The organism is Rugamonas brunnea, assembly GCF_014042345.1.
Taxonomy (GTDB): Bacteria; Pseudomonadota; Gammaproteobacteria; order Burkholderiales; family Burkholderiaceae_D; genus Rugamonas; species Rugamonas brunnea.
Window position 1 is genome coordinate 1 of record NZ_JACEZT010000010.1, and the last position, 115,343, is coordinate 115,343.

A 115,343-nucleotide genomic window follows, 5' to 3' on the forward strand; every position below is an offset into this window, starting at 1 on the left:
TTTGCCAAGGTCGATACCGATCAACGTTACGCTGTCCATGATGGCGCCCTCCAGAAATGAAAACACCCTATAAGATTAGGACTTATAGGGTGAGGGTGACCATCTCATTAACCGGGGTCAGGTCATGCCTTCACGCAAAAGTGCGCGCTGGCATGACCTGACCCCGGTTTTGGTGGCGGCTTAGCGCGCGATCAGTGCGATGTCGGGCGTGGCAACGTGCACGTCGCCGCACTGGGCGCGGTGCATCAGGGCGTGGTCCATCAGCACCAGGGCCAGCATGGCTTCGGCGATCGGCGTGGCGCGGATGCCCACGCAGGGATCGTGACGGCCGAAGGTTTCCACCATCACGGGATTGCCTTCTTTGTCGATCGAACGGCGCGGCGTGCGGATCGACGAGGTGGGCTTGATGGCGATCGAGACGGTGATGTCCTGGCCGGTCGAGATGCCACCCAGCACGCCGCCGGCGTTGTTGCCGATGAAGCCTTCGGGCGTCAGCTCGTCGCCATGCTCGGAACCTTTCTGCGCCACGGAACCGAAACCTGCGCCGATTTCCACGCCCTTGACGGCGTTGATGCCCATCATGGCGTAGGCGATGTCGGCGTCCAGCTTGTCGTAGATGGGCTGGCCCAGGCCGACCGGCACGTTCTGGGCGATCACGTCGATGCGCGCGCCGATCGAGTCGCCGGCCTTGCGCAGCTCATCCATGGCCGCTTCCATGCGCGCGATCAGGTCGGCGTCGCCGCTGGCGGCGAAGAACGGGTTGTTGGCCACGTGCTCCCAGCCCTGGAACGGCACGGCGATGTCGCCGAGCTGGCTCATGCAGCCCTTGAACACGGTGCCGTATTGCTGGTGCAGCCACTTCTTGGCGATGGCGGCCGCGCCCACCACGGGCGCCGTCAGCCGGGCCGACGAGCGGCCGCCGCCGCGCGGGTCGCGCACGCCGTACTTGTGCCAGTAGGTGTAATCGGCGTGGCCGGGACGGAAGCTTTCCGCGATGTTGCCGTAGTCCTTGCTGCGCTGGTCCTCGTTGCGGATCAGCAGCGCGATCGGGGTGCCGGTGGTCACGCCCTGGTATACGCCCGACAGGATTTCCACCGTGTCCGACTCCTGGCGCTGGGTCACATGGCGCGACGTGCCGGGCTTGCGGCGATCCAGTTCGGGCTGGATGTCAGCCTCGGTCAGGGGCAGCCCCGGCGGGCAGCCATCGATCACGCAACCGATCGCGGGACCGTGCGATTCGCCAAAAGTGCTTACGGAAAACAATTTGCCAAAGGTATTGCCGGACATAGATATCGTCTTGGTGGAAGGTAGGAAGCGGTCATTTTACCAGTCCGCAGGCTCCGGCGTGGCCACCGGGCAGCTTTTTGACAACATGGTACGTATTAGTACAAATGCCACGCCCAGGTTTTTTGTCGCCATTTCGACAAAACTTGCACATTGACACCTTATGCCGCTTGGAAACTGCCGAAAACGTCGTTCTCTGGAACAATTCGCTATATACTTAATCCGAGAACACCAAGATATCCTGGAGATGCGACACATGCCCCCATCGATCACCCCCCTTGAGCAATCCAAGGACGATCACGACGATCTGGTATTCTTAGAAGAGCACCCGACGGCGGTGGAGACGACGGGCGTGCGCAGCGTGTGGCGGGTCATGATCATCGACGATGACGAGGACGTCCACTCGACCACCACCTTTGCCCTGGGCAACCTGGACATGCAGCACCGCCCGCTGGAATTCGTGCATGCCTATTCGGCCAGCCAGGCGCGCGAAATGCTCCAGCATGAACAGGAAATCGCCGTCATCCTGCTCGACGTGGTGATGGAACAGGACGATGCCGGCCTGCACCTGGTGCGCTACATCCGCGAGACCTTGAAACTGGCCGACGTGCGCATCATCCTGCGCACCGGCCAACCCGGCTACGCGCCCGAGATCGACGCCATCCGCGATTTCGACATCAACGATTACAAGACCAAGTCCGAGCTGACCCGCATCAAGCTGTACACGACGGTGACGGCCGCCATCCGCTCCTACGAGCAGATCCGCAAGATCAACGACAGCCGGCGTGGCCTGAACCAGATCGTGCTGGCCAGCACCGAACTGATGACGCTGCACGGCGTGCACAATTTCGCCGCCGGCGTGCTGCACCAGTCGGCCTCGCTGATGGGGCAGCAGGCCAGCGGCGCGCTGTGCGTGCGCGAGTGCCCCGAGGACGGCTGCGACGAATGGCGGGTGATGGCCACGGCCGGCGCCTATTGCCACCTGGAGGGCTTGCAGCTGACGGCCAAGGCCGACGCACGCATGTACGCGGCGATGGAACAGTCGCTGACGGAACGCCGCAACCTGTACGGCCCCGACTACATCACGCTGTATTTCGCCGGCAAGGCCAGCCGCGACTTCGTCGCCTTCCTCGACATGCAGCGCACCATGACGGACATCGACGAGCGCTTGCTGGAGGTCTTCTGCAGCAACGTGGCCGTGGGCCTGGACAATGTGGAACTGGTCTCGCACCTGCACAACGCGGCCTTCTACGACCAGCTCTCCAAGCTGCCCAACCGCACGCGCCTGATCGAAATCCTGGACGAGATGCTGGCCAGCCCGGCCCGCGAGACGGCCACCCTGTCGCTGGTGGACCTCGACCACTTCGCCGAGACCAACGACGCGCTGGGCCACCAGTTCGGCGACACGCTGCTGGTGACCGTGGCCCAGCGCCTGCAGTCGCGTTTAGGCGAACAATTGACCGTGGCGCGCATCGGCGGCGACATCTTCTGCGTGCTGGGCGACTCGACCCAGGTCAACCCGGCCAGCATCCTGGCCCTGTTCCAGACCCCGTTCAACATCGACGGCCAGGACGTGCGCCTGTCGGCCACGCTGGGCCTGGTGCGCCTGAACGAACATGACGGCAGCGGCGCCGACGCCCTCAAGGATGCCGACATCGCCCTCAAGCGCGCCAAGCTGCAGCAGCGCGCCGGCCACTTCTACTTCTCGCGCAGCATGGGCGTGGAGATCCGCGAGCGCGTGCGCATGATGCACGCGCTGCGCACGGCCTTCGGCCAGGACCAGTTGTTCGTCGTGTACCAGCCGCAGATCGACCTGGTCACGCGCCGGCCGATGGGCGCCGAGGCACTGCTGCGCTGGCAAACGCCGGACGGCAAGTTCATTTCGCCGGACCGCTTCATCCCCATCGCCGAATATTCGGGCCTGATCATCGACCTGGGCGAATGGGTGATGCGCACCGCCATGCGCGAACTGGTGGCGCTGCGCGCGGCCGGCCACGACAACTTCATGATGTCGATTAACGTATCACAGGTGCAGTTCCGCCACCCCTACTTCCTGGAGATGCTTCGCTCGGCGCTGGAAGACACCAAGGCGCCGCCCGAATTCGTGGAGCTGGAAATCACGGAATCGATGGCCATGGAGGAGCCCGACCTGCTGATCAAGATGCTGGGCCAGATCAAGCAGACCGGCGTCAGCATCGCCATCGACGATTTCGGCACCGGCTTCTCGTCGCTCTCCTACTTGCAGCGGCTGCAGATCGACCGGCTCAAGATCGACCGCGCCTTCGTCACCGAGATCACCGGTTCGGCGCGCGGCAGCAGCATCGCCGAGATGGTGATCCAGCTGGGCCGCAACCTGGGCCTGGCCGTGATCGCGGAAGGCGTGGAGGACGAGCGCCAGGCCATGATCCTGCAAACGCTGGGCTGCCCGCTGGCCCAGGGCTTCCTGTTCGCGCGCCCGATGACGGCGCCCGTGCTGGCCAGCTGGCTCAACGACGACGCGCTGCAAGGCGCCGCCTGAACGGCGCACCGCCCCGCGCGAACGGCGCAGCGGGCACGGCCGAAAAAAAACGCTATCAGACGATAGCGTTTTTTTTATGGGGCACGTCGGGCGCGTTGAGCGCCGGTGCTTATTCCGTGGTCTCAGCCGGCCAGTCGCGGATGTAGGCCTTGAGCATGCGGTTCTCGAAGCTCTGCGCTTCGAGCACGGCGCGCGCCACGTCGTAGAACGAGATCACGCCCAGCAGCGTCTTGGCATTCATCACGGGCAGGTAGCGCGCGTGCTTTTCCAGCATGATGCGGCGCACTTCGTTCACTTCCGTGTCCGGCGTGACGGTGATCGGGTGGTCGTCCATGTGCTTGCGCACGGTACCGCCGCCGACGGCGCCATCGTTGCTGTGCACGGCCTTGAGCACTTCGCGGAAGGTCAGCATGCCGACCAGATCGCCAAACTCCATCACCACCAGCGAGCCGATGTCTTTTTCAGCCATGGTGTTGGCCGCTTCCACCAGTGGCTGGTCGGGGGAAATGGTGTAAAGAATATTGCCTTTAACCTGGAGAATTTCGGAAACTTTCATTTTGGGCCGTCCTATCCGCTTTGTGATGGGCTATATGAATGAGATTTCTACTTGTCGTAGCCTTATAGCGAATGTAGCCTAAGCCCGCCAAAAAATCCAGCGTTGCGGATAATCAAATCGCAACATTGTTTGCCACTGTTGCTACTGCACGTTTCAGGGTAGGATGCCCAGCATTCCAACCACCAGCTGAGACAACATGAGCGGCCCACACTACCCTGGCTTCGATACATTGTCATTGCACGCCGGCACGTCACCCGACCCGGCCACCGGCGCCCGCGCCACCCCGATCTACTTCACCACCGCCTTCGCGTTCCAGGACGCCGACCACGCGGCCTCGCTGTTCAACATGGAGCGGGCCGGCCACGTCTATTCACGCATCAGCAACCCCACCAACGCCGTGCTGGAAGAACGCATCGCCGCGCTGGAAGGCGGCGTGGCCGGCATCGCCACGGCCAGCGGCCAGGCCGCCATGCACCTGGGACTGACCACCATCGCCGGCGCCGGCTCGCACATCGTGGCCTCGCGCGCGCTGTACGGCGGCTCGCACAACCTGCTGGCCTACACGCTCAAGCGCTTCGGCATCGAGACCACCTTCGTCGATCCGCGCGACATCGACGCCTGGCGCGCCGCGATTCGCCCTAACACCAAGCTGCTGTTCGCGGAAACGCTGGGTAATCCCGGCCTCGATGTGCTCAACGTGCCGCAGGTGGCCGCGCTGGCGCATGACCACCACCTGCCGCTGATGGTCGATTCCACCTTCACCACGCCCTATCTGCTGCGCCCGTGCGAGCATGGCGCCGACCTCGTGTTCCACTCGGCCACCAAATTCCTGTGCGGCCACGGCACCGCCATGGGCGGGCTGCTGGTGGACGGCGGCACCTTCGACTGGCAGGCCGCGCATGACAAGACCGGCCGCTACGCGGAGCTGTGCGAACCGTACGACGGCTTCCACGGCATGGTGTTCACGGAAGAATCGACCGTGGGCGCATTCGCGCTGCGCGCGCGCCGCGAAGGGCTGCGCGACTTCGGCGCCATCATGAGTCCGCACAACGCGTTCGCCATCCTGCAGGGCGTGGAAACGCTGGGCCTGCGCATGGACCGGCACGTGGCCAACACCCGCAAGGTGGTGGAATTCCTGCTCGCCAATCCGGCGGTGGAAGCGGTGTCCTATCCCGAACTGCCCAGCCATCCCGACTACGAACTGGCCAAGACCCTGCTGCCCAAAGGCTGCGGCGCCGTGCTGTCGTTCACCATCAAGGGCGACCGCGCGGCCGGCAAGCGCTTCGTGGAAAGCCTGCAGCTGTTCTCGCACCTGGCCAACGTGGGCGATGCGAAATCCCTGGTCATCCATCCCGCCTCGACCACGCACTTCCGCGTGCCGACCGATCAACTGACCGCTTCCGGCATCACGGAAAGCACCCTGCGCCTGTCCGTCGGCCTGGAGGATGCGGACGACCTGATCGAAGACCTGGCCCGCGGCCTCAAATCGTCCCAGAAAGGAGCCTGACATGCTGCTCAACGTGGAAGGCGTGGACGCCTATTGCTACACCGGCGGCAAGCCGTTCGATGCCAGCCTGCCCACCGTGGTGTTCATCCATGGCGCCCAGAACGACCATAGCGTGTGGGCGTTGCAGACCCGCTTTTTCGCCCACCATGGCTACGGGGTGCTGGCGGTGGACTTGCCCGGCCACGGCCGCAGCCAGGGCGCGGCCAAGGCCAGCGTGGAAGCGCTGGCCGACTGGCTGCTGGCCGTGCTGGACGCGGCCGGCGTACGGCAGGCGGCGCTGTTCGGGCACAGCATGGGATCGCTGATCGCGCTGGAAGCGGCGTTCCGGGCGCCGGACCGCGTCACGCACCTGGGCATGATCGGCTCGACCTATCCGATGAAGGTGTCGGACGCGCTGCTGGAGACGGCGCGCACGGACGAAGCGGCGGCCATCGACATGGTCAACATCTGGTCGCACTCGTCGGCCACGCGCAAGCCGTCCAGCGCGGGTCCGGGCACTTCCGTGATGGATGGCGCGCGCCGGCTGATGCAGCGCATCTCGGCCATCAACCCCGCGCTGGTGTTCCATACGGATTTCTCGGCCTGTAACAGCTACGCCAACGGCGAAGCGGCCGCGCAATCGGTGCGCTGCCCTACCCTGTTCCTGTTCGGCCGCAAGGACATGATGACGCCAGCGCGCTCCACCAAGCTGCTGACCTCCACCATCGCCCACGGCAAGGTGGTACAAGTCGACAGCGGCCACTCGCTGATGAGCGAACAGCCGGACGCGGTGCGCGAGGCGCTGTACGGCTTCGTCAGCCGCTAGCGCCTGATTCCGTCCGGCGCTGCGCTGTTCTGTACTGCGCCGGTCGGGAGGCTAGCCAAACTGCTCGGCCAGCGTGCGTCCCAATCCCTGCTCGACGGCGCTTTCCACCGCGCGCGCCAGCGAGGCCGAGTCGCGCGCGGCCCGCACGTCGCGTTCGTCTTCCTCGGCCACCACGCCGGCGTTGACGCGCATGCCGCCGAATACGAACAGGCGGTAGACGTCGGCCAGCGTCAGGCGGTCCACATTGGCCAGCAACACCCAGTGATCATCACTGTCGCTGACCCGTTTGCCCCACTGGACCCGGCGCGGCGCTTCCGTCTGCACCCGGCCCACCCACCCTTCGGCCGCCATCTTCTCCAGCAGCTGGTCCATTTCATCGAAACCGAGCCGGGTGGCGCGGCGGATGGCGCTCGCGTTCACCAGCGCCGTGTCGCTGCCCTGGCGCGCCGCGTACAGCACCTTCAGGATGGCCATCGCGTCCACGAATTCGCCGCCGGGCACGGCCTCGTGCCACCAGCGCTCATATTTGACCACCGGCAGCGCCGCCACCAGCAGCGCACCGACCAGCGTGATCAGCCACGACACGTACACCCACAGCAGGAACAAGGGCAAGGCCGCCAGCGCGCCGTAAATCTTCGAATAGCTGGGCGAGTGTGTGATGAACACCGCGAAGCCGCGCTTGGCCACCTCGAACGCGAGGCCGGCCACCAGGCCACCCCAGGCGGCGTCGCGCCAGTCCACCTCGCGGTTAGGCACGATCACATACAGCAACGTGAAACTGGCCGTCGTCAGCGCGATCGACAGGACGGTGTAGATCAGCGCGCCCAGCACGGGAATGCCGCCCACCAGGTCGTTGGTGGCCATGAAGAAGTGCGACGACAGCGTCAGCGAACCGCCGATCAGCAACGGCCCCAGCGTGATCAGGGCCCAGTAGACGAGGATGCGCTTGGTCCAGCCCCGGTCGCGCCGCACCTGCCAGATACGGTTGAACACCTGCTCGATGGTGTTCATCATGGCCACCGACGTCACCACCAGCGCCACCGCGCCCACCGCCGACAGCCGCGTGGCCTTGGCCGCGAAGCCGGTCAGGTAGCCCATGATGGTGTTGGCGATCGCCTTCGGCATCACGCTTTGGATAAAATACGCATCCAGCGAATTGCGGAAGGTATTGAACATCGGGAAGGTGGTGAAGATGGCCAGCGCGATCGTCAGCAGCGGCACCAGCGCGAACACGGACGTGAACGTGAGGCTGCCGGCCACCTGGGTCAGGCTCTCCTCGCGCAGGCGGCGGCGGGCGAACTGCAGCAGGTCGAGGCTTTCCTGCCACGACAAGGATCGGACGGCCTCCGCACCGCCAGCGTAGCGCTGTTTCAGGAATTGCCAGAACATGGGGACGAATTTTAAAAACATGGAATCAGTAATCAGGATGCAAGAGTAGCACTCATGCCACTCGCCAAAGCGCCATATAATACCTCCCATGAACCAAACCAATCTGATTATTCTCGTATTGTTCTATTCACGTCATGGCGCCACCAGAAAATTGGCGGAGCTGATCGCACAAGGAATCGAGAGCGTGCCAGGCTGCGACGCGCGGTTGCGCACGGTGCCGGCCGTCTCCACGGTGACGGTGGCGACGGCGCCGGACGTCCCATCCGAAGGCGCACCCTACGTGGAACTGGAGGACTTGCAGGAATGCGCCGGGCTGGCCCTCGGTTCGCCCACACGCTTTGGCAACATGGCCTCGGCCATGAAGTATTTTTGGGATGGCACCTCGGCCGAGTGGCTGTCCGGCACCCTGGCGGGCAAACCGGCTTGCGTGTTCACCTCCACCGGCAGCCTGCATGGCGGCCAGGAATCGACGCTGCTGTCGATGATGATCCCCTTGTTCCACCACGGGATGATGGTGCTGGGCCTGCCCTACACCCACCCCGAACTGATGACCACCGCCAGCGGCGGCACCCCGTATGGCGCAAGCCACTGGGCGGGACTCGATGGCAAACTGGCCATCACGGACGATGAAAAGCGGCTGGCCATCGCGCTGGGCCGGCGCCTGGCCGAGACGGCCGTCAAACTGCGGGGACAATGATGGTCAACGACAAGCTGCATCGCTATTTCCACCGCGGCGCCATCGCCAGCCTGATCCTGCTCATCATCTGGTGCGTGCTGTGGGAGATGGTGCTGGCGCCGCTGCATCCGGGCGGCTCGTGGGTGGTACTCAAGGCAGTGCCGTTGCTGATTCCGCTGTATGGCGTGTTCAGGCGCGACATCTACACGCTGCAATGGTCGTCCATGATGATCCTGCTGTACTTCACGGAAGGCGTGGTGCGCGGCTACAGCGACAAGGGCAGCGTGTCGGCCTGGCTGGGCTGGGGCGAGGCGGCCATCGTCTGCGTCTACTTCGTATGCGCGGTCATGTACCTGCGCCCCTACAAAAAGGCAGCCAAGCGCATGGCCAAGGAACTGCTGGACAAAGTGAACCGCGCAAAATGACCGTCTCCGCCAACTCCCTGCAGGACTTCCTGGCCCATTGCCGCAGCGTGGTGGGCGACGATTTTGTCGTTTGCGACGATGCCGGTATGGCGCCCTACCTCACCGACTGGCGCGGCCGCTTCACCGGCAAGGCCGCCGCGGTGCTGCGGCCGGCCACGGTCGAACAGGTGCGTCTGCTGGTGACGGCTTGCGCGCAATGGCGCGTGCCGATGGTGCCGCAAGGCGGGCGCACGGGCCTGGTGCTGGGCAGCGTGCCCGATGCCAGCGGCGATGCCGTGGTGCTGTCGCTGGCGCGCTTGAACCGCATCCGCGCCATCGATCCCGTCAACCGCACCATCACCGTCGACGCGGGCTGCATCCTGCAGCAGGTGCAGGAAGCGGCGGCGGCCGAGGGCTGCCTGTTCCCGCTGTCGCTGGCGGCCGAAGGTAGTTGCAGCATCGGCGGCAACCTGTCCACCAACGCGGGCGGTACGGCCGTGCTGCGCTACGGGAACACGCGCGAACTGTGCCTGGGGCTGGAAGTGGTGACGCCGCAGGGCAAGTTGTGGGACGGCTTGCGCGGCCTGCGCAAGGACAACACCGGCTACGATCTGCGCGACCTGTACATCGGCGCCGAAGGCACGCTGGGCGTGATCACGGGCGCGGTGCTCAAGCTGTATCCGCAACCGAAAGCCTGCATCACGGCGCTGGCGGCCCTGCCCACGCCGGACCATGCGCTGCGTTTGCTGACCTTGATGCAGGACCGCTGTGGCGCCAGCCTGACGGGTTTCGAGCTGATGTCCGCATTCTGCCTGGCACTGGTGGCCCAGCATTTCCCGCAGCTGCCCCGGCCTTTCACGGCGCCGCACGGCCAGCACGTATTACTTGAGTTATCAAGTAATGAATCCGAAGCGCATGCCGTCGCGCTGCTGGAGGACGCGATCGGCGCGGCGCTGGAACAAGGCATCATCGACGATGCCGTGGTGGCCAGCTCGATCGCGCAATCGGCCGGATTATGGCAATTGCGCGAGCACATTCCGCTGGCGCAAGCGGCCGCCGGCAAGAACATCAAACACGATATTTCGCTGCCCGTGTCGCGCATCGCAGAGTTCATCACGGTCACGGAACCCCAGCTGCAACAGGCTTTCCCGGGCTGCCAGCTGGTGTGCTTCGGCCACCTGGGCGACGGCAACCTCCATTTCAACGTGGCGCCGCCGGACGGCATCGGCCACGATGCATTCCTGGCCAACCAGGACGCAGTGAACCGCGTGGTGCACGACAGCGTGGTCGCTTTTGGCGGTTCCATCTCGGCCGAACATGGCATCGGCGCGCTCAAACGCGACGACCTGGCCCACTACAAGAGCGCCGTGGAACTGGACCTGATGCGGGCCATCAAGTCCGCGCTGGACCCCATGGGCATCATGAACCCGGGGAAAATACTGTGACGGCATGGGCGCGCTCGTGGCTCGCCGCTGCCCTGCTGTGGGCCGCCAGCGCCGGCGCGCAGCCGGTCTACAAATGCACGTCGGCCGACGGCAAGATCAGCTACGGCGCGGCGCCATGCGCGGACGGACGCGGCGCCGTGCTGGCCACCCCGGCCGCACCATCGCCGGATGCTGCGGCCACGTCGGCCGCCGAACTGGCCGAAGACAAACGCCAGGCGGATACGCTGCAAAAGGCAAGGCTGAAACGCGAGCAGGCCGATGAACGCGCCCAGGCCCGCGCTGACCGCGCCGCCGAAGCCAGACGCCTGAAATGCGGCCGCCTCCAGCTGCATCGCCAGTGGGCCGACGATGCAGCGCGTAACGCCAGCGGCAAGGCCGCCGCCAATGCGCAACTGCGGGCCCGGCACGCGGCCGACAAACTGGCACTCGAATGTCCGCAATCCTAGCCGCGCCCAATCGCCGCAGCGTGGCCGCCGGCCTGCGCCGGCTGTCGCGCTGGCTGCTGCTGGGCGAATGGCGCGCCCACCCGCTGCGCACCATCACAGCCATCGCCGCCATCGCCGTCGGCATCGCGCTCGGTTTCGCCATCCACCTGATCAACGCCGCCGCGTTCAACGAATTCTCATCCGCCATCAAGGGTTTGTCCGGCGTGGCCGACGTGCAGGTGCGCGGCACGGAAGCGTTTTTTGACGAAACGGTTTATCCCGATCTGGCGACCCGTGAAGGCGTGGCCGTGGCCTCGCCCGTGCTGGAATTCGATGCTTCGCTGCCCGGCCAGCGCAACGCGCTCAAGCTGATCGGCGTGGACGCCATGCGCGCCGCGTTCGTGACGCCCGACCTGATGGGCGTGCCGGCGGACGATCAGCCTTACGACGCGTTGGCCGACGACGCCGTGTTCCTGTCCCCGGCTGCGCAGTCATGGCTCAAGCTGGCGCGCGGCGGCACGCTCCCGCTGCAAAGCGGCACCGAGACGGTCAAGCTACGCGTGGCAGGTTCGCTGCTGCACGCGCGCGCCGGCCAGCGGCTCGGCGTGATGGACATCGGCGCGGCCCAGTGGCGCTTCAACAAACTGGGGCTACTGTCGCGCGTCGACCTCAAACTGCGCGACGGCGTCGACCGCGGGGCGTTCAAGACCCAACTGGCGCAGGCGCTGGAGCGCCGCTATCCGGGCCGCTTCCGCGTGGCCCTGCCCAACGATGAGGACCAGAACAGCCGCAACGAGGGCGTGAGCCGTGCCTACCGGGTCAATCTCACCGTACTGGCGCTGGTGGCGTTGTTCACCGGCGCCTTCCTCGTGTTCTCCACCCAGGCCTTGTCCGTGATCCGCCGGCGCAGCCAGTTCGCGCTGCTGCGGGTGCTGGGGATGGACCGCCACCGCCTTCTGCGCCAGATCCTGCTGGAAGGCCTCTGCCTGGGTGTGGCCGGATCGGCCATCGGCATCGCGGCCGGCTATGGCATCGCGGCCGCCATGCTGCGCTTCTTCGGCGCTGATCTGGGCGCGGGCTTATTCGCGGGCGTGCAGCCATCCGTGCAATTCACGCCGGTGGCGGCGCTGGTCTATTTTTCGCTGGGCGTGGGCGTGGCCTTGCTCGGCTGCGCCGCACCGGCGCTGGAGGCGGCCCGCGCCCGCCCGGCCGTCGCCCTCAAATCGGGCACGGAGGAAGCCACCATCGCGCGCCTGGCCACTACCTGGCCCGCCGTCGCCTGCCTGGCGCTTGCCGCGCTGCTCAGCCGCGCGCCGCCCGTGTTCGAACTGCCGATCTTCGGCTACCTGGCCGTGGCGCTGATGCTGATCGGGACCATCGCCCTCATGCCCCGGCTGGCCGCCATCGTGTTCCGCGCCGCGCACGCGCGCTGGAGCGCGGCCACCGCGCACCGTCCCGACCCGTCGCCCGTGCTGTCGCTGACGCTGGCGCGGCTGGCCAACGCCTCCGGCCAGGCCGGCATCGCGCTGGGCGGGGTGCTGTCGAGCTTCAGCCTGATGGTGGCCATGGCCATCATGGTGGCCAGCTTCCGTGTCTCGCTGGACGACTGGTTGCAGCACCTGCTGCCGGCCGACCTGTATGTGCGCTCGGCCAGCGGCGGCGTCACGGCCGGCTTGCGGCCGCCGGAACAGGCCGCGCTGGCCGCGCTGCCCGGTGTGCAGAAGGCCGACTTCCTGCGCGTGCGCGCGCTGTCGCTGGCGGCCGACCGGCCCAACGTGGCATTGATGGCGCGCTATATCGACGCGGCCAACCCCGGCCGCCTGCTGCCGCTGGTCGGATCGTCCCTGCCCGCCCCGGCCGGCGTGCCGCCCGTGTGGATCTCGGAAGCGATGGTCGACCTGTACGGCATGGCGCCCGGCCAGCGCATCGCCTTGCCGCTGGCCGGACAAAGCCACGCCTTCTTCGTGGCCGGCGTGTGGCGCGACTACGCCCGCCCCACTGGTTCTATCCAGATGCGTTTGTCCGACTACCGCGCCCTCACCGGCGACATGGAAGTGAGCGACGCGGCGCTATGGCTGCAACCGGGCACCAGTGCCGCGCAGACCATCGACCGGCTCAAGCGGCTACCGTTCGGCGCGCGGCTGGACTTCGGCCAGCCATCGGACATCCGCGCCATGAGCATGCAGGTGTTCGACCGCAGTTTCGCCATCACCTATCTGCTGGAAGCGATCGCCATCGTGATCGGCCTGTTCGGCGTAGCGGCCACGTTCTCGGCGCAGACGCTGGCCCGCGCACGCGAATTCGGCATGCTGCGCCACGTGGGGGTCACCCGGCGCCAGGTGCTGGCCATCCTCGCCATCGAGGGCGGGTCACTCACGGGACTGGGCATCGTCACCGGCTTCGTGCTGGGCTGGTTCATCAGCCTGATCCTCGTTTTCGTCATCAACCCGCAATCGTTCCACTGGACCATGCAACTGCACCTGCCCTGGGGCCTGCTGGCCGTGGTGGCCAGCCTGCTGCTGGGCGCCGCCGCGCTGACGGCGCTGCTGGCCGGACGCCAGGCCCTGTCCGGCGGGCCGATACGGGCAGTCAGGGAGGACTGGTAACGATGAAGCGCCTGGCATTCAACCTCGCCCTGGGCTTGGCGGCCACGCTGTGCGCGCCGGCCATGGCCGCGCCACCGCAACCACCACAATACACGGCTGTCACCCCGTTGGCCGCGCCGCTGCCCTTCCCGGCCAGCTTCGGCGCCCATCCCGACTACAAAACGGAGTGGTGGTACGTGACCGGCTGGCTCACAGGGCCGGACGGCAAGCCGCTCGGCTACCAGGTCACGTTCTTCCGCAGCGCCACGCCGCATGACCGGGCCAATCCCAGCCGCTTCGCGCCCAAGCAGATGATCATCGGCCACGCCGCCTTGTCCGATCCGGCCAACGGCAGGCTGCTGCACGACCAGCGCAGCGCGCGCGAGGGCTTCGGCCTGGCCTATGCGAAAGTGGGCGACACCGACGTCAAGCTCGACGCCTGGCGCATGGTGCGCGACGCCGATGGCAGCTACCGCATCAGCGTGGACACGGCCAGCTTCGCGCTGGCGCTGCGGCTGGCCCCCACCCAGCCACTGTTGTTGCAAGGCGACGCCGGCTATTCGCGCAAGGGGCCGCAACCTGCCCAGGCCAGCTATTACTACAGCGCGCCGCAACTGGCCACCAGCGGCACCGTCACCCGCCAGGGCAAGGTGCAAACCGTGTCAGGCCGCAGCTGGTTCGACCATGAATGGTCGTCCCAGGTGCTCGATCCGGCCGCCACGGGCTGGGACTGGGTGGGCGCCAACCTGGACGACGGCGGCGCCCTGATGGCTTTCCAGATCCGCAGCGCCACAGGTGGTAAACTATGGGCGCACGCGACATGGCGCGATGCATCCGGTAAGATCACGCAATATTCGCCGGACCAGGTCAGTTTTACCCCGCAGCGGCGGTGGCGTTCGCCCCGCACCAATGCCGAGTATCCCGTCGCCACCCTGCTCACCACGGGCCGCACCGCATGGCGCATCGTGCCGTTGCAGGACGACCAGGAGCTCGATTCGCGACGCTCGACCGGCGCCGTGTACTGGGAGGGTGCCGTCACGATCAGTCGCGACGGCGTGCCGGCGGGCCGGGCCTACCTGGAACTGACCGGGTATGCAGGCGCCATGAAACTATGAATACGATGACTAACAATACTGCCAACACGATGACAAATAGCACCACCGCCAGCACACCGTCCGCCGCAGCTCCCACCGAATCGCGCCAACTGAAGAAGGGTAGCCTGGCCGCCTTCAAGGGCCTGATGCCGTTCCTGCGTCCGTATCGCCGCCAGTTCGCGATGGCCGGGATCGCGCTGGTGGTGGCCGCCGCCTCCACGCTGGCCATCCCGGCCGCCTTCAAGCAGATGATCGACCTGGGCTTCGGCGGCGCCGCCGGCGGCAAGAGCATCCAGCACGTGGACCTGGTGTTCCTGGCGCTGTTCGCCGTCGCCACCGTGCTGGCGCTGGCCACGGCGGCCCGTTTCTACACGGTGTCCTGGCTCGGCGAGCGCGTCACGGCCGACATCCGCAGCGCCGTGTACCGGCACGTGGTCACGCAAAGCCCGGAGTTCTTCGAAACGACCCAGACCGGCGAAGTCCTGTCTCGCATCACCACCGACACCACACTGATCCAGGCCGTGGTCGGCACCAGCATCTCCATGGCACTGCGCAACGTGCTGCTGTTCCTGGGCGGGCTGGTGATGCTGTTCGTCACCAGCGTCAAGCTGTCGTCCATCATCATCGGCTTGCTGGTGCTGACGGTGCTGCCGATCGTGATGTTCGGCCGCCGCGTGCGCAAGCTGTCGCGCGACTCGCAGGACCGCATCGCCGACGCCTCGGCCATGGCCGGCGAGATCCTGAACGCCATGCCCACCGTGCAAGCGTTCACGCATGAGAAAGTGGAATCGGAGCGTTTCGGCGCGTCCGTCGAAGGCGCTTTCCTGACCGCCATGCGCCGCATCCGCGCGCGTGCGCTGCTGACCATGATCGCCATCGTGCTGGTGTTCGGCACCATCGTGTTCGTGCTGTGGCTGGGCGCGCACGCCGTGATCGAAGGCACCATGACGGGCGGCGACCTGGGCCAGTTCATCCTGTATGCCTCCATCGTGGCCGGCTCCATCGGCGCCCTGTCGGAAGTGATGGGCGAGGCCCAGCGCGCCGCCGGCGCCACGGAACGCCTGCTGGAGCTGATGTCGGCCAAGTCGCGCATCGAATCGCCATCGCAGCCGCTGGCGCTGCCGCCGCGCGCGGCCAACGGCGCCGCGCTGGCGCTGCAGGATGTGACGTTCAGCTACCCGTCGCGCCCCGACACCATGGCGCTGGAACACCTGTCGCTCGACATCAAGCCCGGTGAGACGGTGGCCGTGGTCGGCCCGTCCGGCGCCGGCAAAACCACCCTGTTCCAGTTGTTCCTGCGCTTCTACGATCCGCAGCAAGGCGCGATCAAGCTCGATGGCGTGGACATCACCCGCCTCGACCTGCACACGCTGCGCGACGCCATCGGCATTGTGCCGCAGGATACCGTGATCTTCTCGGCCGACGCGATGGAGAACATCCGCTACGGCCGCGCCGGCGCCACCGACGCGGAAGTCATCCAGGCCGCCAAGCTGGCCGCCGCCCACGAATTCATCGAGCGCCTGCCGCAGGGCTACCAGTCCTTCCTGGGCGAGCGCGGTGTGCGCCTGTCCGGCGGCCAGCGCCAGCGCATCGCCATCGCCCGCGCGCTGCTGAAGAACCCACCGCTGCTGCTGCTGGACGAAGCGACCAGCGCGCTGGACGCGGAATCGGAACGCCTGGTGCAATCGGCGCTGGAAGCGGCCATGGTAGGCCGCACCACCGTCATCATCGCGCACCGCCTGGCCACCGTGCAGCGGGCCGACCGCATCATCGTCATGGAAGACGGCAAGATCGTCGAAACCGGCACCCACGCTTCGCTGGTGGCGCTGGGCGGCGTGTACGCCAACCTGGCGGCGCTGCAGTTCCACAACGTCCACGTCGTACACTGACCGGACGCTGCCGTGACCGACGCCGAACTGCGCCAGCAATGCCACACGGTCCTGCCGGGCCACCGGCAACCCACGCCGGCCGAGACCTTCGCCGCCATGGCGGCATGGTGCGAAGCGAACGGCGTGGCGCACGATACCTATGGCGAAGGCGCCCTGCTGCAGCAGTTCGAAGCGAAAGTGGCGGACCTGCTGGGCAAGGAGGCGGCCGTGTTCTGCCTCACGGGCACCATGGCGCAAGCCACGGCGCTGCGGCTGGCCTGCGACGACCGGGGCAGCCGGCTGGTAGCGCTGCACCCAACCGCCCACAACCTGCGCCATGAACGCGGCAATCATCAGCTGTTCGAGCATTTCCATGCACTGCAGATCGGCGACCAACACCGTCCGTGGACGCTGGAAGAACTGCAAGCCATCCCCGACCGGCTGGGCGCGGCCTCGCTGGAACTGCCGGCCCGCGAGATCGGCGGGCAGTGCCCCGCCTGGGAAGAACTGGAGGCCATCAAGCGCCACTGCGCCGCCCAGGACATCCACCTGCACATGGATGGCGCGCGGCTGTGGGAAACGGCTGCCGCCTACGGCCGGCCAGTGGCGGACATCGCCGCCGGCTTCGACAGCGTCTACGTCTCGCTGTACAAGGGCATAGGCGGCCTCGGTGGCGCCATGCTGGCCGGCAGCCATGCCTTTGTGGCCCGGGCGGCCGAGTGGTATCGCCGCCAGGGCGGCAACATCGTGCACCGTTCGCCCTATGTGGTGGCGGCAGCCATGCAGTTCGATGCCCGGCTGGCGGCCATGCCGGACTACTTCCGCCGCACGCAGTGGCTGTATGAAGCCTTGCGCGCGCATCCCCGCATGATGGTCAATCCGGGCCGTCCGCAGGCGAACATGCTGCATCTGCACCTGCCCGTGAGCCGCGAACGCGCCATGGACATCCGCAACGAGATCGCGGCGCGGCACGGCGTATGGCTGTTCAACCGCGCCATGCACGGCGCGCTGCCCGAGCACAGCGTGGTGGAATGGTATGTGGGCGACAACCTGCTGGCACTGCCCGACGCGCGCGTGCGCGAGATTCTGGCCCTGTGGGCCTCCGCCCTGACGAATTAATCCGGCGGCCGGTTTCCCCGCGCCGCCCTTCCCGCTTTTTATCCACCACACCATGACATTCGCATCCCTCGGTCTGATCGACCCTATCCTCCGCACGCTTGAAACACTGGCCTACCATGCGCCCACGCCGGTGCAGAAGCAGGCGATACCGGCCGTGCTGGCGGGCCGCGACCTGATGGCGGCCGCCCAGACCGGCACCGGCAAGACGGCCGGCTTCGCGCTCCCCATCCTGCATCGCCTGACCATGGAAGGCATGGTGGCGCCGCAGTCGGTGCGCTGCCTGGTGCTGGTGCCTACGCGCGAACTGGCCGAACAGGTCCATGACAGCTTCCGCACCTATGGCCGCAACCTGCCGCTGCGCTATGCCGTGGCCTATGGCGGCGTGCCGATTGAGCCGCAGGTGAACAAGCTGCGCAAGGGACTGGACGTGCTGGTGGCCACGCCGGGCCGCCTGCTGGACCTGCTGCGCCAGGAGGCCATCCGCTTCGAATCGCTGCAGACGCTGGTGCTGGACGAGGCCGACCGCATGCTGGACCTGGGCTTCTCGCACGACCTGGACCTGCTGTTCATGGCCATGCCCAAGCCGCGCCAGACCTTGCTGTTCTCGGCCACGTTCTCGGACGCGATCCGCGCCATGGCCAAGGGCCTGCTGAACAATCCAGCCGAGATTCAAATCAGCGCACGCAACACGACCACCAGGACCGTCAAGCAGTGGCTGATCCCGACCGACAAGAAGCGCAAGCCCGAGCTGTTCCTGCACCTGATGAAAAAGCTGCGCTGGGGCCAGGTGCTGGTGTTCGTCAAGACCCGCAAGGGCGTCGAACAACTGGTGCAACTGCTGCTGGAAGAAGGCATCGCGGCCGACGCCATCCACGGCGACAAGCCGCAGCCCGCCCGCCTGCGGGCGCTGGACCGCTTCAAGACGGCCCAGGTGCAGGTGCTGGTGGCGACCGACGTGGCCGCGCGCGGACTCGATATCGAAGCGCTGCCGCAAGTGGTCAATTTCGACCTGCCGACCGTGGCGGAAGACTACGTGCACCGCATTGGCCGCACCGGCCGTGCCGGCGCAACGGGCGAGGCCGTGTCGCTGGTCTGCGCCGATGAAGTGGACCTGCTGGCAGCCATCGAAAAGCTGACCGGCCAGGTGATCCGGCGCGAGGAAGAACCGGGTTTCGAAGCCGACCATCGCGTGCCAGCCACCGGCGGCGGCGCATCGGCTGCCAAACCGGCCGCCGCCACCGGCAAGAAGAAACGCCCGTTCACCGGCGCGCCCGGCGGCAAGGCGGCCCTCGCCCCCACCGCCGGCCAGCGCCCTGCCGCGCTGGCCGCGGCGCGCAAGCCCGCCGGCGCCCAAACCAGCCCGAAGGCTGCCCCCAAAGCTGGTCCGAAAGCTGGCCTGCCGAATCGCCCTGACACAGCTCGCAGCGCAGCCCCCAAAGCCGGCCCTGCAGGCGCCGCCGTTCCGCGCGGCGCCATCGTCGTGACCGGTGGACGGGGCGCCAAATCACTCGCGCGCAGCGCCGGCAAAGCGGCGGCCGGCGGCGCTGCCGGTGGCCAGCGCAAATCGAAGGCCGGCGGGCGCGGTCCGTCCCGCTAAGCCGGGGACAGCCCCTGCTACAATAACCGCCTTCCCGGGCCACAGCGCCCCCGCCTCACGTTGGAGAATTGAATGCAGCAATACCAGGACTTGATCAAGACGGTACTCGACACCGGCAGCTGGCAGGACAACCGCACCGGCATCCGCACGCTGAGCGTGCCGGGCGCCATGATGCGCTTCGACCTGCTCAATGACGGTTTCCCGGCCGTGACGACCAAGAAGCTGGCGTTCAAGTCCGTGGTGGGCGAGTTGTGCGCCTTCCTGCGCGCCTCGCGCAGCGCCGCCGACTTCCGCGCGCTCGGCTGCAAAGTGTGGGACCAGAACGCCAACGAGAACCAGCAGTGGCTGGCCAATCCCTACCGCCTGGGCGAAGATGATTTGGGCCCCGTGTACGGCGTCCAATGGCGCGGCTGGCCCGGCTACAAGCTGATCACCGCCGACCAGGTGGCGCAGATCGAGGACGCCCAGCGCAACGGCTTCCGCGTGATCGCGCCGCTGCGCGACCAAGGCGTGGACAAGGTCCTGCTATACAAAGCCATCGACCAGTTGCGCGAATGCCTGGACACCATCGTCAACAATCCTGGCAGCCGCCGTATCCTGTTCCACGGCTGGAACCCGGCCGACCTGGACGCCGTGGCCCTGCCGGCCTGCCACCTGCTGTACCAGTTCATCCCCAACGCCGCCACGCGCGAAATCTCGCTGTGCCTGTACGTGCGCAGCAACGATATCGGCCTTGGCACGCCATTCAACCTGGCCGAGGGTGCGGCCCTGCTGCACCTGGTGGGCCGCCTGACCGGCTACACGCCGCGCTGGTTCACCTACTTCGTGGGCGACGCCCACATCTACGAAAACCACCTGGACATGGTCAAGGAGCAGCTCACGCGCGCGCCCTTCCCCGCGCCCAAGCTGGTGATTTCCGACCGCGTGCCTTCTTACGCCGCGACCGGCAAGTACCAGCCCGAGTGGCTGGAACTGGTCGAACCATCGGACTTCTCGCTGGAAGGCTACCAGCACCACGCGCCCATCACGGCGCCGATGGCGGTCTAACGGATTAACCGAGCGTGATCCGGCTGGACTTCATCCCCGGCACCATGTGCGATGCGCGCATGTGGTCGGGTCTGACGCCGTTGCTGGCCGACGTAGCCGACTGCCGCTTCGTGCCGCTGCAGGAAGCGCACGACCGCGACGGCATGCGCCGCATCATCGACGCGCATAGCGCCCCGGCTGCGCATCTGGTGGCGTTTTCCCTCGGCGGCTACCTGGCGCTGGAACATGCGCTGGCCCATCCCGAACGCGTCCGCTCGCTGGTGTTGATCGCCGCCTCGGCCAAAGGACTGGAGGCGGACGAAATCGCGCGCCGCCAACGCACCATGAAGGTATTGGCCAGCCACGCTTACGGCGGCATGGCGCCCTCCCAGCTGCGCGAATTCGTCCATCCGGACAATATGGGCAGACCGGAAGTGGTCGATGTCATCAAGCGCATGGCGCTGGAACTGGGCAAGGAACTGCTGCTGGCGCAATTCGCGGCATCGACCGCAAGGACTGATTTGCTGGACCGGCTGCCCGAGCTCCGGTGCCCGGTGCTGCTGGTCGGTTCCGAGGACGACCGCAAGGTCGATCCGGCCGACCTGCGCGCCATGCACGCGCGCTGCCCGAACAGCACGCTGCTCACGCTGCGCGACTGTGGCCACATGATTCCCCTGGAAGCCCCGCGCGCCCTCGCCACGGCCCTGCGCGAATTTCATCGCCTCAACTAAATGCATTCAAGTAATAACCGGATTCGTATAAGCTTATATTTGTACCGTTCGATTTTATCGAATGATTCATCAATAACTTACAAATAGACACAACAATACACGGCCCCGATAATCCATTACATAAATAATGTAATAACGGAGCACAGCCGTGATGAAAAAAGTAATAAAAAACGCGCAAGTCGTCCTGCCGGGTTTGCTCCTGTGCGGGGCCGTCACGGTCGCCGCCCACGGCCTGGAACTGCTGGAAGTACGCCTGTTCGGACGCGCCTGGCTCGAAAGCCTGGTGCTGGCCATCGTACTGGGCACCGTCCTCTGCACCGTGCGCGGCCTGGCGCCCCGCTACCAGGCTGGCGTCAAATTCAGCGCCAAGACGCTGCTGGAAATGGCCGTGGTGCTGCTGGGCGCCTCCGTCAGCGCCGGCGCCATCCTGGAACATGGCATGTCGATGATCGTCGGGATCGCCGTCGTGGTGGCCGTCACCATCACGGGCAGCTACGGTATCGGCCGCGCCAGCGGCCTGCCCGGCAAGATGGCGCTGCTGATCGCCTGCGGTAATTCCATCTGCGGCAATTCGGCCATCGCGGCCGTGGCGCCCGTCATCAACGCCGACGGCAAGGACGTGGCGGCGTCGATCGCCTTCACCGCCGTGCTGGGCGTGGTGGTGGTGCTGGCCCTGCCCTTGCTGGTGCCGCTGCTGCAATTGTCGGACGTGCAGTACGGCGTGTTCGCGGGCATGACTGTGTACGCCGTGCCGCAGGTGCTGGCGGCCACCGCCAGCGTGTCGCAGACCAGTGTCCACATCGGCACGCTGGTCAAGCTGGTGCGGGTGCTGATGCTGGGTCCCGTGGTGCTGGCCCTGTCGCTGCTGGGCCGCGACGACGCAGGCAAGCGCCCGCCCTTGTCGCAGATGGTGCCGTGGTTTATCGTCGGCTTCCTCATCATGATGGGCTTGCGCTCCGCCGCCGTGCTGCCGCAACCGGCGCTCGATGTCGCCCATGAAGGCGCCGGCTACCTGACGGTGATGTCGATGGCGGCGCTGGGCCTGGGTGTGGATGCGCGCGCCGTGCTGCGCGCAGGTGGCCGGGTCACCGCCGTGGTCATGCTGTCGCTGGTGGTGCTCGGCGTGTTCAGCGCCACCCTGATCCAGTTGCTGCACATCGCCTGACAGCGGGCCTGCCGGTCAGGCAATCAAGCGATCAGCGCCTCCAGCGCCAGCGACGCCTTGTTGCGGTAGCGCGCCTGGTGCCGCAACAGGCGGAATGCGCGGGCCGGCAGCGCGAAATCGACCTTGCGCAGCAGGCCGGCCTGCAAATAGGCGGCCGCCACCCGTTCGGATACGACGGTGGCGAAGCCGCCAAACATGGCGGCGGCGCACACGGCCTCGTTGGACGGCAGCGTCAACGCCACGTCCAGCCGTTCGCCATCCATGCCGAGCGCGCCCAGCATGCCTTCGAACGCGGAGCGCGTGCCGGAGCCGTGCTCGCGCAACACCCAGCGCTCCGTCAGCAATTCTTCGCCCGTCACGGCGGCTTGGCCATCCCACCGGTGGCCGGGCGCCACCAGCACCGCGATGCGATCCTCGGCCACCACCTGCACCGACAATTCCGCTTCATCGATTTCGCCTTCCACGAAGCCCAGGTCGGCCTCGCCCTCGACCACGGCCCGCGCCACGCTCTGCGTGTTGCCGATGGTGAGCGTGAGTTCGATCTGCGGATAATGCTGGCGGAACCGCACCAGCAGCGCGGGCAACCAGTAGCTTGCGATGGTCTGGCTGGCGTGGATACGCAGCGCGCCCCGTTTCAGGCCGCCCAGCTCCGCCAGGGTCAGTTCGGCGTTGCGGGCCATGGCCAGCGTGGCCTGCGCCTCGGCCAGGAAGATGCGGCCCGCTTCACTCAATTCGATGCGCCGCCCAACGCGGTTGAACAAGGGCGTGCCGTAGCGGTCTTCCAGCGCCCGGATGGCGGCGCTGACGGCCGAAGGCGTGAGCGCCAGCGCATTGGCCGCCTGCGTCAGGTGTTCGCGCTCGGCGACGGCGATAAAAATCCGTAATTGGTCTAACGTCATGAAATAGCGGGGATCCAGGCTGGCCGGCCAAGCGCGGCAAGTCCAGATTGTATAGCCTGCGCCACTACCGGCGCAAAAACGGAGGCCGCAGCCTCCGTCCGGTCAAACAATGATGCTTAGGCCGCGTCGTTGCGGCGACGGCTGCGGTAGGCGATCAGGATAGCGCCTGCAGCCAGCATGCCGTAGGTGGCAGGCTCAGGCACGGCCGAGGTGATCACGGTGCCGCTGTAGCTGGTCGGTGCGCCGGACAGGACCTGGCCCGTCACCAGCAGGTAGTAGCTGTCTGGCACCAGATGGCTGCTCACCAGCGTCCACAGGTCCACCTTGCCATCGAGCACTTGGGTGCCGCCCAGCGACAGGCCGCCGGAATTGAACAGGGAGAAGCCGGTAATCTTGATGCCGTCCGTTTGGGCCGGGCTGATGGCCGACACATGCGCCACCAGATTGCCTGCGCCGCTGGTGGTGAAATTGTAACGATCGCTGAAGGTGTTGCCGCCATTGCCCAAGTCGAACACGTGGCCAAAGAAGTTGGCACCGGCGCCCAGGGTGAGCGTTTGGGCTGGCTGGCTGATATCGGCTGCGGCGGCGGTGCCACCCGCCAGTGCCGCGCCAGCCAGCGCGATGACGGCGAGCGCCGATTTAAGTTTAGTCATATTACCTCCATGTTGAGCGGGACCACAGGCCCCGTTGATTGATCACATACTGCCTTTTGATCTTAGCATGGCAAAAATGACAGGATTAATCGTGCGGCATTGTTTCAATTCGTGCAGGAAATATTTCTATCAGTAAATTCCGTGCGCTGCACCGGCCAGGTATGCCAGCTCTGCCCTATGAAAAATCGGCCCGGATGGCTTGCCACGACCGTGGCTAGGCAGGTCGCGTAGGAGACTTCCTACGCAAAGACGAGAAAAATGCAAGTCAGTGCTGGAGGCACGGCGGCGCCATGGCGAACCATCCGCCAACCTCAGCCAGCGGGCGAGCAGCTTATGCCGGTGTGACGTTGCGGCGTTGGCTGGCGACGATGGCGCGCACCTCCCTGAGCAGGCCGGGCTGGGCCAGCAGGCAGGCCGCGCGCTCGCGCGCGATGCGCGCGCGATTCGCCTCCAGCGTGCCCGCGTCGAGCACCATGCCCAGGCCGTCGTAGCCCTTGCCCGTGGCCAGTGCGCGCAGCAGCTCATCGCCCAGCGCCTTCTTGAAGTGCCCGCCCTCCCAGTACCAATGCGTGGTCGCGGACGAGCCCTCGGCCGGCACTGCTTCGCACTGGCGCGGACCAAAGCCGCTGAAGTCGGCCAGCAGGATGCGGATGCCGGGATGGCGCGCCCGCGCTGTCGCGACTTCTTGCGCCAGGATCGCCTTCCACGCCTCGAACCATGGCCACAGCCCGGTTTCCTCGAACAGCAGCAGCACCTGGGCGTGGTAGGGGTAGATCACCAGCTTGATGTCGCTGCCGGACGCGGCCAGCAGGTCGAGTATGCGGCGGGTATCCTGCCTGGCCTGACTGGCATTGAACCCGGCACGTGCCTTGCGCAGGTAGGTGGCCGCGTTCTCCTCGGCGCGGCGCTGGAAGATCAGGTGGTAGCCATCGAGGCGCGCATAAGCCAGGTATTCGCGCAACGGGTTGAAGCCGCGCGGACTCATGGTCTCCGCATAGGCATCCTGCTGGATGCGCAGCGTGCGCAGGCTGTCCTTGAGCGAGGTGAACGAATACAGCGTATCGAAACGCCAGAATGCGCGGTCCACCGGATGGTCGGGCGCGGCAGACGGCGGCAGCAAGGGGACTGGACGCGGCGCCTCGGCATAATTGAGAAATTCCATGCCCACGATGGCGCTGGCCGGCTTGACGCCATGGGCGCGCAGCGTCGCGATCTGGCTGATCACGGAGTCCATGACGGAACCGGCGATGGCCAGGTTGTAGGCATTGCCCAGCGTGTCCGGATCAAACCCGATCTCGGCCCGCGAATTGCCGAAGATGAAATTAGCGGCGCCTGAACGCAGCGCGTTGGTGGCCTTGATCTCCTCCTGATAGCGCGTGAGCGCGGGCTTGATTGCATTGATCCCGGCGCGGTTGACGGCGCCATACAGGCCGTAGGGGTCGACCAAGTACACCAGCCCCACGCAAGCGGCACTGCCCGTCGCCAGGGTGAGCAGCAGCGTGCGCAGGAAGGAACGGGACCGGGTGCGCATCAGGATCAGAACTGGAAGTAAAGGAAATCGCTGGGGCGGTTGAGCGAAAGAAGATCCAGCAAGGCGATCACCCCGATCACCACGCCCCACGCGCGCGTGGGCGCCCACGCGAGACGCGAAGGGCGATGCGCGCCGCTGGCACCGCTAGCACCACTGGCACCACTGGCGCCGCTATCGAGCGCGGGTGCGAAGCGCGCCATGATCTGCTGCGTGTTCGGACACAGGAACACGATGGCGGCGGCGGCGGCGACCGCGCTCCAGGTGTCGATGAACTGGCTGCCGCCACCACCGTAGAATGTGATGCCCCACCGTTCCACGCGCGGCAGCAGGCCGCCCAGCCGGCTGGCGAAGGCGTCCGGCAAAGCTATGCCATTGGCGCCACTCATGCCCGCCACGTAGGCCAGCGCCCCATGCAGGTCGGCGGCGCGGAAGAACACCCACGCATAGCACACGGCGACGAAGGTGATCGTCATCGCGGCACGGCGTCCCAGCGGCAGACGCAAGGCGCTCCAGGCATGGTGGATGGCCAGGTAGATCCCATGCAGGCCGCCCCAGATGACGAAGTTCCAGCCGGCGCCGTGCCACAGGCCGCCCAGCAGCATGGTGACCATCAGGTTCACGTAGCGGCGCGCCTTGCCATGACGGTTGCCGCCCAGCGGCATGTACAAATAATCGCGCAGGAAGCGCGACAGAGTCATGTGCCAGCAGCGCCAGAACTCGCTGATCGTGGCCGCCTTGTACGGTGACGCGAAATTGAGCGGCAAGCGCACGCCGAACAGGCGGGACAGGCCGATCGCCATGTCGGAATAGCCGGAAAAGTCGAAGTAAAGCTGGAAGGCGTAGGCCAGCACGCCACCCCAGGCGAGCAGCAGCGACGGGTTGCCGCCGTGATTGAATACCGCGTTCGCATAGGGCGCGAGGTTATCGGCGATCAGCACCTTCTTCGCAAGCCCGGCGACGAAAATGGTGACGCCAACGGCGAAATCGAGCGCACGCGGACGGTAGATGGCCCGGTTCGCGAACTGCGGCATCATCTCCTTGTGGTGCAGCACGGGGCCGGCCACCAAGTGGGGAAAGTAGGTCACGAACAGCAGGTAATGCGCGAACCGGCCCTCGCTGGCCTTGCCCTCGCAGGTATCGACCAGGAAGGCGATCTGGGTGAAGGTGAAGAATGATATGCCGACCGGCAGCACGATATCCGGCACCGGCAAGTGCGCGGAGGCGGCGAGGAAGCCCGCGTATTTGAACCAGCCTAGGGCCAGCAGGTTGGCGGCCACGCCCACCGCCAGCCAGCGCCGGCTCGGCCTGCTGCGCAACAAGGCGCCCAGCCGGTAGTTCAGCACCACCGAGGTCAGCAGCAAGGGCAGGAAGCGCGGATTCCAGTAGCCGTAGAAGAACAGCGAGGCTGCGGCCAGCCACCATGCGGCCGCGACCGGCGAGCGGCGCCCCAGCAGGAAAAACCCGGCCAGAACCACCGGCAGGAATAGCAGCAGGAATGGTTGCGAGTTGAATAACATGGCCGGCACACCAAGGGAAATACCCAGCATAGGACGGACCGCGTTTGGCGGTCCTGTGCCAGATCATGGTGTGCGGCGGCTGATCGATTGCAGCCAGTAGGCAACGCCCGTCGTCGGGCGCAGCTTGGGCCGGGCCTGCGGGCCGGAGTTCCCCCGGACTCAGCCGAGGGTGCGCATGGTTGCCATCACGGGAAGGTCAAGTCCAGACCGAGCATGTTACCAAAGAAGAAAGTAACGAAACCCAGGCCCACCAGCGTTACCCCGAAGACGACGGCCGCCTTGCCGCCAGCGCGCAGCACCGCGCGCATCTCCTTCTTCTTGTCCTTGTCCTTCTTGCCCTGATCGTAATGCCACTTGATGGCGTAGAACATCCCCGTGCCGAGCACGAGAAGCTTGAACACAACTAAGACTACAGGAACCCAATCCATCATTTTGAAATTTCCATGTTGCACATTACGAGACATACTACTGCAAAGCGATTCCCGTGCGTTGAGACATAATGTCCCAGTTTAGCGCCATGAACGATGATGATGGCCGCACTGCGACGCTAAGGATAGTCAACGGTGCGGCTGACGGATGGATGGCGAATGGATGCAAGGCCGCGCGTCAGAACTCCTCCCAGTCGTCATTGCCGGACGCACTGTTGACCACCGCCTTGGTGCGGGCAGGCCCCGCCACCGGGGCGGCCTTGGCCAATCGCGTCGCCGCCGGCTTGAGTGCCTTCACGGGCGCGGACCGTGCCACCGGCGCGGGCCGTGGCGCGGCGGGCCGGGCCGGGGCCATCCCTTCCAGCTTGAACACGCTCACCACCTGGGCCAGCGATCCGGCCTGCTCCTGCAGCGAACTGGCGGCTGCCGACGCTTGCTCCACCAGCGCCACGTTCTGTTGGGTGATGGCGTCCATCTGGCCCATGTCGGCGTTGATCTGGTCCAGCCCCGCCGTCTGCTCCTGGCTGGCCTGGGTGATTTCGCCCATGATGTCGGCCACGCGCTGGATGCTGGTGACCACTTCCTGCATCGTGGCTCCGGCCTCGTCCACCAGCCGCGCGCCGGTGCCTACCTTTTCGACCGAGTCGCCAATCAGCTCCTTGATTTCCTTGGCCGCGCCGGCGCTGCGCTGGGCCAGGTTGCGCACCTCGGACGCCACCACGGCAAAGCCGCGTCCCTGTTCGCCCGCCCTCGCCGCTTCCACGGCCGCGTTCAGGGCCAGGATATTGGTCTGGAACGCGATGCCGTCGATCACACCGATGATGTCGACGATCTTGCGCGAGGAATCGTTGATCGAGCCCATGGTCTGCACCACTTCGCTCACCACGGCGCCACCCTTGACGGCCACGGCCGAGGCCGACTGCGCCAGCTGGTTGGCCTGGCGCGCGTTATCCGCGTTCTGGCGCACGGTGCCCGTCAGCTGCTCCATGGCGTGCGCGGTGCGGTCCAGCGAACCGGCTTGCTCGCCGGTGCGGGCCGACAAGTCCAGATTGCCGGCCGCGATCTGGCCCGAGGCGCTGGCGATGGTGTCCGTGCTGCCCCGTACTTCATGCACGATGCTGGCCAGGTTGCCCTTCATCCGGTCCAGCGCCGTCAGCAGCGCACCGATCTCATTGTCGCTGCGCGATTCGATGCGTCCCGTGAGATCGCCGCCGGCCACCCGGGTGGCGATCGTCATGGCCTGTTCCAGCGGCGTGGAAATGGCGCGCAGCAGCGACCAGCCCACCACCGCGCCCACCAGCAAGCCAATGGCCAGCACGGCCACCATGGTCCAGGTGGTGGAGGCCAGGCTGGACCCCACGGCCGCATCGTTGGCCTTGGCCTTGGAGACGGCGAATTCGGTCAGGGCCTTCAGCGCCTCGTCGCCCTTGCGGTAGGACGGATTGATTTTCTTGATCAGGATGGATTCGGCCTCGTCCCACTGGTTGCCCTTGATGGCGGCGCCCGCCGCGTTGATGGCCTCAATGCCCAGGCCCGCGCTGTCGGCGTACCACTGTTGCGCGAGGCGCTTTTCCTCGGGTGAGGCGATACTGGCCTGATAGGCGTCCCAGCGCTTGGCCGTGCGCGCCGTGTACGTGGCGATCAGGTCGAAGTGCACGGTTAGCGGATGGTCGTGCAGCTTGGCCCAGGCCAGTTCCGGATTGTGCTGCAAGGCTTGCAGGATCTGGCTGCGGCTCAACTCCATGTCCAGCCGCATGGCGTTCAGCTCGGTGCTGTTTTGCTGGTCGCGCAGCGTCACCTGCTGGACCAGGCCCACGGAATGGCCGGCGCCGTAGATGCCCATCAGGCCATTGGCCAGCATCAACGCCAGCAGCACGGCCAGCGCGCCGATGACCAGCGTCCTGATCTTAAGATGTGCGAACATGTCTACTCCCTTGGTATTGTTCTTGGTTACTTGCCATTTTTCATGGTTGTTAAATTTCCAACTGGAACTCGCTAACAATTCCCTCGTACAATACGCAAAAAATCACAATTGAAACTCACACATTTTCACTATGGAACAATTGATCTAAATATCATGTTGCAAGTGAGTGTGACGCACCCCGGCGCACGCCGAATTCAACGATAATGTGGGCACGCCGCCGCATAGACCTTTCCCGCACCATCACATGAGCCAACTGAACATCATCGTCGCCATGGACGCCCAGCGCGGCATCGGCATTGCCAATACCCTGCCCTGGCGCCTGCCGGAAGACCTGGCCCATTTCAAGCGCCTGACGACGGGCCATCCCATCCTGATGGGACGCAAGACCTTCGAATCCATCGGCCGCCCGCTGCCGGGCCGGCGCAACATCGTCATCACCCGCAACGCCGACTGGCGCCACGACGGCGTCGAAACGGCCGCCTCGCTGGAGGCCGCCATTGCATTGGTGCAAGATGTGCCCGCCTACATCATAGGCGGCGCCGAGATCTACGGACAGGCGCTGGCACTGGCCGATCAACTTGACCTGACCTGCATCAACCAGACCTTCGCCTGCGACGCGTTCTTCCCCGCCATCGCCGAAGATGCGTGGGTCGAGACGGCGCGCGAGGCGCACGTATCGGCCACCGGCCTGGAATATGCCTTCGTCACGCTGCGCCGCCGGGCCGCCCCATAACGTCCCATCCAGATCCATCTTTTTAGAGGAAACAACCAACCATGTCAGGTCACGGATTTCACGTACACGGCCCGCACGACCACGCGGTGGAACACGCCGCCCACGGCGGTGATGATTTTTCCAACAACATCGCTGTCATGACGGCTATCCTGGCCACCGTGGGCGCCATGTTTGGCTACCAGGGCGGCGCCACCCAGAACGACGCGGCCCTGTTCAAGAACAACGCCGCCATCGACAAGACCCAGGCCGCCAATAGCTGGAACTACTACCAGGCCAAGTCCAACAAGCAGAACCTGGCCGAACTGGCCATCACCCTGCCCGGCGTGGACGTGGAACGCTACAAGTCGGAAGTGGCGCGCTACAAGGCGGAAAAGGAAGACATCAAGAAGGAAGCGGAGAAGTGGGAGGAGTCGTCCAAGGAATGGAACCACAAGTCCGATGAGGCCATGCACGCCCACCACCAGTGGGCGCTGGCCACCACGGCCGAGCAGATCGCCATTTCGCTGGCGGCCATCACTTTGTTGACAAGGAAGAAATGGCTGCAGGCGGCCGCGTATGGCGTGGCCGGTGTCGGCATCGCGCTGGGCGCGTTCGCGTGGCTGCACGTGGACCCGCTGGGCGCCCTGCTGCTCAAGCTGGGCGGCGGCGCCGCCGGCCACTGAAGCGGACGGCGCGATCGCGGAAAATGCGCTAATTTTTTCACCACGGCGCCCCCATTTCTGCGAGAATCCCGTTCTTAATTTTTTTATGCGCCCCGAAACACCGTCACGGGCGCCCAGCCCGCCCCTGTACAACAGTCAGGGGCGGTCTTCTTTTCTGGAGACAGTATGAAATTTCGTTTCCCCATCGTCATCATTGACGAGGATTTCCGTTCCGAGAACACGTCCGGCCTGGGCATTCGCGCCCTGGCCGCCGCGATGGAAAAAGAAGGCATGGAAGTGCTGGGCGTGACCAGCTACGGCGACCTGTCGCAGTTCGCGCAGCAGCAATCGCGCGCCTCGGCCTTCGTGCTGTCGATCGACGACGAGGAATTCGGCGGCGGCTCGGTGGAAGAAACCGACCACGCGCTCAAATCGCTGCGCGCCTTCGTCGAGGAAATCCGCTACAAGAACGCCGACATCCCCATCTACCTGTACGGCGAAACGCGCACCTCGCGCCACATCCCCAACGACATCCTGCGCGAGCTGCACGGCTTCATCCACATGTTCGAGGACACGCCGGAATTCGTGGCACGCCACATTATCCGCGAAGCCAAGTCCTACCTGGACGGCCTGTCGCCACCGTTCTTCCGCGCCCTGGTGCATTACGCCAACGACGGTTCCTACTCGTGGCACTGCCCCGGCCACTCGGGCGGCGTGGCGTTCCTGAAGTCGCCGATCGGCCAGATGTTCCACCAGTTCTTCGGCGAGAATATGCTGCGCGCGGACGTCTGCAACGCCGTGGAGGAACTGGGCCAGCTGCTGGACCACACGGGCCCCGTGGCCGCCTCCGAACGCAACGCGGCGCGCATCTTCAACGCCGACCATTGCTACTTCGTCACCAACGGCACCTCGACCTCGAACAAGATGGTGTGGCACTCGACCGTCGCCCCCGGCGACATCGTGGTGGTGGACCGCAACTGCCACAAGTCCATCCTGCACTCGATCATCATGTGCGGCGCCATTCCCGTGTTCCTGATGCCCACCCGTAACCACCTCGGCATCATCGGTCCCATCCCGCTGGAAGAATTCACGCCCGAGAGCATCGCCCGCAAGATCGAAGCGAATCCGTTCGCGCGCGAGGCGGCCAACAAGAAGCCGCGCATCCTCACCATCACCCAGTCCACCTACGACGGCGTGATCTACAACGTGGAAACGCTGCGCGAAATGTTGGACGGTAAGATCGACACGCTGCACTTCGACGAAGCATGGCTGCCGCACGCCACCTTCCACGACTTCTACAAGAACATGCACGCGATCGGCAAGGACCGCCCGCGCGCCAAGGAGTCGATGATCTTCTCGACCCAGTCCACCCACAAGCTGCTGGCCGGCCTGTCGCAGGCCTCGCAGGTGCTGGTGCGCGAATCGGAGTCCGTCAAGCTGGACCAGGACGCCTTCAACGAGGCCTACCTGATGCACACCTCGACCTCGCCGCAGTACTCCATCATCGCCTCGTGCGACGTGGCCGCGGCCATGATGGAAGCGCCGGGCGGCACCGCGCTGGTGGAGGAATCGATCATCGAGGCGCTGGACTTCCGCCGCGCCATGAAGAAGATCGACGAGGAATGGGGCAAGGACTGGTGGTTCAAGGTCTGGGGCCCCGACCACTTCGCGGAGGACGGCATCGGCTCGCGCGACGACTGGATCATCCGCGCCGACGACAACTGGCACGGCTTCGGCAAACTGGCGCCGGGCTTCAACATGCTCGACCCGATCAAGGCCACCATCGTCAACCCCGGCCTGGCGCTGGACGGCACGTTCGCCGAGACGGGCATCCCCGCCTCTATCGTCACCAAGTACCTGGCCGAACATGGCGTGATCATCGAGAAGTGCGGCCTGTACTCGTTCTTCATCATGTTCACCATCGGCATCACCAAGGGCCGCTGGAACACGCTGCTGACGGCGCTGCAGCAGTTCAAGGACGACTACGACAAGAACCAGCCGATGTGGCGCATCCTGCCCGAGTTCGCGGCCGCCAACCCGGTTTACGAGAAGATGGGCCTGCGCGACCTGTGCCAGCAGATCCACAACTTCTACAAGGCCTACGACGTGGCGCGCCTGACGACGGAGATGTACTTGTCGGACATGATCCCGGCCATGAAGCCATCGGATGCCTTCGCCAAGATGGCGCACCGCGAGATCGAGCGCGTGGCGATCGACGAACTGGAAGGCCGCATCACGTCCATCCTGCTGACGCCTTACCCGCCGGGCATCCCGCTGCTGATTCCGGGCGAGCGCTTCAACAAGACCATCGTCGACTACCTGCGCTTCGCGCGCGATTTCAACGAGCGCTTCCCCGGCTTCGAGACGGACGTGCACGGCCTGGTCAAGCGCGAAGTGGACGGCAAACGCGGTTACTTCGTGGACTGCGTCAAGCAATAAGCCAAGCACAGCCAACATCGGGACGGCCCCCAATATTCACTTTGTGAAGTTGGGCGCCGTCCCGATTTTTTTGTGCCCCGGTTTGTTCCTCCAGAGCCGCCGCGCACGATTGGTCCACCTCAAACGTGCGTCCCGGCTGCCAATCTATAGTGCAGCACGGTCCCGCGCGCCGGTCCATGCAGGACTGGCACGCTGCTGGTCCAATCCCGGCCCACCTTCCGCCTGCGGCATAGACATGAATCCAATACCGCCCGCCATCTGGCTGCATGCCGCCACGCCCGCCCTGTCCGGGCAGGCGGCGCGGCTGGGGCAACGCCTGGCGCGTGCAGGTATCGCCCTACGTGAATCCGATAAGGCCGGTCCCGTCTGCCGCATGGTGCTGATGGACGAGGCCAACCCGGCGCAGTTGGCGGCGCTGGCGGCACAGGGCGAGGACGACTGTGTCTTCGCCCTGCTGTGCTGCGCGAAGGCGCCGTCACCTGCTGCGTCGTGGACGGTGCTGGCCGCCGGCGCAGCCGATGTGTTGTGGTGGCCGGATGCAGACGCCGATCCGGCGCCCCTGCTGGCCCGCGTGCAACGCAGGCTGGCGGTGGCGCAGCTGGCCGGTTCAGACGCCGTGCGCCAGACGCTGGTGGGCCGCAGCGCCATCTGGCGCGCCCTGATTGAGGACGTGGTGGAAGTGGCGGCATTCAGCGCATCATCCGTGCTGATCACGGGCGAGACGGGGACCGGCAAGGACCTGATCGCCCAGGCCATCCACCAGCTCAGCGGCTGCGGCGGCGAACTGACCGTCCTCGATTGCACCACGCTGTCGCCGGAACTGGCCGGCAGCGAATTGTTCGGCCACGAACGGGGCGCGTACACGGGCGCCGTGGGTGCGCGCGATGGCGCGTTCGCGCAGGCCGACCAGGGCGTCCTGTTCCTGGACGAGATAGGCGAACTGCCATTGCCGCTGCAAGCGCAGTTGCTGCGCGTGGTGCAGGAACACAAATACAAACGCGTGGGCGGCAATAGCTGGCAGCCGAGCCGTTTCCGCCTCATTTGCGCCACCAACCGCGAACTGGAGACGGAGGTGGCGCAAGGCCGGTTCCGCGCCGACCTGCTGTACCGGATCGCCGGCTGGCGTTGCCGCACGCCGCCCTTGCGCGAGCGGCGCGACGACATCCTGCCGCTGGCGGCCCATTTCCTGGCCGCGCACGCCGCGCCCCACCCCGGTTGCGAACTCGATCCGGCCGTGCGCGATTACCTGCTCACGCGCGACTATCCCGGCAATGTGCGCGAACTGCGCCAGACCGTGGCCAGGCTGTGGCATCGTCATTGCGGTTGCGGTCCCATCACGTTGGGCGCGGTGCCGCCCGAGGAACGCGCACCGGCCAGCATGGCCGCCCCGTGGCCCGATGCCGCGTTCGCGGGCGCGATCCGCCACGCGCTTGATCAGGGCATGAGCCTGGCCCGCATCACCCAGGCCAGCGCCGACACGGCGATCCGCATCGTACTGGAGCAGGAAGGCGGAAGCAACCAGCGCGCGGCCCAGCGGCTGGGAGTGACGGACCGCGCGCTGCAGATTCGCCGCAAGGCGCGGCCCGCTGATGGACCACCGCTATGAACCCAAGACAGGCTGGCAATTCGCCACCCAGGTGCGCACTGGCAAGTGAGGGCACAGGCGCCGCAGCCAGCCTCCCGGGATCGGGCGCTTGTCTAGTGACGTGTCTGCGGGCCGTCAAGCGAGCCGGCACAAACGCCGCAGGTTACCGCCCAGGATCAGGCCTTCCTCCTCCTCGGGCAAACCAAGCAGGCGCACCTTGTGCAGTTCCAGCCCCGGATGCAGCCATGGGCCGTCGGAGCCGAACAGCACCTTGTGCGCGCCGGCCCGCCGCACGGCTTCCTGCAACAGGTCGAACCTGCGGATACCTGCTGTATCCGTGTAGATGTTGGGATGCCGGACCAGGTGGTCGATCATCGCCAGTTGCGCGCTCCAGTCGTCGGCGAAGCTGCCCAAGTGCGGCAGGATGAAATCAACGTCCGGGTAATCCTGGGCCAGCAGTTCGGCGATGGCCACCTCGCCCACTGGGTCATACAGCACCGGCAGGCGGAAGGCGCGGGCCGCGTCGCACACTTCACCATTGATGCGGGCATCGTGGCGATGCAGCTTGATGCCCACGAAGCCCAACTGTTCCACCGCCTCGCGCAACATGGCGCGGATACGCCCGCGGTCGCGGGTGGCGTGGACGAAGGCGAAGCCGAGCAGCCGCTGCGGCGCGGCCGCCACGATGCGCGCCACGGCGCGGTTGGCCCGCGCATAATCCGAATGGAACGCCGGGAACAGCACGCTGCGCGCGATGCCCGCCCGCGCGGCCCGGCGCAGGTAGCGTTCCAGGCCCGCGTTCGCATCCCAGGGGCCGGTCAAGCCGTCACCGGGGCCGGCGTGGCAATGGCAGTCGATGATCACAACGAATCCCGCGCGCAGCGATGACGAGCTTCAGTAATCGCCGCTCAGCACGATCCGGTTGCCGCGCCGGCGCCAGCGGCCAGTCGCACCGGACGGCATCACCGAAGGCCCGCCCGGCCGGACCGCGCTGGCGATGCCGGTGCCGGGTCGGCGCGTCAACGCGGGCACATGGCGGCGGGCGGCCACCAGTACGGCGGTGCGCACGGCGGCCGGGCTGCCATCGCCCTGCCCCGCCAATTGCGCCGCCGTGCCGGCCAGCCGCACAAAGCGCCGCGCCGCCTCGAATTCCTGCTGTTGCTGCGCCAGCCCTGCGTACTCCATTTCCAGCGCCTGGCTGACCACCGTCCCCACCGCCCGACCCAGCGCCGTACCGACGCCCGGGATGGGAATCAACGATCCCAACGCGCCGCCGACATAGGGCAAGGCGCGCTTGGCGACGGCCTTGAGCACACCACCCAACGGCGAGGCGACCTTCTTCACGCCATTCCACACGCTGCTGAAGACATTGCCCAGGAACTGCTCCATTTCCGCCTCGCTGGACACGGACAGCAGCTCCATCGCCAGCTCCTGCTCCCGGTCCTCGCTGAACGGCAAACCAGGGCGGCTCGCCGTGGCGCCGAATGGTAGCACGTCGAATGGCGCCCCGTTTCCGCACCGCGAGCAATCGCAATAGGGCGGATGCAGCACCGGCCCATCGTCATATGGCCACAAGCCGGTGCCGTAATAGACCGGATAGTAAGACCGATGGTGCGGCCACGGATGGCCGCGATGGCCCGGATGGTGCCCGTGCGGCGGCCGTTGCCGCCATCCGCCCTTGCCACCCGCCCCGCCGGCGCGGAACACGCCCCCCCGATAGCCTCGGCCGCCGCGCTCCTGCTCCAGTTCGAACGTCCCTTCCCGCTGCGCCGCACCGCCCTGTGCAGGGAACGGCAATGTGTCAAATCTCTGGTTCATATGCATTCTCCAACAAGGTCACAAGCGCATCCAGCGCCCGCGCGATTTGCTCCGGCCGGTGGTCGGCGCGCAGCAGGAAAGTGAGCGCGCCGCACCGGCCTGTCCATTGGGCGACCGCATGGACGCCCTGTTCGGCCAATGCCGCCTGCATCCGCACGGGCGCGGCCCAAGGCGGCAACGGCAAGGTCTGGACCGGAAATACGCCGCCTTTGCATGCCATGCCGCGCAATGCCGCTCCCGCCCGAAAGCGCGCCACGTTGCGCCACAGCCGGGCGCGCAGGCGGTCGCCGCAGGTCCGGTTGATGGCCAGCGCCCGCCCCGCCGCCGCGATCACGGCCACGGATGGCGGACTGCAATGGCGCCGCACGTCGCTGCGGCTGGCCAGCCAGCCCACCAACGCGGCGCTGCCGGCCAACACCGCCAGCGGTGCGCCAAAACCCTTCGCCAGCGACGCCCCCACCAGCACACGCTGTCCGCCCACGCCGGGCTGGCGCAGCGATCCGCCGCCGCTCTTGCCCTTCACACCCAGTACCTGCGTATCGTCCAGCACCAGATAGCCATCGCAGTCCGCCGCAATACGCGCATACGCAGCCAGCGGTGGCGCGGTCTCGGCGCCAGGACAATAGCCGTCGGCCAGAATCAGCGGGCGCCGTCCCGCCTGCGCGGCCCGCCGCGCAAGCCGGCCTGCCACCTGCACCGCACCACGCGGAAACTCCTGTATCGACGCCCCCTGCAACACGGCCCGCTGCGCGCCCCAACGCGCGATCGGATAGGCGCCGCCGTCCACCAGCAACGACAGCGGCTGGTCCGCCAGCGCGCCGAACACGTCCCAGAACAGGTGCAGCGTGGACGGCAAGAGCAGCGCCGCCTCACTGCCCATCAGGCGCGCCAGCGCCGTCGCCACCTGCCGCGCACCGGGCGCTTCCTCCAACGCCGCCGGACGTCCCAGCGTCAAGGCTGGCCATCCGCCGAGCGCCGCCGACGGATGGCGCAGGCCCAGATACAAGGCACTGCAAAAGTCAGCCATGCCGCGTCAGGCCGTACCGCGAATTTGCTCGGCCAGCCGCTGGCGCAGCAGCACTGACGGAATGGTCGCCTCGGCCTGCGCGTCCACCTTCTCCACCGACAGGTCCACACCTGTGGCGGCCCGGTAGGCGTGGATATAACCCTGGACCTGCGGCCGCCAGAAACGGGCCCAGTTGAAGGCTGGTGTCGGCTCGTAGATGTCGGCCCAGGCGCCGTATCGCACCGACAGCAGCACCTGTTCCCCGAACATGGCCAGGCTGCGGAAGTGCACCACGCTGGTGTCGGTCCAGCCCTGCAGCTTCTTCATCGCATCCACCCGGTCCATCCACGGCTCCGGATAGGCCACCATCAGGCGCGTGGGCAGGAATTCGCGGAACTCGGGCCGGGCCAGCAGCCATTGCTGCATCAGCATCTCGATGCGCGCCGTGGACGGCAGGTCGCCGAACTGGTTGTGCGCCCCCTGCGACAGGATCAGGTGCACCTCCTTGAGCGCATTCAGCACGGGGAAGGCGTCGGCTTTGACGGTGGTGTCGTCGTCCTGCTTGTAGAACTGGGTGCACAGGCGCAGCAGGTGGTGGAACGCTTCCAGGAACTTGGAGCGGGTGTCGGCCGCGCGGATGTGCTGCACGGCCTTGCCGTCCAGCCGCACGCCGTAGTGGTGGTCGTACTCGTAATTACGGCGCACCACCGTCAGCCGGTGCTGTTCGTCCTGCGTGTAACCCCAGATCAGGTTGTTCAAGGGACGCAGCATGTCGATCTCGGTATTGGCCAAGGGGTCGTTCACACCGGGGCCCCGCACGTTCTGGAAGCGCTGGGTGATGGCGTTCATGGTTTGCACCAGCATGCCCTCCTCGTGCCAGTAGGACCAGATCAGCTCCAGCAGGCAGGGATTGGCCAGCTTGTCCTGCAGGATGCCGAAGCACAGGTCGGCGTCGTGCTCACGCCCTTGGGCCAGCTGGATCGGAATGTCGGGCAGCTTGCGGCGGATGATGGCCAGGTAGGGCAAGGTCGCCGTGCCGTCCACCTTCTCCAGGTAGTCGTTCAGCAGCACCGTCTCCAGGTCCTTGCCAGGCGGGATATCGCGCCGGTCCAGGTAAGCGTTGTCCTCGTCGGGATTGAAGGCCAGCGGCTTGCTCAGCACCCCGCAATTGACCATCACGAACGCTTCCGTGGCCGCCTTCAGCACGCGGTACGACTCCGCGTCCGTGAACGGCAGCGCGCGCCGGTGGCGCAAATGGTGGAAGCGGTCGGCCTTCTTCAAGAAGCGCTCGCCCTCGAAACCGGCCGGGCCGAAGGCGTTGCTGTTCGATGGTTCGGCGCAGAACAGGCTGTCGATGAAATGCAGGTAATTGGTGAAGCTCATGGCTTCGGTGCTGTTGCGGATCAGGGTCCACAGCGGCAGGTCCTCGGTCGGCTCGGTCTCCGTGCGCGACAGCGACACGCCCACATTGCCGGCGATGAGCTGCGGCGTGCGCTCCTCGGCTTCAAATTCTGTGGTCAGCGCGATCATCGCCGGCGGGCCACCCGCGCCCGACGCGCCCGGCCCGGCCACGCCGGCCAGCATGGCCGTGGCGCGCCGGCCCAACAGCATCTGGGCCTCGAAGCGCTGCACGCCGGGCCTGCGCACGGTACAGGTGAACTGGTAGTCCTCGCCGCGAACACGGGTCCACGGCGCGACCGGCACCACGTCGATATGGGAGCGCACATCGCCGCTGGCGTCGCCAAAGAAGCTTACCTGCGCCGTGACGCGGTCGCTCACGCGCGCAATGTGGCAATCGCTGGGCTGGCAATCGGGCGTCTCGAAGCTTAAGGTCACCTCAGGATCAACTTCCAGGTCGAAACACAGCAAGGCAGCGCAGCCCGCATGCACCTGCGCGCATTGGGGCGCCATGACGGGGAAATGGTCGTACACGGCGACGTAGGCCGCCGGCGGCAGGTCGGAAAAGGTGGCGTAGCCGCGCGCATCGGTGATGCGCACTTCGAGCGGCGGTTCCAGGCCGCCGTCCCAGTTGTCGGGCTCGAACCTGGCGCAGTCGCCAGTGCCGCGGTACAGGGCGATGGCGGCGTTGACGACGACCGCGCCGGTCGCCTTGTCATGCACGCTGACCTGGACCGCGCCGGGCCGGGTATCGGTGGCCGCCGGGTGCTTGGTTGTCATATCATGCTCCTTCCAGGGTGGACAAACGATGTTGATGCGCGCCGCACACGGCGCTGATGTCTAAGGTGGTACGCAGCGCCCAATGCGTGAGCAGGCGCTCCAGCAGCGCCGCCTCGGCCTCTGGCGCGAGCGTGCCGTCGGCCCGCGCCTGCCCCAGCACGGCGAAGACGAGCGAGGGCGCGGCACGGTACATGCGCGCCGGGCTCCGGTTCCAGAAGCGGAACAGCAATTGCAGCCGCGCGGGCTGGCGCGCCGCCGCGTTCATCGCCTCCAGCAGCGAGCGGCCCCGCAAGGCCGGTGGCCGGTGCTGCACCAGCAAGCCGACCAGGGCCGGCATGCTGTCCTGTAGCTGTGAGAGCACCCGCATTTGCGGCGGCGCCAGCCCGGCCGCCGGATAGTAGGATTCCCATAAGCGCTCCAGCCGCTCCCACTGCGGGTGCGGATAGACGCTGCGCCCCATGGCGCAACTGAGCTTGACGCGTATCCATGGCACCGGGTGCGGGTCGTCGCCATTGAGCCGGAACACGAACGCGCGCGGCAGGCTGACCACGCCGATCAGGCCCAGCGTCGCCACCACGCCCACCCGCAGCAGCGACCAGAAATCGGCCACGATCTCCGATATCCACCGCTCCCACAACTGCCAGGCCTGCGGCGCGCCGGCGCCACCGCGCTGCATGGCCTGCAACAGCGGCCGCACCGAGTTGACCAGGTCCAGCAGTGCCGCGCCCTGGTGCCCCACTTCATGCACCAGCGATGAGGCGATGCCGCTGCCGACCATGCGTTCGCGCGGCACCCGCACGATGGCCACCGGATTCTCACCGCCGCCAGGCAGGCGCGTGCGTGCGCGCCGGATCGCCGCGCCGGGTCCGCGATCGAGATAACAGACCACGGGCGGCGCCTGGTAGTAGGCGCCGGCCAGCGTCAACGCATCGGCCGCCACCGCATCGAGGCCGGACAGCCACACGCCGTTCTCATGCTCGCTGCGCTGGGTGATCACTTCATTGAACAGGTCGAACTGGGTCAGCGCCGCGTTGAAGCGCAGGCGCAGGAAAGTGAAGCGGCGCTGCGCGTCGGCGGCGCTGGCCGCCAGCCGGGCCGGCCCCTGCAACCACGCCAGATAGCCGCGCACCATGCCGTGCAGCTCGCGCCGGCCCCGCGCCAGGTAGCTTTCGATCGCCGTCTGCGCTTGCGGCAGCAGCGCCGCCGCCGGCACCATCGGCTCGATCAGCGCGAACGGCCGCAGGCGCTCAAGGCGCGCCTGCAATGAGCGCGCCTCCTGCGTCAGCATCCACACGGCGAATGCGCTGATGGCCATGGCGGTCAGGCTCCGTACAGGACGATCTTATGGCCATGGCGCATCCAGCGTCCCGACTGGCCCCGCCCGTGCGCGCCCGCCGGAGCGCCTCCGCCCATGCCGTGCGCGCCGCCAAAGCCGCCCGCCGCACCGCCAAAATTGCCCGCCGCGCCGCCGAACGCGCCGGACGCGCCGCCCATCGTCCCGGCGCGGGCCAGCAGGCCGGGCGCGAACTGGCGTGCCGCTGCCGTAGCCGCCGCCTGCGCGATGGCGCGCGGGTCGCCGGGTCCGCGCGCGGCGGCGGCACGGTTGACGGTATCGGCCGCCAGCCGCACGAACTGGCGCGCGCCTTCGAATTCCCGGTCCTCGCCGCTGGCCGATTCCGCCTCCAGGCCCAGCGCACCACCCGCCGCCGAGGCCAGTCCGCTACCGATCTTGGCGCCCAACGGGCCGCCGAAGTAGCCGCCGATCGCGCCACCGGCCAGCGGCAAGGCCTTCTTGGCCACGCCTTTGAGCACACCGCCGATGGCCTGGCCGATCGGCGACTTGATCACCTGCCCCGCCACCGATGCGGCCTTGCGCAGGAAGCTGCCCAGGAACTGTTCAAGCTCGGCCTCGTTACTGACCGACAGCAGTTCGTTGGCCAGTTCCATCTCCTCTGATTCCGAAAACATGCCTTGCTGGCCCATTTCGCCGCCCCACTCGCCCTGGCCGAACTCATACTGTTCCGCCTCGTAGCCGGACATTTCCTGCTGGCCGAATTCCAGCGTTGTACGATCGATGTCATGCATGGTGAACTCCCCCATCGTTGGTCAAACAACAAATGCGCGGGCGAACGGAGCGCCCGGCGCGCCACTAAGCCTGTCGGTCCGCCCCTCGTCAACAGTCGTACACGATGATGCGATTGCCGCGCCGCTGCCAGTGCCCCATCCGTCCGGCCTCGCACTGGAGTAAGCCGGGAGCATGGCTGCGTGCCGACTCGGCCAGCGCCGCAGCGACACCGGCGGGCCTGATCGCATCGGCTGCCAGCCGGATCGCCTCCCTGGCGAAGCGCACGAAGCGCTGCGCCAGTTCCAGTTCCTTGTCCTCGGGGCTCAAGCCCTCCAGCTCGATGCCGAAGATGCGGGCCGCGCGGGCGATCGGGTCGCTCTTGCCCCGCCGCCGCAACGACTCGATCACCGGCGCGCCAGGCCAGCCGTGCAGCGGCAGCACTTGCCGGGCCGCCCGCTTGAGCGCATCCCCCAGCGGCACGGGCGCGCCGCCGGCCCGCACCATCGCGTCGATGAAACGATCCAGCTGCGCCCCGCCCCGCAATTCCAGCAAACGAGCGGCCAGCGTCAGCTCATCGCCGCCGGCCAGGGTGCTGGTGCCCGATGATTCGAGAAATTCAAGCTCGGGACGGTAATCGAGCAGGCGCTGACTCATAGGTGCTCCGGTTGGACTGGCGCGGGTGCGCCCATGACCATTGCATCGCAAGCGCCATGCCAGCGCGCGCACGATGGCGCACGCGCCCAGGCGCCGAAAGCTGCTTCGTCAAACCGGTGTTTATGCGCCCTGGCGGCGAAATCGCTTTCGCCTGCGGGCTGAAGTGAAGAGGATAGGCAGGCGGGAAAACGCCCGAGTGAAGAGAATCTGGCATGCGGCGCTGGGCCGCATGCCTTCGCAGAACGACTGCCGCAAAGGCGTCAAGCGCTCACGCCGACCGTCAGGGTGACGACGTATCCATCAGTCGCATTGCCCGTCACGGCCACCATCTGCAAGGACGTGCCATCGCTGAACACGTTATCGGTCGCGTAGCTGATCTGGGCCAGATTGCGCACGCTGGCGCTGTAGCCCGCGCTCGCGTAGACCTCGTTCAGCGTCGCCATCGGGAACGTGAATTGCGACGTCTTGATCCTGTTCGCCGCGCTCACACTCTTGGCCAAGGTGGGATACACCTCGAAGTGCACATGCGGCATGCGCCCCGCGTAGCAACCGGGGAAGATGGTGCTGAAGGTGACCGTACCACTGCTGTCTGCCTCCTGCACGCCGCGCAGGTAGTTCTGGTCCGTCACGCCGCTGGAATACAGCGAATAGTTGCCGTCGCGGTCGCAGTGCCACAGATAGACGGCATACCCCGGCAGCGCCGCGCAACTGCCGTTGGCGTTCACGATCTGCAGCTTGATCGTCAACGGCACGCCGACCGCCACGGCCGTCGCGCCATTGAAGCTGCTGCGGATATCGCTACGCACCACACCCGACAGGTTGAGCACACTGGTCGTGCCGCTGCCCGTGCCGTTGCTGTTGGTGCCGTCGGCCGGGTACGGTCCGCCCGTTTCCTCAGGGATCACGGCGCAGGAACCTGCCGATCCCGTGGTGGTGCTCCCGCTGCTGCCGGACGACGCGCTGGTGCTGGTCGTGCTGGTGTCCGTGGCGGACGATCCGCCGCCGCAGCCCAGCACCGGCAGCGCCGAAGCGCCAGCCAGCAGCCAGCGCAGCGACTGGCGCCGGCTGGCCAGCATGCGCATCATCGCGGCCAGGTCGTCCGCCAGGCTGTGACCATGTGCCTCGTGGTTGATCTCCATCGCACCGCCTTCAGACAGTGGTGTTGATCAGATTGCCGCTGCTGCCGGCGCCGGACAGATTGTTCGACAGCGCTTGCAGGAAACTGGCCAGCTTGTCGTTGCTGTCCGTGCTGCCGGTGCTGCCGGTGCTGCTGCCGCCGAGTTGGTCCAGCAGGTTCTTGAACGTGCTTTCCAGGTCGGAGGTGGCGTCCGCCGATGTGGTGTCGCCGGCGCTGCTGGCGCTGGTCGAACTGGTGGAGGTCCCGCTGCCCAGCTTCGACATCAGGCTTTGCAGGTCGGACGCCAACCGCCCTGGGCCACCGGCGCCACCGGGCCCGCCCATGCCCTGGCCCTGCTGGCCTTCACCGTAAGGCGGCGGACCATCTTCATTGGCGCTGCCTTGCGCGTGCAACGCGCCCATCAGGCTTTGCAGGAAGCTTCCCAGCGCCTGCGCCACGTTGCTGCCGTCCGTCGATGAAGTGTCGCTGGTGGACGTGCTATTGCTGGTGCTACTGGTCGCACTCTCGGACGACGTGCCGCTACCGGAAGCGCTATTGGTACTGGTCACGCCAATCTCCTTGAGCGCGTTCGCAATAGCGGCCACGAAGCCGCCACCATCGGGACGGCCACCGGGCGGTGGGCCGCCGCGCACCGGGCCGCCGTCGCCAGCGCCGGACGTGGTGTTGGTCTTGTTCAGGAAACTCATTTGGCTGACAGCGCTGCCGGCGCTGAGGGCATTGATCGACATCGTCTTCTCCTTGGTTGAGGTGGCGCAAGAAATGTACAGGCGGGATTACTGGCGCGGCGCACGTGGCGCCTGGCGTGGTTGCTCCTGCGGGCGGGCGCGCTCGTCGAGCTGCTTGCGCTGCTCCGGCGTCAACAGGGCCAGCAGCTTCTGCTCGGTGCGCACGTGCTGCAGCATGATATTGGCCATCGCCTGGGCGCCTGCCTGGGCCAGCGACGCGGCCTTGGCATCGTCGTACTGCGCCGCATGCGCCAGTTCGCGCAGGGCCGCATGCGCCTTTGCGGCCGCCTTGCCCTGGTCTCGCAAGTAAGGTTCCTGTGCATGCAGGATGGCGAACACCTTGTCCTGCTGCGCCTCGCTCAAGTCCAGACCGCGCAGGAATGGCGGCTCACCGCCCATGCCGGGGGCGCCGGGCGGCATCATGCCGGGCATGGCTGGGCCGCCGTGCATGGCTTCCGGCCCGCGCATCGGGTGGCCGTCTTCCATGCCTGGACCTGCCGGATGGCCGAAGCCGGGGCCAGCGCCAGGCGCGCCATCGGCCATGGCGGCTGCGTCGGCGTTGGCGGCCAGCGGGAGGGCCAGCATCGCGGCCAGCAGCAGTGCTTGCAGATTGGTTTTCTTGATATTCATGACAGCGGTCCTTGGTTGTGCATTGGAGCCGCCATTTTCTGGCCGGGCGATGTAAAGCGCCGTTAGGACAAGGTAAATCCGTGTAAAGACGCCCATCCGCTCCGGTGTAAAAGCGGGTAAATCCGGGTCGGGGCGGCCGCCGCTTGCGTTATGATGGCCGCATCCACACCGCCCCACACCCGCTGCAATGAGCAAAGTACTGCTGATAGACGACGATATCGAACTTATAGGCATGTTCCAGGAATACCTGGAGCAGGAAGGCTTTGACGTCAAGGCTGTCCACGACGGCGAAGCCGGCACCGCCGAAGCGCTGACCGGCACCTATGCGATCGCCATCCTGGACGTGATGATGCCCCGCATGAACGGGCTGGAAACCCTGCGCCGCATCCGCAACAGCAGCCAGTTGCCGATCCTGATGCTGACGGCGCGTGGCGACGACACCGACCGCATCGTCGGCCTGGAGCTGGGCGCGGACGACTACGTGGCCAAGCCCTGCACGCCGCGCGAACTGACGGCCCGCATCCGCGCCATCCTGCGCCGGGCGCAAGCCATGCCGGCCGATGCCAGCGGCGCGGCCACGCTGACCGTCGGCCAGCTCACCATGTGGCCGGAACAGCGTCGCGCCGCCTGGGCCGGCGTCAAGCTGCAACTGACCAGCACCGAATTCAACCTGCTCGAAGTCCTGGCCCGCAACGCCGGGCGGCCCGTCAGCAAGAACACCCTGTCCGAACAGGGACTGGGACGGCCCATGGCCCGCTTCGACCGCAATATCGACGTCCATCTGAGCAGCCTGCGGCACAAGCTGGGCACCATCGCCGACGGCCGCTCCTGCCTGCAGACCGTGTACCGCCAGGGCTACCAGCTGATCAAGGAATAAGCCGTGGGCCGCCTGTTCTGGAAATTCTTCCTGTCCATCCTGCTGGCCCAACTGGCGGCCACCGTGGGCATAGGCGGCGCCGTGTGGCTCAAGAACCGCAACGCGGCCGCCAACGCCGGCACCGCCCTCGACACCAGTCCGCCGGCCGAAATGGCCATCAACTCGGCCGCCGCCACGCTCGAATTTGGCGGCGCCGGCGCGCTGCGCGGGCTGCTGGCCGCCATGCGCCACCACCGCGTGTTCGCCGTCGACGCCCAGGGCCGGGAACTGCTGGGCCGCACCGTCAGTCCGGCCATGCTGGCAGAGGCGCGGGCCTTGCTGAAAGAGGATGATGCCCGCCCCGCCGTGCGCGACGCCCACGATGGCGGCGGCCGGCATTACCTGTTATTCCTGCCCTCGCACGAGCGCCTGCGCGGCTTCGACGGCGGCTATCCCAACCCGCTGCTGGCAGGCTTGGGCGATCCACGGATGGGAGAGCCCCGCCTGGGCGAGCCGCCGCGCCACGGCCCCGGCGACGGCCCCGGCGGGCCACCGCCCATGCCACGCGGAGACGACGCGCGTCCCGCGCCCGACGGCGCCACGCCGCGCATGCCGCCGCCCGGCACAATCGGCACCACACCGCACATGCCGCCCGGCGCGATCGGCGCCGGCGGCCCGCCGCGCGCCGGTCCGCCGCCCGATGGCCACAATCCCCGCTTCCAGCCGCTGGCGCCGTATGTGCCCATCGTAGCCGCCATCCTGGCCAGCCTGTTGTTTGCGATGCTGCTGGCCTGGTATTTTTCCCGTCCGATCCGGGCGCTGCGGGCCGCGTTCGAAGCGGCCGCCGGCGGCGACCTGGCGCCGCGCTTTGTCGACGCATCCGGCAAACGCGGCACGGAGTTGAACGACCTGGGACGCGATTTCGACCGCATGACAGCGCGCCTGCGCAGCCTGATCGACGGCCAAACCCGCTTGCTGCACGACGTGTCGCACGAACTGCGCTCGCCGCTGGCCCGCCTGCAGGCGGCCATCGGGCTGGCGCATCAGCAGCCGGACAAGATGGCGTCGTCAATGGCGCGCATCGAACGCGAAAGCGTCCGCATGGACAAGCTGGTGGGCGAACTGCTCACCTTATCGCGGCTGGAGGCAGGCGCGCTGGGCGCGGGACAGGAAGAAATCAGCATGGCCGACCTGCTGCAGCAGATCGTGGACGATGCCGGTTTCGAGGCATCAAGCCACGGCCGTAGCGTGGCATGCGATGGCGAGGCGGACGTGGTGGTGACCGGTCAGGCCGACCTGCTGGCGCGCGCCATCGAGAACGTGGTGCGCAACGCCATCAAGCACAGCCCCGAGGGCGGCACGGTGGAGCTACAACTGCGCCCGCGCCCCCACGCGCGCCAGTTGTGCGTCCGTGTGCTCGATAACGGGCCCGGGGTGGCGGTGGAAGAACTGGCCTCCATCTTCCTGCCCTTCTTCCGGTCAGCCAACACACGCAACGATACGGAGGGCCATGGCCTGGGCCTCGCTATCGCCCAGCATGTGGTGCACGCGCACGGCGGCGCCATCACGGCCAGCAACCGGCCCGAAGGCGGGTTGTGCGTGGAAATCGTGCTGCCGATGGTGCAGCAGCGCGCCTCCGGGATGGACGGCGCGGCCTGACCGGGAGACGACCTACCGGCCCGGACGGCGCCATCACTCCTCGAAGGCCCACAGCATGTGCGCGTCCAGCTTCAGACGGGCGTAGGCTTGCAGCGCATCCAGCTGGGCCGTCTGGGCCGCCAGCGCCGCGTCCAGCGACTGGCGACGGGCCAGCAGCGCCTCGCTCAAGGTGACTTCACCGGCCGCATAGGCTTTCATCAGCAGCGCCGCCTGCCGTTCGCTCTGGCGGGCGATGCTGTCCATGGTTTGCCATACCTGGCGGCTGTGGCCACTGTCGAGCACCACGCGGCGCGCCGCCGCATCCACGCGGATGCGCGCCATGTCCAGCCGCTCCCTGGCCTGCTCTGCGCGCGCGGTGGCGGCGCGGGTGTCCGCGCCCCGGCCCGCGCCCGGCAAGGGCATGGACAACATCAGACCCAGCACCCGCTCCTGGCCGCCGCGCTCGCGGCTGGCGCGCACGCTCACGGTGGGATCGGGCATGCGCTCGGCGCTGGTGCGGCGTGCCTGCTGGGCCGCCAGCTGGGCCTCCGATTCCGCCAGCTCCAGCTCGTGGTTATGGCCGACGATGCTGGCCACCCAGCTGTCGGCCGTGCCTTCCGCCTCCGGGGGCACCGGCAGGTCCGCTGCCAGCGCAGCCGGCAAGCCGGGATAGTTCGACCGCAACAGCTGCTGCGCCAAGGCGCCCCGCTGGCGCGCCTGCTGCAACTGCGCCGCCACGCGCGACTGCTCCGTTTCCGCCTGCAGCTGCTCCAGCGCCGCGCCATCACCCGCCTTCACGCGTCGGACGGCGACGCGCACGAGTTCCCCCGCCAGCGCGTGCTGCTCCTCCAGCCGCGCCACCGCCACGTTCTCGCGCACGGCCGCAAACCAGTCCGTCATCAGGTTCCGTCCCGCCTCGTGCCACGCATCCTCATGGGCCGCCTGCGCCACGGCCACGCCGGTGGCGCCGATGGCCGCATCCTGGGCCGCCTTGCCAAACCAGCGCACGGGCCGTTCCAATGCCAGCTCCTGTTCGCGCCACGTGGGCCCGGCCAGCTCGTTGCGCGTACTCACGCCTGCCCGCACCGTCCATTCATGCCGCCCCGCTTCCAACCCGGCCTTGGTGGCCTGCGCCACGTCGCCCTGCAAGGCCACCTCGCGCAACTGCGGCATGGCGGCCAGTACCTGCCGCACCGTCGCTTCGGGCGGCAACAAAGACAGAGCCGGCTCGGCCGCGTGCTGGGCAAACACGGGCGCACTTGCCAGCAGCGCGCACAGGGAGAACGCCGCGATGCGCTTCATACCAGCCTCCCGAAGGCCAGCACCGGCGTCAGCCACCACGCCACTTCGGCATTGCGCAGTTCCGCCGCCAATGCGGCCACCAGCGCTTTCAAGCCGTCCACGGTGCCCACCACGTGCACCAGCTTGCGCCGGCATCGGCCCTGCACCTGTTCCAGCGTGGTGTGCAGGGTGGCGCCCTGGCCCATGCCATGCGCGTCCACCACGGAAAAGCCGGGCGCCTGCTCGGGACGCAGCAGCAGGAAATCGAGCACGTCGCCTTCCAGCGCGCCGGGGATGGCCAGCGTCAGCATGGCCTCGTAATTCGTATCGGTAGTCATGTCAGTTCTCATTTCTTAACCTTGCCGCGCCACGCCAAAGCGGCGGAACAGCAACGGCAACAGGATCAGGGTCAGCGAGGTTGCGCTCAGCAGGCCGCCCGTGACGACGATGGCCAAAGGCTTCTGGATCTCGGAACCGGGACCGCTGGCTAGCAGCAGCGGCACCAGGCCAAAGCCCGTGATACAGGCCGTCATCAGCACCGGGCGCAGGCGGCGCAAGGCACCTTCCACCACCACTTCCGACAGCGCCATGCCGCGCGCCATCAACTGGTTGAAGCAGGTGATCATGACCAGCCCATTCAGCACGGCGATACCCATCAACGCGATGAAGCCAACGGACGCCGGCACGGACAGGTATTGTCCCGTCACGGCCAGGGCCAGCACCCCCCCCACCAGCGCGAATGGAATATTCACGAACACCAGCAATGCCTGGCGCACGCTGTGCAAGGTGGCGAACAACAGCAGGAAGATCAGCGCCAGCGCCACCGGCACCACCATCATGAGCCGCGCAGCGGCGCGCTGCTGGTTCTCGAACTGGCCACCCCAGGCCATGTGGTAGCCGGGCGGCAGCGGCACCTGCTTGGCCACGCGGGCCTTGGCTTCATCCACAAAGCCCACCAGGTCGCGGCCCCGGACGTTGGCGCGCACCACCACCATGCGCGCCGCGTTTTCACGCTCCACCTTGACGGGGCCGTCGACCATGCGCAGCGCCGCCAGTTGACCGAGCGCCAGCGCCTCGCCGCCCTCCTGCGGCAAGCGCAGTTGCTGGAACAGGTCGGGCGAGCGTTGCAAGTCGTCCGCACCGCGCAACAGCAGGGGCAGACGGCGGCCCTGCTCCACCACCACGCCCACGGTGCGGCCTTCGACCAGCGTGCGCAGGTCGTTCTGCACCTGGTCGCCATTGAGGCCGGCGCGTCCCACCGCCGCGCGGTCCAGCTCCACCTGCAGATACTGGACGCCGCTGTTCTTGATGGTCAGCACGTCCTCGCTGCCGGGAATGGCCTGCACGGCAGTCACCACCGCGTCCGCCAGTTCGCCAAGGCGCTTGAGGTCGGGGCCGTAGATCTTCACGGCCAGGTCGCCGCGCACGCCGGACAGCATTTCCGAAGTGCGCATTTCGATCGGCTGGGTGAAGCTGATGTTCAGGCCCGGGAAGCCCGCCGTGGCGGCGCGCAGCGCGTCGATCAGCACTTCCTTGTCCTGGCTGCGCCACTGGGCGCGCGGCTTGAGCACGAGGAAGCTGTCCGTCTCGTTCAGGCCCATGGGGTCCAGGCCCAGTTCATCGGAACCCAGGCGCGCCACGATGCGCGCCACTTCGGGCACCTGGGCCAGGATGCGCTGCTGCAGCGCCATGTCCAGCCGCGCCGATTCCTGCAGGTTCACCGACGGCAGCTTCTCGACCTGCATGATGATGTCGCCCTCGTCCAGCGTGGGCATGAAGGACTTGCCGATGAACGGGAACAGCACGGCCGCCAGCACCAGCGCGGCCACGGCGCCCACAGCCACCTTGCGGCCATGGCCCAGCGCTGCCGCCAGCAGCTTGCGGTACTGGCGTTCCAGCCATTGCACCAGCTTGGGCGCATCGCCATGATGGTCCTTCAGCAGCAGCGAGGCCAGCACCGGGATCACCGTCAGCGACAGCAGCAACGAGGCGGCCAGCGCGAAGATGATGGTCAGCGCGACCGGCCCGAACAGCTTGCCCTCCAGTCCTTGCAGCGACAGCAGCGGCAGGAACACGATCATGATGACCAGCATGCCGGCCGTGACCGGCAAGGCCACTTCGCGCACGGCACGGTAGATCACGTGCAGGCGGGCCAGCTTCGGACCATGGGCATTGCCGTGCGCCTCGATGTTCTCCACCACGACGACGGCGGCATCCACCAGCATGCCGATGGCGATCGCCAGGCCGCCGAGCGACATCAGGTTGGCGCTCAGGCCATAGGCTTGCATCAGCACGAAGGTGCCCAGCGCCGCCAGCGGCAGGATGCACGCCACCACCAGCGCCGAACGCAGATTGCCAAGGAACAGATACAGCAGCAGTACCACCAGCACGGTCGCCTCGCCCAACGCGGAGGTGACCGTGCCGACGGCGCGTTCCACCAGGTTGCCCCGGTCGTAGAAGGTCTTGATGGTGGTGCCGGCCGGCAGGGTCTTGCCGATCAGGGCCAGCTTGTCGCGCACCTCGTTCACCACCTGCTGCGCGTTGGCGCCGCGCATGGCCAGCACCAGCGCCTCCACCGCCTCGCCCTTGCCGTTCTGGGTCACGCTGCCATAACGGGTCAACTGGCCGATCCGGACGGTGGCCACGTCGCCCACCCGCACTGTCATGCCGTCGCGCGCGGCGACGCTGACGGCGCGCACATCGTCCAGCGTGCGGATATTGCCGTCGCTGCGCACCAGCAGCGATTCCTCGCCCGCGCCCAGGCGCCCGGCGCCGTCGTTGCGGTTGTTGTTCTCCAGCGCGGCCTGCAATTGCGACAGCGACAGGCGGCGCGCGGCCAGCGCCGTCACGTCCGGCACCACCTCGAAGCTGCGCACCAGGCCACCGAGCGTGTTCACTTCGGCCACGCCGGGAATGCCGCGCAGTTGCGGGCGGATGGTCCAGTCGAGCAGCGTGCGCTTCTCGGCCAGCGACAGCGGACCTTCAATGGTGAACATGAACACTTCACCGAGCGGCGTGGTGATCGGCGCCAGGCCGCCCACCACATTGGCCGGCAAGTCCTTGAGCACGCCGGCCAGCCGTTCGCTGACCTGCTGCCGAGCCCAGAACACGTCGGTGCCGTCCTGGAAATCAAGCGTCACGTCGGCGATGGCGTACTTGGACTGCGAGCGCAGCATGACCTGGCGCGGAATGCCCAGCAATTCCTGCTCGATGGGCGCCACGATGCGCGCCTCGACTTCCTCCGGCGTCATGCCGGGGGCTTTCATGATCAGTTTGACCTGCGTGCCGGAGACGTCGGGAAAGGCGTCGATCGGCAGCCCGCGCAACGCCTGCACGCCGGCGGCAGCCAGCAGCAGCGTCAACACCAGCATCAGGAGGCGCTGCGACAGCGCGAAAGCGATCAAGCGTTCCAGCATCACTTGCCCCCTTCCGCGCCCAACCCCAGCCAGGCCCCTTTGATGGCGGCCACGCCGCGCACGGCCACCTGGCTACCGGCTGGCAGCGTGCCCTGCACCCACATGGCGTCCGCGCCTGCGGGCGTGGTCGTCACCGGCACCGCCGCGAAACCGGCGCCGCGCTGCACGAATACATAGCTGGCCGCGCCGCGCCGAACCAAGGCCGACGACGGCAGCAGGACGCCGCCGGCCGGCTTGGCGGCGACCGTGGCCTGCACATACTGGTTCAGCTTCAGGCAGCCGTCGGCACGCTCCACGCGGGCCCGCACCAGCACACTCTGGTTTCCCGCGCTAAGCTGCGGCGACAAGGCCTGGACCCGGGCCGCGCCGCAACCTGCCACCTGCACTGCGTCGCCCACCCGCAATTGCGCGGCCAGTTGGGGCGTGGCCTGCAATTCCAGCCACAGCGCGCCGGACTTGGCGATGCGCGCCAGCGGCACGCCCGCCTCCACCCGCTGTCCCGGCGCCAGCGGCAGTTCCAGCAGGGTGCCGGCGGCGCCTGCCGTCAGGGTCAGGGCCGGTGACATGGCCTGTTTTTCGAGCAGGCGCGCCAACTGGGCTTGCCCCATGCCGGCGGCGCGCAAGGCCTGGCGCCGCTCGCTGGCCATCACGGACGCCTGCGTGGCGGCGGCCCGGCTCTCCTCCAGCCGCGAACGCGCGATCACGCCGTCGGCGAACAAAGCTTCGTCGCGGGTCAGCTTGCGCTGCGCCAGCGTAGCCTGCGTGGCCAGCTGCAAATAATCGCGCTGCCATTCCACCAGCTGCTGACTGAACAAGGTGACGACGGCCGTGCCGGCCCGCACCTCCTGTAAGGGGCTCACATGCACCTGCTGCACCACGCCGCCCACGATGCTGCTCAGGACCGCCGTCCCCTCGGGGGCAGCCACCACCGTGCCCGACAATTGCTGGCCGCCGGCACCGCCGTCCGGCCCGGGCGCTGCTGCGGCCACAGTCTGCACGCCGGCGCGGCGCTGCTGGGCGGCGTCCAGTTTGATGATCTCCTCGGCCACGCTTTGTGCCGTTGCTTGGGCCGAGGTTTTCGCCGAGGTTTTCGCCGAGGTTTGCGCCGAGCTTTGCGCCCGTGCCGGCCAGGAGACAGCCGCCAGCGCGCCCGCCAGCAGCAACAGTTGGCCGCAGCGGGCGGCGGCGAGAGGGGTAGGTTTGGATATCATGACAGCCTGTGGATGTGTGGTGAATGCTGCGGATCATGGGCGAAACTTGTTAAGAGCTTCTTAACAAGTGCGCCCTACCATGGGATCATGCTAGCGAGAGGCGGCCCGCCGCGTCTGCGCGGCAGATCATGAAATTATTGGAAAGGACACCATGCGCATTTTGTTGGTCGAGGACGATCCCCAATTGGGACGGGCCACCCAGATCGGCCTGGACCAGTCGGGCTACGCGGTCGACTGGGTGCAGTCGGCCGAAAGCGCGCTCACGGCCGCCCGCCTGCACCACTACGATTGCGTGCTGCTGGACCTGGGCTTGCCCCACATGGATGGCATGCAGGTGCTGCGCGCCCTGCGCGGCAACGGCTACGCGGGTGCGATCCTGATCGTGACGGCGCGCGACCAGGTGCCCGACCGGATCGCCGGCCTCGATGGCGGCGCCGACGATTTCATCATCAAACCGTTCGACCTGGATGAACTGGCGGCTCGCATCCGCGCCGCCAGCCGCCGCGCGACCGGGCGCACGCAGGAACTGCTCACCCACGGCACGCTGGAAATCGACACCGCCGCGCGCCAGGTGCGCAACGCCGGCCAGCCCGTACCACTGACGAACAAGGAATATGGCATCCTGCTGATGCTGGTGGAGAACCGGGGCCGGGTGCTGAGCCGCGAACAACTGGAGGAGACCTTGTACAGCTGGGGCGAGGAGGTGGAAAGCAATGCAATCCAGGTCCACATCCACCACCTGCGCCGCAAGCTGGGCAAGGAACTGATCCGCACCGTGCACGCGGTCGGCTACACCATCGACCCGGCGCCGGCCGGCCCGGCGCCATGACGACGGCCGCCGCGCCCCGCAGCTGGTCGCTGCGCCGCACGCTGCTGACGGTGCTGCTCAGCCTCACCTGCGCCGTGTGGGCCGTGAGCGCGTTCACCGTGTACCTGGAAGCGGACAGGGAGAGCCAGGAGCTGTTCGACCAGTCGCTGACGGAAACGGCCCACTTGCTGCTCACGCTGGCCGCGCACGAGGCCGAGGAGCGCCAGGGCCTGGACCCCACGGCGCTGGACGAGCACGATGACCTGATGCACGGCCAATACCTGATCTTCCAGTTGTGGGACAAAAGCGGCCACCTGCTGTACAAGAGCGCCGCCGCGCCGGAGCAGGTGCTGGCCGACACCGAAGGACTGGGATGGGCCACGCTCGACGCCCGCCGCTGGCGCACCTACACCAGCTGGGACGGCAAAGGCCAGCTGCAAATCCAGCTGGCGGAACCGGCCAGCCACCGCCAGGAAATCAGCGACAAATTCGCCCATCGCATTGCCGTCTATGCGCTGCTGGCCGTGCCGCTGCTGGCGGGCGCCATCTGGTGGAGTATCAACCGCGTGTTCCGCGCCTTGCAGCGCAGCGCCAGCGAAGTGGCCGAGCGCACGCCGAACGAATTGCGCGAAGTGAGCGTGGATGGTGCACCGACCGAAGTACAGCCGCTGCTGCGGGCCATCAACCAGTTGTTCGAGCGGGTGCGGCGAACGCTGGAACATGAGCAGCGCTTCACGGCCGACGCGGCGCACGAACTGCGCACGCCGCTGGCCGCCATCAAGACCAACCTGCAAGTGATCCAGCGCGCCCGCAACGACGCCGAGCGTAATGAATTCCTGGCGGGACTGGGCGCCAGCGTGGACCGGGCCAGCCGACTGGTGGACCAGTTGATGACGCTGTCGCGCATGGAGCCGCACACGGGTGCCCACCCTGCCCTGCAATCACTGGACTTGTGCGAGCTGCTGGCGGCCCAGGTGCCCGCGCTGCGCGAGCAGGCGCGCCGCCACGGCCTGCAACTGGAGACGGACATCAGCCCCGCGCGCTGCATGCTGGACCCGGACAGCATCCTGATCCTGCTGCGTAACCTGTGCGACAACGCCATGCGCTACACGCCGCAGCCGGGCGTGGTGCGCCTGTCGTGCCGGCGGGAGGGGGAGCAGGTAGTCCTTGAAGTGGCCGATACCGGCCCCGGGATTCCGCCCGATATGCGCGAGCGGGTGTTCGACCGCTTCTTCCGGCTGGCGGACGCGAATCAACCGGGCAGCGGCCTGGGATTATCCATCGTGCGGCGCGTGGCCGACGCCCACGGCGCCAGCGTGCAACTGGGCGATGGGCTCGATGGACGGGGATTGGGCGTGCGCGTGCTGTTTCCAGCCAGCGCCGCAGGATGAAGGTGGCGTTCGCCGCAGCCGGAGCCTGGCCCCGGCATCGCCGTGCAGCTTAGGCCTTGGGCAGGGTCACGCCGTGCTGGCCCTGGTATTTACCGTTGCGGTCCTTGTACGACGTTTCGCAGATTTCGTCGCTTTCGAAGAACAACACCTGGGCGCAGCCCTCACCGGCGTAGATCTTGGCGGGCAGCGGCGTGGTGTTGGAGAATTCCAGCGTCACGTAGCCTTCCCACTCGGGCTCGAACGGGGTCACGTTGACGATGATGCCGCAGCGGGCGTAGGTCGATTTACCGAGGCAGACCGTCAGCACGTTGCGCGGAATGCGGAAGTACTCGATGGTGCGCGCCAGCGCGAACGAATTCGGCGGGATGATGCAGACGTCGCTCTTGACGTCCACGAAGGAGTTCGAATCGAAGTTCTTCGGATCGACGATGGTGCTGTTGATGTTAGTGAAAATCTTGAACTCGTCGGCGCAGCGGATATCGTAACCATAGGACGAGGTGCCGTAGGAGATGACCTTGCGGCCATCCTGCGCGCGCACCTGGCCGGGCTCGAAAGGCTCGATCATGCCGTGCTGCTCCGCCATCCGGCGTATCCATTTATCGCTCTTAATCGTCATTGCAAAGGTACCTCAAAAGTGGGAACGGCTGGTCCGCGCGCGGCGGCGCGGCGCTTTTGCACGCGATTTTACGCGAAACGGGCCCTCAGCTGAAGGTTTTGATGGGCTCAGGCATGCGCCGGCAGCCTTTTTTGGCTGCGCACGCGGCGTTGATCGGCCAGCAACGCCTTGATCATCTCGGACGTGGCGTCGGCCGCCAGCTTGGGGGACTCCATCGGGAACAGGTGGCCGCCCGGCAGCAGGCGGAAATGCTCACCCACCAGCGCCTGGGTGTGGTCCAGGCCCGACTGGCTGGTCTCCCACGAATCCGTGCCGCCGATGAAGCCGATCGGCACCGGGAAACGGCCACGCATCATGGCGCCCAGGTGGTGCGGCAGGCTGCGGTAGACGGCCGTCTCGATCTCGCGGGTGAAGCGCAGTTGCACGCCTTCCGGGTGCGGTTTCAGGCCATGCTCCATGTAGTCGCGCAGCACGCCGGGCGCCCAGGCTGCGAACAGGTCCTTGCTCACGAAGTGCTGGTAGGCCGCTTCCGCGTCCGGCCAGACGAAGCGGCGTCGGGCCGAGAAACGGGCCGGCGAGTATTTGTCCGCGCCCTTGGTCATCTTCATCACGCGCCAGAACAGCGCGCGCCAGCCGGCCACCACGGGCGAATCGAGCATAACCACGCAGCGCACCAGGTCGGGCCGCTTGTAGGCGACCATGAGACTCAGCATGCCGCCCAGCGAATGGCCCAGCAGGATGACGGGCTCGCGGTAGCGCGCCGTCAGCTCCGCGATGTACTCGTCCACCAGCGCATCCCAGCAATCGGTGACGGGATACAGCGGGTTATGGGCGTGCATGTCGAGCGCCTGGATGTCAAATTCCCGGCCCAGATGCTCAAAAAACTGGCGGTAGGTGCCGGCCGGGTAGCTGTTGGCGTGGGCGAAATGCAGCTGGGGCTTACTCATGTTTTTATGCTAACGCCTTGCGGTACAAGGCCGTCTCCGTTGGGTAGCGATCGTTTTATTGTAATGGAGGTGCTGCGGGGCGGTTGGTGGAGGGGCTCTAATTTTGGCTGACCGACAGCCGTCCGCGAAGGCGGTGCAAGGTATCCGTAAAGACGCTGGTGCGGTCGAATGCGCGCGCCAGCACCAGGGCGCCCTGGATGCCGCCGACCACTTCTTCGGCCAACGCCATGGCGTCTTCCGGCTTGCGTCCCGTTCGCACCAGTGCGGCGGCCAGCGCATCGATCCAGGCCGAGAAGTAGTCGCGGACCTGGTCGCTGAAACGGTCGCGTTCATTGCCAAGTGCGAAAACACCCACCAGGCACACCCTGCGGCCAGACTGGAAGTAGCGTCCCACTTCGTCAAACATCGCCTCGATGCCCGCTGCCGCGTCGGCGCTTTCGTTCAATGGTTCAAAAACGTGCTGCTTGAACCATGCGTCGACGTGCGCCAGCACGGCTTCGGCCATTTCCTCTTTACCGCCGGGGAAAAAGTGATAGATGCTGCCCTTGCCCAGTTTGGTCTGTTCGGTGATACGCGCCAGGCTGGCGCCCTCGAAACCATAGGTGCGAAACACTTCCGCCAGCATCGGGATCACATCTTCCCGTTCAGCGATGACTCTAGCCATACATCTTCCTTAAAAACCGAAATCACTCAGGCCCGGATGATCCGCCGGGCGTGGACCGCTATTGTCCCACAGGAATTTACGCTCCTCCGCTTTGATGGGATGCTCGTTGATGCAGGCGTGGCGATGGTGCATCAGGCCGTTTTCATCGAATTCCCAGTTCTCGTTGCCGTAGGCGCGATACCACTGGCCGGAATCGTCATGGTATTCGTAGGCGAATCGCACGGCGATGCGGGCGCCATCGTATGCCCACAGCTCCTTGATCAAACGGTAATCGAGTTCCCGGTTCCACTTACGCGTCAGGAAGGCGACGATGGCGTCGTGGCCCTGGACGAATTCGGCGCGGTTGCGCCACCAGCTGTCTTCCGTATAGGCCAGCGCGACTTTCTCGGGGTTGCGCGTGTTCCAGCCGTTTTCGGCCAGGCGGACTTTTTCGACGGCGGTTTCGCGTGTGAATGGTGGCAGTGGTGGTCGTGCAGACATGAAGATCTCCCTTAAGGTATCAAAGTGTACCGATAGGAACACAATGGACCGATCAGTACACTCACTATAAACGCTCGGCCCGGGAGTTGCAAGGCCAATGTTGTGACGTTATTTCCCGTACCAGTAACGTTGATGCGCAAAGCGATATGGTTGAACATGTACCCCGTCGTCGAAATCCAGCACGACGGCGCCCGATTCGTCCGTCCGCAATCGCTGTATGCCCAGCGCCGCATAACGCGCGTACACCTCCGGCTTGGGGTGGTGGTAGCGGTTACGATAGCCGACCTGGAACACCGCCAGTTCGGGATGCACGGCCAGCAGGAATGCCGGCGTGGACGACGTGCCGCTGCCGTGGTGGGGCGCCAGCAGCACGTCTGCACCCAGGCTGCCGCCCGCACGCTGCAACAATGCAGCTTCCTGCGGCGCCTCGATGTCGGCGGCCAGCAGCAGCGATCTGCCATTTGCCGTGATCTTCACGGTGCAACCGCGCGCATTAGGCTTGAGCGCGGCATCGGCGTAGCTGCCTGCTAACGGATGCAGCATCTCAAATTGCACGCCATCCCAGTTCCATTTCTGGCCGGCGGCGCAGTGCCGGTGCACCCGCGCGGCGCGCACGATGGCGTGTTCCGTCGGCAGCGACGACAGCACCCAGCCCACCGGCAGCGCCGCCAGCACGGCCAGCGCACCACCGGAATGATCGCTATCGCTATGGGTGACGATCATGCCATCCAGCGCGGGGATGCCGCGTGCGCTCAGATAAGGGAGGATGACCCGGTTGCCGCCGTTGGAGATGTCCGAGTACAACGGGCCGGTGTCGTACAACAGGCGGTGGCCACTGGTCTCGATCAGCAGGGCCATGCCCTGCCCCACGTCGAACGCCGTCACGCGCATCGCGCCCGCGCGCGGGTGCGTGGGCGTGGCGGCCAGCAGCGGTATCCAGGTCGCCACGCCCAGCCAGCGCACGGGCCAGCCGCGCGGCGCCAGCATCCAGACGGTGCCGAACAAGGCCCAGCAGAACAGCCAGAACGGCGGCGTGGGTGCGGTCCAAACGGCAAACGGCAGGCTGCTGAACCACTGCAAGCACGCGGCCAGCGCCTGGACCATGAGGTGGGCCAGTCCCAGCACGGGGATAGCAAGGGGCATCGGCAGCACACTGCCCACCAGCGATAGCGGCGTGACGACCAGGCTGACCAGCGGTATCGCCACCGCGTTGGCCACCGGGCTGACGATGGAGACCTGGGCGAACAGCAGCATGGACAATGGCACCAATCCGGCCGTGACGGCGTATTGCGTGTTGGCGCCCAGCCGCAGCGCTTCCCACAGCCGACGATGGCGCGGCAACGGCGTTTCCCTGGTCGAACGGACGACGGTACGCCCCACCGTCGCATACAGGATCACGGCCACCGCGCCGAACGAGAGCCAGAAGCCGGGCCACAGCACGGCCCAGGGATCGAGCAGGATCACCACGCCAAGCGCCGCGCACAGCACGTAAGACACGCATGCAATCCGGTCCAGCCACAGGGCGATGGCCACCACGGCCAGCATGTACAGCGTGCGCTGGGCCGGCACGCCAAAACCCGCGAGCAGCACGTACAGCAGCGCCACGGCGGCGCCGGTCAGCGCCGCCACTTTTTGCGCCGGCAGGATCAGCGGCAGTTGCCAACGGGTGAAGAATGAGCGGCGCCAGAGGGCCGAAACGGCCATCGAAAACAGTCCCGCCACCATCGTGATATGCAAGCCCGAGATGGAAATGAGATGCCCTATCCCGGTCCGGTTAAACACCTTCCAGTCGGACTGGGGAATGCCTCGCTGGTCGCCCACCACCAGCGCGACAATGACGCCTGCATACTCCTTCCCCGGCAGCGCGCGCTGTATCCGGTCGCGCAGCGCGGCGCGGCAGCGCTCCACCACGTGCCCGAAGCCGGGCACAAAGCTGTCCAGCCGCCGGTTCGCCGCCGATGGCCGGACGTAGCCTGTGGCACGCAGGCCCTGCTCCAGCAACCACACTTCGTAGTCAAATCCGTAGGGATTGGCGTTGCCATGCGGGCGCTGAAGACGCACGGCCAGTTGCCAGCGCTCGCCCGGCTGCATATCGCCAAACGCGGCACCGTCCGCAAAGCCGGCCATGGCAGCGGCGGGTTGAAGAATTGCGCCACCCGCGCCATCCATCCCGCCGCGCCGATTGGCATACCACGCCAGTGACAACCTGGCTGGCACGTGCACGTTCGCGCCCACCACGCGCTCGACGGCGAAATTGAACCGCACGCCATCCCCGAACTGAAACGGAAGATTGTCCACGGTGCCAACCAGCGTGATGTCGCGCCCCTCGTCGGCCTTGTCCAGTTGATCGGCCAAGGCAGCACGCGCCTGCATCGCGGCCCAGCCGAATCCCAGCAGCAGGCCGGCAGCGAGCACCAGTGCCGTGCGCAGCCAGCCACGCCGCAAGCAACAACCGGCCAGCGCCAGCAACAGGCCGGCGGCGATGACGGGCCATTCCGGCAAAGCCGCTTGCATCTGCAGCCATGCCGCACCTGCGGCAAATCCCAAGATCGCTGTCCGCATTTCCCGCCCGCCGTGGTTGGCCCGCTTCGGCACATGCCGATTCGGGCCATGTTAGCCAAGGCGCCGTAGAAATTGACGGCCCGGCGCAGCGATCTGTTGATGCGGCTCAGGAATAGTGTGGAATGCGCGGCAGGACCGCGCGCGCATTGGCGCTGGTGGCGGCAGCCACTTCCTCGACGCCGATGCCGCGCAATTCGGCCAGCACGGCGCCGATGCGGGGCAAATGCTCGGGCGCGTTGCGGCCCGGATGTATCCAGCTGGGGGAAATGTCCGGCGCGTCCGTCTCCAGCACGATGGACGATAGCGGCAACTCGGCGGCCAGCCGCCGTATTTGCAGGGCGCGGGTGAAGGTCATGGCGCCGCCGAAGCCCAGCTTGAAACCGAGGTCGATATAGCCCTGTGCCTGCTGCATGCTGCCGTTGAACGCATGGGCGATGCCGCCGGCCGGCTGGATCTGGCGCGCGTGCTTGAGCACCACGTCCTGCGAGCGGCGCACGTGCATCAACACGGGCAGCTTGAATTCACGGGCGATCTTGAGCTGTTCGCGGAAGAAGAACACCTGCTTTTCCCGCATGGCCGGCTCGGTCAGCATGGGGATGAAGAAGTCCAGGCCGATTTCGCCGATGGCCACCATGCGCCCGTCGCCCATGCTGGCGGCGACCTGCTCACGCAGGCAGCGCAGGTCATCCTCGCTGGCCTGCGGCACATAGATGGGATGGATGCCCAGCGCATAGCAGGCGTTGTCCACCTGTGCCGCCAGGCTGGCCACGACGCTGAAATTGTCCCGCTCCACCGCCGGGATCACGATCATAGCCACCCCCTGCTCCCGCGCCCGCGCCGCGACGGCGGCCGATTCGGCGCCGAATTCGTGCGCGTCCAGGTGGCAGTGGGTGTCGATCCACATGATCAGTCCTCGGCTGGCTTCAAGCCCTCGTCCGTCAGGCGCAGGATGCGGTCGCAGCGCCGCGCCAGCTCGATATCGTGCGTGACGATCACGAAGGCCGTGCCCAGGGTGCGCGACAGTTCCAGCATCAGGTCGAAAATCTGCTGGGCCGTGGCGTGATCGAGGTTGCCGGTCGGCTCGTCGGCCAGCACGCAGGCCGGTTGGGTGACGAGAGCGCGCGCCAGGGCCACGCGCTGGCGCTCGCCGCCGGAAAGTTCGCCCGGCACGTGCGTGACACGCTTGGCCAGGTTGACGCGGGCGAGGATCTGCTGCGCGGCCTCCAGCGCTTCGCTGCGCTTGGTGCGCCGTATCATCAGCGGCATGGCCACATTGTCGAGCGCGGAAAACTCGGGCAACAGGTGGTGGAACTGGTAGACGAAGCCCAGCGAGGCGTTGCGCAGGTCGCCGCGCGCCTTTTCACTCAGGCTGGCGAAGTCCTTGCCCAGCAGGGTCACACTGCCGCGCGTGGGCGTATCGAGCCCACCCAGCAGGTGCAGCAGCGTCGATTTGCCGGAACCGGAAGCGCCTACGATGGCAACGCGCTCGCCGCGCCGCACCTCGATATCGATCCCGTTCAGCACCTGCACCGAGTAGGCGCCTTGCGTGAAGGTCTTGCCCAGACCACGGCAGGACAGCACGGGCGCGCCGTTGTGGAGGTCGTGATTACTCATAGCGCAGCGCCTCCGCAGGTTTCACACGGGCCGCCCACCAGCTCGGATAGAGCGTGGCCACGAACGCCAGCAGTACCGCCACGCCGCCGATCTTGTACACATCCGGCCAGCGCAGGTCGGACGGCACGGTGCTGATGTAGTAAATATCCTTCGACAAGAACTGCACTCCCAATAAATGTTCGATAAACGGCACGATCACGTCCACGTTGAGCGCCACGGTCACGCCCAGGGTCACGCCGATGGCCGTGCCCAGGATGCCCACCAGCGCGCCCTGGATCATGAAGATCTTCATGATCGAACGGGGCGAGGCGCCCAGCGTGCGCAGGATGGCGATGTCGGCCTGCTTGTCCGTCACCGTCATCACCAGCGTGGAGACGAGGTTGAATGCGGCCACGGCGATGATCAAGGTCAGGATGATGAACATCATGCGCTTTTCCGTCTGTACGGCAGCGAACCAGTTGGCGTTCAGCTTGGACCAGTCGCGCATGATGAGGTCCGGGTGCATGCTGCGCTTGAGGTCCAGCGCCACTTCGGGCGCGCGGTGCATGTCGGACAGGCGCAGCCGCAGGCCGGACGGGGCGTCCATGCGCAGCAGCTTTTCGGCGTCCGTGATGTGGACGAAGGCCAGGCCGGAGTCGAACTCATTGTGGCCGGCCTCGAAGATGCCTACCACCGTGAACGAGCGCAGGCGCGGCAGTACGCCAGCCGGGGTGGCCTGGCCCTGGGCCAGCGCCAGCGTCACCTTCTCGCCCAGGTTCACGTGCAGCGCGCGCGCCAGCTCGATGCCCAGCACGATGTTGTAGGCGCCCGCTTCCAGCGCCGCGAAGCTGCCACGCTTGATCTGGCGCGACACATCCGACACGGTCGGCTCCTGCTCCGGCAGCACGCCGCGAACCACGGCCGGGCGCAGCTCATCGTCGCGGATCAGCATGCCCTGCGTTTCCACGAACGGGGCGGCGCCGATCACTTCCGGGTTCTTGCGCGCTTCGGCGGCTTCGAACTGCCAGTCGGGCATGGAGCCGCGCGCGTCGAAAATCTCAACGTGGGCCAGCACCGACAGCATGCGGTCCGTAACTTCCTTCTGGAAGCCGTTCATTACGGACAGCACGACGATCAGCGCGGCCACGCCCAGGCCGATGCCGGCCATGGAGATGAGCGAGATAAAGGAGATAAAACTGTTACGGCCGCTGCGCTTGCCGGCGCGCGTGTAGCGCAGGCCGACCAGCCATTCAAACGGCAGTTTCTGCATGATGCTCATGGGGTCCCAAAACGGTGGAATGTTCGCGAGCCCGCAGTTTGCCATATAAACAGCATGTCATGGGGCGCTGGCGGCGGTTTTGACCCGGTCCGCCGGCGGTTCCGGCTGCTGCGGGCCCTTATGGAGCTCACGTTTAACCCGTTCTTAAGCTTGCGGCCTTGATATTGAATAAATACCAATGACTTGCAAATCGCACGATGCAGGGCGCTTCGCGCCTTACCCAGCGGCAGCCAGATAAATTACAATGCCGCATGACCCAGATTACCCTCGCCTTGCCGTTCGCCCTGCCCCCGTCCGAACTTGCCCCCGACCTGCACCGCGCCCTTGAGCTGCCCGCCCTTGCGGCCCTGCTGTCGCGTACCGCGTCCGAGCGCCGGGAGACGATAGACTCGGGCGCCCGCGCGCTGCCCTACGAAACGTGGCTGTCGCACACGCTGGGCTTGACGGGAGCGGCGCCAGCCGCGCAAGGCGCGTCGCTGGCCGAACAAAGCGCCCCGCTGGCCGCCGCCGCGCTGGCCGGCTTTGGCGCCGCGCCAACGGATGGCCACTGGTTCATCGTCCACCCTATCCATGTACAGATGGCGCGCACCCACCTGACGCTGGCCGATCCGCGCCAGTTGCGGCTGGACGAGGCCGAGGCGCGCGCGCTGTACGAATCGGCCCGCCCCTATTTCGAGGAACTGGGCAAGCCCCTGGTCTATGGCGACGCTACCACCTGGTTCATGCGCGCCGACGACTGGCAAGGCTTGCGCACCGCCTCGCCCGACTGCGTCACCGGCATGAACCTGAGCGACTGGATGCCCGAAGGCGAACACGCCATCGCCGCCCGCAAGCTGCAGAACGAAATCCAGATGCTGTGGTACGAGCACCCCGTCAACGAAGCCCGCCAGGCGCGCGGCCTGCCGCCAGTCAATTCGTTCTGGCTGTGGGGCGGCGCATCGGGCGGCCAGCCGTCGTCGGCGCCCGCCGTCGTCGCGGGCCAGCCCTGGCTGCGCGCCATCAGCCCGGCGCCCCTGCGCGACGCCACCTTCGACACGTTGCTGGCCAAGGGCGGATCGCATCCGATGGCCGTGCTGGGCCAATTGATCGAACCGGCCATCGCCGGCGAGTGGGCCGCCTGGCTGGACCACATGCGCGCGCTGGAACAGCAATGGTTCGCGCCGCTGCTGGCCGCCCTGCGCGATGGCCGCATCAGCCGCGCCACGCTGGTGCTCAGCCACCGCCACACCAGCGCCAGCTACACCACCAGCAAACTGGCGCAACACAAATTCTGGCGCAAGCCCACCCTGAACAAGTTATCGACATGACCCGCATTGCCACCCGCCCCTGCTCCTTCCGCACGTCCGAAATGCTGCGCCAGGGCGGCGTCCACCCCGTGCTGGCGCGCTTGTACGCGGCGCGCGGCCTGACCGACATCCGCGAACTGTCGAGCGAACTGGCGGCCATGATCCCGCCTTCGGGTCTGCTGCACGTGGACGCGTCGGCCGTGTTCCTGGCCGACGCCATCGCGGCCGGCAAGCGCATGGTGATCGTGGCCGACTACGATTGCGACGGCGCCACCGCCTGCGCCACCGCCCTGCGCGGCCTGCGCGCCATGGGTGCGGTGGTGGACTTCATCGTCCCCAACCGCTTCGAATACGGCTATGGCCTGACTCCCGAAATCGTGGAACTGACTGCGCGCGAGAAGCAGCCCGACATCATCATCACGGTGGACAACGGCATCGCCAGCATCGACGGCGTGGCCGAGGCCAACCGGCGCGGCATCGAGGTGGTGGTGACGGACCACCACCTGCCGGCCGACACGCTGCCCGACGCGCGCGTGATCGTCAATCCCAACCAGCCGGCCTGCGGCTTCCCCAGCAAGCACCTGGCCGGGGTGGGCGTGGTGTTCTACGTGCTGCTGGCCCTGCGCGCGGAACTGCGCCGGCGCAGCGTGTTCGACGCCCAGACCCAGCCCAAGCTGGACAGCCTGCTGGACCTGGTGGCGCTGGGCACCGTGGCCGACGTGGTGCGGCTGGACCCGAACAACCGTATCCTGGTGGCGCAAGGCCTCAAGCGCATGCGCGCGGGCCGCATGCACGCGGGCGTGGCGGCGCTGTTCCGCGTGGCCGGCCGCGATCCGCGCAGCGCCAATCCGTTCGACCTGGGCTTCGCGCTCGGCCCGCGCCTGAACGCGGCCGGACGGCTGGAGGATATGTCCCTGGGCATTGAGTGCCTGATCACGGACGACGAGGGCCGCGCATGGGATCTGGCCCAGCAGCTCAACGAGATCAACCTCAAACGGCGCGAAATCGAGGCCGAGATGCAGGACACGGCCCTGCTCCACCTGGACCAGTTCGAGCCAGCCAACAGCAGCACCATCAGCGTGTTCGACGACAGCTGGCACCAGGGCGTGATCGGCATCGTAGCCTCGCGCCTGAAGGAGAAGTTCTACCGCCCCACCATCACCTTCGCGCCCGGCGCGGACGGCTGGCTCAAGGGCTCGGGCCGCTCCATCCCCGGCTTCCACCTGCGCGACGCGCTGGACCTGGTGTCCAAGCGCGCGCCCAGCCTCATCGACAAGTTCGGCGGCCACGCGATGGCGGCCGGCCTCACCATCCGCGCCGAAGCCTTCGACGCCTTCTCGGCCGCGTTCGAGGAAGTGGGCCGGGCCTGGCTCACCGAACAACAACTGGAACGGGTGATCGAGACCGACGGCCCGCTGGAGGACGACTGCTACACCACCAATTTCATCGCCCTGATGGACGGCCAGGTGTGGGGCCAGGGCTTCGCACCGCCCGTGTTCTGCGACGAATTCCGGGTCGTCAGCCAGCGCATCCTCAAGGAGCGCCACCTCAAGCTGCTGCTGGAGAAGAACGGCACCCGCTACGATGCGATCTGGTTCGGCCATGTGGACGCACTGGGCGACCGGGCCCGCGTCGCATTCCGGCTCGACGCCAACGAGTACAACGGCGTCACCAAGGTGCAGTTGCTGGTGGAGCACGCGGAACCGGCATAAGGCTGGATTACCTCCAAAGCAACACAATCCCCGCAGCAAGATATTGCGCCAGATCAACTCCCGCCTGCGGCGTTGCCCCATCATGGGCGCTCAGGGAGGGAAACCATGCGCACCATTGCCAATCATCCGAAAGTGGAGTATAACGAATCCATAAACGGAGGACATATGCATCCCACCTACGCCTACCCCAAGAGCCGCTTCGAACCCACGGTACTGGTCGACCTGAACGCCAAGGCCGAGCGCGAGCGCCTCTCCAAGTCCGCCCTGAAGGGCTTCTTCCGGCTCGTGGCCGCCTGGAACCTGCGCGACGACGACGCCCGCGAACTGCTGGGCGGGCTGTCCTCCAGCGCCTACTACGAATGGAAAAAGAATCCGGAACGGGTGCTGGAGGTGGACCGCATCACGCGCATCTCCTACCTGCTGGGCATCTACAAGGCGCTGCACATCCTGTACGGCGACAAGCTGGCCGACGAGTGGGTCAGCCTGCCCAACACCAACCAGATTTTCGGCGGCCGCACGCCGCTGGCCCACATGCTGGGCGGCGGCTTGCTGGCCATGCAGACCACACGCCAGTTGCTCGACGCCCGCCGCGGAGGGCTGTAAGTGCCGGTCAGCCTGATCCCCCGCCTCACCCCGCCCCTGACCACACTGCGCCAGTTCGACACCTGCCGCCTGCTGCCATCGCGTTTCGCCGACGTGGAGGATTCGGTGCTGGCGCCGCTGGCCGAGAGCGACGACCACCTGCACGACCTGTTCGACCTCGATAACGCCACCAACGCGCGGCTGGTGGCGCAGCACGGCGGCGCGCCGGGCATCAGCATGGACGAACTGGTGTTCGGCGTGCCGAACTTCCGCATCATCAACGCCGCCTTCACCTACGCGCGTCCGGAAGGCAGCCGCTTCAACGATGGCTTGCGCGGCGCGTGGTACTGCGCGTTCGATATCGAAACGGCGCTGGCTGAAGTGAGCTTCCACAAGACCGTGGAGTACATGGAGATCAACCGCTTCGACGACGCCGTGAACTACCAGACCATGCTGGCCGACTTCACCTCCACCTTCCACGACCTGCGCGCGCAACCGCGCTACGAAGGCTGCCTGGACCCGGCCAGCTACATCGAATCACAGCAACTGGCGGCACGCCTGCTCGACGGCGGCTCGATGGGCGTGATCTATCCCAGCGCGCGCCGGTCGCAAGGCACCAACCTGGCCTGCTTCCGGCCAGCGCTGGTGGGCAATGTGCGCAAAGGCGACGTGTATCGCCTGAGCTGGCACGGCACGCCCGAACCGCGCATCGAACGCGTGGCGCCGGCCGCAGACAACGCAGACAGCACAGATGATTGACTAATCAACAATCTTCGCTGCCCGGATATCGCCAATGACCGGACGATCGGTTAACATGGCTGCCATTGAAGGCATCAAGCCGCACTTTTTACCGAACATCGTATGCAAACCAAACCAGAAAACGACACCGACCTGCGCCTCAAAGTGAACCGCGAAACCGCCCGCCTGCCGTGGACCGAACTGCTCAAGCATTTCGCCGCCGGGAACGTGGTGTGGGTGGCCAATTCGCTGGACCTGGTGGACGTGGCCGTGCGCATCTCGCACGACGACAAAGCCAACATCAGCCAGTGGATGAACGCGGGCCTGGTGGCCAAGGTGTCGGACCAGCAGGCCCAGAGCTGGCTGGAGGCGGACGCGGAACTGTGGGCCGTGGTGGTCAGCCCCTTCATCCTCGTGCAGCAGGAAAAACCCACCGCCCAGCGCGTCCACTGACCGCCCGCTGAGCGCACGTATGACCAACACACCAGCGGCACCGGCAGCACCGGCAGCACCAGCGGCAACGGCGACACCTGCGGCCACGGACGACATCCAGAGCGGCGCCGCCAGTTCCGGCGACATCGCCAACCATATCGCGGAAGCCATCGCGGCGCGCAAGCTGCCGCCGGGGACCAAGCTGCGCGAGGAAGCGCTGTGCCGGCTGTATTCCGTCAGCCGCACCAAGATCCGCGCCGCGCTTCTGAGCCTGTCCAAGGATAAGCTGATCCAGATCGTGCCCGACAAAGGCGCGTTCGTCAGCCAGCCCAGCGAGCAGGAATCGCGCGACATCTTCGCCGCGCGCCGCCTCATCGAAGGCGCGCTGGCGCGCGAGTTCGTCGCCAAGGCCAAGGCGGCCGACTACCGCAAGCTGGAACAGCACCTGAAGGCGGAGCGCAAGGCGCTGGCCGGCGACCAGAATTCCAAGCAGCGCTCGCAGCTGCTGGGCGACTTCCACGTGCTGCTGGCCGAGGTGGTGGGCAACGACGTGCTGAAGGAGATCCTGCGCGAACTGGTGGCCCGCAGCACGCTGATCACCATGCTGTACCAGTCCGACCGGGACGCGGTCTGCTCATCGGACGAACACACCACCTTCCTGGAAGCGGCCAAGGCCGGCGACGCTGAACGGGCCGCCACCTTGATGCTGCATCACCTGAGCCACGTGGAAGCGGCCCTGAGGTTCGACGGCAGCGCAGCCGAAAGCCGGCGCGACCTGGTGACGGCGCTGCTGATGTAGCACCTTTCGTTCTATCGGGACGTAACACATTTCGAAAACCGAGGTCAAACCCAAGGGTCAGACCCCAGGCTGGCTATGATCAGGCGCTGGTGGCCAGCGCCAGCTCGCGCGCCAGCGCGTTGTGGCGCTCGATGACCACCGGCAGGTCGACCGTGGCCAGCACGCCGTCGCGCACCACCACCTTGCCATTGATGATGCTGTACGAGACGTTGGACGGGGTGCAGAACACCAGCGCCGCCACCGGATCGTGCAAAGCGCCCGCGAAGCCGATCTGGTCCAGCTTGAACATGACGATATCGGCCGCCATGCCCGGCTTGAGCGCGCCGATGTCGTCGCGGTTGAGCACCTTGGCGCCACCCAGCGTGGCCACTTCCAGCGCCTGGCGCGCCGTCATCGCGTCCGGCCCGTAGCCCACCCGCTGCAGCAGCATGGCCTGCCGCACTTCGCCCAGCATGTGGCCGGAATCGTTGGAGGCGCAGCCGTCCACACCCAGGCCCACCGGCACGCCCTGGTCCAGCATCTTGCGGATCGGCGCGATGCCGGAAGCGAGCCGCATGTTCGAGCACGGGCAGTGCGCGATACCGGTGCCGGTGCGGCTAAACATATAAATGCCGTCATCATCGAGCTGCACGCAGTGGGCGTGCCAGACGTCGTGTCCGACCCAGCCGCAGTCCTCGGCATATTCGGCCGGCGTCATGTTGAACTTCTCGCGGCTGTAGGCGATGTCGTTGACGTTCTCCGCCAGATGGGTATGCAGGGACACGCCATAGCTGCGCGCCATGGAAGCCGCTTCCTTCATCAGGTCGCGCGACACGGAGAACGGCGAGCATGGCGCCACCACGATACGCTCCATCGCATAGCGGCCCGCGTCGTGGTAAGTCTCGATCAAGCGCTGGGTATCCTTGAGGATCGCGCCCTCCTCTTCCACGACGCGGTCCGGCGGCAGGCCGCCCTTGGACTGGCCCACGCTCATCGAACCGCGCGCCGCGTGGAAACGCATGCCGATCTTGCGCGCCGCTTCGATGCTGTCGTCGAGCCGGCAATCGTTTGGGTAGATGTACAGGTGGTCGCTGCTGGTGGTGCAGCCGGACAGGATCAGTTCCGACATGGCCGTCAGGGTGGACACCTGCACCATGTCGGCCGTCAGGTTGGCCCAGATCGGGTACAGATTGGTCAGCCAGTTGAACAACTCGCCGTTCTGCGCGGCCGGGATCACGCGCGTGAGGCTCTGGTACATGTGGTGGTGAGTGTTGATCAGGCCGGGCATCACCACGTGGTTGGCGGCGTCGATCACCTCGTCGGCGTCTTGCGGCAAATCGGCCGTGGGGCCGACCTGCATGATCACATTGTCGCGGATATAGACACCGCCGCCGGCGATCTCGCGCCGTTCATCATCCATGGTCACCACAACGCGGGCGTTCTTGATCAAGAGAGTCTTAGTCATTTTATTGTCGGAATAAGAAGAATGAAAAAAACACTGCGGAAACAGCGCACGCGCACTGCGGAAACAATGTGAAAGGCCAAAACCGGCCATCGCTGGCCGGTCCTGGAAATACTGCGGATGGCTAGTTTACGCTGCTTCGCGTTCCTGTGCCAAAAAAGCTTGCGGAACCCCCTCCTCCTCTTCGTCGTCATCGGGTTCGACGGGGCGCTCGGGCAGCACCAGGTTCAGCGTCACAGCCACCAGCGCACCAACGGTGATGCCATGGCCAAAGATCTCCTTGACGAAGGCCGGCAGTTGCGACAGCAGCTCGTGCCGCACCGTCACGGCCAGGCCGCAGCCGATGGACACCGCCATGATGATGCCATTGCGCTTGGTGTTCTCCACCTTGCTCAGCAACTGCACGCCGGCCGAAATGATCATGGCGAACATCATCAGGCCCGCGCCGCCCAGCACCGGCTGGGGAATCGTGACGACGATGGCGCCCAGCACCGGGAACAGGCCGGCCAGCAGCAGCATCACGCCGGTCAGCGCCACCACATGGCGGCTGGCCACGCCCGTCAGCGAGATCACGCCCACGTTCTGGGCGAAGGTGGAGACGGGCGGGCTGGATAACAGCGCCGCGAACGCCGAGCCCACGCCATCGCACAGGATGCCGCGCGCCAGCGTCTTGCCGCGCATCTTGGTGTTGGTGGCCGCGCCCAGCGCCATGAAGGTGCCCGTGGTTTCCACCATCGTCACCAGGAACGCCACGCCCATGGCCACGATGCCGGCCACCGGGAACGTCATGCCGTAATGCAGCGGCTGCGGCAGCGCGAACACCTGGGCGTTGCTTACGCGGGTGAAGTCGATCATGCCCAGCGAGACGCACAGCAGGTAGCCGACGAACATGCCGATCACCACGGCGGCGGCCGAGAAGATGCCTTTACCAAACTGCACCAGCATGATGACGGTGGCCAGCACGAACACGGCGATGCCCAGGTTGCGCGGCGCGCCATATACGGCGCCCGGCGCGAAGCCGCCAGCGGCCCAGTCCACCGCCACTGGCACCAGCGACAGCCCGATCATGGTCACCACCACGCCCGTGACAGCATGGGGGAACAGCTTGCGGATCTGTGGCATGAAGCAACTTCCGACGATCATGACGACGGAGCCGACCAGCGAGGAACCGAGGATTCCCGGCACGCCGTGTTCCAGGCCCACGCTGATGGCCGCGCCCACAAAGGCGAAACTGGTGCCCATCACGCAGGGCAGACGGATGCCGACCGGGCCCACGCCCTTGCACTGGATCAGGGTGACGATGCCGGAACCGAGCAAGGCCGCGTTAACAAGGGTGATGATCTGGTCAGCCGGCAGTTTGAGGGCGGCCCCCACTACCAGCGGTACTGCGATGATGCCGCCCAGCGCAGCCAGCATGTGCTGAGCGGCCAGCAGGAATGTCGTCAGGACGGGCGGTCGATCCTCGACCTGGTACAGCAAGTTACTCATAAGTCTGTCTCCATCGATTTTTTATGTAGTGGTCAAGCTGATACTGCGGTACTGCGGGTGGGACGCCGCGGCGCGGGCCGCGTAGGACGGGATCGGGTGGCGATCGTCGTTGTCAGGCCATTGCCGGGGTGTGGGCAAGCCTGTTGTCGACGATATTGCGCTCAGGTGGATTCATTGTCAACAGATTTTGTATACAAAACGAGCGCATAAAACAACGCCGGCGGGCGCCGGCGGAGAGACCTGCATTGCAACAGGAAAACAGAAAAAGTTGATCAGGCGGGCTGGCCGTCCACCTGGAAACGGCGCCGGTATTCGCGCGGGGTTTGCCCCTGCCAGCGCCCGAACGCGCGGGTGAAGTTGGCCTGGTCGCTGAAACCGGTGCGCTCGGCGATATCGCTCATCGGCAGCGCCGACTGGCGCAAGTACCAGCACGCCAGTTCGTTGCGCACCTCGTCCAGCAGTTGCTGGTAGCTGAGGTCTTCCGATTCCAGCCGGCGCACCAGCGTGCGCGGCGACAGCGCCAGCCGGTCAGCGATGTCGGCCAGCGTGGGCCAGGCAGGCTGGCCCTGGTGCATCAGGTGGCGCACGCGCGCGCCGATGCTGCCCGCCAGCCGGGTCAACTCCTCGTCGCCGGCCTTGCACATGCGCGCGTGCAGGTCGGCATCGGCCGTCTGGGAAGGTTCATCCGCGATGGCGAGCGGGAAGCGGATGGCCGGTACCTTGCCGCCGGATTCGACCTGCCAGGGCGTGATGGGCAGGCTGCCCGGCGTGGCGCCCGCCTCCCACGGCAGCACCACGATGGCCTGGCGCAGCGCCGCTTCGTCCGCGATGGCGCGGAAGATATTGAACGTCGCATGCACGGTCGCCCCTTGCAGGAAGCGCGTGTACTGGTGCAGCGGCACGCGCGGATGCAGTTCCAACGTGGCGTAGCCGCCCGCGCGCTGGCAACGGTACTGGAACAGGTGGTCGCGGATGCGGGCATAGCGCACGAAGGTCTCCATCGCCACCCACAAGGTGGGGCTGGACATGGCCGCCATGCCTTTCAGGCCGTGCGCGGCGGCCGGGATGGCCATGCCCAACTCGATGCCGAAGTCCGGCTGCGAGGCCGCCTGCACGGCGTCGAGCAGCGGCAGCACATCGAGGAACGGCAGCAGCCTGCTCTGGCTGGGCTGCGGCCAGGGCAAGGCCAGTCCGCGCGCCTGCAGGAACTTGGCGAGGATCTGCACATAAGCCGAGTGGATGCACGGCTCGAACCATGCTGACGGCAGCACGCTGCCAGCCGGCTGCCCGGCGGGCGCGGCATGGGCCGACTGCGCCGACCGCGCCGATGGTACCGATGGTGCCACGTTGGACGCCGGCGGGGCGGCGGGCGGGATGGCTGGCGGGGTGGGTGAAGTCGTCATTGTGGCATTTTAAGACAAATTTTTGGCGCGTTCAACACTGGTGCGCCGCCCCCTTGTACCGCACAATCATTCACTCACGGAGACACGTGCCCCATAACCACAACAAACGGATAGCACACCATGCAAGACCGCACCGCCCTGCCCGACCACATTGATCCCGATTCCTACCCGTCCGTCACCGCCATGCTGGAGGAAGCAATGGCGCGCTATGCGGGCCAGCCCGCGTTCACCTGCCTGGGCCAGACCCTGAGCTTCGCCGACGTCGAGCAGCAGTCGCGCAATTTCGCCGCCTACCTGCAGCGCACGCTGGGCGTGAAGAAAGGCGACCGCATCGCCGTCATGTCCCCCAACCTGCTGGCCTTCGCCATCGCCTTCCTCGGCATCGCCCGGGCCGGCGCCGTGCAGGTCAACGTCAACCCCATGTACACGCCGCGCGAGCTGGAACACCAGTTGAACGACGCGGGCGTGGAAACCATCATCGCCTATAGCGGCATTTCGGCCACGGTGGCCGAAGTCATGCCGCACACCAAACTCAAGACCGTCATCATCGCCACGCCCGGCGACGGCACGGCCGCCAGGCTACCCAGCCCACCCGTCGATACGCGTCTGACCTCCGCCGTCACACTCGCCGACGCGCTGCAGGCCGGCGCCAGCCTGCCGTTCGAACCGGTCGCGCTGACGGGCGACGACCTGCTGTTCCTGCAGTACACGGGCGGCACCACCGGCCTGTCCAAGGGCGCGGCCCTGTCGCACCGCAACGTGGTCGCCAACATCCTGCAGTTCAAGGCCATCGTGGCCGACTGCGTGATCGCGGGCGAGGAAACCATCGTCACGGCGCTGCCGCTGTACCACATCTTCGCGCTGACGGTGAACTTCCTCAGCTTCTTCACGGTGGGCGCCCACAACTGGCTGGTGCCCAACCCGCGCGACATGGACGGCTTCATCGACGTGCTGAAGGCTGCCCGTCCCACCGCCTTCACCGGCGTGAACACCCTGTACGCCGGGCTGGTGGCGCATCCGCGCATCGGCGAAGTCGACTTCTCGCGCCTGCGGCTGGCGGCCGGCGGCGGCGCGGCCGTGATCGAGGCGACGTCGGCGCGCTGGATGGCCATCACGGGCCGCTTCATCCGCGAAGGCTATGGCTTGTCCGAGACCAGCCCCATCGTCACCTTCACCCCGGGCGACATTACCGCGTTCACCGGCACGACCGGCCTGCCGCTGCCCGACACGCTCATCAAGCTGCTGGACGAGGATGGCAACGAGGCGGCGCCCGGCGCGCCCGGCGAAGTGTGCGTCAAGGGACCGCAGGTGATGCGCGGCTACTGGCAGCAGCCGGAAGCGAACGCCGCCGCCTTCACGGCCGACGGCTATTTCCGCACCGGCGACGTGGGCCAGTTCGACGCGCGAGGTTTCCTGAAGATCGTGGACCGCAAAAAGGATATGATCATCGTGTCGGGCTTTAATGTGTTCCCCAACGAGATCGAAGCCGTGGCGTCTTCCTGCCCCGGCCTGCAGGAATGCGCGTGCGTGGGCGTGCCGGACGAGAAAACCGGCGAGGCCGTGAAGCTGTACGTGGTGCGCACGCCACAAGCCCAACTGACGGAAGCCGAACTGGCCGAGTTCTGCCGCAAGGAACTGACCGCCTACAAGGTGCCCCGCCAGATCGCCTTCGTCGACGCGCTGCCCAAGTCTGCCGTCGGCAAGATCCTGCGCCGCGAACTGCGCACCCACGCCTGAACCCTGACCCAGGAAGGATAATCACAATGAACGCACCTACCTCCCACCTGGACCAGGTCCAGATCCCGGCCCATTTCCAGTCCTGCTTCGAGCGCCAGCGCGCGGCCTACCTGGCCCACCCCGAGCCGACCTACGCCGAGCGCAAGCGCGACCTGCAGCAACTGGCACGCATGCTCAAGGAAAACCGCGAAGACCTGATCGCCGCCATCAACCGCGACTACGGCAACCGCTCCGAATTCGAAACCCTGTTCGCGGAATTTTTCGTCGTCCTCGAAACGATCAAGGATTCCATCAAGGACCTGAAAAGCTGGATGCGTCCCCAGCGCCGCAAGATCGACATGATGGTGCACCCGCTGGCCACCAACCGCGTGATCCCGCAGCCGCTGGGCGTGGTCGGCGTGATCGTGCCGTGGAACTTCCCGCTCAACCTGACCTTCTGCCCGCTGGCCTCGATTTTCGCGGCTGGCAACCGCGCCATGGTCAAGATGTCGGAGAACTCGCAGCACCTGGCCGAACTGCTGATGCGCATCAGCCCCAACTACTTCGCCGAAGATAAGCTCAAGTTCTTCGAGGACGGCAACGGCCTCGGCCCGGCCTTCTCGTCGATTCCGTTCGACCACCTGCTGTTCACCGGTTCGGGCGCCACCGGCCGCGCCGTGATGGCCAACGCGGCCCGCAACCTTACGCCCGTCACGCTGGAACTGGGCGGCAAATCGCCCGCCATCGTGGGACCGGACTACTCGGTCAAGACGGCGGCCGAGCGCATCCTGTGGGTCAAGCTGTTCAACGCGGGCCAGATCTGCACCACCATCGACTACGTCTTCATCCCCGAGGCGGCGGTGGACGAATTCGTCGGCCACTGCAAGCGCCTGTTCGCCGAGCGCTATCCGGACATCAACGGCCCCGACTTCACCTCCATCATCGACCAGCGCTCCTATGAGCGCCTGACACACACGCTGGAGGACGCGCGCGCCAAGGGCGCCCGCCTGGTGAACCTGGCCGGCGACCAGCAGCCCAATCCCGCGCTGCGCAAGTTCGCGCCGCACATCGTGCTCAATCCCACCCCGGAGATGCTGCTGTCGCAGCGCGAGATCTTCGGCCCCATCCTGCCGGTGCGCACCTACCGCGACGCGCGCGAGGTGGCCGATTACATCAACCGCCGCGACCGGCCGCTGGCCATCTACCCGTACACCAACGACAAGGCGCTGGCGCAGTTCTACATCACGCACGTGATGTCGGGCGGCGTGTCGGTCAACGAGGCGCTGCTGCACGTGGCCCAGCACGACCTGCCGTTCGGCGGCGTGGGCCCCAGCGGCATGGGCCACTACCACTCGCGCGAAGGCTTCAACACCTTCTCCAAGCTGCGGCCCGTGTTCTACCAGGGGCCGGTGTCGGCGATCCAGATGCTGTTCCAGCCGCCCTACACGGGGCGCGCCATGAAGCTCTTGAACCTGCTGATCAAGCTCAAGACCTGATCACGGCCTTGCCGCCCGGCTCCCACGCGGGCCGGGCGATCGCGCTCCACACCACGTGCGTGAGCAGCTCGGCCAGTTGCTGGCGGCGTTCCGGCGTGTCCTCGTCGCGCAGCATCTGGGCGCAGCTGCGCTCCGTGGCCCAGCTCAGGATGTCGGCCACCTCGGGCCGCACGTCAGGATGGGCGCCGCCGGCCGCTTCCAGCTTGACGATGATGCGGCGGAAGTCGTGCACCACCTCGTCCACGAAGCTGCGGTAGATCTCGGCCACGCCCGGATCGTAGGCCGACAGTTCCACCGTGGCCCGCATGGCCGCGCGGTGGCGGTACTGGATGTCGACCGCATCCTCCATGAACGACAGGAACTCGGCGCGGCCGAACTGGTCCAGGTTGGCCAGCTTGGCCTTGGCCGCGTGGCGCACCTCGCGCCCCACCTGGGCCATCAGGTGGCGCACGATCTCGCCCTTGTTGCGAAAGTGCAGATAGAAGGTGGCGCGCGCGATGCCGGCTTCCTTGGCCAGTTGTTCGATCGACAGCGTGGTGAAGCTTTCGCCCTTGTTCAGCAGGCGCTCGCAGGCGCTGATCACGCTGGCGATGGTGGCGGAAGGCTTGTCGGCGCCATCGTTGCGCGGACGGAGGGTGACGGATCGCATCAGGTTGTTCTTTCTTCGATTGCAGGCAGGCCGCCCGCCATGGGGCGGCCAGGACAGGCGCCATTGTAGCGCCCCGGCCCCGCGCATCGTGCCCGCGCGTGGCCATGCGCCCATTACGCCACAGTATTGGACATCATGTCTAGACCTGACCACCATCTTCCGTTAGCATGGCAAATTGTCAACAACAGCACAAGGAAGCACCATGCATGGCTTTACCCCCGCCGACATCGCCGCGATCGAAGACGCCGCGCGCCGCTTCGCCGCCAGCGAAGTGCGGCCCTACCTGGAAGATTGGGAGGAAGCCGGCGAGTTCCCGCGCGCCCTGTACGGCAAGCTGGCCGAACTTGGCTGGCTGGGCATGGGCTATCCCGAGGAACTGGGCGGCACGCCGGCCCCGTGGGCGCTGCGCATCGCGCTGTCGGCCACGCTGGCGCGCCACACGGGCAGCGGCGGCGTGATGGCCGGCGCCTTCAGCCACAGCATCGGCCTGCCGCCCATCCTGCACCACGGCAGCACCGAACTGCGCCAGCGCGTGATTCCCGACGTGCTGGCCGGCCGCAAGATCGCCGCGCTGGCCATCACGGAACCGGGCGGCGGTTCGGACGTGGCCGCGCTGCGCACGACGGCCCGGCGCGACGGCGACAGCTATGTGATCGACGGCGAGAAGGTGTTCATCACCTCCGGCATGCGGGCCGACTGGATCACAGTGGCCGTGCGCACGGGCGTCGAAGATGGCGGCGCGGGCGCGGGTGCGGGTTCCCTCTCGCTGCTGGCCGTGCCGGGCGATGCGCCCGGCCTGTCGCGCGCGCGCCTGAAGAAAATGGGCTGGCTGTGCTCGGACACGGCCCACCTGCGCTTTGACGGCGTGCGCGTGCCGGCCGCCAACCTGATCGGCGAAGAAGGCAAAGGGCTCAAGATCATCATGGCCAACTTCAACGGCGAGCGCATGGCGCTGGCCGCCATGGCGCTGGGCATGGCCGAATGCTGCTACGACGAGGCGCTGGCCTGGGCCCGCGAGCGCACCACCTTCGGCACCACGCTGATCCAGCATCAGGTGGTGCGCCACAAGCTGGTGGACATGAAGATGCGCATCGAGTCCACGCGCGCCTGGCTGCACGCCGTGGCCGAGCGGGCCGACCGCCAGCAAACGGGCCCGGACTGGGTGGCCGATGTGTGCATGCTGAAGAACCACGCCACGCAGACCATGCAGTTCTGCGCCGACCAGGCCGTGCAGACCCTGGGCGGCATGGGCTTCATGCGCGGCATGGCGAGCGAGCGCATCTACCGCGAAGTGAAGGTGTGCATGATAGGCGGCGGCGCCGAGGAGATCATGAAGGAACTGGCGGCGCGCCAGCTCGGCATCTGACCGGGCACGCGTCACGTCGCATCCTATGCACATCCATTTATAATTTCTTTATCACAAGTCAAGGTCAGGGCGAATCAAGAAGGTGGATAATTTTCCTTGTACCGACGACAGGAGAAATGCACACATGCACAAGGTCAGCAACTACCTCGCGCACGATCACGACCGTTGCGACGGGCTGTACGCGGATGCCGTCGCCCTCGTCGCGGCCCATGACTGGGAGCAGGCAGCCGTCTCCTTCCTCGCCTTCGCGGAAGCGATGCGGCGCCACGTGGAAATGGAGGAACGGGTGATCTACCCCGCTTTCGAGGAACTGCTGGCCAACACGGCCGCGCCCACCCAGGCGCTGCACGCCGAGCACCAGCTGCTGTGCGAGATCATGTACCGCATGAGCATGGCCATCAAGCGCCGCGACGTGATCGAATTTTCCGACCACGCCGACACCTTCCGCCTCACCACCGAACAGCACAACCTGAAGGAGGAAGGCATCCTGTTCCCCATGTTCGACAAGCTGCTGCGGCCCCGCTACGATGAACTGGTGCGCGCGATGGACGGGCTGAGCGCCGACCACCGCCGCCACAACGACTGAAAGCTCAGGCCAGCATCGCCTCGATGCGGCCCCAGTCGCGCACCGTGATGCGGCGCTTGTTGACTTCGATCAGGCCATCCAGGGTCAGGTCGCGGAACACGCGCGACAGCGTCTCCGGCGTCAGGCTCAGACGGGCGGCGATGGCGCCCTTGTTGGCCACCAATGCGATCTCCGCGTTGGGCACGCGCTCCTCCACTTGCCGCATCAGGTAGTCGGCCACGCGCTGGTGCGCGCTGAGCGCGGTGCTGCCGATGTCGCGCACCAGGCTGCAGAACTGGCGGCCCAGACAGGTCATCACCTCGCGCGCGAAGGCGGGATTCTCGTCCGCGATGGCAAAGATGACTTCACGGTCCGTATGCAGCAGCATGGTGTCGGCCGTGGTCTTGACGCAGGTCTGGTGCGCTTGCCCCATCACCATCTCGCCCAGGCCAAAGCAGGTGCTGCCGCCCAGGATGGCCAGGTTGCGCACCACGCCCTGCTTGCTGTGGATGCCGATATGGACCTGGCCATACACCACCCAATACGTGCCCAGCGGCGCGTCGCCCTGCTGGACCACGGCCGTGTTGGCCACCGCCCGCACCACGTTCGTGTGCTGGGCGACCCGCTCGACCTGCTGCGGCGTCAGCATTCGGTACAGCGACGCGTTGGCAATAATACTTTTCACTTTCGCGCCATCGTCACGCATGATGCTCGCCTTCTTTGCCTAAGATCAAAGCGCTTATAGTAACGATGTGTTAGCGGAAATTTCTTGATGTGAATCAAACAGATGCCAATTGCGCGCCGGGAAGTGAAAGACCCTACTGGCAGTAGTTTTTTGCCGCGCGCGCCGGTGCTGGCGGACCGTGAAAAATTATGCAAGAATTAGCGATACAACAACTTCTCGGAGCGAAGCGATGAAATATCAAGGCAGCTGCCATTGCGGCAGGGTGGCATTCGACGTCGAAGGTGAGATCAAGGGGGCGCTGGCCTGCAACTGCTCGATCTGCCAGCGCAAAGGTTCGCTGCTGTGGTTCGTGCCCAAGGCGGAACTGCACCTGCGCACGCCCGACGAAGCGGCCAGCACCTACACCTTCAACAAGCACGTGATCAAGCACCGCTTCTGCCCCGTGTGCGGCATCCACCCGTACGGCGAAGGCGTGGACCCGCAAGGCAACGAGGTGGCCGCCATCAACATCCGCTGCCTGGAAGGGATAGACCTGGACACCATCCCCGTCCAGCACTACAACGGCCGCGATATCTGAACACGCAACCGGGACGGAGCCTGGCGTGATCTCGCATACCTACCTCGGCGTCACGGATTTCCCGCGCGCCCTGCACTTCTATGGCGCCGTCATGGAGGCGCTCGGCCTGCAACTGAAATTTGCCGATGCGGCGCGGCCGTGGGCGGGTTGGATGCAGCCTGGCCAGGCGCGCCCGCTGTTCCTGATCGGCGCGCCATTCAACGGCGAACAGGCCACCAGCGGCAACGGCCAGATGGTGGCCCTCCTGGCGCCGTCGCGCGAGGCGGTCCGGCGCGCGCACGCCAGCGCCCTCGCGCATGGCGGCGTGTGCGAAGGCGCGCCGGGCCTGCGGCCGCACTACCATCCGCACTACTACGGCGCCTATTTCCGCGACCCGGACGGCAACAAGCTGGCCGTCGTCTGCCATGACGCCGTCGACGAAGCCGTTGACAATGCCGTTGACCATGCCCACGGCGAGGCCGCGCTCACGCCCCCACCTCCCTGAGGAATTTGGCGCGCTCCTGTTCATTGGGCAGTTGTTCGGCCAGCAGCCGGTGGAATTCCACCGGGTCCCCCGTGACCTTGGCGAAGCGCTTGACCAGCACCTTGGCGATCGGCCCCACATAGGGCAACAGCTTCTGCTGGGCGTGCTCCATCACCTCCGCGCTCAGTTGCAGCGCCGTGCCGCCGCTGGCCACCTGGCTCAATTGCGACGGCGGCTGGGTCACGCCGCTGCGGGCCAGCGAAGTGGTGCCGGCCGTGCCCAGCCCCATCTTGCGCTTGATGGTTTGCACGGTGGCCAGGAAAGCGTCGCGTCCCGGCTCGGTCGTGATGTGGGCCAGCAGCCGGCGGCACAGGACATCGAGGTCGGCCGCGTCCTGCGCCTCCTTCTTGAGCAGCAGCTTGGCCATCGGCCCGATCTGCAGCGACAGCGCCAGTTGCAGCTCCGGCGCCACCTCCACCAGCCATTGCGGCGCGGACGCCGACAGCGATGCCGTATGCCCCATGCTGGCGCCAGCATTGACCCCACCGGCCCCGCTGCCCCCGGCCGCGCTGTGGTGATGGCCCCCGGTGCCCGTGTGCGGCGGCGGCGTTGGGCGCGGCGCCGGGCGGCTGAAGGCCAGCACGGTGCGCTCGTTGTCCTCCTCGCCCGGCGGCACGCCGCCCGATTGCTGCAATTGCGCGTCCGTCAGCGCGGCGAGGAAGGCGCGCGCCGTCTGGAAGCGGTCCTCGACCCGCTTGGCCAGTGCCCGCGCCAGCACCGCGTCGAACGCGGGATGCAGGCCGGGGTGCCGTTCGCTGGGCGGCGCCGGCATGGTGTTGAGGATTTGGTGCATGACGACCGAGGCGGCGCCGGTGAAGGGCCGCGCGCCGGTCAGCATCTGGTACAGCAGGATGCCGGCGCCGAAGATGTCGGAGCGGCCATCGACGCGCTCGCCGCGGAACTGCTCGGGCGACATGTAGCTGGGCGTGCCAATCACATCGCCCACCTGGGTCAGCGTGGACGATTCGATCTTGGCCACGCCAAAATCGGTGATCTTGACCTGGGCGGTGGGCGTGATGAGCAGATTGGCCGGCTTGATGTCGCGGTGGACCACGCCGCGCGCGTGCGCGTAGTCGAGCGCGGCCAGCAGCTGCGACATGCAGGCCACGCTCGCGCTCAGGTCCATCGGCACATCGGGCGTGAGGAAGTCGTTGAGCGGGCGGCCATCGACGTACTCCATGGCGATGTAGGTGACGCCATCGGCCTCGCCGTAATCGTAGACGGCCACGATGTTCGGATGCACCAGCCGGCCCGAGGCCTGCGCCTCGTTGCGGAAGCGGGCCACCAGCTCGGCGCCCGAATGGCCGTCGAGCAGTTCGGTGCGGATGGTCTTGAGCGCCACCACGCGCGCGATGTTGTCATCGTAAGCCCGGTACACGACGCCCATGGCGCCGCTCCCGAGCTTGCCGTCGATGCGGTACTTGCCTATCTTCTCTGTCATCTGATTCCTGGTTGCTTATTCATCGAGCATCTTCAGGGCGCTGGCCAGGCTGGTGCGCATGCGCGTGAACGACTGCGCCAGCGCGCTCAGCTCATCGCCGCCCTTGACCTCGAATTCCTCGGCCTCGAACTTGCCCATGCTGACCTGGTCGGCCACCTGGGCCATGTGGGTGATGCGGCGCGTCACCAGCAGGTGCACCATCACATTCAGCGCGATCAGCACGGCCACGAACACGCCCAAGAGCGACAGCATGAAGGTGCGGAAGATGGCGTTGGCGCGCTGCAGCGGCACGGCCATCGGCACCGAGATCACCTGCGCGCCGACGATCTCATTGAGCTGCCACGCGAAGCCGTTGTTGGGACCATAGATGTCGACCATGGTCTTGGGCGCGTTGGCGGCCGTGCTGTGGCAGCTCAGGCAGGCGCCGTCCTTGATCTGCAGCGGCCGGGCGATGTACAGGCTGCGGCCGGTGGCCGTCTCGCGCTCGCCCGAATACTCCGTCATCTCCGGCGACTTGCGCAGCTTCTGCACGATGTCGACCTCCCAGTCGGTGGCCTTGTCGCGCAGGTTGGTCGGGTTCAGCGTCGCCTCCTTGTACGAGAAATCGGGATAGGCCTTGAGGATCACGTTCATGTTCTCGACCGCCGAATACGACGGCACCGACTGCGGATGGAACTCGTACTTCATCTGGTTGGCCAGCAGCGGCTGGATCTGCTTGGCCGTGTAGCCGCGCACGCTCTTGGCCGCCTCCAGCAGCAAGCGGGCGTTTTGCAAGGTCTCCTCGCGCGCGCTCTGCTTGAGCAGGCTGTCGGCGATGAAGCCGGCGGCCACGAAGCCGACTGCGAATATGGTCACGAACACCAGATTGAACTTGCTTGCGATGGACAACTTCATGTGGACTCCTGCGAGGTTGGATGAAGATTGCGGCGCCGGCGTTACGGCGTGGACGGATGTTTGACGACCGGATGCAGCACGGCCTGCCATTCGCTGCCATGGCCCAGCGCCTGGTCCAGCTGCTGGCGGAAACGGGGGTCTTGCAGGCGCGCGCGGAAGCGGGCCACGAAGTGCCTGCGCACGGCCAGGTTGCAGCGCAGCCAGCCTTCGACGTCGGCAAAATCGGCGGCGCGCTGGCGCTGGGCGGCCACTTTGACCGGCTTGGCCGGCTGCGGCGCCGGCGCCAGCCGGTCGCGGAATGGCGGCGGCATATCGCGCAGGAACTGCGGATCGGCGCGCGGCAGCATCAGCAACGGTTTGCCGGCGTCGGCCTGCACATAGCTTTCGGATGCGACCTTTTGCATGGGGCCGGCCTTGCCCGGCCCGGTGACAGGGGCCGCCAGCTGCTCGCCCGCGTCGGCGAACAGCGCATCGCGGCCCGGCCGGCTGAACACGACGGCAGCGCCGCCGCCCACGCTGGCCTGCAAGGCTTCGCCGGCGATCAGGGCGCGGCCGGCGCCGGTCTGCACCTTGATCCAGCCCTGCAGCAGCGCCAGCTCGGCACTGCCTTTGGGCCCGGCGCCCAGCGCCCCCAGATAGAGCCGGGTTTGTGGACCGATGGCCACGATGGTGCCGCTGTCGAGTTCAATCTGCGCGCCGCCGGCGCCCGTTTCAACGATGTCGTCCTGCTCCAGCGGCGTGCCGCTGGCGGCCTGGTACACATCGGCCGCGCGGATCACGCGCAGCGGCTGTTCGGCCAGCGCGAGGCGGGCCGACGGCGCGGCCCAGGCCGCACCGCTGCTCAGCAGCATGGCCAGCGCGGCCAGCGCAGGCACAAGGGAGTAAATGGATGAGTGCTTCGCCATGACGTGGTCGGGGTCCGGTGCCGTTATCTCGCCATGAGAATAACATGGGATTTTGACATCGCCGTCCAATTTTTTTCCAGCCGCCCGCAAAACGGTAAACCAAGCGCACGCGGCGGCGTTTATGATGTCGGGTGGCGCTCGCCGCTGCTTGCGCTTTGTTCAATCATCAAGGATATTGTTGTGCAAATTTCTACCTCTGTTCGTCTCGCAGCGCTGGCAGGCGCGCTGGCGCTGGGCCTGAACGCCCAAGCGGAAAGCTTCGCCTCGTCGGCCTCCAGCGCCGGTTCCGCTTCCAGCGGCAGCATCTCGACTTCGCTGGGCGACTCCAGCAACAGCTCCTCGGGCGGCAACAAGGTGGCCGACGGCGCCTACCGCATCATTGACATCGCCGCCACGCCGCAGCGCGAGGGCATGGCCCGCGTCACCATGCAGGGCGACTTGCCGGCCCAGCGCGTGGTGCTGGACCTGCCGCGCAAGACGTTCGAACAGCAGCACCTGGACAAGGGCGACTTCATCTACGCACAGAACCGCGCCTATGGCATCGCCTTCGCCCGCAACGACACGCGCGAAGCGTTCTACCTGGTGCTAGGCGACGACTGGTACGGCGAACTGGCCGCTCGCCCCGTCGGCATCTGATCTTGCGCCGCGCCTTCACGCGGCGGTTGGTTGGCGCAGTACTGGCCTGCATGTGCGCCTGCGCGGGCACGGGCCCGGCGCACGCTGCCGGCTTTTCCGGCGTCTCGCGCTTTTGCGACAGCACGCATGAACTTAACGCGACCGAACAGGACCACCTGCTGCGCTTCGCCGCCGTGGTGCGCGAAGAATTGAACGCCAGCGCTGGTAGCGTGGCACTGGTCAGCCGCTCCGGGCTGGACTTGTCGCGCTTTGGCATCCGCTATTCCCATGCGGCGCTGGCGTGGCGGGCCGCGCCAGTCGTGGCTGCGCCAGCCATGACCACGGATGGCGCGACCGGTGGCACCGTCAATGGCGGCGCTGCCGCTGGTGTCTTCCATGGTGCGGTCGCAGGTGCCGTCGATGGCGCGGTCGCCAGTGCCATCAATGGCGCGCCCACTGGCACCGTCAATGGCGAGCCCGATCGCGACACGTGGCAGGACACGGGCGCCTGGTCCGCCCGCCAACTGTACTACGCCTGCGACGAGAGCCGGCCCCGCATCTACGACCAGGGCCTGGCCGGCTTCGCCATGGGCACGGACGATCCGGCGCTCGGCTACATTTCGCTGCTGCGCCTGCCCGCCACCGCCACCGCGCCGCTGCGGACGGCCCTGCTCGACAACCCGCGTGCCCTGCACTTGCTAGCCGAACATTACAGCGCCAACGCCTATGCTTACGGTCTGGCTTACCAGAACTGCAACCAGTGGCTGGCCGAGATGCTGGCCGTGGCCTGGGCCGAGATGCCGGACGCGGACGACCTGCGCGCCCGCGCCCAGGACTGGCTGCACGCGCAAGGCTACGCGCCCGCGCCGGTGGACGTGGGCTCGCGCCTGCTGATGCTGGCGCCGTGGTTCATCCCCTTGCTCCACCTGGACGACCATCCTGACCCGGACCGCGAGGCCATGCGGCTGCAAGTGAGCCTGCCCGCCTCGCTCGAAACGTTCATGCGCCAGCGCCTGCCCGACAGCGAGCGGGTGGAAATCTGCCACGATGACAAGCAGGTGGTGGTCCACCATGGCTGGACCGCCGTGGCCGAAGGCTGCGTGCCCGGCCCCGACGACCGGGTGGTACCGTTCAACTAAAACCGTCGTAGCGCCCCCGGAGCAACAACTTCCCGCGCAGACCGTCGTTCCCGCGCAGGCGGGAACCCATACAGACCCTCTGAATACGCGGCCTATGGATTCCCGCCTGCGCGGGAATGACGAAATTGAGGTTTCGGGTAGCCCTAAAGGCAACGCACCGTTCGCCCCGGCCGGCCCGCCGTCACTACCCCGCCGCCGTCGCGCCCTGCCCCACTTGATCCAGCAGCCAGCGCCGGAACTGCTCGACGGGCGGCTTCTCATGCGCGTTGTCCGGCGTGATCAGGTAATAGGCCCGCGCCCCGCCCAGCGGCCGGTCGCACACCAGTTGCAGCTCGCCCCGTTCCAATTCCGATTCGACGAACATGGCCGGCAGCAGCGCCACGCCCAGCCCGTGCGTGGCCGCCGTGGCCAGCATCGAAAACAGTTCATAGCGCGGCCCCTGCATGGCCTGCTCCGCACCCACGTCCATCGCCTCAAACCACTGGCGCCAAGCCTCGGGACGGGTGCTTTGCTGGAGCAGCGGCAGCGTGGCGACATCACGCGGCGTCCAGCGCTTGCGGGCGGCCAGCAGGCGCGGGCTGGCCACCGGCACCACCGTCTCGTGCATCAGCAAAACGGCCCGCGTGCCGGGCCAGTTGGCGATCTGCTCGGGACTGCCCGCGTACAGCGCCGCGTCATATTCGGCCTCGGTGAACATGAAGGGCCGGGTCTCGGCGTCGATGTGGACCGTGATGTCGGGATGCACGCGCTGCATATCCTGCAAACGCGGCAGCAGCCAGCGGGTGGCAAAGGTGGGCACGGACGCCAGCCGCACCACGCCGCCGCTGCCCTGGCGGGCCATGGTGTCCAGCGTATCGCGTTCCAGCCCGGCCAGCCGCAGCGCGACCTGTTGCGCATAGGCCGCGCCGGCCGGCGTCAGCGCCACCCCGTGGCGCGTGCGCTGGAACAGCCGCACGCCGAGAAAACTCTCCAGACCGGCCACCTGGCGCGACACGGCGCCCTGCGTGAGCGACAATTCGCGCGCTGCGTGGGTGTAGCTTTCGTGCCGCGCGGCGGCCTCGAAACAGGTCAGCGATTGCAGCATGGGGATTTTTCTTGTCATGTCTGGCCAGTGTCATTGCAGGGTTTTAAGGGTATCAGCATCGCAAGTATGCCTCAAGATATGAGCGCCATGCATATCTGAGTGCGAATAAATCGTTTGCGCCCCCGCCCCGCCGCCTCTAAGATGATGCCATCCAATTCCATGCCGGCCACCGCGCCGGCCTACCCACCAGGAGACACACATGAGCAAAGCCGCATTTCACTGGGATGACCCGTTCCTGCTGGACGAACAGCTGACGGCCGACGAACGCGCCGTGCGCGACGCCGCCCGCGACTACAGCCAGGGCAAACTGGCGCCGCGCGTGCTGGAAGCGTTCCGCCACGAGAAGACCGATCCCGCCATCTTCCGCGAGATGGGCGAACTGGGCCTGCTGGGCGTGACCATCCCGGAACAGTACGGCGGCGCCGGCATGAACTACGTGTGCTACGGCCTGGTCGCGCGCGAAGTGGAGCGCGTTGACTCCGGCTACCGTTCGATGATGAGCGTGCAGTCGTCGCTGGTGATGGTGCCCATCTACGAATTCGGCTCGGAAGCGACCAAACAAAAGTACCTGCCCAAGCTGGCCACCGGCGAATGGATAGGCTGCTTCGGCCTGACGGAACCAAACCACGGCTCCGACCCCGGCAGCATGATCACCCGCGCCCGCAAGGTGGCCGGCGGCTACGAGCTGACCGGCTCCAAGATGTGGATCACCAACAGCCCGATCGCCGACGTGTTCGTCGTATGGGCCAAGGACGATGAAGGCGCGATCCGCGGCTTCGTGCTGGAGAAAGGCTGGAAGGGCCTGAGCGCCCCGGCCATCCACGGCAAGATGGGCCTGCGCGCCAGCATCACGGGCGAGATCGTGATGGACGGCGTGTTCTGCCCCGAGGAGAACGCCTTCCCCGACGTGCGCGGTCTGAAAGGCCCGTTCACCTGCCTGAATAGCGCCCGCTACGGCATCGCCTGGGGCGCACTGGGCGCCGCCGAGGACTGCTACACGCGCGCCCGCCAGTACACGCTGGACCGCAAGCAGTTCGGCCGTCCGCTGGCCGCCAACCAGCTGGTGCAGAAGAAGCTGGCCGACATGCTGACCGAGATCACGCTGGGCCTGCAATCGTGCCTGCGCCTGGGCCGCATGAAGGATGAAGGCACGGCCGCCGTGGAACTGACCTCCATCATGAAGCGCAACAGCTGCGGCAAATCGCTCGACATCGCCCGCATGGCGCGTGACATGATGGGCGGGAACGGCATCAGCGACGAATTCGGCGTGGTGCGCCACCTGGTCAACCTGGAGGTGGTCAACACCTACGAGGGCACCCACGACGTGCACGCGCTGATCCTCGGCCGCGCCATCACCGGTCTGGCCGCCTTCTCCTAAGCCCATGGAGGCGACCGCACAACGGGCCGCGCCGCTGCGCGGCATCAAGGTACTGGACCTGTCGCGGGTGCTGGCCGGCCCGCTGGCCGGGCAGGTGCTGGGCGACCTGGGCGCCGACGTGGTCAAGGTCGAGCGCCCCGGCCAGGGTGACGACACGCGTTCGTGGGGTCCGCCCTACCTGAACAACGCCAGCGGCGAGCACCGCGACGCGGCCGCCTACTTCCTGTGCGCCAACCGCAACAAGCGCTCCGTCACCATCGACATGGCGCAGCCGGAAGGCCAGGCGCTGATCCGCCAGCTTGCGCTGGAAGCGGACGTAGTGCTGGAGAACTTCAAGCTCGGCGGCCTGGCCCGCTACGGGCTGGATGCCCCCAGCCTGCTGGCGCTCAATCCGCGCCTCGTGTACTGCTCGATCACCGGTTTCGGGCAGGACGGCCCGTACGCGGCGCGCGCCGGCTATGACTTCCTGATCCAGGGCATGGGCGGTTTGATGAGCGTGACGGGTGCCGCCGAGGGCGAGCCGGGCGCCGGTCCGCAGAAAGTGGGCGTGGCGCTGACGGACGTGATGACGGGGCTGTACGCAACCATCGCCATCCAGGCCGCGCTGGCCGAGCGCGCCCGTTCCGGTTTGGGCCAGCATGTGGATCTGGCGCTGCTGGACGTGCAGATCGCCGGGCTGGCCAACCAGGCGTCGAACTACCTGGCCGGCGGCGTGCTGCCGGGGCGCATGGGCAACAGCCATCCCAACATCGTGCCCTACCAGGACTTCCCCACGGCTGACGGCGACATGATCCTCGCCATCGGCAACGACGGCCAGTTCGCCAAGTTCTGCGCCGTGGCCGGCCATCCGGAATGGTCTGCCGACGAACGTTTCGCCACCAATCCGCAGCGCGTGGCCAACCGCGTGGTGCTGATACGGCAGCTGCGGCAGGTGACCATCACGCGCGATACGGCCGACTGGATCGCGGCGCTGGAAGCGGCCGGCGTGCCGTGCGGCCCAATCAACCGCATCGACCAGGTGTTCGCCGACCCGCACGTGCGCGCGCGCGGCCTGCGCATCGAAGTCGAGCATCCAACGCTGGGCGCCGTGCCGCTGGTGGCCAACCCGATGCGGCTGGCCGCGTCGCCCGTCGACTACCGGCTGGCGCCGCCCACGCTGGGCCAGCACACGGATGAAGTGCTGCGCGAATGGCTACGGCTGGACGAGGCCCAACTGGCCGGCCTGCGCCAGCGCGCGATTCTGTAACTGCGTCGTTTTCCCTCAACACGCCGCCGGCCACCATGTCGGCGGCCCCTCGCCCTACCCGGTCTTTTCCGCCGACAACAAGCCGCATAGCCAAACAGCGCGAACATTGCCGTCGCGCCGCCACTCGTTCGCCAAGTCGCAACCATCATTCCAGCAGGAAACCGCCTCTATGGAGAGATGGGTGTGAGCTTCCGGGGCATTCTAACTACGCTATTCATTTGCCTATCTCGTTTTATCTCTTTTTGTCTCGTTTGAACTCGCCACAAGTTTCCTTGTCCAAAGAGAGGAAACGAGACAAAACGAAAGAGAACGAGAGGGGTAAATGAATAGCGAAGTTAAACCGGGCCAAACGGCCGTACCATCGGCCGCCTACGCGGAGCTTTGCGACTATTTGCGCAGCTCTGGCAGCACCACCACGGAAGCAATTGTCCGCGCGCTAGAGCATTGCATGGACGCCTATTCGGGCGGCGGCTTCCGCCCCAAAGCGGACAATGGAATTGCAGTCAGGGAATTCAATATTTCGGCTCAGCCGCCGCGTCAGTTAGAGTCCCTTGTTGAGCTGTTGCCGCGACCATCGCATGGTCAAGTGCCTCTAATTCGGCATATTTTTCTCGAAGAAGTTGCTCGATTAGCGCCGATACTTCTTCTGGTAGCGGCAACTGCTCAGGCATGTTTGAAACAACCGTCATGATCGGACTCCCTCCAGATTCCGAGACATAGAGTTGTGCCTCCTTGACACTGATGTCCGAGTGCGCAAGCACTTTGTCTCTTAACTTGATGATTTTGCGATGCAGTTCCAACTGTTCCTTCGAAAGGGATGGTTCTTGCCAAATGTATTTTCTGGAATGGATGCCTTCTGATGGCTTGAACGACTTTGCATATTCAATCAGCGCAAGCTCATATGCGGCGGTGATCAGGGGCTCTGCAGCGGCGTTCTTCCGAATAAGTTGCGTGAGCATCCATGCCCGATTCAGGTTCTCCATGCACCCGACGAAGTGCACATAGGCTTCCTCTTGTTTGGTCATAGTCTGGCGCCTCGTTGATCGGCTAATGGGTCAATGTAATCTACACAAATCTTTTCTTTTTAGTGTCCACGTACTCTTTTTGTCGCGCACCTTGCCCATCTTGGAGTTTTTGATTGAAGGACTGCGTCCTCATTCTCTTCAGGAGCGATCGGATCGAGTTCAAACCGGCGCAGAAGCTTTTCATCTTCTATGCGGCGCATGTCAAAGGCGATCGGGGTCGTGCCATGTGGGAAACTATACTTGTACACGACAGAACTCCCGTCTTCTGTAAAGCACCATCCAAAAACCATGCCGAACTTACCTTCAAAGCGATGGACATGATTAAAACGATCCAAAATTACAAGATACAATGGCTGGGGATACGAAGCCCCGCGATCTGGAAACAGAGCGAGCCAGCCGACATAAGAGGAATCGCTTGCGATGGCCGGATTGTCGAAGAACTCCTGATCATCAAACTTTGGCGCAATAAGCTGGCTGCCGTCATGACGTTGCAAACTTAACGTAGCTCCGTTACTGAGCAGTTCCGCCTTCACAAATGGAGACGAACTGGCAAACGCTTGGTGTGAGAGCGCGAGGGCGACAGCCAGTGCAAGGTGTTTCATGACGCCTCATTTCCTATAAGTGGCAAAACACTCGACAGGTTTAACAAAACGAACAAACCATGCAATATCTCAAGCGGCCAATATAAGCTGAATCTATAGCACAGCTGCCTTACGGGCATGGCGCGCTTTGGAAGGCCTGCATGACCGACAGCTTTTGGCCGGTTTCGGCTGTTCAAGCTCTTGCCCCGGTTTCATAAAAATGATCGACACAATATGCTCTGCCTTTAAGTGCAAAGTGCTTACAGCCCTTCGCCAGGCAAGGTGACGTATCGGCCCCTCCATGATTTTCAACCATGCGCTTCTTTATCAAGGACACCATATCAGTTAATTTCCAGCCCTCGGGTGTGCTCAATTTTGAAGCATAAAGTGTTTGATATTTGTCCCATGCATCGACGCGCCAAAGCTGACCACATTCGGGGCATTGCAAAAGTTTGATCCAGTCGCCAGTATCCACGCAGCGCATTCCCGCAACAAACTCCGTGTAGTTCTGTCCAATCTCCACAAAGGCGGCTTTCCGGTCACAACTACATTGCATCGCTTCACTCCGAAACTTGAATTGACTGTCTAAATTTGACCGGCTGCTGATGGCCGACAGGAGAAGCTAATCTTTTCTTCGAACCTGCGTCGAAATCGCCACATTGTATTTTCCTGGCAAACTATAAGAGCTAAAAACCCAATCCGCAAATGGTCCTGTCGGCAATATCAGGTGGCAAACCCTTCTCCTGTCGGCCGAAATAGACACGCGCTGAAGCACTCAGTTCAAAAAGCCAACCCACTCTGCCTCCTTCGAGAAAAGGCAAAACCCCTTCGCTGTGTTGCTAACCAAATACCCGACCCACTCGCCATCGGTCGTAAATAAGTTGTACCCTGTCCCACCGTCTGAAGTGAGATAACCCTTCCACTCGCCGCCGCTGCCAAAGATCACAAAAAAACCCTGCTCTGCTCGGACGGCTATACCGGTGAGGTTGCCTTCAATGTCGAACATATAAAGCCCCGACCAGCGCGACTTGGTAGGATCAAGAGAAGTGTTGTAGTTCGGATTCAACGACGAGTTATAGCTAGGATTGATCGCGGAGTTGTACTTTGGGTTGATCGATGAGTTGTAGCTTGGGTTTATGGACGAGTTATAACTTGGATTGATAGAGGAGTTGTATTTTGGATTGATCGAAGAGTTGTATTTCGGATTGATCGAAGAGTTGTACTTTGGGTTGATTGACGAATTATATGCAGGGTTTCGGTCGTTCGGGATCGTAAGGGCAAAACATGTCGTGACCCAGCATGAAAGCGCGTACAGGCCTACGCACTTTAAGATTCGAGCAAAACTTTTCGTCATTAGATGCTCCTAACTCAAATTTATCTTTGAAATATATTTCCATAACGTCATGTGATACGGCAGCGTCTGTTGTTGGCCGTCAACGCACGAATCGTTCTGCCAATGATTGAAAATTTTCGGCCACTAAAATTGCGCAGTCGGAGGCCATGCCAATCATCGGCAGCATATACACTGCGCCAGAAGCATCAAATGCCAACACTTCCCCACCACCATTGCCCGCAAATACAATAAAACCCGGCGCGTGCGTCTCCACATCGATGTCTCGATTATGCCTAGGAATTTCTTCTAACGTCCAAAGCGCAATATAGCCTGGCACGTCTTCGTCAGTGGTATATCCCTCAAAAGCACCGTTGGTGTTGAGATATTCGACATACTGGCTAGGTATCTCTGGAAGCAAGAAATTCTCCTATGAATTTTTGGCCGTCTGCTCCTGGCCGATTCCAGCAAATCAGTGAGCTGGCTCTGTAAGCGATAGCCCAGCAAGATACCTGTCCATCTCCCTCCGAACAAAGTCCTGTTGGTCTGCGGCAGGTATCGACTCAGGAATATTCACAATATATGAAACCTCCACAAGTTCATTACCCCGCACAAAAAATCGGCTAATACCGGTAGTTTTTATACCCATTTCGGGCGTGACGAATTGGTATTTCGATGTCGGAAAGCAAAGGGTGCCGACTCTGTTTGGTGTGATATATTCAACGCCACGCCCCAGCCGGCTATCATCAAATTCACGTCGGTGGATAAGTTGATATGAAGATTGTGCAAGACCCCGCTGGAGTGTATCAACGGCAGCGAATGCTCCATCGACGTTCGTGATAGCGGGTGGCAATACGGTCACGACCACTGCACCGAATGGTGCCTTAAGGTCCTGATCTGAAATCAGGATATAGTTGTCGATGACCCTGCGTGAAGTGTCGCCAAGAACGACTTTCAGCACAAACTTGTCGACCTTTGGCACGTATGGAATTTTGTACCGGATGCCGAACTGCTTGAACTCGATCGCGCCTTCGTTTTTAATCTTGCCTGCGTCAGAAGATGGCTGCAGAGATTCGGCAGTAAGTCCCATACAGACCTGCGTTGCCGTCCAGACCGCACTTATCGGTTGTGGTATCGGCAAATTGTCTTGTTCACCCGCGTTGGCGTTCAGAACGCGGCAGGCTGCAAGCAATATCAACGAGGAAAATGCAAAGCGATTCAATCTATATCCTTTAATAAGTCGGCCGTCCGGTTTTGGCCGTTTTTGGTCCAAACAAAAACTAACATTATTGAAGGGTCCAAGCGTACTTCACTTGCATCCACGTCTGCTCGGGCTTGCCGTCGACCATTGCCGCTTCAAATGGACATTTCGCGACGCCGGCGAGCGCAGCTTCGTCGAGAAGAGGAAACCCACTAGACTGGGCAATTTTCGCATCTAGCACGCTTCCGTCAACACCAATCAAAAACTTCATTGTTACCGTCCCTTGTTGTTCCCGGCGGCGAGCCGCCTCAGGGTATTTCGGTTTTTCGCACGTCGCCCTCGCTCGAAGTGGCGCGGGTGTCTGTCCCGGCATCCATGAATAGCGGATAATGAATGAATGCTTTACCGGAATTCCGTCCTGCAATAGAGGTGTGAACTTGCATTTTTCGGCTGCGGTCCGTACAGCTTCATCGAGCGTGTTTTGTCCGCTTGATGCGTCAAGTTTTGATTGACTAACCTCGCCTTTTTCGTCAACCACCACGGTGAGACGCGTTTTGCCGCCCCCTCTTAAATCAGTTTGCATATTAGGCCACTGTGGGGTACAGGCGGCATTAAGAGCAACACCTGCCGATGCGATGGCGGCATCGATAGGTTCTGCCGCCGCGTGCGCTGCTGCCATGGCAGTCGAAGAACAAGAAAGAAAAAAAATTAACCGATAGGTATGCGTCCGAACTATTTTTTTAAACACGTTAGTCATTAAAAATCCTGTTTCATAAAACTGTTCCCGCGCATTATCGCTTCAGTCCGCTTTTGGCCGTTCTCAGACGCCATGGCGTGAAAAATCATAAGCTACAGTTAGGCCCCAGAGCGCGGTAACTCCCCATGCTCCCCATACGAAATACCACTGGCCGCTACGATACCGAACGATCGTTGACCAAATCAAAGCTGCTATGTTTACGAGTATCGTTAAAAGAAGAATTGGAAGCGCTCCAAGGACCCAAATAACAGCGCCACCGGCTGAGGCACCGGCAACATCGGCTAACTCTGGCTCAACCCAAGCGCTCGATGCAATATACATGTAGAGTAGAATCGAAACTATATTTGCGGTGAAAAGAAAAGCCGTTCTTTTTTCTTTAGGTTTTGTTGCCATAATTATTTATTGGTCACCCAATCCTTTATTTCTTTTGACTTTTACTGTTGGTCGCTAATTGTCTAGGCAACTTCATCCTTTTTATTCGCTCTCACATCTAAGATCAAACCGACGCACACATACTGAATTAAGCCCGCCACAACCGTAATAGCTCCTTGTGAGTATGCTGACCAATCTTGGTTAACGATAGGGAGAAGTGCAATTTCGGTGGGCATCGTTAATAATGCTAAAATTACAATCGCATCATTTTTCTCGTGAGAAGCATAAAAACTGTACAAGAAATATACTGCAATCAGCAGATATGTGGTGACGAAGAAAATAGTGAATTTTAATTTTCTCATACACTCTTTGAGGAATTACTCCGTCTGCTTGTGGCCGGAAGCCGTCATACGCCGACTAGAAACTCGGCCACCCACGCGCTCGCGCCCGTATCCAGCAAATTTAACGGCGACCATTTGCCCATCGTCTTTCTTGATGACAGGGTATCATCTTGCTCAAATGAAAAATGCGCACTTTCTCACCGGCTCCGGACAAAAGCACCGGCTTGGCTCCTAGCCAACGTGATCCTCTAAGCGAACGCAAACCTTGCCCTCCCCAGCAAAAAGTATTGCCATTTCGAAATCACTGGCGCATGCTGCTACACCAGCGCGGCAAGTGGCGCAACCGCGACTGAACGCACCAACACACCGCAAAAGAAGCGCCGCGCCAGCGCGCAATTTCGTATCGGAAGGAGTACCGATGACGGACAAAAAACAACAAGCTCCACACCTGCCCAACCGTGGCAACGGCCGCGCCTTGCCGGCCGTGGCGGCCCTCGCCTGCGGCCTGCTGCTGACGGCGGGCCTGTGTCTGCTCATCGTCCGCTACCAGAACGCCCAGCTGCGCGAGCGCTTCGAAAGCGACACGGCCCGCCTCACGGCCCTGACTCAGACCCAATTGCTGGCCCACTTCGAAACCCTGCTCGGCGTGAAAGGCCTGTTCGCCGCCAGCGACACGGTGGACCGCCGCCAGTTCCAGCGCTTCCTCGCCCAGCAAGACCTGAAGAAGAACCACCCCGGCTTCCAGGCCATCCAGTTCGTGCGCATGGTGCCGGCCGCCCAGCGCCAGCCCTACCTGGACGCCATGCGCGCCGACGCCGGCAGCATGCCCGAAGGCGCGCCCCGCTTCGACATCAAACCGCCTGGCGCCCGCCCCGTCCACTACGTGATCGAGTTCACCGTGCCGATGGAGGGCAACGGCGCGGCCATCGGCCTGGACCTCGCCTCCATGCCCTCGCACCTGACGGCGCTGGAACTGGGGCGCGACAGCGGCCTGCCGGTGGCCACCGAGCGCGTCAAGCTGGTGCAGGACCCGAGCGGCCAGGCCGGCTTCGTCATGCGCGTGCCGCTGTACCGCAACGGCATGCCGACCCAGACCGTGGAGCAGCGCCAGCTCGCCCTGCTCGGCTTCGGCGCCATCGTCTACCGCGTGGGCGACTTGATGAAGGAAGTGATCGACCCGCAGCTGATCCCCCACATGCGCATCCGGATCGTCGACACGGGCTATGTGCGCGGCAGCGGCCCGCCGCTGGCCGTGCCGGCCCCCATGTTCGACAGCCGCGAAGCCTATCCCGAGGTGGTACCCGGCGGCGCCGAGCTGCCCGGCCTCGTCACCCATCATCCGATTGAGATCGGCCAGCGCGGCTGGCGGCTCGACTTCGTCGCGCGCGATGGCGACCGTTACGGCCACAACTACCTGCTGCCGGCCAGCGTGGCCGTGTCGGGCGTCGTCATCAGCCTCTTGATCGCGGTGCAGCTGGTGGCGCTGGACCGGCGCCGCGTGCTGGCCGCGCAGCTGGCGGCGGCGCTGGCCGAGCAGAAGGCCATCGTCGACAACGCCACCGTCGGCATCGAGCTGGTGCGCGACCGCACCATCCGCAGCAGCAACCAGGGCGCGGCCGGCATGCTGGGCTACGAGCCGGCCGAGATTATCGGCCGCTCCACGCGCGCCAAGTTCCCGTCCGACGAGGCTTACCGCGCGTTCGGCGAGCAGGTCTACCCCACGCTGCTGACGGGACGCAGCTGGAGCGGCGACGTGGAGTGGGTGCGCAAGGATGGCAGCCACACGTGGTGCCGGCTGCACGGCAAGCTAGTGGACGTGGCCCGCCCGGACGGCGACAGCATCTGGGTGTCGTACGACATCGGCGCCCAGCGCCAGGCCGACGCGGCGCTGCAGGCAGCCAACGCCGACCTGCAGCGCAGCCTGGCCCAGGTGGCCCGCACCCAGCGCGAGGTGGCCGACCTGAGCGAGCTGTCCGGCTTCCTGCAGGCCTGCCCGGCACTGGACGACGCGCTCGACTGCATCGGAGAATTCGCGCTGCGCCTGTTCCCCGACAGCTCGGGCGTCGTCTACATGATGGAGGCCGACCGCGAAACCCTATCCGCGCGCGCCACCTGGGGCCCGGCCCCCGCCCTGCCCACGCTGACGGCCGACGCCTGCTGGGCCCTGCGGCGCGGCAAGGCCTACCGCATGGAACGGGCCAGCGCCAGCCTGTGCTGCCCGCACCTGGGCGCCGGCCACGACGCGGCCGACGCGCCCTACGCCTGCTTCCCGCTGGCGGCCCAGGCCAACACCTTCGGCCTGCTGTCGATCCGACATGGCGGCCCGGCCACCCACGCGGCGGCCGAACTGCGCTACCAGCTGGCCACGGCCATGGCCGAGCATATCGGCCTGGCGCTGGCCAACATGCTGCTGCGCGACACCTTGCGCCAGCAATCGGTGCGCGACCCGCTCACCGGCCTGCACAACCGGCGCCACCTGGCCGAGGTGCTGCCGCGCGAACTGGCTCGCGCCCACCGCAGCGGCGCCGGGCTGGCTGTCGCCATCGTCGATGTCGACCACTTCAAGCGCTTCAACGACCGCCACGGCCACGACGCCGGCGACGCCGTGCTGGTGGCCGTCGCGCAGGCGATGCTGGCCCAGGTGCGCCAGGGCGATCTGGTGTGCCGCTACGGCGGCGAAGAATTTGTGGTGCTGTTGACCGACATCGACGTGACGTTGGGCGAATCGCGCAGCGAGCAAATCCGGCTCGCCATCAGCCAGCTCGCGCCGGCCCACCTGGGCCAGCCGCTGGGCCAGATCACGGCCTCACTCGGGCTGGCGTTCTATCCACAGCACGGCGGCACGGCCGACAGCCTGCTCAAGTCGGCCGACACGGCCCTGTACCGGGCCAAGGAAGATGGCCGCAACCGCGTCTGCGTAAGCGCCGCGCCAGCGCCAGCCTGAACGCTGCGCCCTAGCGAACCAGCGACGGTTGCGGCGCACGGACGGCCGGTGGCGCGCACGCCACGTCCGGAAGCCGTGCCAGGCGCGGCCCGACCTCGTGCGCCGGTTGCGCGCGCCCGAACAACCAGCCCTGCACCTGCGGGCAGCCGATGGTGCGCAGCATGGCCGCCTCGTCCTCCGTCTCCACGCCTTCCATCACCACCGTCATGTCGAGCGCGTCGGCCATGGCCAGGATGGCGCGCAGCACGGCCACGTCGCGCCGGCTGTGGGCCGTGCCGGCCAGCAGCGAACGGTCGATCTTGAGCGTGTCGAACGGCAGCGATTTCAGATAAACAAACGATGAATAGCCGACCCCGAAATCGTCGATCGCCAGCGAGATGCCGCGCGCGGCCAGCGCGTGCAGCACGCCTTCGCACTGCTCGCAGCCATCGATGGCCTGGCTCTCGATCAGTTCCAGTTGCAGGAATTCAGCCGGGAAGCCCGTTTCGGCCAGGATGGTGTCCACGTCGTGCAGGAAGCCTTCCCAGCGCATCTGGCGCAGCGACAGGTTGACAGCCATGGTGCCGAACACATAACCGGCGTCCAGCCATTCCCGCCCCTGGCGGCAGGCCTCGCGCAGCACGGCCTGCCCCAGCGGGATGATGAGCGCAGTCTCCTCGGCGATCGGGATGAAGCGGCCCGGCGCCAGCAGGCCCAGTGTCGGATGCTGCCAGCGTACTAGCGCCTCCAGTCCCACCACCGTGCCATCGCCCAGGTCCACCTTGGGCTGGTAGTGCAGCACCAGCTCGTCGCGCTCCAGCGCCTGGCGCAGGTCGCTCTCAATCTGCAGCTGCTCGTTGGTGTCCGTGTTCATCTGGCCGATGAAGAACTGGAAGTTGTTCTTGCCCGCGCCCTTGGCCTCGTACATGGCGCGGTCGGCGTGCAGCACCAGCGTCTGCGCGTCCTCGCCATCGTCCGGATACATGCTCACGCCGATGCTGGGGGTGACGTAGATTTCCTCGCCCGTGATGTGGAACGGCGCGCCGATCGCGTCCAGCAGCTTCTGCGCGATGTGGGCCACATGGCGCGCGTCGCCCACGTCCTCCAGCAGCAGCGTGAATTCGTCGCCGCCCAGGCGGGCCACGGTGTCCGTCTCGCGCACGCTGGCGCGCAGGCGCTCGCCCACCATCTTGAGCAGCTCGTCGCCCACGCCGTGTCCTAGGCTGTCGTTAACCAGCTTGAAGCGGTCCAGGTCCAGGAACAGCACAGCGCTGCGGTGCTGGGTGCGCTGGGCGCAGCGCAGCGCGTGTTCGAGCCGCTCGCCGAACAGCGACCGGTTGGGCAATCCCGTCAGCGCGTCATGGGTGGCCAGGTAGTTCAGCCGCTCCTCGGCCATGCGGCGCTGGGTGATGTCGGCGAAGATGGCCGCGTAATGGGTACACACGCCGGCGTCGTCGCAGATGCTGGAGATGGTCAGGTGCTCCAGATAGAGTTCACCGTCGCGCCGGCGGTTCCAGATTTCGCCCTGCCAGCAGCCCGTCTCCTTGAGCTGGGTCCACATCTGCTGGTAGAACTCGGGCGTCTGGCGCTTGGAGCTGAGCATGCTGGCGTTGCGGCCGATGGCTTCCTCGGCGCTGTAGCCGGTCAGCGTTTCGAAGGCCGGGTTGACGCGCTCAATGGTGCCGTCGGCGCGCGTCACCATCACCCCTTCGAGCGTCGATTCGAACACGCGGTCGGCCAGCCGCAGGTGGTAGCGCGACTCCCACAAGGCCTGGTCGCGCTCGCGCAGGGCCGCGCCCAGTTCGGACACGTATTCATCCTCGATGCTGCTAAGGATATCGTCGAAACTGAGCAGGCCCACCAGCCGCTCGTCGTCATCCAGCACGCCCAGGTGGCGGATCTTGTTCTGGGCCAGCATCTTGCGGGCCAGGTACAGGCTCTGGCCGGCCTGCACGCTGCGCAGCGGGCGGCTGGCGTGCTGCCCCACCATGCCCACGGCGGCGCCGCCATGGGCGATCAGGCGCACGATGTCGCGCTGGGTGAAGATGCCATGGCCGCCGTCCGCATACGAGATGATGGCGGCGTCGCGGCCGCAGCGGCGCATCTCGGCCACCGCCTCGTCGAGCGCCATCTCCTCGGCCAGCACCAGCGGCGTATGGCAGGGAATGGAACTGACGGCGCGCATGCGCAGGAAGAACTCGGCGCCCTGGTTGAGCACCACGTCGCTTTGCGACAGCATGCCCAGGCGCTGGCCCCGCTCGTCCACCACCAGCAGGTGGCGGATACCGTTGCGCTTGAACTGCACGGCCGCCTCGCCCACCAGCAGGTCGCCCTGGATGGTCTGCACCGGCCCGCTCATGGCCGAGGACACGGGCATCGTCGCCAGCGCGGGGTTGGACAAGTCGAAGCCCAGCACGTCGCTCTCGGTGAAGATGCCGACGGCCGTCTGGCCGTCGAGCACCAGGATGGAGCTGCAGCGGCGCGCCGCCATCAGCCTGGCGACCTCGATCAACGGGGTATCGGGCGCGCACGCGAGCAGGTCGCGCGTAACGAGCCGCTTGATGGGGAATTCACAGCTGAGAAGCATGGCCTTGCACCTTGTTGGCGCCCAGAAAGTTTCCCGCGAGTATGGTCGATGCCGGAAGAAAATTCTATGAGCCAAATCAAGTATGTAGCCATGCAGCAACAACCACGGATGCGTTTTCGCCATGGGGCTCCCCTATCCACAATTCAACAAATATCGCAAATCACAAATTGATTTCACCAAATTCGACATTTGGAGAAAATATTCGCTATAATTGGTTTGAGGTAACTGATTTTGACAGAATGCAACACAGCGTGAGAGCGGAACAACCGCGTCCGCGCAGATAAGGAACCCTTCATGGCAAGCGCACTTCAATTTCTCATCGTTGACGACTTTCAGACCATGCGCCGCATCCTGGCCACCCTGCTGCGGGAGATGGGCTACACCAAGGTGCTGGAAGCGGAAAACGGTAAAAAGGCGCTGCAGTGCCTGGCCGGGGAACTGGAGGGCACCTCCCCCGTCGATTTCGTCATCGCCGACTGGAACATGCCGGAAATGGACGGCCTGGAACTGCTGCAAGCGATTCGCCGCGACGCCCGGCTGGCCGACCTGCCGGTGCTGATGGTGACCGCCGAGGCAAAAAAGGAAAACATCATCTCCGCCGCCCACGCGGGCGCGGACGGCTACATCGTCAAGCCGTTCAACGCGACGACCCTGCAGCAAAAGCTGCAAATGATCCTGCAACGAAAAGGAGTGCCAGCATGAACGCCATACTGCCAACGCACCGGCCGGAGCCCACCTCCACCCACCTGCCGCCCGGCGCGTCCGACACCAGCGCCGTGTATGAACGGCTGGGCGTGATCGTGCGCGAACTGCACGACACCTTGCGCGAACTGGGCGCGGACGGCGTGCTCGCGGACGCGGCCAGCCAGTTCCCGTGCGCGCGCGGACGCCTGCTGCACATCGCCGACCTGACCGAGAACGCGGCCAACGTCGTGCTGAGCAAAGTGGAGGAACATGGACCGGCCCAGGAACACCTGGCGCGCGAAGCCCAGTCCCTGTTGCGTGAGCTGGACGACGGCGCCGTGCCGGCCGCCCGCATCACGGCATTCCTGGCCAACGTGGCCAGCGGCTGCGGCAGCACGCGCGCGGCGCTGTCGGACATCATGATGGCCCAGGATTTCCAGGACCTGACAGGGCAGCTGATCAAGAAGGTGGTGGGGCTGATGGAGAGCACGGAAGACAACCTGCTCAAGCTGCTCATCGACGCCGCCCCGCCCGGCGCCATCGTCACCCAGGCGCGCGAGGAACTCACGGCCGGCCCGGGCGCCCATGGCGGCGTCGCGCTCGACCAGACCAGCGTGGACGACCTGCTGGGCGAGCTGGGTTTCTGAGGCGGGACCAACGTCCCGCCGCTGTTGCGCCGGCGCTAGAGCATGTCCTCTAAGCCGGCCCGCCAGGCGCGCGCCACCGCCTGAATCGCTTACAATCGCCTTCCAATCACATGCATTCTTGGCAAGATACGCGCGCCTGAGCACCCCTCGGCACCTCCTTGCCGGACTGCGACATAAGGGGACGGCGTACCATGTTTGGCAATCCAGCGAATCAGGCGGCGGCCGGCTTCCAGCCCGGCGTGCCATTGCATCTGCAAGTGCAGCGGGCCCTCGGCCTGCACCAGCAAGGCCAACTCGATGCGGCCGAGAGCCTGTACACGGCCATCCTGGCCCGCCACGCCAAACAGACCGAATGCCTGCACTACCTGGGCGTGATCAAGTACCAGCAGGGACGCCACCAGGAGGCGGTGGACCTGATCAAGAAGGCCATCAACCTCGATAAGAACAACCCTGAAGCCCATTCCAACCTGGGCCTGGCCTTGCATGGCAATGGCCGTCACCAGCTCGCGCTTGACAGCTATGCGAGGGCACTGGCCCTCAATCCGCGCCATGCGGACGCGCTCAACAACCGCGGCAATGTCCACCGCGACCAGAACCGCCTTGAACTGGCGCTGGCCGATTACGACAGCGCGCTGGCCTTGCGTCCGCGCTTCGCACTGGCCCAGGCCGCGCGCGCCGACGTCCTCCATCGCCTGGGCCGCACGCACGACGCGCTGGCCGCCGTCGACCACGCGCTGACGCTGCAGGCGACACCGGAACTGCACAACGCGCGCGGCACCATGTTGCAAGCGCTGCACCGGCGCGACGAGGCCCTGCCCTGCTTCGAGGCGGCGCTGGGCTGCGATCCCACCCACCTCGCGGCCTGGAACCACAAGGCCGGCGCGCTGTACCTGATGGGCCGGCGCGACGAGGCGCTGGCCGCGCTGGAACAGGCGGCCGCGCTGGCGCCGCAGGCGGCCGACATCCGCCTCAAGCAAGCCGTCGTCAAGCTGCACATCATCCGCCCGGCCGGCCACGATCTGGCGGCCGAACGCGAGGCTTTCGCGCGCGACCTGGACGCGTTCGACGGCTGGCTGGCGCAGCAGAAGGTGCCCAATCCGTTGGCCGTGGTCGGCGGCTGCCACCCGTTCTACCTGAGCTACCACGAACAGAACAACCGCGCCCTGCTGGCGCAATACGGCGCCATGTGCGCCCGGCTGCTGGGCCAGTGGGCCACGCAGCGCGGCCTGCCCGCCCTGTCCACTGCGGCCACTGCGCCCGCCGCGCGCAAGGCTGGCGCACCGATCCGCGTGGGCGTGGTATCGGCCCACGTCGCCGAACATCCGGTGTGGCGCGCCATCGTGCGCGGCTGGTTCAGTGAACTGGACCGGGAACGCTTCGAACTGCACGTGTACTCGCTGGGTAGCCAGGAAGATGGCGAGACGGCCTACGCGCGCAGCCGCGCCGCCGTCATGCATCAGGGTACGCGGTCGGAGGCGGAATGGGCCCGCCTGATCCTGGACGCGAAGCTCGACGTGCTGATCTACCCGGAACTGGGCATGGACGCCATGGCGCCGCGCCTGGCCGCGCTGCGCCTGGCGCCGCGCCAGCTCGCCACCTGGGGCCATCCCGAGACGACCGGCCTGCCCACCATCGACGCCTACCTGTCGGCCGCCGGGCTGGAGGCCGACGATGCGCAAGACCATTACTCGGAACAACTGGTGCGCCTGCCCAACCTGGGCTGCCACTACGAACCGGCCACGGTGGAAACGGAACACGTAGACCTGGCGGCGCTCGGCGTGCGTCCCGGCGTGCCGCTGTTCGTCTGCCCCGGCTCGCCGTTCAAGTACGCGCCCGAATACGACCACGTGCTGGTCGACATCGCCCAGCGCTGCGGCCCCTGCCAGTTCCTGTTCTTCTCCAACACCCAGGCCAGCCACCTGACCGACCTGCTGCGCGCGCGCGTGGCGCAGGCGTTCACGCAGGCGGGGCTGGCGCCGGAACAGTACCTGATCAGCCTTCCGTGGCAACCGCCGGCCCGTTTCTACAGCATCCTGCGCCAGGCCGACGTATTCCTCGACACGATAGGCTTCTCGGGCTTCAACACGGCCATGCAGGCAGTGGACTGTGCGCTGCCCATCGTCACGGTGGAAGGCCGCTTCATGCGCGGCCGTTTTGGCAGCGCCATCCTGCGCCGCATGGGGCTGGACCACCTGGTGCAGCCGAACAGCGCCTGCTACGTGGACCTCGCATGCCGGCTGGCCGCCGATCCGGCCATGCGCGACAGCGTGCGCGCCGCCATCGCCGCCAACCGCGAAGTGCTGTACCGCGATACGGCGCCCATCCGCGAACTGGAACGCTACCTCGAACAGCCATCGGCGGTGTGAGATGGGCGCTGCTGCGGTATAGTAGCGCCCAATTTTTCACTCGATCACCGCTATGACACGACCACTCACACCGCGCGCGCTGGCCGCCGCCCTCCCGCCCCTGGCATGTTCACTGGCCTGCGCACTGGCTTTGATGGGCGCCGCGTCCGCCGCCGCCCAGGAAGATACGGCCAGGCCGGCACCCGCCAGCGAGGCCGCGCAACTCCATCACCACGAGGACGATACCCGTCGCATCCGCAAGCACCATCTGAGCCGCGCGCTCGACCGGCTCGTAACGGAACCGGCCGTGCTGGAACAAAGCTGCAAATACGAGTCGGACATCGCGACGGCGCCCCCGGTCAACCGCGTGGCGCTCACCTTCGACGACGGCCCCTCGCCCGGCGCCACGGAATACATCCTGGAGCTGCTCAAGAAGTACAACATCACGGCCACCTTCTTCATGGTGGGCAAACAAGCGCAGGAGAATCCGGAGCTGGTGAACATGGTGCGCGCGGCCAGCCACCAGGTAGTGGCCAACCACTCGTGGGATCACCCCAACTTCCACGAGATCGACGTGGCCGCCCAGGCCGACGAGGTGGAACGCAACGAGGCCTTGCTGGCCACGCCCCAGTCGCCCAAGCTATTCCGCTACCCCTACGGGAATTCCTCGTGCGAGACCAACACCCTGGTGCACGCGCGCGGCTACAAGATCGTGGGCTGGCATATCGACTCCTGCGACTGGGCCTACGACAAGACCGGCAAGATCGACGCCCGCGAGGCGCTGGCCTGCGGCGTGGCCCCGCAATTCCAGGGCGATTACGTAGGCCACGTGGTGGCAGCCGCGCGCGCCCGCAAAGGCGGTATCATCCTGATGCATGAAATCCACCGCAACACCCTGAAACAACTGGAAGCGGTCATCACCCGTCTGCTGGCGGAAGGCTTCGTGTTCGGCTCCGTGCTGGACCCGGAGTTCCAGTCCTCGCTGCGCTGATGCGGGGACGGGCCGCCGCCAGCCATCCAAGCGAGGCATGTTTTGAGCGAGCGTATCAAGCCTGTAAAGCGTAAAGAGCGCGTGCAATCGGGGCCACGCCACGTCGTCGACGAGATCGTGGCCTTCAACGCGGGCCGCGACCCGGAACGGCTCACGCGCAAGTACCGTCTGCTGGCCAGCAACCCATTCGCCTTCCTGCGCGGCACCTGCCACCTGTTCTACCGGGATCACGCGGCGCCATGCGACTCACCGCTCGCCTGGATCTGCGGCGACCTGCATCTTGAGAACTTCGGCACCTACAAGGGCGACAACCGCCTCACCTACTTCGACCTGAACGACTTTGACGAGGCGGCGCTGGCCCCGGCCAGCTGGGAGCTGTCCCGCTTCCTCGTCAGCCTGCTGCTGGCCGCCGACGTGCTGCACGTGCGCCCGCGTGACGCGCTGTTCCTGTGCCGGCGCTTCATCGACGCCTACGCGGCGGAGCTGGCCAGCGGCAAGGCGCGCTGGCTGGAACGCGCCACGGCGCGCGGCATGATCAAGGCCCTGATGCGCGATATCCGCACCCGCTCACGGCCCGCCTTCCTCGACCGCCGCACCGACCTGCGCAACGGCAAACGGCAGTTGCGACTGGACGGCATCAAGGCGCTGCCGGTCAACGAGGCCGAACGGGCTCGCGTGACGAGCATGATGGAGCGCTACGCCGCCACCCAGGCCGACCACAAGTTCTTCAAGGTGCTCGATGTGGCCCGCAGGATCGCCGGCACCGGCAGCCTGGGTCTGGAACGCTACGTGGTGCTGCTGCGCGGGCGCGGCGGCCTGGATGGGAATTTTCTGCTCGATATCAAGCACGCGCCGCCTTCCGCGCTTGCGCCCGTCCTGCCCTGCCCCCAACCGGCATGGGACAGCGAAGCCCGGCGCATCGTCGCCATTCAACGCCGGGTGCAGGCCATCACGCCCGCCTTCCTGAGCGATTTGACATTCGACGGCCAGTCCTATGTGCTGAAGGAGCTGCTGCCGGACCAGGACCGGCTGACGCTGGACCACTGGAATGGCAAGCTGGCCCGGCTCGATACGGTGATGCGCGACATGGGCGCGCTGCTGGCCTGGGCCCACCTGCGTTCCGGCGGGCGCCAGGGCTCGGCCAACGCCGATGCGTGGATCGCCTTCGGCGCCGACGTGGCAAGCTGGCGCACGGCCCTGATCAACCATGCGCGGGTGGGCCAGCAGCAGGTGCTGGCCGATTGGGAACGCTACGCGGCCGCCTATCGCGAAGCGGTGCGCCAACGCGGGACGGAACCGCGCCGCTAGTCGGTCTGGATATCGGCGTTGGCGTTGTTGTGCACGAAGCCGGCGTCGTTCAGGGCGAACGCGGCGCGCGGCAACGCGGTCGTGCTGGCAGCCGTCACGCGCCACAGCGTCTTGCCGGCGGCATCGGTGATCAGGAGGGGTAAACGCAACTGGCCGCTCCAGCATACGTTGCTGACCGTGCCGGCGCGGTCCAACGCATACCAGCGGCATGGCCCCAGCGCTGCCTCGGCGGCGGGCGCCTGCTTCAGCGCCGTCAGGTGATAGACGCCCGCAGGCCGCGTGAGCGCGTGCGCCATGCTGAACCAGTCGGTGAAATGGCCGATGCGGTACAGGTTAGTGCGCTCGATGTCAGTGCGGATCTGGCGCGGCAGGTCCAGCACCACCATCTGCCACTCCGTCTGGCCGGCCGGTTTGAAGATGTGCGTCTCCAGCTTGTCGTCTGTGCGGCGTTTCAGGCGCTGCTCGCCGTCACGCCACACTTCCACCGTGTGCGCGCGGCCATCGGCCACATAGGTGGCACTGTAATGGAGCTGGCGCGCTTCGCCCTTGCTGCTGAAGGTCTTGTCGAAATCCAGGTCGGCGGCCTGACTACCGGCCGCCGCCATGATCCCGGCCAGGAAAAAAGCCCGGGTATCGATCATCTTAGTTCCGTACTGGTTGCGCGTAGTCGAAGTAACGGTAGGTCTTGCCGTCCACCGTCAGGTCCTTGACCATCAGGTTGATCGAATAGCTGCCGTTGCTCAGCGCCGCATCGACGGTGGCGCCGGTCAGGTCGGTCGGCACCTTGAACGTCAGGCCGGTGGCGGGCGCGGTCGGGTTGACGACGGCCGCCTTGACGACGGCGCTGGCGCTGCTGGCAGGCTTCACCAGCGCTTCGTTCAGCACGCGGCCATCGGCTTGCGGCATGGACTGGCCCAGCAGGTAAGCCACGGTCGGCGCCACGTCCACGTTGCCGGTCGGGTTGCTGATCACGGTGCCAGTCTTGAATGCGGGGCCGGAGGCGATCAGCGTGTTGTGCACGTCGATCGGGCTGAAGCTGCCGTGCATGCCGCGATTGCCGCCCGTGCTTTCGAACTCGATGCCCGGCAGGCCGTTGACCAGCTGCTGCGCATCCCAGTTGAAGCTGACGACGATGTCGGGCTGGCCCTTGCCGGAACGGGTCGCGTTCTCCAGGTTGATCATCGACATCGGCAGCGTGCCGGCGATGGCGCCGTAGCGGCTGTCGACGAAGATCGCGCCGTATTCCTCGCGCGATTGCAGGAAGCGCACGGCGGCGGCGACGGTGGCCGCATCATGGTCGGGGATGTAGAGGTAATCCGAACCGCCGTTGGCGGCCACCACGATACCCTTGGCCGGCATGGTGGCGGGCACCTTGAAGCTGGCCACCGGCGTGGGCAGCGTGGCGCTGATGGCCTGGTACTTGGCGTTGGCCGTGCCGCACAGGGCGCCCGTCGTGTCCACGCCCACCGGCTGCACGTTGCTGCCGTCGGCCTTGATACCGTACATGGCCGAGGTGCTGCAACCGTTGCCGTCGAACGCGCGGAAGCCGGCGTAGGTCAGCAGGTCGGCCGTGCGCACGTCGCCCGAGACGGAGAAGCCGTTGATGGCGTCGCGGTTGCCCAGCACGGCGTTGGTCACGCCGTTGGTGACCGAGGTGCTGGCCGTGATGGCGCGCAGCGGGTACAGGCTGGTGGGGCCGGACACGTTGCTGTGCGCATGGTCGGACACCACGATGATATTGGTGTTGGCGTCCATCTTGTTGGCCTTCAGTGCGGCCTGCAGTTCGCCCAGGCGCGCATCCTGCGACGCCAGCGCCTTGCGGTAATTGGCCGAACCGGGGCCATAAGCGTGCTGCGTGTTGTCCGGTGTGCGGAACCAGATCAGCGACAGGTCGGGCAGCTTCTTGGGCAGGATGAAGTCGGTGTAAACCTTCATCATGTACTTGTTGGCGGCGTCTTCCGGATTGCCTTGCGTGGTGTCGGTGACGTCCTTCGCCTGCAGGCCGTTGGGCAGGGCGAAGGTCAACGCGCCGGCGCGGGCCGTCGGGTCGCCGTTGCTGGCGGCCAGCGTGACGGCGCCCGCCGCGTAGGCGTAAGGCGTATTCTTGGGCAGCGCGAAATTGGCCGCCTGCAGGTCGGTCACCAGCGATGCGGGCAGCACCGTGTTCTCATCGAGGAAAATGCCGCCGCGGCCCAGGTCCTGGATGAAGGCGGCGCCAGATTTGCCGATGGTGGCCGTCTTCAGGCCCGCGTCCTGCGCGGTCTTGAACAGCGATTTGACCAGCAGCAGCTGGCCGCCGTAGTAGTCGTTCAGGGTGCTCAGCACCGCGTAGTCTTCCGTGAAGACGGGCGCGTTGTAGTCCTGGTTGCCACCGCCGGCGTTCTTGCCGGCGGGGATAGGTTGGGCCGCACCGGCCTGCGGCGGGGTCCAGAACGTGTTGCCGTAAAAGCCGCTGGTTTTCGGGAACGAGCCGGTGGCGAACGAGGAACCGTTCATCATCGTGAAGGTCGGATAGGTCGAATGGTTGTCGACGAAATGGACACCGGCCTGGCGCAGCGCGTACAGGTTGGGCGTATCGACGGCATTGACGGCGTCGGGGCGCAGGCCGTCCCACACCATGATGATGGTACGCTGGACCGGCGCCGTAACGATCTCGGGCGCGGTGACGGTGGTGCTGGAGCCACCGCAGGCGGTCACGGTCGCCAGCGTGGCGGCCATGCTCAGGAAAAGCAGGGAAGAACGCATATTTTTCTCTTCAGGTCATTGTTGGGCCGCACGGGCGGGCCGCGCCACTATAGTGGCCAAAAATGACATTGTGATGACCTGACAAGAAAGCCAGACAGTCCGGCGATGCGCGAAGGCAGGGATCGCGGAGGCGACGCGCCGGACATCGTCCGGCGCGCGGCAAGCTGGTAAGCGGGCAGGCGCTATTTGTAGACGCCGCAGCCGATGATCACGTCATCGACCCGCTCCACGTAGGTGCGCTTGCCATCGAGTTTGCCGGTGCTGGGATTGGGCCACTTGTAGTCGACCCAGCCCTTGCCGGCCTTGCTCATGCCGATCGCCAGGATGTCCTTGATCATATAGCGCCCATCGGCATCGCGCAGTTCCAGCACGTTCTTCCCCACCAGTTTGGGATTGGCGCCATTGGCCGTCTCGATGCCGTCGCCGTTGGCCGAGAACGCGAAGATATACAGGTCGCGGTCGATGAACTGGCCCTTGGGATTGTTGAACTCCGCGTAGGCCTTGTCCTTGCCGTTCTTCTTCAGGTACTCGGCAGCCTTTTTGACCATGGCCATCGCCTCGTCGGCCGTGCCCTTCTCGGCGGCGGCGGCCGTGAACGACAGCAACACCATGGCCATGCCGGCCAGCACAACGACGAAGCTCCTGTAAAACTTACCCATGATGCGTCTCCCCTTTTTATGATGTGATCAGCGGCGCGTGGTTCAGAACACGTGCCGCAGCCCCAGGTTGACGGCGCGGTCGCCCGTGCCGCCCTCGATCGCGCTGCCGACCGTGTAGCCGGCGCCGTTCTTGTTGCGGATGCGCGCATAGGCAGTATAGACATCGGTGCGCTTGGAAAGATAGTAGCGATAGCCGAGCGCAAACTGTTCCGCATCCTGGTTGAATGCCGTTTTGTCATTCTTGCGGATGTACGACGCCATCCAGGTCTGCACGCCCACCGGCACGGTCACGCCCAGCAGCAGGTCGGCGCTGTCGGTGGACGGCGTGGGCGCCACCGCGTAGCCGAACGGGTTGGTGGCGTTGCGCAGCGGCGCGCTGTTGGTGCCCTTGTCGGTGCCGTATGCAAAATGCGCCTTGGCCGGGCCGAAGTCATAGGTGGCCGTCAGCACCGTGTTGCGCGCGCTGCTGGTGTTTTTCACGGCCGCCGTGTCGTTGTTGCGATTGTGGTACGCCAGCTTGACGGCCAGCGGGCCGGCCGCGTAACCGAGCGCGCCGCCGAACTGGCGGCCGGCAGCGTTGTCACCGGCCACCTCGCCCGCGCCGTACACCAGCTCCGCGCTCACGCCGTGCAGCACGGGAGTGGCGTACTTGATGGCGTTGTCCATGCGGCTGGCGCTGTTGCCGGTGGCGGCCATGAGGTTCTTGGTGTCGCCGGCGAGGCCGGAGCCGAAGGGGTCGACGGCGGCCACGGCCAGGTACTGCGGCGTGTACTGGCGGCCCAGCGTGACGGTGCCGGCCCGGCTTTGCAGCCCCACGTAGGCCTGGCGACCGAACAGCAAACCGCCCTGCCCCATGGCGCCCGTGTCGGACTGGAAGCCGTTCTCCAGCAGGAAGATGGCAGCCATGCCATCGCCCAGGTCTTCGCTGCCCTTGAAGCCCAGCCGCGAGCCGGAGGCCACGCCGCTGGTCAGTTTGGTACTGGCGCCGGCGGCGGCGCCGCTCTCGCGCACCAGCCCCATGTCCACGATGCCATACACGGTCACGGCCGATTGGGCCGCAGCCATCCCTGCCGATGCGCCCAGTGCGAGCGCAAGCATAGTTTTCTTCATTTTTTTGGTGTCCCCAGTGTGATGCGGGCTCGGTGGAATAGCCGGCGGCGCCGCGAGCCCTGACCGCGCCGCCGGAGGATGATCAGTGGCCGTTACGCGCCGTAGCCGCCGCCACCGGGCGTTTCGATGGCAAACACGTCGCCCGCCCGCATCTCGGCCGTGTGGGTGGCGCCGAACTGCTCGACGCTACCGTCGCTGCGCTCCACCCAGTTGCGGCCCAAGGCGCCGGCCGCCGCGCCATCAAGGCCGAACGGCGCCACGCGGCGGTGGCCGGCCAGGATGTTGGCCGTCATCCCCTCCAGGAAGCGGATGCGGCGCAGCGCCCCGTCCCCACCCTGGTGCCGGCCCGCGCCGCCGCTGCCGCGCCGGATCGCGTGCGTCTCCACCAGCACCGGGAAGCGCCACTCCAGCACTTCCGGATCGGTCATGCGCGAGTTGGTCATGTGGGTCTGCACGGCGGCCGTGCCGTCGAAACCGGGACCGGCGCCGGAACCGCCGGCGATGGTCTCGTAGTACTGGTGCTCGGCATTCCCGAACGTGAAGTTGTTCATCGTGCCCTGCGAGGCCGACAACACGCCCAGCGCGCCGTACAGCGCATCGGTCACGTACTGCGACACTTCCACGTTCCCCGCCACCACGGCCGCCGGATACACGGGATTGAGCATCGAGCCTTGCGGGATGATGAGGTTGAGCGGCTTGAGCACGCCCTCGTTCATCGGGATATCGCTGTCGAGCAGCGTGCGGAACACGTACAGCACGGCCGCCTTGCACACCGACAGCGGCGCGTTGAAGTTGGTCGGACGCTGGGCGCTGGTACCCGTGAAGTCCACCGTGGCGCTGCGGCTGGCGTGGTCGATACTGAGGCGCACCTTGAGCACTGCGCCGTCATCCATCTCGTACTCGAAGCTGGCGTCGCGCAGGCCGCTGATGGCCTCGCGCACGGCCGCTTCCGCGTTATCCTGCACGTGCTGCATGTAAGCCAGCACCACGTCCTCGCCATAGGTGGCCACGGCCTTGAGCAATTCGTTGGCGCCCGTCTCGCAGGCGCCCAGCTGGGCGATCAGGTCGGCGATGTTCTGGTCGATATTGCGGCTCGGCCAGGGGCCGGCGCCGAACAGTTCACGCACCAGCGGCTCCAGGAACACGCCCTGGTCCACGATCTTGACGTTATCGAGCAGCACGCCCTCCTCCAGGATGGTGGTGCTGTTGGGCGGCATGGACCCGGGCGTGATGCCGCCCACGTCGCCGTGGTGACCGCGCGCGGCCACGTAGAACAGTGGCTCCGGGCGCACCGAGAACGGCGGCGCGTTGTGCTCCGCGCTGAACACGGGGCTCACCACCGTGATGTCGGGCAGGTGGGTGCCGCCGTTGTAAGGCACGTTCAGCACATAGGCGTCGCCGGGCGCCATGGTCGCGCCGTGCTCGCGGATCACGCACTGAACGCTGTCGCTCATCGACCCAAGGTGCACGGGAATGTGCGGCGCATTGGCGATCAGGTTGCCGTGGCGGTCGAAGATGGCGCACGAGAAGTCCAGCCGCTCCTTCATGTTGACGGAATAGGCCGTGTTTTCCAGCGTGGTGCCCATCTGCTTGGCGATGGCCATGAACAGGTTGTTGAAGATTTCGAGGTGGATCGGGTGCACGGCCGTCGTCATCTTGTGCATGCTGCCGGCGGCGACGGTGCGCTCCAGCAGCAGCGTATGGTCAGGCAGCACCTTGGCGCTCCAGCCGGCATCGACGACGGTGGTGGCGATCTCCTCGCGGATGATGGCCGGGCCGGCGATGCGGCTGCCCACGGGCAGCGCAGCGCGCACGTGCAGCGCGATCGGCACGGTCTGGCCGTCCACATAGCTCAACACCTCGCCCGCAGCTTCGGCCTGTTCGCCGGCCGGCACCTCGATCACGAAGTCGGCGCCCTTGCCTTCGCCGATGGCTTCCGCCGACACGGACTCGATCACCAGCGGCTGGCCGTCCATTACGAAGCCGAAGCGCCCACGGTACTGGATGGCGAACGCCTCGGCCATCTCCACCAGGCCGCCCACCGGCACCACAAAGGCCGAGTCGCTGTCCTGGTATTTGACGCGGGCGCACAGCTCCACCTTGATATCGGCCGGCGCCACCTGCTGCGCCAGCAGGTCAGCGCCCGCCTCGCGGGCCAGGGCGCCCAGGCGCGGCTGCAGCGCGGCCAGCGTAGCCTCGGACAGCACCTGCTCGACGGCCGCCTCGCGCATGGCGCGGATGTCGGCCAGGCCCATGCCAAACGCAGACAGCACGCCGGCGAACGGATGGATCACGATCTGCGTCATGCCCAGCACATCGGCCACGCGGCAGGCATGCTGGCCACCGGCGCCGCCGAAGCAGCACATGGCGTAGCGGCTCACGTCGTAGCCGCGCTCGACGGAGATCGACTTGATGGCCTGCGCCATGTTATCGACGGCCACGGCCAGGAAGCCATCGGCCACGGCGGACGGCGACAAGCTGGTACCAGTCTCGCGCTCGATCTGCGCGGCCAGTGCCGTGAAACGGCGCACCACTTCGTCGCGGTCCAGCGGCTGGTCGCCATTGGGGCCGAACACGTGCGGGAAGTGCTCGGGCTGCACGCGGCCCAGCATCACGTTGCAGTCGGTGACCGTCAGCGGGCCACCCTTGCGGTAGCTGGCCGGGCCCGGATTGGCGCCGGCCGATTCCGGCCCCACTTTAAAGCGGCCATGTTCGAAGCTGCAGATGGAGCCGCCGCCGGCCGCCACCGTATGGATGTGCATCATCGGCGCGCGCACCCGCACCCCGGCCACCACCGTCTCGAACACGCGCTCGTAGGCGCCGTCGTAATGGGCCACGTCGGTCGAGGTGCCGCCCATGTCGAAGCCGATCACCTGTTTCAGGCCGATCGCCTCGCAACTTTTCACAGCGCCCACGATGCCGCCGGCCGGGCCGGACAGGATGGCGTCCTTGCCCTGGAAGCGGCTGGCGTCCGTCAGGCCGCCATTCGATTGCATGAACATCAGGCGCACGGCGCCCGTGTCGGCCGACACCCGTGCCACGTAGTCGCGCAGCACCGGCGACAGGTAGGCATCCACCACCGTCGTGTCGCCACGGCCCACGATCTTCATCAGGGGGCTGACCTGATGGCTGACGGAGATCTGGCTGAAACCCGCCTCCTCGGCCAGCGCCCGCAGCCGCTGCTCGTGCTGCGGATAGCGGTAGGCGTGCATCAGCACGATGGCGATGGCATCGATGCCCTTGGCGCGCAGGGCGGCGAACTGGCCGCGCAACACTTCCTCGTCCGGCGCTTCCAGCACGGCGCCATGCGCGCCGATGCGCTCATCGACTTCGATCACTTCCTCGTAGATCAGGTCCGGCAGCTCGATGCGCATGGCGAAGATGTCGGGCCGGTCCTGGTAGCCGATGCGCAGCTGGTCGGCGAAGCCACGGGTGATGGCCAGCGCCGTGCGCGCGCCCTTGCGTTCGAGCAGCGCGTTGGTGGCGACGGTGGTGCCCATCTTGATCACTTCGATCTGCTCCACCGGCAGCGGCTCGCCCGTCTTCAGGCCCAGCATCTCGCGCATGCCCTGGGTGACGGCGTCGTCGTAGCGCTCCGGGTATTCGGACAGCAGCTTGTGCGTCACCAGCTTGCCGTCCGGGCGGCGCGCCACGATGTCGGTGAAGGTGCCGCCACGGTCAACCCAGAATTGCCAGCGCAGTTGGTGGGTAGGGATGTCGTTTTTCATGATGGTGTCTCTCGGTTTGGTTCTGGTGGTTCTGGTGGTTCTGTCGGTACTATCGATACTTGATGACTCAAGCTTCCAGCTTCTTGCCGGCCGTCTCGGGCAGGGTCAATGCGGCCAGGATCATCACGCCGTAGGCGGCGCCGGCGAACAGGCCGATCGCTTCACCGAGGGCCATGGTGTGGCTGGTCAGGCCTATCATCAGCGGGAACAGCGAGCCCACGGCGCGGCCCATGTTGTAGCTGAAGCCCTGGCCCGAACCCCGCACCCGGGTCGGGAACAGTTCGGTGAGGAAGGCGCCCATGCCGCTAAACACGCCGGACACGAAGAAGCCCAGCGGGAAGCCCAGGAA

Annotated in this window: 100 protein-coding genes (1 of these 100 running past the window's edge); 45 read left to right on the forward strand and 55 right to left on the reverse strand. The window is 65.9% G+C overall.

Features of this window, described 5'->3' with window-relative positions; translation table 11 throughout:
- Window positions 1–180 precede the first annotated feature (180 nt).
- Window positions 181–1,287 (reverse strand): chorismate synthase, encoded by a 1,107-nt coding sequence (gene aroC / locus H3H37_RS15545; RefSeq protein WP_182164085.1) that lies wholly within the window; start codon window positions 1,285–1,287, stop codon window positions 181–183.
- A 253-nt stretch (window positions 1,288–1,540) separates the two neighbouring features.
- Between aroC and H3H37_RS15550 the strand changes: the two genes are divergently transcribed.
- Complete coding sequence (locus tag H3H37_RS15550; RefSeq protein ID WP_182164087.1) at window positions 1,541–3,802, forward strand: EAL domain-containing response regulator; 2,262 nt, start codon at window positions 1,541–1,543, stop codon at window positions 3,800–3,802.
- 109 nt (window positions 3,803–3,911) lie between these two features.
- Here the strand turns inward: H3H37_RS15550 and H3H37_RS15555 are convergent, their stop codons facing one another.
- Window positions 3,912–4,358 (reverse strand): CBS domain-containing protein, encoded by a 447-nt coding sequence (locus H3H37_RS15555; RefSeq protein WP_182164089.1) that lies wholly within the window; start codon window positions 4,356–4,358, stop codon window positions 3,912–3,914.
- A 196-nt stretch (window positions 4,359–4,554) separates the two neighbouring features.
- Between H3H37_RS15555 and H3H37_RS15560 the strand changes: the two genes are divergently transcribed.
- Together H3H37_RS15560 and H3H37_RS15565 are read left to right on the forward strand one after the other, a co-directional pair.
- Window positions 4,555–5,865: an O-acetylhomoserine aminocarboxypropyltransferase gene (locus H3H37_RS15560; protein ID WP_182164091.1), complete on the forward strand. Its 1,311-nt coding sequence runs from the start codon at window positions 4,555–4,557 to the stop codon at window positions 5,863–5,865.
- A gap of 1 nt (window position 5,866) precedes the next feature.
- Window positions 5,867–6,670: an alpha/beta fold hydrolase gene (locus tag H3H37_RS15565; protein WP_182164093.1), complete on the forward strand. Its 804-nt coding sequence runs from the start codon at window positions 5,867–5,869 to the stop codon at window positions 6,668–6,670.
- Between the two features lie 51 nt (window positions 6,671–6,721).
- On the opposite strand, the gene H3H37_RS15570 is transcribed toward H3H37_RS15565, so the two are convergent.
- A complete protein-coding gene (locus H3H37_RS15570) occupies window positions 6,722–8,059 on the reverse strand; it encodes a YihY family inner membrane protein (RefSeq protein WP_229218868.1) in 1,338 nt (445 codons plus the stop codon).
- A gap of 88 nt (window positions 8,060–8,147) precedes the next feature.
- Here H3H37_RS15570 and wrbA point away from each other — a divergent pair, with 88 nt between their 5' ends.
- The 12 genes from wrbA to H3H37_RS15630 all read left to right on the forward strand — a co-directional run bounded on the left by wrbA (window position 8,148) and on the right by H3H37_RS15630 (window position 22,194).
- Window positions 8,148–8,756, forward strand: a complete 609-nt coding sequence (gene wrbA, locus H3H37_RS15575) for an NAD(P)H:quinone oxidoreductase (protein WP_182164097.1) — start codon at window positions 8,148–8,150, stop codon at window positions 8,754–8,756.
- Entirely contained in the window at window positions 8,753–9,160 is a 408-nt protein-coding gene (locus H3H37_RS15580) for a DUF2069 domain-containing protein (protein WP_375540005.1), read from the forward strand. The genes wrbA and H3H37_RS15580 overlap by 4 nt, the downstream gene beginning before the upstream one ends.
- Entirely contained in the window at window positions 9,157–10,584 is a 1,428-nt protein-coding gene (locus tag H3H37_RS15585; RefSeq protein ID WP_182164099.1) for an FAD-binding oxidoreductase, read from the forward strand. Before H3H37_RS15580 ends, H3H37_RS15585 begins: the two co-directional genes overlap by 4 nt.
- A complete protein-coding gene (locus tag H3H37_RS15590; RefSeq protein WP_182164101.1) occupies window positions 10,581–11,030 on the forward strand; it encodes a DUF4124 domain-containing protein in 450 nt (149 codons plus the stop codon). Before H3H37_RS15585 ends, H3H37_RS15590 begins: the two co-directional genes overlap by 4 nt.
- On the forward strand, window positions 11,015–13,615 hold the full coding sequence (locus H3H37_RS15595; RefSeq protein WP_182164103.1) for an ABC transporter permease: 2,601 nt from the start codon (window positions 11,015–11,017) through the stop codon (window positions 13,613–13,615). Before H3H37_RS15590 ends, H3H37_RS15595 begins: the two co-directional genes overlap by 16 nt.
- A 2-nt stretch (window positions 13,616–13,617) precedes the next feature.
- Window positions 13,618–14,709, forward strand: coding sequence for a lipocalin-like domain-containing protein (locus H3H37_RS15600; RefSeq protein WP_375540006.1), 1,092 nt, complete (start codon window positions 13,618–13,620; stop codon window positions 14,707–14,709).
- 29 nt (window positions 14,710–14,738) lie between these two features.
- On the forward strand, window positions 14,739–16,577 hold the full coding sequence (locus H3H37_RS15605; protein ID WP_182164443.1) for an ABC transporter transmembrane domain-containing protein: 1,839 nt from the start codon (window positions 14,739–14,741) through the stop codon (window positions 16,575–16,577).
- Between the two features lie 12 nt (window positions 16,578–16,589).
- Entirely contained in the window at window positions 16,590–17,675 is a 1,086-nt protein-coding gene (locus tag H3H37_RS15610) for a threonine aldolase family protein (protein ID WP_182164105.1), read from the forward strand.
- Between the two features lie 52 nt (window positions 17,676–17,727).
- Window positions 17,728–19,272, forward strand: a complete 1,545-nt coding sequence (locus H3H37_RS15615; protein ID WP_182164107.1) for a DEAD/DEAH box helicase — start codon at window positions 17,728–17,730, stop codon at window positions 19,270–19,272.
- Window positions 19,273–19,344: 72 nt separating this feature from the next.
- The gene (locus tag H3H37_RS15620) at window positions 19,345–20,319 is read left to right on the forward strand and encodes a thymidylate synthase (protein WP_182164109.1); all 975 of its coding nucleotides are present in this window, start codon (window positions 19,345–19,347) and stop codon (window positions 20,317–20,319) included.
- Between the two features lie 14 nt (window positions 20,320–20,333).
- Window positions 20,334–21,029, forward strand: a complete 696-nt coding sequence (locus H3H37_RS15625) for an alpha/beta fold hydrolase (protein WP_311197513.1) — start codon at window positions 20,334–20,336, stop codon at window positions 21,027–21,029.
- A 151-nt stretch (window positions 21,030–21,180) separates the two neighbouring features.
- Complete coding sequence (locus H3H37_RS15630) at window positions 21,181–22,194, forward strand: YeiH family protein (RefSeq protein ID WP_182164111.1); 1,014 nt, start codon at window positions 21,181–21,183, stop codon at window positions 22,192–22,194.
- Between the two features lie 23 nt (window positions 22,195–22,217).
- Here H3H37_RS15630 and H3H37_RS15635 read toward each other — a convergent pair whose 3' ends face one another.
- The 6 genes from H3H37_RS15635 to H3H37_RS15660 all read right to left on the reverse strand — a co-directional run bounded on the left by H3H37_RS15635 (window position 22,218) and on the right by H3H37_RS15660 (window position 29,146).
- Window positions 22,218–23,093 carry a LysR family transcriptional regulator gene (locus H3H37_RS15635; RefSeq protein WP_182164113.1) on the reverse strand — a complete coding sequence of 292 codons (876 nt, stop codon included), beginning with the start codon at window positions 23,091–23,093 and terminating at the stop codon, window positions 22,218–22,220.
- 116 nt (window positions 23,094–23,209) lie between these two features.
- Window positions 23,210–23,746 carry an FxDxF family PEP-CTERM protein gene (locus H3H37_RS15640; RefSeq protein WP_182164115.1) on the reverse strand — a complete coding sequence of 179 codons (537 nt, stop codon included), beginning with the start codon at window positions 23,744–23,746 and terminating at the stop codon, window positions 23,210–23,212.
- A gap of 331 nt (window positions 23,747–24,077) precedes the next feature.
- Window positions 24,078–25,277 (reverse strand): hypothetical protein, encoded by a 1,200-nt coding sequence (locus tag H3H37_RS15645; RefSeq protein WP_182164117.1) that lies wholly within the window; start codon window positions 25,275–25,277, stop codon window positions 24,078–24,080.
- A 5-nt stretch (window positions 25,278–25,282) separates the two neighbouring features.
- A complete protein-coding gene (locus tag H3H37_RS15650; RefSeq protein ID WP_182164119.1) occupies window positions 25,283–26,794 on the reverse strand; it encodes an MBOAT family O-acyltransferase in 1,512 nt (503 codons plus the stop codon).
- A 185-nt stretch (window positions 26,795–26,979) separates the two neighbouring features.
- Window positions 26,980–27,225 (reverse strand): hypothetical protein, encoded by a 246-nt coding sequence (locus tag H3H37_RS15655; protein ID WP_182164120.1) that lies wholly within the window; start codon window positions 27,223–27,225, stop codon window positions 26,980–26,982.
- A gap of 175 nt (window positions 27,226–27,400) precedes the next feature.
- Entirely contained in the window at window positions 27,401–29,146 is a 1,746-nt protein-coding gene (locus H3H37_RS15660) for a methyl-accepting chemotaxis protein (protein ID WP_182164122.1), read from the reverse strand.
- 244 nt (window positions 29,147–29,390) lie between these two features.
- On the opposite strand from H3H37_RS15660, the gene H3H37_RS15665 reads away from it, so the two are divergent.
- The 4 genes from H3H37_RS15665 to H3H37_RS15680 all read left to right on the forward strand — a co-directional run bounded on the left by H3H37_RS15665 (window position 29,391) and on the right by H3H37_RS15680 (window position 34,565).
- Window positions 29,391–29,879 (forward strand): dihydrofolate reductase, encoded by a 489-nt coding sequence (locus H3H37_RS15665; RefSeq protein WP_182164124.1) that lies wholly within the window; start codon window positions 29,391–29,393, stop codon window positions 29,877–29,879.
- 41 nt (window positions 29,880–29,920) lie between these two features.
- Window positions 29,921–30,541, forward strand: coding sequence for a DUF4337 domain-containing protein (locus H3H37_RS15670; RefSeq protein ID WP_182164126.1), 621 nt, complete (start codon window positions 29,921–29,923; stop codon window positions 30,539–30,541).
- Window positions 30,542–30,706: 165 nt separating this feature from the next.
- Window positions 30,707–32,959, forward strand: coding sequence for an arginine/lysine/ornithine decarboxylase (locus H3H37_RS15675; protein WP_182164128.1), 2,253 nt, complete (start codon window positions 30,707–30,709; stop codon window positions 32,957–32,959).
- 235 nt (window positions 32,960–33,194) lie between these two features.
- On the forward strand, window positions 33,195–34,565 hold the full coding sequence (locus H3H37_RS15680) for a sigma 54-interacting transcriptional regulator (RefSeq protein WP_182164130.1): 1,371 nt from the start codon (window positions 33,195–33,197) through the stop codon (window positions 34,563–34,565).
- 114 nt (window positions 34,566–34,679) lie between these two features.
- On the opposite strand, the gene H3H37_RS15685 is transcribed toward H3H37_RS15680, so the two are convergent.
- The 10 genes from H3H37_RS15685 to H3H37_RS15730 all read right to left on the reverse strand — a co-directional run bounded on the left by H3H37_RS15685 (window position 34,680) and on the right by H3H37_RS15730 (window position 44,758).
- The gene (locus H3H37_RS15685; protein ID WP_182164132.1) at window positions 34,680–35,408 is read right to left on the reverse strand and encodes an amidohydrolase family protein; all 729 of its coding nucleotides are present in this window, start codon (window positions 35,406–35,408) and stop codon (window positions 34,680–34,682) included.
- 30 nt (window positions 35,409–35,438) lie between these two features.
- A complete protein-coding gene (locus tag H3H37_RS15690; RefSeq protein WP_182164134.1) occupies window positions 35,439–36,038 on the reverse strand; it encodes a hypothetical protein in 600 nt (199 codons plus the stop codon).
- Between the two features lie 307 nt (window positions 36,039–36,345).
- Window positions 36,346–37,368: a PLP-dependent aminotransferase family protein gene (locus H3H37_RS15695; RefSeq protein WP_182164136.1), complete on the reverse strand. Its 1,023-nt coding sequence runs from the start codon at window positions 37,366–37,368 to the stop codon at window positions 36,346–36,348.
- Window positions 37,369–37,395: 27 nt separating this feature from the next.
- Complete coding sequence (locus H3H37_RS15700; protein ID WP_182164138.1) at window positions 37,396–39,546, reverse strand: hypothetical protein; 2,151 nt, start codon at window positions 39,544–39,546, stop codon at window positions 37,396–37,398.
- 1 nt (window position 39,547) lies between these two features.
- Complete coding sequence (locus H3H37_RS15705) at window positions 39,548–40,861, reverse strand: hypothetical protein (RefSeq protein ID WP_182164140.1); 1,314 nt, start codon at window positions 40,859–40,861, stop codon at window positions 39,548–39,550.
- Between the two features lie 5 nt (window positions 40,862–40,866).
- Window positions 40,867–41,631 (reverse strand): hypothetical protein, encoded by a 765-nt coding sequence (locus H3H37_RS15710; RefSeq protein ID WP_182164141.1) that lies wholly within the window; start codon window positions 41,629–41,631, stop codon window positions 40,867–40,869.
- Window positions 41,632–41,719: 88 nt separating this feature from the next.
- Entirely contained in the window at window positions 41,720–42,265 is a 546-nt protein-coding gene (locus H3H37_RS15715) for a hypothetical protein (protein WP_182164143.1), read from the reverse strand.
- A 260-nt stretch (window positions 42,266–42,525) separates the two neighbouring features.
- On the reverse strand, window positions 42,526–43,404 hold the full coding sequence (locus H3H37_RS15720; protein ID WP_182164145.1) for a dioxygenase family protein: 879 nt from the start codon (window positions 43,402–43,404) through the stop codon (window positions 42,526–42,528).
- A 10-nt stretch (window positions 43,405–43,414) separates the two neighbouring features.
- The gene (locus H3H37_RS15725) at window positions 43,415–44,131 is read right to left on the reverse strand and encodes a hypothetical protein (RefSeq protein ID WP_182164147.1); all 717 of its coding nucleotides are present in this window, start codon (window positions 44,129–44,131) and stop codon (window positions 43,415–43,417) included.
- 45 nt (window positions 44,132–44,176) lie between these two features.
- Window positions 44,177–44,758, reverse strand: coding sequence for a Spy/CpxP family protein refolding chaperone (locus tag H3H37_RS15730; protein WP_182164149.1), 582 nt, complete (start codon window positions 44,756–44,758; stop codon window positions 44,177–44,179).
- A 187-nt stretch (window positions 44,759–44,945) separates the two neighbouring features.
- Here H3H37_RS15730 and H3H37_RS15735 point away from each other — a divergent pair, with 187 nt between their 5' ends.
- Both H3H37_RS15735 and H3H37_RS15740 read left to right on the forward strand, forming a co-directional pair.
- Entirely contained in the window at window positions 44,946–45,635 is a 690-nt protein-coding gene (locus tag H3H37_RS15735) for a response regulator transcription factor (protein ID WP_182164151.1), read from the forward strand.
- A 3-nt stretch (window positions 45,636–45,638) separates the two neighbouring features.
- A complete protein-coding gene (locus tag H3H37_RS15740) occupies window positions 45,639–47,273 on the forward strand; it encodes a sensor histidine kinase (RefSeq protein ID WP_182164153.1) in 1,635 nt (544 codons plus the stop codon).
- A 33-nt stretch (window positions 47,274–47,306) separates the two neighbouring features.
- Here the strand turns inward: H3H37_RS15740 and H3H37_RS15745 are convergent, their stop codons facing one another.
- The 4 genes from H3H37_RS15745 to H3H37_RS15760 are packed head-to-tail and all read right to left on the reverse strand — an operon-like array spanning window position 47,307 to window position 53,160.
- Window positions 47,307–48,554: a TolC family protein gene (locus tag H3H37_RS15745; protein ID WP_182164155.1), complete on the reverse strand. Its 1,248-nt coding sequence runs from the start codon at window positions 48,552–48,554 to the stop codon at window positions 47,307–47,309.
- A complete protein-coding gene (locus H3H37_RS15750; RefSeq protein WP_182164157.1) occupies window positions 48,551–48,871 on the reverse strand; it encodes a DUF3240 family protein in 321 nt (106 codons plus the stop codon). The genes H3H37_RS15745 and H3H37_RS15750 overlap by 4 nt, the downstream gene beginning before the upstream one ends.
- 15 nt (window positions 48,872–48,886) lie before the next feature.
- Complete coding sequence (locus tag H3H37_RS15755) at window positions 48,887–51,949, reverse strand: efflux RND transporter permease subunit (protein WP_182164159.1); 3,063 nt, start codon at window positions 51,947–51,949, stop codon at window positions 48,887–48,889.
- Window positions 51,949–53,160, reverse strand: a complete 1,212-nt coding sequence (locus tag H3H37_RS15760) for an efflux RND transporter periplasmic adaptor subunit (RefSeq protein WP_182164161.1) — start codon at window positions 53,158–53,160, stop codon at window positions 51,949–51,951. The genes H3H37_RS15755 and H3H37_RS15760 overlap by 1 nt, the downstream gene beginning before the upstream one ends.
- Window positions 53,161–53,311: 151 nt before the next feature.
- Here H3H37_RS15760 and H3H37_RS15765 point away from each other — a divergent pair, with 151 nt between their 5' ends.
- Window positions 53,312–53,989: a response regulator transcription factor gene (locus H3H37_RS15765; protein ID WP_182164163.1), complete on the forward strand. Its 678-nt coding sequence runs from the start codon at window positions 53,312–53,314 to the stop codon at window positions 53,987–53,989.
- On the forward strand, window positions 53,986–55,359 hold the full coding sequence (locus H3H37_RS15770) for an ATP-binding protein (RefSeq protein ID WP_182164165.1): 1,374 nt from the start codon (window positions 53,986–53,988) through the stop codon (window positions 55,357–55,359). Before H3H37_RS15765 ends, H3H37_RS15770 begins: the two co-directional genes overlap by 4 nt.
- 49 nt (window positions 55,360–55,408) lie before the next feature.
- Here the strand turns inward: H3H37_RS15770 and dcd are convergent, their stop codons facing one another.
- The 8 genes from dcd to H3H37_RS15810 all read right to left on the reverse strand — a co-directional run bounded on the left by dcd (window position 55,409) and on the right by H3H37_RS15810 (window position 63,500).
- Complete coding sequence (dcd, locus tag H3H37_RS15775; RefSeq protein ID WP_182164167.1) at window positions 55,409–55,975, reverse strand: dCTP deaminase; 567 nt, start codon at window positions 55,973–55,975, stop codon at window positions 55,409–55,411.
- Between the two features lie 107 nt (window positions 55,976–56,082).
- Entirely contained in the window at window positions 56,083–56,922 is an 840-nt protein-coding gene (locus tag H3H37_RS15780; protein ID WP_182164169.1) for an alpha/beta fold hydrolase, read from the reverse strand.
- 97 nt (window positions 56,923–57,019) lie between these two features.
- Window positions 57,020–57,586: a TetR/AcrR family transcriptional regulator gene (locus H3H37_RS15785; RefSeq protein WP_182164171.1), complete on the reverse strand. Its 567-nt coding sequence runs from the start codon at window positions 57,584–57,586 to the stop codon at window positions 57,020–57,022.
- A 9-nt stretch (window positions 57,587–57,595) separates the two neighbouring features.
- A complete protein-coding gene (locus H3H37_RS15790; protein ID WP_182164176.1) occupies window positions 57,596–58,066 on the reverse strand; it encodes a nuclear transport factor 2 family protein in 471 nt (156 codons plus the stop codon).
- A 108-nt stretch (window positions 58,067–58,174) separates the two neighbouring features.
- The gene (locus tag H3H37_RS15795) at window positions 58,175–60,628 is read right to left on the reverse strand and encodes a DNA internalization-related competence protein ComEC/Rec2 (RefSeq protein WP_182164178.1); all 2,454 of its coding nucleotides are present in this window, start codon (window positions 60,626–60,628) and stop codon (window positions 58,175–58,177) included.
- A gap of 106 nt (window positions 60,629–60,734) precedes the next feature.
- Complete coding sequence (locus tag H3H37_RS15800) at window positions 60,735–61,532, reverse strand: TatD family hydrolase (protein ID WP_182164180.1); 798 nt, start codon at window positions 61,530–61,532, stop codon at window positions 60,735–60,737.
- 2 nt (window positions 61,533–61,534) lie between these two features.
- Window positions 61,535–62,242, reverse strand: coding sequence for a lipoprotein-releasing ABC transporter ATP-binding protein LolD (lolD, locus tag H3H37_RS15805; RefSeq protein ID WP_182164182.1), 708 nt, complete (start codon window positions 62,240–62,242; stop codon window positions 61,535–61,537).
- The gene (locus tag H3H37_RS15810) at window positions 62,235–63,500 is read right to left on the reverse strand and encodes a lipoprotein-releasing ABC transporter permease subunit (RefSeq protein WP_182164184.1); all 1,266 of its coding nucleotides are present in this window, start codon (window positions 63,498–63,500) and stop codon (window positions 62,235–62,237) included. Before H3H37_RS15810 ends, lolD begins: the two co-directional genes overlap by 8 nt.
- Window positions 63,501–63,751: 251 nt before the next feature.
- On the opposite strand from H3H37_RS15810, the gene H3H37_RS15815 reads away from it, so the two are divergent.
- From H3H37_RS15815 to H3H37_RS15840, 6 genes are all read left to right on the forward strand, one after another.
- Window positions 63,752–64,807, forward strand: a complete 1,056-nt coding sequence (locus tag H3H37_RS15815; protein ID WP_182164186.1) for a hypothetical protein — start codon at window positions 63,752–63,754, stop codon at window positions 64,805–64,807.
- Window positions 64,804–66,498: a single-stranded-DNA-specific exonuclease RecJ gene (recJ, locus tag H3H37_RS15820; protein ID WP_182164187.1), complete on the forward strand. Its 1,695-nt coding sequence runs from the start codon at window positions 64,804–64,806 to the stop codon at window positions 66,496–66,498. Before H3H37_RS15815 ends, recJ begins: the two co-directional genes overlap by 4 nt.
- 165 nt (window positions 66,499–66,663) lie before the next feature.
- The gene (locus H3H37_RS15825) at window positions 66,664–67,101 is read left to right on the forward strand and encodes an antitoxin Xre-like helix-turn-helix domain-containing protein (protein WP_182164189.1); all 438 of its coding nucleotides are present in this window, start codon (window positions 66,664–66,666) and stop codon (window positions 67,099–67,101) included.
- A complete protein-coding gene (locus tag H3H37_RS15830; protein ID WP_182164191.1) occupies window positions 67,102–67,839 on the forward strand; it encodes an RES family NAD+ phosphorylase in 738 nt (245 codons plus the stop codon).
- Between the two features lie 102 nt (window positions 67,840–67,941).
- A complete protein-coding gene (locus H3H37_RS15835; protein WP_182164193.1) occupies window positions 67,942–68,271 on the forward strand; it encodes a DUF2288 domain-containing protein in 330 nt (109 codons plus the stop codon).
- 19 nt (window positions 68,272–68,290) lie between these two features.
- Window positions 68,291–69,049, forward strand: coding sequence for a GntR family transcriptional regulator (locus tag H3H37_RS15840; protein WP_182164195.1), 759 nt, complete (start codon window positions 68,291–68,293; stop codon window positions 69,047–69,049).
- Window positions 69,050–69,128: 79 nt separating this feature from the next.
- On the opposite strand, the gene H3H37_RS15845 is transcribed toward H3H37_RS15840, so the two are convergent.
- From H3H37_RS15845 to H3H37_RS15855, 3 genes are all read right to left on the reverse strand, one after another.
- Entirely contained in the window at window positions 69,129–70,493 is a 1,365-nt protein-coding gene (locus H3H37_RS15845) for an 8-oxoguanine deaminase (RefSeq protein ID WP_182164197.1), read from the reverse strand.
- Window positions 70,494–70,619: 126 nt separating this feature from the next.
- The gene (locus tag H3H37_RS15850; RefSeq protein ID WP_182164199.1) at window positions 70,620–71,978 is read right to left on the reverse strand and encodes a uracil-xanthine permease family protein; all 1,359 of its coding nucleotides are present in this window, start codon (window positions 71,976–71,978) and stop codon (window positions 70,620–70,622) included.
- A 272-nt stretch (window positions 71,979–72,250) separates the two neighbouring features.
- Entirely contained in the window at window positions 72,251–73,381 is a 1,131-nt protein-coding gene (locus H3H37_RS15855; RefSeq protein ID WP_182164201.1) for a helix-turn-helix transcriptional regulator, read from the reverse strand.
- Window positions 73,382–73,501: 120 nt separating this feature from the next.
- Between H3H37_RS15855 and H3H37_RS15860 the strand changes: the two genes are divergently transcribed.
- Window positions 73,502–75,118: an AMP-binding protein gene (locus tag H3H37_RS15860; RefSeq protein WP_182164203.1), complete on the forward strand. Its 1,617-nt coding sequence runs from the start codon at window positions 73,502–73,504 to the stop codon at window positions 75,116–75,118.
- Window positions 75,119–75,144: 26 nt separating this feature from the next.
- Complete coding sequence (locus H3H37_RS15865) at window positions 75,145–76,593, forward strand: coniferyl aldehyde dehydrogenase (protein WP_182164205.1); 1,449 nt, start codon at window positions 75,145–75,147, stop codon at window positions 76,591–76,593.
- On the opposite strand, the gene H3H37_RS15870 is transcribed toward H3H37_RS15865, so the two are convergent.
- On the reverse strand, window positions 76,583–77,242 hold the full coding sequence (locus tag H3H37_RS15870) for a TetR/AcrR family transcriptional regulator (protein ID WP_182164207.1): 660 nt from the start codon (window positions 77,240–77,242) through the stop codon (window positions 76,583–76,585). The genes H3H37_RS15865 and H3H37_RS15870 overlap by 11 nt on opposite strands.
- Window positions 77,243–77,444: 202 nt before the next feature.
- Here H3H37_RS15870 and H3H37_RS15875 point away from each other — a divergent pair, with 202 nt between their 5' ends.
- Both H3H37_RS15875 and H3H37_RS15880 read left to right on the forward strand, forming a co-directional pair.
- Complete coding sequence (locus H3H37_RS15875; RefSeq protein WP_182164209.1) at window positions 77,445–78,608, forward strand: acyl-CoA dehydrogenase family protein; 1,164 nt, start codon at window positions 77,445–77,447, stop codon at window positions 78,606–78,608.
- A gap of 124 nt (window positions 78,609–78,732) precedes the next feature.
- Window positions 78,733–79,194: a hemerythrin domain-containing protein gene (locus H3H37_RS15880; protein WP_182164211.1), complete on the forward strand. Its 462-nt coding sequence runs from the start codon at window positions 78,733–78,735 to the stop codon at window positions 79,192–79,194.
- A gap of 4 nt (window positions 79,195–79,198) precedes the next feature.
- Here H3H37_RS15880 and H3H37_RS15885 read toward each other — a convergent pair whose 3' ends face one another.
- Window positions 79,199–79,879: a Crp/Fnr family transcriptional regulator gene (locus H3H37_RS15885; RefSeq protein WP_182164213.1), complete on the reverse strand. Its 681-nt coding sequence runs from the start codon at window positions 79,877–79,879 to the stop codon at window positions 79,199–79,201.
- Window positions 79,880–80,087: 208 nt separating this feature from the next.
- Between H3H37_RS15885 and H3H37_RS15890 the strand changes: the two genes are divergently transcribed.
- Together H3H37_RS15890 and H3H37_RS15895 are read left to right on the forward strand one after the other, a co-directional pair.
- Window positions 80,088–80,435, forward strand: a complete 348-nt coding sequence (locus H3H37_RS15890; protein WP_182164215.1) for a GFA family protein — start codon at window positions 80,088–80,090, stop codon at window positions 80,433–80,435.
- 25 nt (window positions 80,436–80,460) lie between these two features.
- Window positions 80,461–80,919, forward strand: coding sequence for a VOC family protein (locus H3H37_RS15895; protein WP_182164217.1), 459 nt, complete (start codon window positions 80,461–80,463; stop codon window positions 80,917–80,919).
- Here H3H37_RS15895 and H3H37_RS15900 read toward each other — a convergent pair.
- The 3 genes from H3H37_RS15900 to H3H37_RS15910 are packed head-to-tail and all read right to left on the reverse strand — an operon-like array spanning window position 80,900 to window position 84,198.
- On the reverse strand, window positions 80,900–82,399 hold the full coding sequence (locus H3H37_RS15900; protein WP_182164219.1) for a serine/threonine-protein kinase: 1,500 nt from the start codon (window positions 82,397–82,399) through the stop codon (window positions 80,900–80,902). The genes H3H37_RS15895 and H3H37_RS15900 overlap by 20 nt on opposite strands.
- A 15-nt stretch (window positions 82,400–82,414) precedes the next feature.
- Entirely contained in the window at window positions 82,415–83,293 is an 879-nt protein-coding gene (locus H3H37_RS15905; RefSeq protein ID WP_182164221.1) for a c-type heme family protein, read from the reverse strand.
- Window positions 83,294–83,334: 41 nt separating this feature from the next.
- Complete coding sequence (locus H3H37_RS15910; protein WP_182164223.1) at window positions 83,335–84,198, reverse strand: FecR family protein; 864 nt, start codon at window positions 84,196–84,198, stop codon at window positions 83,335–83,337.
- Between the two features lie 180 nt (window positions 84,199–84,378).
- On the opposite strand from H3H37_RS15910, the gene H3H37_RS15915 reads away from it, so the two are divergent.
- Window positions 84,379–84,834 (forward strand): hypothetical protein, encoded by a 456-nt coding sequence (locus tag H3H37_RS15915; RefSeq protein ID WP_182164225.1) that lies wholly within the window; start codon window positions 84,379–84,381, stop codon window positions 84,832–84,834.
- Between the two features lie 50 nt (window positions 84,835–84,884).
- A complete protein-coding gene (locus tag H3H37_RS15925) occupies window positions 84,885–85,952 on the forward strand; it encodes a DUF2145 domain-containing protein (RefSeq protein ID WP_229218869.1) in 1,068 nt (355 codons plus the stop codon).
- 184 nt (window positions 85,953–86,136) lie between these two features.
- Here the strand turns inward: H3H37_RS15925 and H3H37_RS15930 are convergent, their stop codons facing one another.
- A complete protein-coding gene (locus tag H3H37_RS15930) occupies window positions 86,137–87,054 on the reverse strand; it encodes a LysR substrate-binding domain-containing protein (RefSeq protein ID WP_182164227.1) in 918 nt (305 codons plus the stop codon).
- Window positions 87,055–87,235: 181 nt separating this feature from the next.
- Between H3H37_RS15930 and H3H37_RS15935 the strand changes: the two genes are divergently transcribed.
- Together H3H37_RS15935 and H3H37_RS15940 are read left to right on the forward strand one after the other, a co-directional pair.
- Window positions 87,236–88,414, forward strand: coding sequence for an acyl-CoA dehydrogenase (locus H3H37_RS15935; protein WP_182164229.1), 1,179 nt, complete (start codon window positions 87,236–87,238; stop codon window positions 88,412–88,414).
- Between the two features lie 4 nt (window positions 88,415–88,418).
- A complete protein-coding gene (locus H3H37_RS15940; RefSeq protein ID WP_182164231.1) occupies window positions 88,419–89,660 on the forward strand; it encodes a CaiB/BaiF CoA transferase family protein in 1,242 nt (413 codons plus the stop codon).
- A 512-nt stretch (window positions 89,661–90,172) separates the two neighbouring features.
- Here the strand turns inward: H3H37_RS15940 and H3H37_RS15945 are convergent.
- From H3H37_RS15945 to H3H37_RS15980, 8 genes are all read right to left on the reverse strand, one after another.
- Window positions 90,173–90,685, reverse strand: a complete 513-nt coding sequence (locus H3H37_RS15945; RefSeq protein WP_182164233.1) for a hypothetical protein — start codon at window positions 90,683–90,685, stop codon at window positions 90,173–90,175.
- 59 nt (window positions 90,686–90,744) lie between these two features.
- Window positions 90,745–91,287, reverse strand: a complete 543-nt coding sequence (locus H3H37_RS15950) for a hypothetical protein (protein ID WP_182164235.1) — start codon at window positions 91,285–91,287, stop codon at window positions 90,745–90,747.
- A 172-nt stretch (window positions 91,288–91,459) separates the two neighbouring features.
- The gene (locus H3H37_RS15955) at window positions 91,460–91,789 is read right to left on the reverse strand and encodes a metal-binding protein (protein ID WP_182164237.1); all 330 of its coding nucleotides are present in this window, start codon (window positions 91,787–91,789) and stop codon (window positions 91,460–91,462) included.
- Window positions 91,790–92,041: 252 nt separating this feature from the next.
- The gene (locus H3H37_RS15960) at window positions 92,042–92,620 is read right to left on the reverse strand and encodes a hypothetical protein (protein ID WP_220456464.1); all 579 of its coding nucleotides are present in this window, start codon (window positions 92,618–92,620) and stop codon (window positions 92,042–92,044) included.
- 79 nt (window positions 92,621–92,699) lie between these two features.
- Window positions 92,700–93,017: an SMI1/KNR4 family protein gene (locus tag H3H37_RS15965; protein ID WP_182164239.1), complete on the reverse strand. Its 318-nt coding sequence runs from the start codon at window positions 93,015–93,017 to the stop codon at window positions 92,700–92,702.
- Between the two features lie 51 nt (window positions 93,018–93,068).
- Window positions 93,069–93,818: a hypothetical protein gene (locus H3H37_RS15970; protein WP_182164241.1), complete on the reverse strand. Its 750-nt coding sequence runs from the start codon at window positions 93,816–93,818 to the stop codon at window positions 93,069–93,071.
- A gap of 64 nt (window positions 93,819–93,882) precedes the next feature.
- Window positions 93,883–94,554, reverse strand: a complete 672-nt coding sequence (locus H3H37_RS15975) for an energy transducer TonB (protein WP_182164243.1) — start codon at window positions 94,552–94,554, stop codon at window positions 93,883–93,885.
- Between the two features lie 455 nt (window positions 94,555–95,009).
- The gene (locus H3H37_RS15980; protein ID WP_182164245.1) at window positions 95,010–95,288 is read right to left on the reverse strand and encodes a hypothetical protein; all 279 of its coding nucleotides are present in this window, start codon (window positions 95,286–95,288) and stop codon (window positions 95,010–95,012) included.
- A 397-nt stretch (window positions 95,289–95,685) separates the two neighbouring features.
- Here H3H37_RS15980 and H3H37_RS15985 point away from each other — a divergent pair, with 397 nt between their 5' ends.
- Window positions 95,686–98,211: a diguanylate cyclase gene (locus H3H37_RS15985; RefSeq protein WP_182164247.1), complete on the forward strand. Its 2,526-nt coding sequence runs from the start codon at window positions 95,686–95,688 to the stop codon at window positions 98,209–98,211.
- A gap of 10 nt (window positions 98,212–98,221) precedes the next feature.
- Here H3H37_RS15985 and H3H37_RS15990 read toward each other — a convergent pair whose 3' ends face one another.
- Entirely contained in the window at window positions 98,222–100,777 is a 2,556-nt protein-coding gene (locus H3H37_RS15990; RefSeq protein WP_182164249.1) for an EAL domain-containing protein, read from the reverse strand.
- A gap of 294 nt (window positions 100,778–101,071) precedes the next feature.
- On the opposite strand from H3H37_RS15990, the gene H3H37_RS15995 reads away from it, so the two are divergent.
- The 5 genes from H3H37_RS15995 to H3H37_RS16015 all read left to right on the forward strand — a co-directional run bounded on the left by H3H37_RS15995 (window position 101,072) and on the right by H3H37_RS16015 (window position 106,752).
- Window positions 101,072–101,479 carry a response regulator gene (locus tag H3H37_RS15995; RefSeq protein ID WP_182164251.1) on the forward strand — a complete coding sequence of 136 codons (408 nt, stop codon included), beginning with the start codon at window positions 101,072–101,074 and terminating at the stop codon, window positions 101,477–101,479.
- Window positions 101,476–102,108, forward strand: a complete 633-nt coding sequence (locus H3H37_RS16000) for a protein phosphatase CheZ (RefSeq protein WP_182164253.1) — start codon at window positions 101,476–101,478, stop codon at window positions 102,106–102,108. The genes H3H37_RS15995 and H3H37_RS16000 overlap by 4 nt, the downstream gene beginning before the upstream one ends.
- A gap of 191 nt (window positions 102,109–102,299) precedes the next feature.
- Entirely contained in the window at window positions 102,300–104,474 is a 2,175-nt protein-coding gene (locus H3H37_RS16005) for an O-linked N-acetylglucosamine transferase, SPINDLY family protein (RefSeq protein WP_182164255.1), read from the forward strand.
- A 52-nt stretch (window positions 104,475–104,526) separates the two neighbouring features.
- The gene (locus tag H3H37_RS16010) at window positions 104,527–105,444 is read left to right on the forward strand and encodes a polysaccharide deacetylase family protein (RefSeq protein WP_182164257.1); all 918 of its coding nucleotides are present in this window, start codon (window positions 104,527–104,529) and stop codon (window positions 105,442–105,444) included.
- Between the two features lie 81 nt (window positions 105,445–105,525).
- Entirely contained in the window at window positions 105,526–106,752 is a 1,227-nt protein-coding gene (locus H3H37_RS16015) for a DUF2252 domain-containing protein (protein WP_182164259.1), read from the forward strand.
- Here the strand turns inward: H3H37_RS16015 and H3H37_RS16020 are convergent.
- The 6 genes from H3H37_RS16020 to H3H37_RS16045 form a co-directional block, all read right to left on the reverse strand.
- On the reverse strand, window positions 106,749–107,393 hold the full coding sequence (locus H3H37_RS16020; RefSeq protein WP_182164261.1) for a hypothetical protein: 645 nt from the start codon (window positions 107,391–107,393) through the stop codon (window positions 106,749–106,751). The two genes, H3H37_RS16015 and H3H37_RS16020, sit on opposite strands and share 4 nt — an antisense overlap.
- A 1-nt stretch (window position 107,394) precedes the next feature.
- Window positions 107,395–109,497, reverse strand: coding sequence for an alkaline phosphatase family protein (locus H3H37_RS16025; RefSeq protein WP_229218870.1), 2,103 nt, complete (start codon window positions 109,495–109,497; stop codon window positions 107,395–107,397).
- A 182-nt stretch (window positions 109,498–109,679) separates the two neighbouring features.
- Entirely contained in the window at window positions 109,680–110,156 is a 477-nt protein-coding gene (locus H3H37_RS16030) for a cache domain-containing protein (RefSeq protein WP_375540007.1), read from the reverse strand.
- Window positions 110,157–110,198: 42 nt separating this feature from the next.
- A complete protein-coding gene (locus H3H37_RS16035) occupies window positions 110,199–111,266 on the reverse strand; it encodes a porin (RefSeq protein WP_182164263.1) in 1,068 nt (355 codons plus the stop codon).
- A gap of 92 nt (window positions 111,267–111,358) precedes the next feature.
- Window positions 111,359–114,994: a hydantoinase B/oxoprolinase family protein gene (locus H3H37_RS16040; RefSeq protein WP_182164265.1), complete on the reverse strand. Its 3,636-nt coding sequence runs from the start codon at window positions 114,992–114,994 to the stop codon at window positions 111,359–111,361.
- Window positions 114,995–115,061: 67 nt separating this feature from the next.
- Window positions 115,062–115,343, reverse strand: the final stretch of a protein-coding gene (locus H3H37_RS16045) for an MFS transporter (protein ID WP_182164267.1). 993 nt of this gene lie beyond the right edge of the window; 282 of the gene's 1,275 nt are visible here — the last part of the coding sequence; its start codon lies off the right edge, out of view; the stop codon is at window positions 115,062–115,064.

Bases quoted from the DNA above. Each gene is read 5' to 3' on its own strand.
- aroC (WP_182164085.1), bottom strand. From the start codon at position 1,287: ATGTCCGGCAATACCTTTGGCAAATTGTTTTCCGTAAGCACTTTTGGC.
- H3H37_RS15550 (WP_182164087.1), top strand. From the start codon at position 1,541: ATGCCCCCATCGATCACCCCCCTTGAGCAATCCAAGGACGATCACGAC.
- H3H37_RS15555 (WP_182164089.1), bottom strand. From the start codon at position 4,358: ATGAAAGTTTCCGAAATTCTCCAGGTTAAAGGCAATATTCTTTACACC.
- H3H37_RS15560 (WP_182164091.1), top strand. From the start codon at position 4,555: ATGAGCGGCCCACACTACCCTGGCTTCGATACATTGTCATTGCACGCC.
- H3H37_RS15565 (WP_182164093.1), top strand. From the start codon at position 5,867: ATGCTGCTCAACGTGGAAGGCGTGGACGCCTATTGCTACACCGGCGGC.
- H3H37_RS15570 (WP_229218868.1), bottom strand. From the start codon at position 8,059: ATGTTCTGGCAATTCCTGAAACAGCGCTACGCTGGCGGTGCGGAGGCC.
- wrbA (WP_182164097.1), top strand. From the start codon at position 8,148: ATGAACCAAACCAATCTGATTATTCTCGTATTGTTCTATTCACGTCAT.
- H3H37_RS15580 (WP_375540005.1), top strand. From the start codon at position 8,753: ATGATGGTCAACGACAAGCTGCATCGCTATTTCCACCGCGGCGCCATC.
- H3H37_RS15585 (WP_182164099.1), top strand. From the start codon at position 9,157: ATGACCGTCTCCGCCAACTCCCTGCAGGACTTCCTGGCCCATTGCCGC.
- H3H37_RS15595 (WP_182164103.1), top strand. From the start codon at position 11,015: ATGTCCGCAATCCTAGCCGCGCCCAATCGCCGCAGCGTGGCCGCCGGC.
- H3H37_RS15600 (WP_375540006.1), top strand. From the start codon at position 13,618: ATGAAGCGCCTGGCATTCAACCTCGCCCTGGGCTTGGCGGCCACGCTG.
- H3H37_RS15605 (WP_182164443.1), top strand. From the start codon at position 14,739: ATGACAAATAGCACCACCGCCAGCACACCGTCCGCCGCAGCTCCCACC.
- H3H37_RS15615 (WP_182164107.1), top strand. From the start codon at position 17,728: ATGACATTCGCATCCCTCGGTCTGATCGACCCTATCCTCCGCACGCTT.
- H3H37_RS15620 (WP_182164109.1), top strand. From the start codon at position 19,345: ATGCAGCAATACCAGGACTTGATCAAGACGGTACTCGACACCGGCAGC.
- H3H37_RS15630 (WP_182164111.1), top strand. From the start codon at position 21,181: ATGAAAAAAGTAATAAAAAACGCGCAAGTCGTCCTGCCGGGTTTGCTC.
- H3H37_RS15635 (WP_182164113.1), bottom strand. From the start codon at position 23,093: ATGACGTTAGACCAATTACGGATTTTTATCGCCGTCGCCGAGCGCGAA.
- H3H37_RS15640 (WP_182164115.1), bottom strand. From the start codon at position 23,746: ATGACTAAACTTAAATCGGCGCTCGCCGTCATCGCGCTGGCTGGCGCG.
- H3H37_RS15645 (WP_182164117.1), bottom strand. From the start codon at position 25,277: ATGCGCACCCGGTCCCGTTCCTTCCTGCGCACGCTGCTGCTCACCCTG.
- H3H37_RS15650 (WP_182164119.1), bottom strand. From the start codon at position 26,794: ATGTTATTCAACTCGCAACCATTCCTGCTGCTATTCCTGCCGGTGGTT.
- H3H37_RS15655 (WP_182164120.1), bottom strand. From the start codon at position 27,225: ATGATGGATTGGGTTCCTGTAGTCTTAGTTGTGTTCAAGCTTCTCGTG.
- H3H37_RS15660 (WP_182164122.1), bottom strand. From the start codon at position 29,146: ATGTTCGCACATCTTAAGATCAGGACGCTGGTCATCGGCGCGCTGGCC.
- H3H37_RS15665 (WP_182164124.1), top strand. From the start codon at position 29,391: ATGAGCCAACTGAACATCATCGTCGCCATGGACGCCCAGCGCGGCATC.
- H3H37_RS15670 (WP_182164126.1), top strand. From the start codon at position 29,921: ATGTCAGGTCACGGATTTCACGTACACGGCCCGCACGACCACGCGGTG.
- H3H37_RS15675 (WP_182164128.1), top strand. From the start codon at position 30,707: ATGAAATTTCGTTTCCCCATCGTCATCATTGACGAGGATTTCCGTTCC.
- H3H37_RS15680 (WP_182164130.1), top strand. From the start codon at position 33,195: ATGAATCCAATACCGCCCGCCATCTGGCTGCATGCCGCCACGCCCGCC.
- H3H37_RS15700 (WP_182164138.1), bottom strand. From the start codon at position 39,546: ATGACAACCAAGCACCCGGCGGCCACCGATACCCGGCCCGGCGCGGTC.
- H3H37_RS15705 (WP_182164140.1), bottom strand. From the start codon at position 40,861: ATGGCCATCAGCGCATTCGCCGTGTGGATGCTGACGCAGGAGGCGCGC.
- H3H37_RS15710 (WP_182164141.1), bottom strand. From the start codon at position 41,631: ATGCATGACATCGATCGTACAACGCTGGAATTCGGCCAGCAGGAAATG.
- H3H37_RS15715 (WP_182164143.1), bottom strand. From the start codon at position 42,265: ATGAGTCAGCGCCTGCTCGATTACCGTCCCGAGCTTGAATTTCTCGAA.
- H3H37_RS15720 (WP_182164145.1), bottom strand. From the start codon at position 43,404: ATGGAGATCAACCACGAGGCACATGGTCACAGCCTGGCGGACGACCTG.
- H3H37_RS15725 (WP_182164147.1), bottom strand. From the start codon at position 44,131: ATGTCGATCAATGCCCTCAGCGCCGGCAGCGCTGTCAGCCAAATGAGT.
- H3H37_RS15730 (WP_182164149.1), bottom strand. From the start codon at position 44,758: ATGAATATCAAGAAAACCAATCTGCAAGCACTGCTGCTGGCCGCGATG.
- H3H37_RS15735 (WP_182164151.1), top strand. From the start codon at position 44,946: ATGAGCAAAGTACTGCTGATAGACGACGATATCGAACTTATAGGCATG.
- H3H37_RS15745 (WP_182164155.1), bottom strand. From the start codon at position 48,554: ATGAAGCGCATCGCGGCGTTCTCCCTGTGCGCGCTGCTGGCAAGTGCG.
- H3H37_RS15750 (WP_182164157.1), bottom strand. From the start codon at position 48,871: ATGACTACCGATACGAATTACGAGGCCATGCTGACGCTGGCCATCCCC.
- H3H37_RS15755 (WP_182164159.1), bottom strand. From the start codon at position 51,949: ATGCTGGAACGCTTGATCGCTTTCGCGCTGTCGCAGCGCCTCCTGATG.
- H3H37_RS15760 (WP_182164161.1), bottom strand. From the start codon at position 53,160: ATGATATCCAAACCTACCCCTCTCGCCGCCGCCCGCTGCGGCCAACTG.
- H3H37_RS15765 (WP_182164163.1), top strand. From the start codon at position 53,312: ATGCGCATTTTGTTGGTCGAGGACGATCCCCAATTGGGACGGGCCACC.
- H3H37_RS15770 (WP_182164165.1), top strand. From the start codon at position 53,986: ATGACGACGGCCGCCGCGCCCCGCAGCTGGTCGCTGCGCCGCACGCTG.
- dcd (WP_182164167.1), bottom strand. From the start codon at position 55,975: ATGACGATTAAGAGCGATAAATGGATACGCCGGATGGCGGAGCAGCAC.
- H3H37_RS15780 (WP_182164169.1), bottom strand. From the start codon at position 56,922: ATGAGTAAGCCCCAGCTGCATTTCGCCCACGCCAACAGCTACCCGGCC.
- H3H37_RS15785 (WP_182164171.1), bottom strand. From the start codon at position 57,586: ATGGCTAGAGTCATCGCTGAACGGGAAGATGTGATCCCGATGCTGGCG.
- H3H37_RS15790 (WP_182164176.1), bottom strand. From the start codon at position 58,066: ATGTCTGCACGACCACCACTGCCACCATTCACACGCGAAACCGCCGTC.
- H3H37_RS15795 (WP_182164178.1), bottom strand. From the start codon at position 60,628: ATGCGGACAGCGATCTTGGGATTTGCCGCAGGTGCGGCATGGCTGCAG.
- H3H37_RS15800 (WP_182164180.1), bottom strand. From the start codon at position 61,532: ATGTGGATCGACACCCACTGCCACCTGGACGCGCACGAATTCGGCGCC.
- lolD (WP_182164182.1), bottom strand. From the start codon at position 62,242: ATGAGTAATCACGACCTCCACAACGGCGCGCCCGTGCTGTCCTGCCGT.
- H3H37_RS15810 (WP_182164184.1), bottom strand. From the start codon at position 63,500: ATGAGCATCATGCAGAAACTGCCGTTTGAATGGCTGGTCGGCCTGCGC.
- H3H37_RS15815 (WP_182164186.1), top strand. From the start codon at position 63,752: ATGACCCAGATTACCCTCGCCTTGCCGTTCGCCCTGCCCCCGTCCGAA.
- recJ (WP_182164187.1), top strand. From the start codon at position 64,804: ATGACCCGCATTGCCACCCGCCCCTGCTCCTTCCGCACGTCCGAAATG.
- H3H37_RS15825 (WP_182164189.1), top strand. From the start codon at position 66,664: ATGCATCCCACCTACGCCTACCCCAAGAGCCGCTTCGAACCCACGGTA.
- H3H37_RS15835 (WP_182164193.1), top strand. From the start codon at position 67,942: ATGCAAACCAAACCAGAAAACGACACCGACCTGCGCCTCAAAGTGAAC.
- H3H37_RS15840 (WP_182164195.1), top strand. From the start codon at position 68,291: ATGACCAACACACCAGCGGCACCGGCAGCACCGGCAGCACCAGCGGCA.
- H3H37_RS15845 (WP_182164197.1), bottom strand. From the start codon at position 70,493: ATGACTAAGACTCTCTTGATCAAGAACGCCCGCGTTGTGGTGACCATG.
- H3H37_RS15850 (WP_182164199.1), bottom strand. From the start codon at position 71,978: ATGAGTAACTTGCTGTACCAGGTCGAGGATCGACCGCCCGTCCTGACG.
- H3H37_RS15855 (WP_182164201.1), bottom strand. From the start codon at position 73,381: ATGACGACTTCACCCACCCCGCCAGCCATCCCGCCCGCCGCCCCGCCG.
- H3H37_RS15860 (WP_182164203.1), top strand. From the start codon at position 73,502: ATGCAAGACCGCACCGCCCTGCCCGACCACATTGATCCCGATTCCTAC.
- H3H37_RS15865 (WP_182164205.1), top strand. From the start codon at position 75,145: ATGAACGCACCTACCTCCCACCTGGACCAGGTCCAGATCCCGGCCCAT.
- H3H37_RS15870 (WP_182164207.1), bottom strand. From the start codon at position 77,242: ATGCGATCCGTCACCCTCCGTCCGCGCAACGATGGCGCCGACAAGCCT.
- H3H37_RS15875 (WP_182164209.1), top strand. From the start codon at position 77,445: ATGCATGGCTTTACCCCCGCCGACATCGCCGCGATCGAAGACGCCGCG.
- H3H37_RS15880 (WP_182164211.1), top strand. From the start codon at position 78,733: ATGCACAAGGTCAGCAACTACCTCGCGCACGATCACGACCGTTGCGAC.
- H3H37_RS15885 (WP_182164213.1), bottom strand. From the start codon at position 79,879: ATGCGTGACGATGGCGCGAAAGTGAAAAGTATTATTGCCAACGCGTCG.
- H3H37_RS15890 (WP_182164215.1), top strand. From the start codon at position 80,088: ATGAAATATCAAGGCAGCTGCCATTGCGGCAGGGTGGCATTCGACGTC.
- H3H37_RS15900 (WP_182164219.1), bottom strand. From the start codon at position 82,399: ATGACAGAGAAGATAGGCAAGTACCGCATCGACGGCAAGCTCGGGAGC.
- H3H37_RS15905 (WP_182164221.1), bottom strand. From the start codon at position 83,293: ATGAAGTTGTCCATCGCAAGCAAGTTCAATCTGGTGTTCGTGACCATA.
- H3H37_RS15910 (WP_182164223.1), bottom strand. From the start codon at position 84,198: ATGGCGAAGCACTCATCCATTTACTCCCTTGTGCCTGCGCTGGCCGCG.
- H3H37_RS15925 (WP_229218869.1), top strand. From the start codon at position 84,885: ATGTGCGCCTGCGCGGGCACGGGCCCGGCGCACGCTGCCGGCTTTTCC.
- H3H37_RS15930 (WP_182164227.1), bottom strand. From the start codon at position 87,054: ATGACAAGAAAAATCCCCATGCTGCAATCGCTGACCTGTTTCGAGGCC.
- H3H37_RS15935 (WP_182164229.1), top strand. From the start codon at position 87,236: ATGAGCAAAGCCGCATTTCACTGGGATGACCCGTTCCTGCTGGACGAA.
- H3H37_RS15940 (WP_182164231.1), top strand. From the start codon at position 88,419: ATGGAGGCGACCGCACAACGGGCCGCGCCGCTGCGCGGCATCAAGGTA.
- H3H37_RS15945 (WP_182164233.1), bottom strand. From the start codon at position 90,685: ATGACCAAACAAGAGGAAGCCTATGTGCACTTCGTCGGGTGCATGGAG.
- H3H37_RS15950 (WP_182164235.1), bottom strand. From the start codon at position 91,287: ATGAAACACCTTGCACTGGCTGTCGCCCTCGCGCTCTCACACCAAGCG.
- H3H37_RS15960 (WP_220456464.1), bottom strand. From the start codon at position 92,620: ATGACGAAAAGTTTTGCTCGAATCTTAAAGTGCGTAGGCCTGTACGCG.
- H3H37_RS15975 (WP_182164243.1), bottom strand. From the start codon at position 94,554: ATGACTAACGTGTTTAAAAAAATAGTTCGGACGCATACCTATCGGTTA.
- H3H37_RS15980 (WP_182164245.1), bottom strand. From the start codon at position 95,288: ATGAGAAAATTAAAATTCACTATTTTCTTCGTCACCACATATCTGCTG.
- H3H37_RS15985 (WP_182164247.1), top strand. From the start codon at position 95,686: ATGACGGACAAAAAACAACAAGCTCCACACCTGCCCAACCGTGGCAAC.
- H3H37_RS15990 (WP_182164249.1), bottom strand. From the start codon at position 100,777: ATGCTTCTCAGCTGTGAATTCCCCATCAAGCGGCTCGTTACGCGCGAC.
- H3H37_RS15995 (WP_182164251.1), top strand. From the start codon at position 101,072: ATGGCAAGCGCACTTCAATTTCTCATCGTTGACGACTTTCAGACCATG.
- H3H37_RS16000 (WP_182164253.1), top strand. From the start codon at position 101,476: ATGAACGCCATACTGCCAACGCACCGGCCGGAGCCCACCTCCACCCAC.
- H3H37_RS16005 (WP_182164255.1), top strand. From the start codon at position 102,300: ATGTTTGGCAATCCAGCGAATCAGGCGGCGGCCGGCTTCCAGCCCGGC.
- H3H37_RS16010 (WP_182164257.1), top strand. From the start codon at position 104,527: ATGACACGACCACTCACACCGCGCGCGCTGGCCGCCGCCCTCCCGCCC.
- H3H37_RS16020 (WP_182164261.1), bottom strand. From the start codon at position 107,393: ATGATCGATACCCGGGCTTTTTTCCTGGCCGGGATCATGGCGGCGGCC.
- H3H37_RS16025 (WP_229218870.1), bottom strand. From the start codon at position 109,497: ATGCGTTCTTCCCTGCTTTTCCTGAGCATGGCCGCCACGCTGGCGACC.
- H3H37_RS16030 (WP_375540007.1), bottom strand. From the start codon at position 110,156: ATGGGTAAGTTTTACAGGAGCTTCGTCGTTGTGCTGGCCGGCATGGCC.
- H3H37_RS16035 (WP_182164263.1), bottom strand. From the start codon at position 111,266: ATGAAGAAAACTATGCTTGCGCTCGCACTGGGCGCATCGGCAGGGATG.
- H3H37_RS16040 (WP_182164265.1), bottom strand. From the start codon at position 114,994: ATGAAAAACGACATCCCTACCCACCAACTGCGCTGGCAATTCTGGGTT.